Origin of the sequence: Nostoc sp. JL34 (genome assembly GCF_017114945.1) — a bacterium.
Taxonomy (GTDB): domain Bacteria; phylum Cyanobacteriota; class Cyanobacteriia; order Cyanobacteriales; family Nostocaceae; genus Nostoc.
Genome location: NZ_JABXKQ010000047.1, coordinates 1 through 115,343, shown reverse-complemented (window position 1 = coordinate 115,343; position 115,343 = coordinate 1). Strand labels below are relative to the sequence as shown.

The window sequence follows — 115,343 nt, the reverse complement described above, 5'->3', positions numbered from 1 at the left end:
CCACCAGATCAAGTAAATGCATCACCTACCAAAAACTTTTTCGTAGAGATGCTTACTCGTGATATTGATCTAGAAGATTCAATTCTTGATCTTCTAGATAATTGTGTTGATGGAATACAACGCATTATTCAAGATAGCCCAAGTTCAGATAAGCCATATCAAAATTTTTGGGCAAGAATAACATTTTCAAGTGAAGTATTTAAAATTGAGGATAACTGTGGAGGTATCCCCCTAGAAGCTCAACACTATGCTTTTAGAATGGGAAGACCGACAGATATCATCAATGCTAACACTTACACTATTGGTACTTATGGTATTGGTATGAAAAGAGCTATCTTCAAGATGGGACGCTCAAGTAGAATAATATCTAAAACCGAAAATGACTCCTTCAAAGTTACAATTAATCCCGAATGGCTAACCTCTGATAGTTGGGAATTACCCATTGAAAGAATACAACATTCTCTACCTGAAAATGGTACAGCAATTGAAGTAACACATCTACGTGATGGAATTGCCACACAATTTTCGTCGCCACAATCACCTCTTCTTAACTCCCTTGTAGGAAAAATCTCCCATCACTATAGCTATATTATTAACAAAGGCTTTACTGTCTTTGTTAATGGGGTGAAAGTCCCCCTAATATCTCTAAATCTTCTCTGGGATGGTGTTGAGAAAATAAACAGTAAAAATGCTGCCATTGCTCCATATCTTTATGAAGCTCAGAAAGATGATGTGGAAATCAGGCTGGCAGTCGGTTTTTACAGATCAATAGCTAGCGAAGATGAAGTAAATGATGAGACAGAGGGTATCAGACGAAGTAGTGATACAGCAGGTTGGACTATTATTTGTAACGATCGCGTAGTATTATACTGTGACAAAACACGTTTAACTGGCTGGGGTGAAGCAACAGTTCCTAGTTATCACCCTCAATTTATTGCTATTTCAGGTGTCATACACTTTCGTAGCAAAGATGCAAGAAGTCTTCCTATTACAACTACAAAGAGAGGTATAGATGCTGCTTCTGATATCTATTTATATGTGAAGGATTTCATGCGGGAAGGACTGAAAATTTTTACTTCCTATACCAACAAGTGGAAGAAAAATATTCCTGAAGAAAAAGAAATAGTAAGTAAAGCTAAGACTGACGATCCAAATGTTATATTTGATACGATACCTGAAGATGTTTGGAAACCAGTAAATAAAAAAACAGCCGAAACCAAATCCTTTTCTAATCAAAGAAAGTTTACTCCTAACCTACCCGTGCCAGAGACTCAAAATACTTCAACTAGAAGAAAGAATATAAGCTTTTCAAGACCTTCAAAAGAAATTGAGATAGTTGCTGAACATTTATTTGAAGACTTGGATCGTGACCCCTCAGAGGTTGGTAATGAGTGCTTTGAAAGAATTCTAAGAGAAGCTAAACAATGAGTGGTACATCTATTCCTTATCACCTACGACAAAATAAAGCAATTGATAGATATGCATTCATGGAACTTCTCTCAAAAGTTGACAAGTTCTGTGACATTTCTGAGTACAGTTATATAGGTTTCGGTGGTCATTCACTGGAAGATTTTAAGTATGTCCACTCTTATTTTAGAATTTCCAATATGATTTCAATAGAGGAGGATGAAGAGGTCTATAAGCGACAGAAATTTAACCAGCCGCATAATTGTATTGACTGTTTGTTGAAACCTAGCAGTGATTTTATAAATGATTTTCAAAGAACTAATGGAACTATTATTTGGTTAGATTATACGAAACCATCCGGTCTAAGGAATCAAATCGAAGAATTTCAAGCTATTATTAATAAACTTCTCCCATCTGATATTATAAAAATTACATTAAATGCTCATGCTGCTTCCTATCTACCAGCACAGTCAGGAGCTAGATCAGATGAAATACAAAAACTAAGACTAGAAGAGTTAAGGAGAAGATTAGGAGATATTTTCCCCTCTGCTGAAGTGACCACAGATATGATGACACAAAAGAGGTTTCCAGAAGTATTATGTCTAGTTCTCAAATTTGCTGCTAATCTAGCAACCCAGGGAAGATATGATGTTTATTTTCAACCAATAAGTTCCTTCTCATATTCTGATGGACAAGAAATATTAACTGTTACAGGTATCATTTTAGAGAAAGAACAAGAAATCAGTTTTTTTGATAAAACTAATATAAAACAATGGAAACTTAGCAACACCAATTGGGGAAACCCACAAAGGATAGATGTACCTAACCTAACGGTTAAGGAACGGTTGTACATTGATGCTCTTCTGCCTAATTCAGAAGCGGAAGCCATTCAAGAAAATTTAGGATTTTTATTTGATAAAAACGATAAATTATCACTTGAAATGTTGAAAACGTATGTGATGTTTTATCGACAATCTCCATTCTTCTCAAGAATACTTATTTGATAAACAATTTGGTTATTTAATACCTGTTACGCTGAACTTTTAGCTGAACTTTTAATTAAGTATAAGAACTTGGCTCTAAAATCAAAACTAGAAGCCCAAAAACAAGAAAGAGTTGCAGACTTCATAACTTTTCATAGTTCATTGGTTTTGCAAGTCCTTCTGCAATCTCTCTTTTAGCAGATTGGGCAGATGCAATCAGTTGTTGTTGAGTTTTGTTAAATGATTTATTCCATTTCAATTCATCTTGCAAATCTTCCAGGTACTCTCGGAGATGTTCTGCAACTCTTTCTTGCACATCTTCAGATAAAGATTCCATCATCTTAATTACAGTAGCGATCGCTAGAGATGACATAATCGAATTTCCCTTATCAACTTTCCCTGTCTATTTTACTAAAAAACTCAATCAAATCGCTTACTGTAGTCCCAAAGCTCTAAAGCTGGGAATGCGATTATCATTATGGTTAGTTCTCGTGTCATCCTTTTTTTGCACTAAATCGCTTTTTTCAACAACCACCAAATAGCATATTGTATTTTTAGCGATGGGTTGGACTATGCGATCGCACATTCCTTAAATTCTAGTTTAGCGGCTTTATTTAGGGTAAATTTTTGACTTCAATACCAGTATTTAGACTGATATTCTGCATTCCCTCAAGTAAAAATAGACTCCTCGTATACAAAATAGGGGATTGCCAATTTAATTAAATCAACCTAACAATGAAGGAAAAATTGCTAAAAAGCTGTTAGTTAATAACTAGTGACTTTTTGCCAAACATGATTTTGATAGCAGATTGATTGTGATGAATATAGCTAATTTCCCCTGGCTGACGACGATTATTCTGTTTCCGATAGCGGCGTCGCTACTTCTTCCCATCATCCCTGACAAAGAAGGCAAAACAGTGCGCTGGTACTCCCTCGTCGTAGGGCTGATAGATTTTGCACTAATTGTTTACGCTTTTTATACTGGGTATGATTTCTCCAATCCAGATTTGCAGTTGGTGGAAAGTTACCCCTGGGTACCACAACTGGGTTTGAATTGGTCAGTAGGGGCTGATGGCTTGTCCATGCCCCTAATTATTTTGACTGGATTCATTACCACGCTGGCGATTTTAGCAGCTTGGCCTGTCACCTTCAAGCCCAAGCTATTTTTCTTCTTGATTTTGGCGATGTATGGCGGTCAGATTGCCGTGTTCGCTGTCCAGGATATGTTGTTATTTTTCCTGGTGTGGGAACTGGAACTAGTACCGATATACTTTCTGCTGTCGATTTGGGGAGGCAAAAGGCGGCAGTATGCGGCGACTAAATTCATTTTATACACCGCCGGCGGTTCGCTGTTTATTTTGCTGTCTGCCCTGACAATGGGATTTTACGGCGATACGGTGACATTCGACATGCGAGCGATCGCCTTAAAAGATTTTGCCCTGAATTTCCAACTTGCCCTCTATGCTGGCTTCCTGATTGCCTACGCCGTCAAGTTGCCGATTATTCCCTTGCACACCTGGCTACCTGATGCCCACGGTGAAGCTACAGCCCCCGTACACATGTTATTAGCAGGCATTCTCCTGAAAATGGGCGGTTACGCCTTAGTTCGGATGAATGCTCAAATGCTGCCTGATGCCCACGCTTATTTTGCACCAGTGTTGGTAGTTTTGGGGGTAGTTAATATCATCTACGCTGCTTTGACATCCTTTGCCCAGCGAAACCTGAAGCGAAAAATTGCCTACTCCTCAATTTCTCACATGGGCTTTGTGATGATTGGTATCGCCTCCTTCACCGATTTGGGATTGAGTGGGGCAGTATTGCAAATGGTTTCCCACGGGTTAATTGGGGCGAGTTTGTTCTTCCTTGTTGGGGCAACTTACGATCGCACCCACACCCTAATGTTGGATGAAATGGGCGGTGTCGCTAAGAGAATGCCGAAGATTTTCGCCATGTTCACCACCTGTTCAATGGCTTCTTTGGCATTGCCAGGGATGAGCGGTTTCGTGGCAGAATTGATGGTATTTGTGGGCTTTGCTACTAGCGATGCTTATAGCTCTACCTTCAAAGTGCTCGTGGTGTTCTTGATGGCAGTGGGAGTGATTTTAACTCCGATTTATCTGCTGTCGATGTTGCGAGAAATTTTCTACGGTAAAGAGAACGAGGAATTAGTTTCTCACCAAGCTTTGATAGATGCGGAACCCCGTGAAGTATTTATCATTGCTTGTTTGTTAATTCCAATTATTGGTATTGGTTTCTATCCCAAATTGCTGACTCAAATGTACGACGCTACAACTGTACAATTGACGGCAAGATTGCGTGATTCCGTGCCGACATTAGCACAGCAACAAGACGACGCACTAAAGGTTTCTTTGAGTGCGCCGGAAATTGGTAATTAAGTTGCGATCACTAGTTTAGTTGAAATATTTATTGCTTTGAGGGCGGGTTTTCTACCTGCCCTTTTTTATGTACATTACTTAGATAGTTTAAATATTCAAAATTCTTCTATTTTTTTCTAATGCCAAGAAGGTTTCCTCACCTTTGTAGAGAATATTAATTTGTCCTCCAAACACATCATCAATAGCCAAAAACTTCTTACCCTCTATTTTTTCAAATTCGCAACCCACTATGATTCTAGAAATATTTCCAATATCAATATAATTAGCCGTACTTATCTGTTCAACACCCGTTAATCGGATGAAAAGATAGGGTTCACCGACGGTAATGCTTTTTTTGATTTCATCAGGTAACCAAACAGAATCCCAGTCAATAGCTAAAGTTATGGCTTGTTCATATCCAATGTTATAGAAAATACCTATCCAATAAGAATCATGTAATGTATATTGTTCATTAAAATCTCCAAAACTCATATTTTTGCCTGACTGCCAAGGTAAGCAATTATTAATTATGTCTTGAGAAAGCCAACTTGGGTAATAATTTTCTATCAAATTAAACAGCTCTATTTTTTAAGCTTTTTTGGAGGGATTTGCAAGATGAACTTGGCTAATCAAAATATATAGCAATCCTAAATGATTCATTAAACTTTTCTATTTGTTATCTTCGGGGTTAAGGTTAAAACTCTTTGTCCAAGTCAACCTCTGATTTAGTAAACTAGAAAAACTCATCGAACTAAGTCCAAAAAATCCTGTATGGGGTAAGTGAGTAGATGTATTTTTTACAGGTTTCATAAAAATAGATTTTAAGCTGATTGATTTGTTTGCAACCAGTTAAGTAAATCTTCCATAGCAGTAAAATCTAACAAAGCTTCGCCAAGGGTTTCTAATTGATTTAAAGAAAGAGATTGGATGCGTTTTTGTAATTCTGGTGATAATTCTCCCACTCGTCTTTGTAGTAATTTTAAAATAAGCCGTTGTTCACCTTCTTGTTTTCCGCGCTCGTAGCCGATGCGCTCACCTGTAGTTACATATCTCATAGTCCGCTCCTGCTCAAATTGTTTAAACTCTTCCCAAAACTGATTTTCTAATGCCTTTGGTAATATCATAACCCAATCGATAAATCGATATAGATTACGAATATCCTGCTCTTCTAAGCCCAAATCATATAGTCTGCGAATTAAGCTAAATTTCCATATTTTGCGTTGTTCGGGTGATGAGCGTGTCTGCTGCGTTTTCAAATGCGCCATGACGACAGTTGCAAATGGATTATCACTATTTTCTAACTCGTGAAAGCGATTTTCGTAATCTAAAAGTTTAACACTACCAAATTCAAAATTTAAGCGAGTATTGGGATAATTGTAACTGTAATTGCTTGGTCGCCATTCACGGTTTGGATCACAGAGAATTGCAAGGCTAATCGCTGGTCGATCGATCTGTAACAATTCCCGAACTTCAACTACTACTGTACTCAAAATCGTATTTAGATCCAGCGAGTTGCGAATTTGACTAGATAGACGAGTTTTAAGAATTTTTTCTCGCTCAACTAGCTTTCGCAATTCAAGTTCAGATTGCCTTAACTCTAGCTGGGCCATATTACGATTGACACTAGCTCTTGCTAGTAGCTAAGAACCAATGCCAGTTAATCCTACTAAGCCAGCATATAGCAGTAGCAATTGACTCAAAAATCGGTTTGATTTGGTTGTCAGCGTTTCTGGTGATACCCATGAAACAATCTTCCAGTGATAGGATTTAGGATCAATTTGATTTTGGCTTGGTGCAAAAGCCTGTTCTGCTCCGGTACTAGATTTTTGCCCTTCGACAAGTGGGTAGACTGTAGTAAAAGTGAATATTCCTTCAGCAGTTTGGAATTGTCCCGATTCTTTTTGAGAAATCTGCTGCCATGCCTGGGGAAAAGCTTAGCCAAAAGTGCGGTTTTTGCGATTGGGAAACATAAATCCCCATTCATCCTCAGGCTTCGCCCCTTTTAACCAGTAGCCATCGGCATTCAGTAACATTCCCTGGCTAGAGGCGTTAGCGAAAGCTTGATTAAAATTGTCCAGCAGTTTTGTGCCGAAATAATTTAACACTACAATGCCTCGTTTCTCTCCACGGCGATCAAAAACGGGAGTGCCAAAGCGGATCATTGGCTTCAAAGGTTGTTCAACCTGACCTCGTTCGATATTGAGGTCAAGGGGAGAGACAAATACTTGTCCTTGGTTTAACCGCAAGGTGTCATTAAACCAGTAGCGCTTGGCTTGAACTTGCAGTTTTTCTTCGGGGACAATCGCAGGTTCACCCTTGTTAAAGTTGACTCTGACAACTTCCTTACCCGATCGATCCAAAAAGCGAATTTGGTCGTAAAGTTTTTTATATCCAGAAAATAATAAAAGTTCTTGGGAAAGTGCCTGTTGTTGTCCATTTACTCCCTCTAAAACTCTTTGTAGCTCGTTTTGTTTAGAGATAACCATCAAATCTGAGACAACCGAGTGAAAGTCTCCGCTGATGACTTTAGTTTCTAAATCTACCTTACGGAGTTCATTTGTTTTGAGCAGAACTTGCTCGGTTTGTACCTGTTGGTAATAGATAGTCCCAATAACAACCCCAACTAACGCTGATAATGGCAAAAAAACCGTTAGAAAGTGTCTGATTAAAATTCGTGAATGGATCTGTGGTGACATATCTGATACTTAGGTACAACTCAAAGAGCGGGCTGAAAATTAGCTAATTTCCAGCTGCGCCACGTTTTCTGAGTCAAGGTTGAGAAAAGACTTTTTCTCCTGGTAGGTATAGGTAATCAGCCCAGCTACCAAATTCACCATGAAATTGAATACTCTGCGACTTCTGGAATGTTCTAGTTGAACAATGTTCCGCCCTTTTTTGCTATTGTCAGTTAGACACTCTGAGAATCAGTACCGAAAAAGCACGAATCTGATGTAAAGATTTTACACTTATGAGTATTTTGATACTGAGAAGAAAGATACAAGGCGATGTCTACGCCTACGCTAAAAATGCTTCTTTATTCTTGCGCTGCGATCGCACATCAATAGATTACGTACAATCTATCTAGAATCAGATTTGGCAAAACCGCTCATGTTAAACTACAATCCACTCCATTGTTTGCCATCTTCCGAAGAACTACCCGACTCAGATGATACTGCTGTGGATAATGAACTCCAAAATTTAATTCCCGGCTTGCTGAAAACGACATTGGCTTTGGTTTGGTGCGATCGCTGGGATTGGTTTTTTGGTGTTGATATGGGTATTTATTATCACCCTGACAAACCAGCTATTGTCCCTGATGGATTTCTCAGTTTAGGAGTTAAACGCTTCGTTGATGAGGATTTACGCCTAAGTTATGTGCTGTGGGAAGAAAAGCAACTGCCAATTTTAGCGCTAGAAGTTGTTTCTCAAATATATCGAGAAGAATATAGCATCAAGAAAGAATTTTATGCCAAAGATTTAGGAATTTTGTACTACGTTGTATATAGTCCTCTGCGGCGTAAAAAGTCGCCTTTGGAAGTGTATCGCTTAGTCGATGGGGAATATATCTTAATGTCAGGAAATCCCGTTTGGCTACCAGAAATTGGTTTAGGAATTGGGCGAGAACGAGGAATTTATCAAGGTATAGTACGGGAGTGGCTGTACTGGTATGACGAAGAAGGGCAAAGATTGCTAACACCAGAAGAACGCATTAGGGAAGCGGAAGAACGCACAGCTTTTGAAGAACAGCGACGGGTGGAAGCAGAGCAAAAAGTGAAAATGTTAATTGAAAGATTAAATGCGTTAGGTGTCGATCCAGAAACTTTGTTATAGATTCACCAGATTTTCTAATTTTTGCTGTCTTAATGTTAATTAGCTTCCTGGTTAGGGAATTATATCTATAAAGTAACTCATAGCTTGACGGTAAAAATCTTCATGACTGGTTGCTCAATAAATATATTTACCAAAACCTTCATCAAAAAATGGAAGTTAAATTAGGATTTGGAGCAGTCCCAAAACCTCAATATGTCTTTGTCAGTAAAGAATCCGATCACTGCTGGTATATGCTTGCTGAAGATGAAAAACGCATCCCAATATATGATAGAGCTTTGACTGGGGTAATTACAGAGATAGAAGTTAATAAAAAGGTTGAAACTAAATTCGGGCCAGTTGAAAAGAACGATTTATATATTTTGGCAGACAAACCTTATATTATCCGTTCAGGTAGCGACTCCTTATTTTCCAAAAGTTTATTGTTATCTTTAGATGCCCTTACTTATAAAGAATTGTGTAATCCACTAACGATAGCCGTTAGCCCTGGAGAGAGTAATGTAGTTTTTTGCAAAATTTATGATCCAATAACTTATCGTTCTGTAGGTGTTAGTTGGGATGGACATAAGGAATTAGATTGGCAAGCTTTAGGACAAAGACTAAGTTTAAAAATTAATAAGATTCATAATTTTAATCAAGATAAAAATAAATCTCAATCAGAAGCAAGTGACAATATAAAAACGGTTGAACCTCGTGATGTTTTTATAGCTCAAACTGACACATATTTAGCTCAATTAAATTGGACTCCAGAGCAGGGAAGGGAGTATTTGCAGCAAAAATATGGCAAGCGCTCGCGCTCATAACTCACTGATACAGAAATTCTGGACTTCATTGATTACCTGAAGCTACAACTAACCCAAAACTGCCCAACTTAGCTGCTGTTGGGTTAGTGTGCGATAACTGCGATTCCCCTATTGCTACACTGAGATGCTAGGCTGAAATAATTGCGATCGCAGAATTAGAGTTAAATAAAAGTACCCGATATTAAAATACTTGCATGAACTCAAGGGTTGATTTCTTGACTCGCATTACTCAAACTCCTGGTCAGTGTGGTGGTCGTCCTTGTATTCGAGGCATGAGGATTCGTGTTAGTGACATTTTAGAAATGTTGGCTGAGAATGTCAGTGTTTCTGAGATTTTAGAGGATTTTCCCGATCTCGAACTCGAAGATATCCAAGCCTGTCTATTGTTTGCAGCACGGCGAACAGACTTTCCTCGATTGACAGCATGAAAATTTTGATTGATGCTCAGTTGCCTCCTACATTAGCACTTTGGCTGACTGAGACTTTTGACGTAGAGGCTACTGCCCTACGAGAGCTTGGATTACGAGATGCTAAAGATGTGGAAATTTTTGAGTCAGCACGAGTCGCTAAGGCGGTAATCATGACCAAAGATAGCGATTTTGTTGACTTGGCCTGTCGTTTAGGAATACCACCTCAAATTCTTTGGCTGACTTGTGGTAATGTCACAAATCGCAATTTGCAGCGACTACTTGCCATCGCTTTACCTGATGCAATAGAACGACTGCGGCAAGGAGAAGCAATTGTAGAAATTAGCAGTAGTTCATAAGTAAATTGCTCAACTCATACCAGTGGTACTGGGAAAATCAACTGTGACTACATCACCAGGATTAAATGTTACTAAACTGTCTCTTCACTTTCAGGGAAAATTGAAGCTGCGTAATGTAACGAGAATGATGCTAAATCAAGCTGATCTTCGCGTTGGCTAGCAACTTCTAAGCAGACTTGAATCGCATCTTGCAGCATTTCTAATAGATGTTCGTAGCTGTCTCCCCAAGTGTGACATCCTGCTAGGGCAGGTACAGAACCACAACATACACCGTCTTCTTGCCAGATAACTGCTTTAATTTTCATTACCAATCATCTCCACAAGATTGCGACTAATATTCTAGCGTCAAGCCGAGTGCGTAGGCGTAGCCCGTCGTAGACATCGCTTGTCCATTGCATTGAGGTGTTAGCCTCCCTGTGATCGCACTCAACACGAAAAAGATTGACAACTGCATTCATCGCAGTATCAAATTTATACCTTCTGAATGTTTATTAGTTAGTATCTCAGGGAATTATAAGTATAAGGTGATGCCTTGTTTTAATGTTAAACCCGTAGACAAGTACTAACCAAATACTAATCACATCAGGAGTATTTCATGATTCCACTGATTTTGGGTGCTATTGCTTTAGGAACTGCTGCTTTCGGAGCAGTAAAAGGTGCTGAAGGTTTTGGGAATATGAATGAAGCGAAGGAAATTGGTGAACGTGCCCAAAACCGTCACTCCTATGCAGTCAGTGAGTTGAAAGCAGACTGGGAGGCGACTAACGAGCTTGCAGAAGAGTATGGTCAACTTCAGCTTGATGTGATGATGACTACAGTTGGGCGCTTTCTTGACTTTATTGAACGAAATATTGGTAAATCAAAACAAAGCGAGAAGGAGTTTTTAGAAGGGCTGGAAGGAATTTCAGTTCAGCAGATTAAGGAGTACAAAGCTGCCGCATTAGAAGCTGAACAGTTTTTCAACGGTGGCACTAAGGCGATTGGGGCAGCAGCAGCAGGATATGGTGGTGCAATGAGTCTTGCTACCTCTGTAGGAGTAGCCAGTACTGGGACACTTATAGGAGGACTTAGCGGTGCAGCAGCCTGGAATGCAACTCTCGCATGGTTGGGCGGTGGCTCATTAGCTGCTGGCGGTGGAGGTATGGCTCTTGGTTCTCTTGTGTTAGGTGGTATTACCGTTGGCCCCGCTGTTCTTATTGGAGGCTTTGTGCTTGCTGGTGAAGGCGAAAAAGCATTGACAAAGGCATGGGAGTACAACGCTGAAGTCAACACTGCAATCGTTAAAATTGAAGCAGCAAAAGACTTTATGCAACAAGTAAAACGGCGGATTACTGAGTTACAAGGTGTATTTGAATGTCTGAATAAATCTGCTATTTTAGGTCTTCAAGAACTTGAATCTTTACCATCATTCGACAAAAACAGGGACGCTAGTAAGTTTCAAAAAGTCGCACTTTTTGTTAAAGCACTTGCAGAAATCATGAAAACTCCTGTTTTAGATAGTGAAGGGCAGTTGAATCCTGTTACTGCGAATATACAAGCCAAATATCGTACTTTGTGAGGTAATTAGGAATGTCGACAAAAAAGTTACCACAGTAGTCAAGGAATTTATCAATCCTGCCGAATGCTTACAGCAAATGGTTTCAGCCTATACTGAATATAAAATAATTGCCGAACAAGAACAGACAAAGAGACGAGAGATTGAAGCTTGGGAAAACGAAACAATCACCAAGATTAATGCCCAGCGAGAGTTACTTATGGCGTATCTAGATCGCTCTTTTGATGAACGTGCAGAAAACTTTCGCGCTTTGTTTGCTGTTGTTGATAATGCGATCGCATCTGGCAATAATGATCAATTAGCCCTTACCTTAAATTCAATCACAGAAATTGCTAAATCAAGCCCTTTCAAAGACCTTGCAAATTTAGCTTCTGTTCGCGCCGCCCTAGATGATCCAGATCACGAATGGACATTTTGATTTTATAACAGCGCGATCGCTCTCCCAAAACTTTCTAAAAAGCCTGCCAGCGTAGGCTTTTTTCATGTACTGCAAAACTTCCAGGCTAGAGGCGCTCTGAGATCATAGCGATCGCCACTACCCACACAGTCACAAATAAAGTTATTAAATATCGCTTGCTTCCGTTAGCCAGTCTTCATCCAACACTAACTCTACAGAATATGGGCACTCTTCTGGAAACACGGATACAAGTATCCCAATTTGCTTGACTGCTTGACGACGCGCCCTTTGATAACTTTCCTGAAGTTGCTCTGTAGGATAGCTCTTAAGACTAGGACTATCTTCTATTGCTAACTCAATTTGAGTGCGAGAATCAGTGATGGAATCGAGCCAACTATCTGAGCGATGCTGGGGTTGATATTGCCACTTGAGCAGATGCAAGAGTAAGCGAGTTAGTTGACTGGCAATACCCCGCCGTTCACTTTTGCCCAAGCCTTCAACCTCTTCAATCAGATGTTCTACATCAACTTCATGCCAGCGATGCGATCGCAATAGTTGGGCTGTCTGCTCAATCCACAAGTTAAAATCTGCTTTATAAGTTGCGCTCATAGCCGTTCTCGATCGGCTGCATAGCTTAGACAAGCTAAAATATCCTCTTGTGTCAAATAAGGAAAGTCATCAAGCACTTCCTCGTAGCTCATGCCAGAGGCAAGATAAGATAAAACATCGTATACAGTAATTCGCATCCCTCGAATACAAGGCTTACCACCTCGTTTTCCTGGTTCGATTGTAATAATGTTTTGATACTGCACAGCTATTCAAACCTCAAAAGTCTTCATCATCAACAAAAAACTCCGCATCCTCTTCCAATCGAGAATTACGCAGCCCAATGCCAGCAAGTCCCCACAGAGGTTGCAGCAGTGCCATACCAATTAACCCTATACCGGCACTAAAAGCTAGCACTAAACCCATTGGTATCTGAATCGATTGGAATGTTAAGAATTTTAACGATACGGGTGTGGCATTTTGGACAGAAATAATTGCGATCGCGATTACCCAAACCGCTACAACTAGAGATGTCAAAAAAGGAGCGAAAGTTTTCATATCTTAATAAAATTTATGAGTTAATAATTCTTAACTCATAACTCCTAACTTTGAATTATTAAACTGCAAGTGTTTCTAGTTTAGCAATGGCACTCTCCAACTCTTGAGCGATTTGGGTGAGTTTTTCGGGAGTGTTGGTTTCTAGGTAGACGCGCACCAGTGGTTCTGTACCGGAAGGACGCAATAAAATCCAGCTACCTTCTTCTAAATAGAGCTTAATACCGTCTTTACGCCCCACTTCCTTGACTTTAATTCCTGCTACTTCTCTAGGTGGATTTTTGGTAAAGGAGTCGATGACGGCGGTTTTGTGCGCCTCTGTGAGGTGCAAGTCTAGGCGGTTGTTGTAAAGTGGGCCATCGGCTTCAGCGATCGCTTCCTTAACGAGTAGACTTAAAGGCTTACCTTCATAAGCGATCGCTTCTGCCACCAGCATATCGGCTAATATCCCATCTTTTTCGGGAATATGCCCAATAATACTCAAACCACCTGATTCCTCTCCACCGATTAATACAGCAGTTTCCCGCATTTTTTCGCCGATGTATTTAAAACCAACTGCTGTTTCGTAAATTTGCAGCCCATTTTTCGCAGCGAAATTATCCAGCAGGTGGGTTGTCGCCACAGTGCGGACTATCGCGCCGGTTTTACCTTTATTTTTGATTAAATGACGTGCTAGAAGTAGCAGCACAGTATTGGGAGTGAGGACGGTTCCTTGTTCATCAACGATACCAAAGCGATCGCTATCTCCATCTGTCGCCAAGCCCAAATCAGCGCGATCGCGAACTACTGCTTCCACTAACTCAACTAATTGTTCTCCTTTGGGTTCAGGCATTCCACCCCCAAATAAAACATCTCTCCAATCGTGGAAACTTTCTAGTTGAACGCCACTATGTTGCAAAACTTCATCTAAATAGCCGCGAGAGGTAGAATACAAAGCATCGTACTTTACCTTTAAATTAGCGCTTCTGATCTTTTCTACATCAAGTAGAGTGTAGATAAATTTCAGATAATCTGGTTTCGGATCGAAAATTGAAATTGAACCTGATGGGTTGTTCCCAGGCAATTCATCCGATGCACCTTCTATATTTGCCACAATAGTATCAGTAATCTCTGGAGTGGCAGGCCCAGCATAATCGGGTATATATTTAATTCCACAGTAAGGTGCTGGATTATGGCTAGCAGTAAACATTAACGCCCCAGCGGAATTTAGGTGACGGGCATTGTAGGCAATTACTGGTGTAGGGCAATCCCGATCGGTAATTTTTACAGTCCAACCCAAATCTGCTAATACTTGGGCCGCTGTTTGGGCAAACTGGTCAGCTAAAAAGCGAGTATCGTAGGCAATAAGTACTGGTCTATTTTTTGTGTAGGCTGTATCCAAGTAAGTGGCGATTGCCCTTGTTACTTTTCTCACATTGGGGAAAGTAAAGTCATCGGCAATAATCCCTCGCCAGCCATCGGTACCAAATTTTATCTTGCTAGACATTTTTGCCACTTGCTCCGGTACATTATCAGTACTATAAAAGCTTCCCGCAAAGCTTGTGTGGCAGCAAGTATCCTCCGAAGTTCTTTTCTAGGGAAGTCTTAGTTTAAACTTCTCCCCACCGTATTTTCTCTCACTGTTTCTGAGCAATGTCAACCCCCGATCGACCTTTTGCCAGTTATCACCTTTGGTCTCTAGTTGCCCCAGCGACTGGGCAAGAACGCTGGCATTGCCAGATGAGACGGGGGTTTATCAAAGCACGGCAACACGAACCACAAGTCAAAGCGCTTTTAACACAAGCCACTGCACCCCAGCGGATTGGCATACTAGCTCAAAAAGGCGTTTACGAGTTTCATCATCACAGGCATCTGTTGAAGCAAGCAGATGGTGTAGAAAGAGTTGCCCAGCTACTAAAATTAGGCAACTCAAGCGTTCAAGTCCAGCAACGCGTGCTGCAAATTTTGCAAAAATATCACGATTCGCCGTTGCTTTTGGATAAAGATATTATCCAATTAACACCGGGTGATGAAGGCTTTCCTAAACCGATAGTAGTTGAACAAGAAGATTATTGCTTTCGCTTATACGCGGCTATGGACTGCGTTTTTATTGAGTCTGATAGCACTTTACATATTTTGGATTTCAAAACTGGTAAATCAGCTTTTGACAAACGACAGGCATTAGTTTACTTGTTAGCTGCTCGTTATCTTTACCCTGGACGAGAAGCTGTTGCATCATTTTATAATTTAGAAATATGTAAAAAGTCAGATTTAATTAGTATTAATAATAGTGAATTAGAATCATTAAAATTCGAGTTGGCGAATATTGCCCACAAACACCAGCACGATTTGCAAAAATATCAAGAAGAAACTAGTAACTTCAGTAAAATATTTCCTCCTAATCCTGGCTCTCACTGTCGCTTTTGCCCATTCAACTCGATTTGTGAATTTGCTGATTTTAAGCAGCATCAATCATATCCATTACCTAGTTTAAGAGTTAATAGCTAATTGTTTTACCTGTTTATCTCGGTTCAATTTTCAAAACAATCTACTAGCTAAATTCAATTAGGGTAATTAGCATAAATAATCTTACTAGACTTCTCCAAAAGATTAAATAGAAGCCAGCTATGTATATAGACAAGTCATCAATTACTTGTCTTCATTCATTCCTAAACAGGTATCTAAGTGGTCTAATTCGACTAGGATTTCAGGTCAGTCATAGTCTAAAATAATTATTTTCTATTCTGTAGATGAGTATAATGAAGTAATAATCGAATAGAGTATTTCAGCATTTCTACTGACTTAAAATAACACAGTGTTTTTCGATCCAAGCGATTACATTCGATTTAACCTGTGCAGTCTCCGGTTTTGTACTCTCCTTGCAAGTAGCCAAAAATACAGCCTCTAGTAAAGTGGGGAGTACAGACGCGATTAATCGCGTCTGTATGGAGATGGGAAAGTAGGCAAAGCATAACTCATGCTTAATGCCCTTCAGTAGTGCTGAGTTGGGAATCTCACTTCTTTACTCAGGACGGGCTAAACGCCCCGAATAAAGCTAAGGAAACTGTTTTTTCAATGCCCAATGCCCTAATTCAAAAGTCTGGTAATTCTTTAAGAATTGTGAACCGGATATGATTAATCGCCAAATCACCGATGGGGATATCTTCTTTGGTTAGCCGCGCACCTTGACTTGTCACGGTTTCAAAGGTGATACCTTTACCAATTTCAATGTGATACCAGCACAAGCCCATAAAAAAGCGCGTCGGATAAGGCCCACCTTCACTCACATCGTCAGGATTTGATTCCATTGGCAACCAGCCAAAATTTGGGACGTAGAATTCCAGCCAAACATGATTAAAGTCGGGTTGTAACGGCACTCCTAGTAAGTCACTATGGGCAGGACATTTGTACCTGCCTACGGTGCGGCAGGGGATGCCATTTAAACGGCATAGGGCAAGTAAGACGCCGACATATTCGCCACAGGAACCAACGCCCCGTTCTAAAACTATATCTGGTGAGTCAATATAAGGTTTTATACCGTATGACAACTGATCGTAAACGTAGTTACGGATGCTATACATTTTCCGCAGCACATTAGTTTCAGAACCAATCGCTTCTCTGGCAGCACGGCGAACAATGGTAGTGTCCATTGCTAAATCGTCGTCATCCACTAGGTAGCGTGTTTGTAATTCTGGGGATAGTTCAGGTATATCTTCAACATCTCTGGGTGTGATGCGATACTTAATTCCTCGAACTTCCAAAAGTGCTTTCCAGCCAAATATATGCCGTTCTCCTGGAGCAAGAGAATCAAATTTGAAGACTGCTACACGTTGCCCCTCTATCACTTCTTCAGTGAAGGGTATACCGATGGGTTCAACGTGTTTCACCTTTTGACGCTCAGTTTCCGATGGTAGGGCGATGCGCCATTCTACGTCAGGTAAATAAACCTCGTCTAAGGGTGCAATTTCCTCAGCATAAGACATTTCAATGAGATAGCCATTAGAGAGGGCGTAGCGCTTATCTGGTTGGTAATGATAATACAGAGGGTGAATAAAAGTGCGATCGCGGAACGTTAACTCATGACTCGGATCGGCATTGGGGTTGTCCCGAATATAAGGCTCCTCTGAGGCGTAAGCGACGTAAATACTTTCTTTACCTGTTTCGCTATTTTTATGGATTGCTATGCCTGTAGGACATTCAAAGGGTGTCAGGACACTGAATTTCAGTTCACCTGTAGCCCTGTCCATCGCGTAAACTGATTGTTCGGTGCGATCGCAAATCCATAGCATTTCTTGGGTAACAGTCAAATTCTCTATCCCAACTCCAGGGGCATAAAATCTGGTAATCTCTTTTCGCGTTTCGCGGTCAAAAACCAGAATATAGCCCAGCCTTTGGCAACTGACATAAACTGTTGTTTCCCAAACAGCAACGCCGTCAGCCGGATAAGGCAATGTCACAAAATGTTCTAGACCCAAAGCATTGAGCTGACACAAGTAAACACTATTTTCTCGGCTCACCCACAGGGTATCTTCCCAGGCTGCTAGACCAGTGACATCGGTAAATTCTTTAACTTGATGAGCATTGAGAATTTTGCTGTTGTCAGAGGTGGGATCAATCTCCAGTAGATGCCCTTTAATACTGTCAATGGCAATCAGTCTATCTTTAATGAAAGTAATGCCACACAGGGTAGCAGCAGTAAGCGGTCGAATTGTTTTTTGCCCAAACATCTGGCTTGCGGTCGTGGGGAGTGCAAAACTCATATTAAGCATATTTATTCAATGGTTTAGCACGCCTAAGCAATTCAAAATTCAAAATTCGTCTTGAAAAGTTTGCTAAATCGGGAAACCCTACTGGCACGCTAGTTCGCTTGTGCGGGTAAATACACAAGCGACTGGCTCAACTTTCCACAAAATTAAAAATGGAGAAATGCAATCGTGCCATGCATCCTGGCTATTGACTACGGAATGTAAATGAAAGCAATGGCAGCCTCAAATTAACTGTGGCATCTGCTTTGTAACAAAGCTTTAAAGCTCTATTCCTCACAATTATCGATATAATGTGTTCCGAAAAACTCTTTCGTGAGAAATAATACTATGTCAAAAAAGAAGAAATTTACAAATGTTAAGAATTACATATACATTCATACAACTGGGCCACAGCCTTAATGTAACTTTAGGAGATGGTTTTCCAGCCATCACTAAATTATGATCGAATTTTGTAACCATTTGCTGTGACCTACACGATGTCTGCTAATTCTCTGCCTGAAGGTGCCGCCGTTTGGCATAGTTTAGAAGTTGATAAAGCGCTAGACCTGCTCGATAGTAATGCAGACAGCGGCTTAACACCCCAAGAAATTCAACAGAGGTTGCAAAAATACGGCCCCAACGAACTTGAAGAAACTGCTGGCCGTAGTGCTTGGGAAATTTTGCTGGATCAGTTCAAGAACATTATGTTGTTGATGCTGATTGGCGTAGCTCTGATTTCTGGGTTTTTAGACGTAATGCGTTTGCAGTCGGGCGGTTTAAAGCCCGGTGAAGTGCCATTTAAAGATACGATCGCTATTTTAGCAATTGTCATCCTCAATGGCATACTCGGCTACGTCCAAGAAAGCCGCGCCGAAAAAGCCCTGGCTGCTTTGAAAAAAATGACTTCTCCCTTAGTGCGGGTGATCCGCGACGCCAGACTGGTGGAGATAGCAGCCAAGGAACTAGTTCCAGGGGATGTAATGCTGCTGGAAGCGGGGATGCAGATAGCCGCAGATGGACGCTTGATCGAACAGTCTAATTTACAAGTGCGTGAGTCGGCGTTGACTGGTGAAGCCGAAGCGGTGAATAAACAGGCATCACTAAAATTGCCGGAGGACACATCATTAGGCGATCGCTTAAATGTCGTCTTTCAAGGAACTGAAGTAGTCCAAGGACGCGGTAAGGTTCTGGTGACGAACACCGGCATGACTACAGAACTGGGTAAAATTGCTGCGATGTTGCAGGCGGTGGAAAGTGAACCTACGCCTTTACAGCAGCGGATGACTCAACTGGGTAATGTCCTAGTTACAGGTTCTTTAATTCTCGTGGCGATTGTCGTCGTTGGCGGTGTTATCAAGGACGGAGGTTTTAAAAACATCCAAGAACTCTTGGAAGTTTCCTTGAGTATGGCGGTTGCTGTGGTTCCAGAAGGTTTACCAGCTGTAATTACCGTCACCTTGGCACTGGGAACCCAGCGAATGGTGCGCCAAAACGCCTTGATTCGCAAATTGCCAGCAGTGGAAACGTTGGGTTCTGTAACAACCATCTGTTCTGATAAAACCGGCACCCTGACTCAAAATAAAATGGTGGTGCAATCGATTTCCACCAATAACAAAACTTTTCGCGTCACTGGCGAAGGTTATGCTCCCACAGGGGACTTTCAGTTAAATGGTCAAAAAATTTCCCTAGAGGAGTCTCCAGAAATCTCCGCGTTATCAGTCGCCTGTGCTGTTTGTAATGACTCTGTGTTGCAAAAAGAACAAGGTGAATGGGCAATTTTGGGAGATCCTACAGAAGGGGCATTAATCACCCTGGCGGGAAAAGCGGGAATTGAAAAAGACCAGTGGAACAGTAAGTTACCTCGCGTTGCGGAGTTCCCCTTTTCCTCGGAACGGAAGCGGATGAGCGTGATTGCTCAGGTGCAGCAAGTAGCCACAGGTGAAGCATCTTCGAGGGGTATTGACCCAGCGATCGCCGGTTTTCTCCAATCGGAACCTTATTTAATGTTTACCAAAGGTTCTCCAGAGTTAACCTTGGCACGTTGCACTCAGATTCATTTGGGTAATGACACGGGTACTGTAACCGAAGCACAACGCCAGCAAATTTTGGCAGAAAATGACCTGATGGCGAGTAAAGGTCTACGGGTGCTAGGTTTTGCCTACAAACCCCTGGCGGAGATTCCACCGGAAGGTTCAGACGAGGCATCTGAGCAAGGCTTAGTATGGCTGGGATTGGTGGGAATGCTAGATGCGCCACGCCCAGAAGTCAGGGCAGCTGTGCAAGAGTGTCGAGAAGCAGGTATTCGCCCAGTGATGATTACTGGCGACCACCAATTAACAGCACGAGCGATCGCAACCGATTTAGGAATTGCCCAAGAAGTCGATGCCTCCGGCAACCCCTCCGGTGTACGCGTTCTCACAGGTCAAGAATTGCAACGGATGACTGACCAGGAATTAGAGCAAAACGTTGACCTGGTGAGCATCTATGCCAGAGTTTCCCCAGAACACAAACTGCGAATTGTCCAAGCACTGCAACGTCGGGGTCGATTTGTGGCGATGACAGGCGATGGTGTTAACGATGCTCCAGCCCTCAAACAAGCTGACATCGGTATTGCAATGGGCATTACTGGCACTGATGTCAGTAAAGAAGCCAGTGACATGGTGTTACTTGATGACAACTTCGCCACCATTGTCAGCGCTACCAAGGAGGGCAGAGTTGTTTATACCAACATCCGCCGCTTTATTAAATACATCCTCGGCAGTAACATTGGTGAAGTTCTTACAATTGCAGCCGCACCCTTAATTGGCTTGGGAGGCGTTCCTCTTACTCCCTTACAAATTTTGTGGATGAACTTGGTGACAGACGGTTTACCAGCCTTGGCATTAGCTGTGGAACCTCCAGAACCGGATGTCATGCAACGTCCGCCTTTTAGTCCCCGCGAAAGTATTTTTGCTAGGGGATTGGGTTCTTATATGATTCGCATTGGCATCATTTTTGCCATTATCAGTATTGCCTTGATGTGGTGGGCTTATCAACATACCCATGCTGCTGGGTATCAGGGCGATCCCGAAACTTGGAAAACAATGGTATTTACAACCTTGTGTATCGCCCAAATGGGTCATGCGATCGCCATTCGCTCCAACAACCGATTGACCATTGAGATGAATCCCTTCTCTAATATCTTTGTCCTAGCGGCTGTTGTCGTCACCACGATTTTGCAGTTGATGCTAGTTTATGTCCCACCTCTGCGAGATTTCTTTGGTACTCACTACCTGAATATGCAAGAATTGGGAGTTTGTATTGGCTTCAGTGCCTTAATGTTTGTCTGGATTGAAGCGGAGAAAATATTTTTGCGGATTATGGGCAAGAAGGCTGTGTAAATTGGTCATTGGGCATAAGAGGCAGAGGTGCCGAGGGGCAGAGGGGCAGAGGGGAAAAACTTACTGCAATTTCTCCCCTGCTCCCCTGCTCCTCTGCTCCCCTGCTCCCCTGCTCCCCCGCCTCCCTTGCTCCCCACTTTCCACCATGTACCTCAAAACTCTAAACCTCCGACAATTTCGCAATTATCAAGACCAAAAGGTTGAATTTACAGCTGCCAAAACAATTTTGGTAGGTAATAACGCTCAGGGAAAGTCGAATTTGTTGGAGGCGGTGGAGTTGCTGGCAACATTGCGATCACACCGCATAACCCGCGATCGCGATTTAGTTCAAGAAGGGGAAGCCATAGCCCAAATTGATGCCACCCTTGAGCGACAAACAGGTGTTAGTGATTTAACTTTAACCCTGCGCCGCAATGGTCGCCGTAGTGTTGCTCTCAATGGCGAATCTATCCGCCGTCAAATGGATTTTCTCGGCGTTCTCAATGCAGTCCAATTTTCCAGCTTAGATTTAGAACTAGTACGCGGCGGCCCAGAAGGTCGCCGCAACTGGTTAGATACACTCTTAATTCAACTTGAACCAGTTTATGCTCACATTTTGCAGCAGTATAACCATGTGTTACGCCAGCGCAATGCCTTTTTAAAACTCCATGTAGAAACGTTGGATGCAACATCTTTACACTCAGAACTGGCGGTGTGGGATGCACAGTTAGCTACCACAGGAACTAGAGTAATTAGACGACGCGATCGCGCCATCCAAAGATTAGCTCCTATTGCTAGTGCTTGGCACGCCAGTATTAGCGGCAGTACAGAAGTTTTGCAAATCAAGTATGTGCCGAATATTCCTGTAGAGGATAACCAGCCAGAAGAAGTACAGCAAGCTTTTTTAGCAAAAATTCAGCAGCGAGCGATCGCTGAAATGCACCAAGGCACTACCCTTGTTGGGCCCCATCGCGACGAAATAGAATTGACTATTAACCAGACACCCGCTCGTCAATACGGTTCTCAAGGTCAACAACGAACGCTGGTTCTAGCCTTAAAATTAGCCGAATTACAATTAATTGAAGAAGTCATCAAAGAGCCACCATTATTATTACTTGATGATGTTCTTGCCGAATTAGATTTATCCCGGCAAAATCAATTGCTTGATGCCATTCAAGACCGCTTTCAAACCCTGATTACTACCACTCACTTGGGTTCTTTTGATTCCCAGTGGTTGAACTCCTCCCAAATTCTTTTTGTGAAATCAGGAGAAATAATCCGACAGTAACTTGGTTTTTGTTTGATATAAATCTAAATTTACATTTAGTTGAGAATCGATGCCTCGGACATTTTTATTTCTCTATTGAAAAATTCAGTTTCTCTGTCCGTAATTATGAATTATTTTGATGTTTTTCTAACCTTTTAAAAACGTTGAGAACCAAAAAACTCAGCATAGCTCCGATTAATCCTAACTGCCATAAACCACAGCCAGCAGCAATTCCCAATGCAGCTGAAACCCATATAGCCGCTGCTGAGGTGAGTCCGTGAATTTCAAGTTGTTGTGATTTTTGAGAAGATTGGCGCACAATTTCTCCAGCACCGAGAAATCCTACACCAGCTGCAATCCCCTGAATCACGCGGCTAAGTGCATCAGGACTAGCTTGCAGTCCTCCTGTTTGCATGATTATCAAGGTAAATAAGGCTGAACCTAAACTCACCAGCATGTGAGTTCTTAAACCGGCTGGTTTGCGCCTAATTTGACGTTCTAAGCCGATCGTGGCTCCCATAAGCAATGCAATACATAGCCGAAAGCTGATATTCAACCAATCATTAGTTGCAAGATAGTAAGTGTTTGGCAATGCTTAGTCTGGTATAGATAACTCTATATATTAACTTAAGTGGTAATTTTTTTATAAAAATAGTACAAAAATATTTTAATCTTTTATTAATGGAGTTTAATCCAATGGGTGTAGTGCAATAGCCTATCTCATCTTTGGATTCTATCAATTCAGGAATGCTTTTTAAGCTACCAATTAATATCTTCCATTGTGAGGATTATTTTCCAAAAATATATTCTTTTGGTATATAAATTTAAGTTTGTATTGTGAAATTATGGCAACAATCATAATTTGGGCAAACTACATGACTTTTAAGTTTATCAAATAGTTTTTTGGCTACCTAAAATGAATAAGATATAAAATCATACCTTAAATTGCTAGATTTAACCCTTACACTCAATAATTAAATATGATCCCGCTATGTACAACTCGATCAAATAACTAAACCCCCGTTTTTAAGGAAGGAGGCGAAATGAAGGAGAAAATTTGATTTCTAAAGGAGTCGAATCACAGGAATACATCGTGTAATTAGCAATTAACCACTTACAAGGTTGGCAAACTCAAAATGAAGAGTGCTGAGTTCCGTTAGCGGTAGCAGGGCATTTAGCCCGGGTCTCGGCTTAGAGTTAAAAAACTGTCCACAAGGAAAGTTGCTCTTACTAAACACATAAGTTATGAGTACTTTTTAATTCACTCAGCACCCAGTACTGATTTAGGAGTCAGTGGATTAACGGCTGATAACATACCAGGAAGAAATGGCTGTGGCTACAAATAGACAACTGACAACTAAAAAATTGAGTGGATAAACTCTACTGGCTAGACCAAATTAAACTACAAGACCGCGCCAAAGTAGGTGACAAAGCATTTCACTTGAGCAAAATTATCCAGCGTGGCTATCCGGTGATGCCTGGTTTTGTGGTTTCAGCAGAAATTTTGCGACAATTTCTCGAAAATCTCAATAGTTCAGAATCATTAGTGGCTGACTTACCCCATTCTTCGTTACACCTAAATGTCACTAATTGGCGTCAACTTCAGCAGGTAGCTAGTCGCTTGCGCCAAGAAATTCTCACTGCGACTGTGCCAGAACAGTGGATAAGTACAATTTTCCAAGCAGCTAAAGAATGGCAAACTGGCTGTTTGATTCTTCGACCTACCTTGGCAGTATCAACTGCTACCCCAGGGATGAAGAATATATCGGGTTTGCTGGAGCCAGTATTTTGCCAGTGCGAACCCGAAGCGATCGCTTTGGCGTTAAAGCGTACCTGGAGCCAGATATTTCGGGCCCGAAGTCTATTATATTGGCAGCACTCAGGAATTAATCTGCAACAAATTAATCTGGCAGTTTTGGTACAACCTGTTGAGAATGCGATCGCCAGTGGCTTGCTCAGGGCTAACCCCTCTGGGTGGGAAATTGAAGCTACTTGGGGATTAGGAATTGCGATCGCTCTTGGCGAAGTCCAGCCAGATATCTACTACATTCAACCGGAAACTGGGGTTGTGCTTGAGCAACAACTAGGCAATAAAATGCTGGCTTATGGTGTTGATGATGTAGCACCTGGAGCTTTTTCGCAACCCCTGCCGAACTCAGTGCTAACAACAGATCACACTTGTCTGATTACCTATCTACTTCAGGAAGCCCAACAAAAACAGTACTCTTTACAAGAAGAATACTTACAGCAAATAATTGCTCTGGGAACTCAACTAGTAAGTGAACTAGGTAAAACCTTTACCATTAAATGGACTTTCGCCGAGCAAACTACATCTGGCAAGCTCTACATCACACAAGTTAGTCCTTCCCAATCTGTAATTCCCCACTTACACTTCATTCGGGGACTAGGGGCAGCCGGGGGAAGGGTTGCAGCAACCGCCCTGGTAATTAATAATCCACAACACAAACCCGAACAACTACCCAAGGGAGTGATTTTAGTAATACCAACAATTACACCTGATTGGTTACCATTATTGCAACAAGTTGCTGGTATTATCACAGAACAAGGGGGATTAACCAGCCACGCGGCAATTCTTGCTAGAGAGTTAGGTATTTCAGCAGTAGTAAACGCAACATCTGCCACAACTTTAATTCAAACTGGCGAACGACTGCTGCTTGATGGCGACAGAGGAGAAGTCTATCGCATCAAAGGAGACTCAAAAGAGGAGATGGAGAGAGGAAGAGAAGAAAATCTTCTTTCTTCTCATCACCCCAACCCGAAAGCACCCCATCCGGCTGTTACGTCTCATCTACCTATGATTGCTACCCAACTGCTGGTTAACTTAAGTCAGTCCACTTTAATAGAACAAGTGCAAAGCTTGCCTGTGGATGGGGTGGGATTGTTGCGCTCAGAATTGATGGTACTAAATATATTGAACGGGCAACATCCCAATACTTGGATTTTAAGCGGGCGTCAGGCAGAATTGTTAGAGCTATGGTCTGAGCAGATTATGCAGTTTGCCCGTGCCTTTGCACCAAGACCAGTTTTTTATCGTTCTTTAGATTGGCGATCGCAAGATTTACCATCGTTGCGTGATAGTTTAGAATCTTCGCCCCAGTCGATGTTAGGTGAACGTGGCACCTTTAGCTATTTACGAAATCCCGCAGTATTTGAACTGGAACTGCAAGCTTTAGCGAGTGTACAGCAAGCTGGTTACAGCAATATCAACCTACTGTTGCCTTTTGTGCGGACTGTGGAAGAATTTGTCTTTTGCCGTCGCAAAGTTGAGCAAGCTCTTTTAACCGAGGTGGCGCAGTTTCAATTGTGGATGATGGCAGAAGTGCCAAGCGTACTATTTTTACTGCCAGAATATGTCAAAGCAGGTGCAACCGGAATTTCCATTGGTACAAATGACCTGACGCAATTATTGCTGGGAGTGGATCGAGAACAAGGACAGCTAGCAAAAGTATTTAATGAACGTCATCCGGCAGTTATGAGGGCGATCGCTCAACTCATCCAGATGGCTGAAAGTGCTGGCATCCCTTGTTCAATCTGTGGTCAAGCACCAGCCCTATATCCAGAAATCATCGATAAGTTAGTGGAATGGGGTATTACTTCCATTTCCGTTGAACCGGAAGCAGTAGAGCGAACATATCAGGCGATCGCTCGTGCTGAACAACGTCTAATTTTAGCAGCGGCACGCCGAAAACTTAATTAGTTAGAGGATGTTTGAAAAGTTTTTTTGGTAACATCTAAGCCTCGAAAACCTAACCCCCCAGCCCCCCTTCCCTACAAGGGAATGGGGGTTTCAAAGCCTCTCGACCTTTCGGGGAGAGGAATGGAAGCGGGGTTTTGAGTATACTTTACAACTTTTCAAACAACCTCTTAGAAGTAATTCAATTTTAGATTTTTCCTTCAATTCAGAATTAAAACTACAAAATCTAAAATTGCCAAAGTTACGTAAAATTTTAAAATGTCTTTGATGCTAAGTATTCATATTAGTAAATATGAGAAATAGTCCTGAGTGTTATGAAAGTATTAGTTACTGGTAACGAAGGAATGATTGGTTCGGTTGTTGAAAAAGTTTTGCGGGCTGACGGATGTGAAGTGATTGGCTTTGATATTGCCAATGGTCATAATATTCTGAATCCAAATGAAATTCGTTCAGCACTTCAAGGCTGCGATGCAGTTGTTCATCTTGCGGCGCTACTTGGAAACTCTGAGGATGTGCCAGATGAAATAATGGCAGTCAATCTGCTCGGAACTTGGCATATTCTTTCAGCAGCAGCAGAGGCAAAACTCAAACGTGTTGTTTTCTTCAGCAGTGTTGATGTATTGGGAATCTTTAAAGGTGAGAGAAAACCTGACTATCTTCCTTTAGATGACAATCATCTTTGTTATCCAACTACACCTTATGCTGTTTCCAAGCGGCTTGGTGAAGAAATGTGCAGATATTTTACTGATAGCACAGGTATCCCAACTATTTGTCTGCGACCACCAGGTGTTTTTGATGAAGACACTTACGATTTTATTATTTCCAATCGGCAAGCTAATCCCGATTTTGAGTGGAATCCATTTTGGGAATACGGCGCTTTTCTGGATGTGAGAGACGCCGCAGAAGCAGCACAATACGCTTTATACTGCCCTAATCCTGGTCATGTTACCTTGCTACTATGCGCTGATGACATTTCTTCGGCGCATCGAACTAGTCAAGAAATGGCTCAATCTCTACTTCCTGAAGTGCATTGGCGCGGAGGTGATGAATATGAACATGAACCTTATAAAGCCTTGATTAACACCCAACTTGCTAAAGAAATCCTTCAGTGGGTTCCGCGTTACAGATGGCGACCATGAAACAAGGCTTCAGCAGTACAATTGGGATTTTCCCAACAATGCGATCGCATCTTTCTGTTCCAAACTCGTATATACATCAGACCAGACCATCGATATTCAATGATCTGATAGGACGTTATTCTCAGGTGATGACGGTTGAAGTCTAACCGTTTGCTTCTGAGTTTATTTCATCTCAAGGAGAGTTTAGTTGCATCTTTCTTTTGATAGGCAATATTCATCAAGGTAATTACTAATTAAAACCCCAAATTTCCAAGCTAAAATCGCCACATTCATCAGATGTTTGGCGTGTTAGAGTTTGCACGTTCTGAGTTGATCCCTATTTTGCTACTTGGTTGGCTAAAACTTAAAGTTACTCGTTTCATAATCCAGTACAAACCTGCTAGTACCACAAAGGTGATAGCAATAATTACCAAGGGCTGTTTTCCAAGAATTTCTTCTACGCCTTTGGTAAGTACGGCATCGGGTTGAGTTATAAAATCCCAACTGTTGAAACGCAAAAATCGTCCCCAATAAACACCAACAGCACAGAGAAAATGTGTAATCAACTCAACGCGCCAAATCCATTGGCTCTTGCCGATCCGATGTAAATAGTAACCCCAATTAATTAACGATATTACATAAGCTTCAAATCCACCTAAAATTACTAACAAATACACAGGAAAAAGTACCAAAGTAATCATCCAAACCGATTGAATCGTTCGGATATCATCTATCAAGTGAATTACATCAGTCAATAAATATGGTGCATTTGGTAAAAAAGCATAGAAAACTAAGAATCCTAGCCACCAAAGCCAAGTGCCTCCACGCTTAAAGCGAAATAGCCACACACTCAAAGCCAAAGGTATAAAAGCCAGAAATAAATTCCAAGTCATCCAACTCATATTAATTCGCAAGACATGCACAACTCTGGCTATCAATTCTTCTTTCATAGGTGCTTACTCGGAAGATATTTGATGGATGTAAATTCACTCTGTAGTGTTAGTGTTAACCTCAGTGATTGATCGAGTTTTTGTAATCCCCAAGAAAATTAATTTCCTCCAACATCAGACAATATTTTTGTGTCAGTTAAAAGTAAATACACACTGATATATATCCAAAATTTAGAGTTTTTGTATATTTCATGCTGGGGAATGAAATTTATCAATCAGCTTAAGTCACTAGTATAGCCAGAAAATCATCAGGGTAAAATCTACCACCAAAAGGTAGTCTAAGCAACAAAAAGACCGCCAATAACTTCTGGTGGACTGTTTTAATTGCAATGTTGCCCCTGTACTAACTATTATATTGATTTCATTTTGCCCTGCTAGAGTTCCAGAAGCACTCAAAGTTTTTGTCAAGTCAGTGTTTGCTTAGGGGCAGGCGAGACGCCATTAGTGTCAACTTAAGGTTAAAACCCATTTGTCAACGATAGGTTTTGTTAGGAACGAAGTATAAAGGTGAACTTTTTTCTGACTTTTATACGCAAGCTGGGAGTGATGCTAATAAACAAAGCATTAATAGTCCATGAAAAAGTTCGTTTTTTGTCCCTTTCAAACCGAATTTTTAAGCCTAAATGCTTATTGACATAGGAAGTTTGAGCTTAACTTGACACCAATGGCGAGACGCCCACCCTAGAAAAAGTAGTTGGATGGATCTTTTTTATGTGAAAGTCCCTAACTAATGCAGTAGCACTCGACTACGGGGGCCGATCGCTTGTTTGGGTGAGGTGGGTGTTGTACAAATCTTGGCAGAATCCTGTGAACAAGCAGCTTGAGCAAGGGTTGCAGGTTTAACAACTACTTGATTAATCTCCAGAGAATTACCGCTACTGAATTCCATATTAGGTGTAGTAGAGAGCGATGGAGAATTAGATCCAGATGTGTAGATTGTAGGTGTCGAGGAAGCGATCGCACTACCACCACTAACTACAGGTGCAGGAGCGGGTGTGCTACCACCATTAACTACAGGTGCAGGAGTGGGTGTGCTACCGCTACTAATTACGGGTGTAGGAGTAGGTGTGCTACCACCGTCAATTACTAGTGGGGGAATGGGTATACTACCACCGCTAATTACTGGCGGGGGAGTGGGTGTGCTACTACCAGTAGTTGGTGGCGGGGGAGTGGGTGTGCTACCACCAGTAGTTGGTGGTGTGGGAGTTATGAGAGTTGCAGTTGCAGGTACTTTGATTATTATTCTCGCTAGGGGAGAGTTAGTCATTTCCAAAGAAGTTACCTTTGGCGAACCTGGAATATCAGACTTGAAATCAAAGACTGTGGGGGTTGCACCACCATTGCGATCGCTATATCGCACTCCATATCCACTCACTTCAAAAGTGCCCTGATACTGGTTTCCAGTGTTTGGATCGGTGACAATACCAGTGTATAAGGCTTTTGTGAGATTAAATTCATCCTGAACTACTCCTTGAAATGTGGTTCCTGCCAATCTTCCCTGGTATTTATATGGTGTCAATTCACCTTCAGAGAGAATCGGCGAAGTCAGAACGCCATTAAAGGAGACAATCGGAATGCCTTTAAAGTCAACAAAATAATGCAGACTACCATCACCACGTGTTCTTACCTGCACATAATCTGACTTGTATACAGGAACGTAATTAGGATTATTATTAGTACCTAAGTTCCGAGAGTAAGTCCCCGTGTCATCTGTATCAACACGAGTAGTGCTTTGATTGAAATTGGGATTAATGCTGGGAAGTTGGATAGTGCCTGATAATGTGCCAGTGCTTTGAATTGTAATTTGAGCAAAAGCACTTGTTCCACCTAAACCGATGAAGGCTGCGGCTAAACTGCTGCTGCTAACAACTACACAGCCCAATTTAGTGAATGAATTTAATTTCATGAAAATTTTGCTCCTTTAATCACATATAAAAAAAATACGCATAGGTTTACGCACGGGGTTTTCTTGCTCTCACCGGATAGTGAAAGCATCTAATACTGAATAACCCAGTATGCAAATAGCGTATTTGATTACATTTACATCAGTACAAAATTAAAACCGGAAAGTTGCTCTTAATGCCCCAACGACTAAAGCATCGTTAGCAGCATTGTGATCGGGATTGAAAATGACGAATAAGCCAGGAGTCAGGGCAATATTGTCGCTCAGTTGGGCGCGGTAAAAAACTTCTACGTGAATTGATGTGTCACTCCGTCCGCTTGCTGTCCCGCCATCTGAAAAGTTAGGAAAATTTAAGCCTTCGGGTAAAGTACTCGAAGTAATTTTGGGCGGTTGTCCTACAAGAACGCCCCCTAAATTCCCAGGACGCAACAAATTGGGAAAAGCTGCGAATACCATCCAATTGGTTGTTTCCACACTTCCAGAAAGGTTAAATGGCTTGGAAGAAGTAAAGCCACCCCAACCGCCCAACTGCAAGTTAGGGTTAATTCGCCAAGCAACGGTAGCGCCAATTGCTTGGGTATTGAAAGCTGTCGCATCTGCAAAAGGTGAAATCAGTTGAGAATCGCCAATACCACTTCCCAGTAAGCCATCTGGGGAGTGGGAATAAAGATAATGGACGCCGATATCGATGTTGTTTGTGGGTGCTAAACTTAACTGAGCGCCAGCAGTATATCTACCACCAAATAGTCCGCCCTGCTTGGTGTCGCCAGGGAAACTGGGTATTTCCGCACTATAAACGCCTTGCAAACTGATGCGATCGCTAATCTGCCAATCAAAGCCTATACCACCAGTGCCGTTGCCAATACTTAAAATCGGGTTCCGCTGACCAAATAGAGAAATTGCACCGTCGCTAGAACCTTCTAAAGGGCTAATACCACGAAAGGTGTTAATGGGATTGACTCCCGCCGTACCGACGACAATTCCCAAGTTATCCGAGGCGAGAAATCGATAAGATAAGTCACTAATAACTAGATTGTTATCTGTATTGGACTCGAAACCCAATCGCCCCATATTGGTAGATAGCAATGATGCAGTAGAACCCAAATTACCCGCAGATAGCCCTGTTAACAGCAAATCCCGCCCTGTAAATGAAGTTGCTAAGGTTAGTTGGGCGCTACTTGTGAAGGTCAGATTGGTTTTTCCTTGGCGTTCAGGTATTCCATCTCTAGGAAACAAATCCAAATCGGTGCGATTGGTTCCCTGCACGCTAAAAATAGCTTGACCAAATAATCTGGTAGTTGTGGAAAACTGATTTCCTCGTAATTCACTAGTCCGCTTTTCCACAGCCTCGATACGCTGCTGTAATTGCTGCAACTCTGCTTTAAATTCGCCTTGCAACCTTTGCAGCAAGATTAAATCTTCATTATTAACAGTATTAATTTTATTGTTAGCGTAGGCGTAGCCCGCCGCAGGCATCGCTTCGTTAATCTTCTCTAAGCAAGCGTCTAAACCAGCAGCAAATTCATAGCGGCTGATGCTACGATTCCCCAGATAAGTCCCATCCGGGTATCTCGCAATGCAGCCATAACGTTCTACTAAAGATTGCAAAGCACCAAAAGCCCAGTCAGAAGGTTGCACGTCCTGGAGTTGCGATACTGAGGTGACTTGAGACATTTGGTTGTCTGAGTCTGGGGGATGGGGAGATTGGGAAAATTCTTCTATATTTTCCTGGTTCTGTGCAACTTCTGTTACAGATTGAGTCTCTTTTAATTCCGGTAAGTTAGGGGAACTGATGAATTGAATTTTTTCTCTACTTTTTTTCAGTATATTTTCGTACTTATTATTTATCGCTGATGAGGTGGTTACATTTGGCTGCACGAATTCAGGTGGTGTAATTTCAGCAGGTGAGACAACTTGAGATAAATTATCCTGTGTTGACTGCTGCACTGGTTTTTCTGACAGAATTACGGACTGTTCTGGTAAATTGAGCGCAGATATTGGCGCTGTTGCCAGCACACTCGCCATCAGTAGACTCATATCACTCCTGGTATTTCATTTGACTTGCACCAATACTTCTTTTGACAGATAAAGTTGGTGTATATCAGGAAAATTTTTTAAAAAGAAGTGATAAAAGTTACTGTCGTTCTGAGAGCGATCGCTGTATCAGTGGGAGAATGAAAGAGCAGAGGAGAAGTTGCAGTAAGTTTTTCCCCTCTGCCCAATGCCCCAGATAGATTATTCTGGCTGGCTACAATACTTATTCATCTGATTGACTAACGTATCTGACTGTTTGCCAACAGTTGTAGCTGCTGTTGTCAGTGTTGAATCAATTTCGGCTCTAGCCTTTTGGATTCTTTCTCTACCAGATACGGATGCTTCTGCTGTTTTGGTTGCACCAAGCGCCTTACCAGCTTTAGCGATCGCTTGACTGAGATTTTGAAAAATCTTGACAAAACCGCTTTGAAATTCTTTCAGCTTTGGATCTGTTAAATTCAGTTCTCTAATCGATTTAGTCACAAATTCTAAATCTTTAGATAGCTGTATGCTAGTTATCACTTGCGTTCCTTTATTTTTATCAATCAGAGAGGTTCCAGCATTCACAACTCGAATCAGTCGCTGGCACTGAGAGACTTTATTTTCGCTGCAACTGGTAATAAGCAAAGCGATGCTCAGGCTAACAGGAGCAAGAACAGTATATTTTTGTAAAACAGTCATTAACACCCCAACAGCAATAAAACCGAGAATATAGTATCTAATATTACGAGTAAAGGAGGTATTTGGGGATTGGGGATTGGAGATTCAGACCCCTCCTGAATAAGAGCCAGCAAATTAAAAATTTGGTGGGGGTATTAAACCCTTGCTTTTTTTCGGTTGCAGAAGAAAGGAGGAAGCAATATTTCTCCTCCTTTCTGCCTCCTGCTCTCTGCTTTTCTTGATAAATTATCCTAATTAAATAGGAATCCTATAGCTGCTTTTACCGTTGAGAAATAGCTACCACTACTTCACAAAAAAATATTTTGATTTTTCTCTATATTGTGGTATTTAATTAATTCAAGACTTATTACATCAACAAGCAGATTTTTACGGATATAACAAGCTTATGTAATTGGCATTTGCACTTTATATCTTCTTATAATAGTTATTAGCAATAATGCAAAAGTATATTACCAAATCTGAAAATACTTCATATTCACTTAATATTACCCCTACTAGTACTGGAAATCATAAAATACGCTTGAGTAACTGTATATTTGCTGACTTAGTGAGTTAGTGGTACAGTAGATTTGTGTAAAATAGGTATGTAATCGCACATAAATTATCTTAAAAATAAGTGGCGAAATGTAAAGTTTAGATGAAGTTTGGGAAAATACTGTGAATCTAAGTGCGGAAATTACTAAACTTCAGAACAGCTAACCGTAGCAAAAGTATTCCTCAAGTTTTAAGTAGCTAGGTTCATTTAATAAAGTCAGCAGATGTTTGACTCTATTTTCTACGGACTTTACACATTGTCGTTCTGCAATTTGGAATATGAAGACAAACTCATCCAACTCGCTGTTAACAGTACCAACTGGCCCACTAAAGATTTCAGAGTTGCCTCCTAACCGTGTGGGTACAAGTGGTGAATCTATCCATCTTTCTCTAGTAATTCCTACTTATAAAGAGCGTGACAACATCAAAAATGTAGTCAGCATATTGAGTCAGTTACTGGATGAATCGATTCCAGGAAACTATGAACTAATAGTGGTAGACGATGATAGCCCAGACCGAACTTGGGAGATAGCGCAATCGTTGACGACAGAATACCCCCAATTGCGGGTGATGCGACGCCAACAGGAACGGGGGCTGTCCTCAGCCGTAATTCGTGGGTGGCAAGCAGCTACGGGGAGTGTGTTGGGGGTAATTGATGGAGATTTGCAGCATCCACCAGAGGTGTTGATGCAATTGTTGCGTAGTCTTGAGCAGGGAGCAGATTTGGCAGTAGCCAGCCGTCATGTTGAAGGAGGCGGTGTCAGTAGCTGGAGTGTTGCTAGGCGTTTCTTGTCTCGTGGCGCTCAGTTGTTAGGTTTGGTGATCTTACCAGGAGTACTGGGCAGAGTTTCCGACCCCATGAGTGGTTATTTTATGGTGCGCCGGAGTGCGATCGCTAATGCAACACTTAATCCAGTTGGATACAAAATTCTTCTAGAAGTAATCGGCCGAGGAAATGTACACCAAGTTGCCGAAGTTGGGTATGTCTTCTGCGAACGCAAAGAGGGTGAGAGTAAGGTGACATGGAAGCAATATATAGATTACATCCACCACTTAGTCCGATTGCGGCTTTCCACAGGACGAGTCGGACGATTGAGTAGAAAAGTCAATTTCCCCGTTAGTCGATTCCTGCGCTTTGGGTTGGTTGGCTTTAGTGGCGTATTTGTGGATATGACAGTGCTTTACTTACTCAGCGATCCGACTACCTTGGCTTGGCCACTGACGCGCAGCAAAATTATTGCGGGTGAAATTGCGATTTTAAATAATTTCTTCTGGAATGACGCTTGGACATTTGCTGATGTCAGCGCCAGACAGCAAGAATGGCATCAACGCTTGAAGCGGTTTTTGAAATTCAACGCCATTTGCCTTGCTGGACTGGTATTGAATGTACTGATATTGAATCTGGTATTCAATTTTCTTATTCCTAACCGTTATATTGCCAACTTTATTGCGATCGCAGTTGCTACCATCTGGAATTTCTGGGTTAATTGGAAACTTAGCTGGCGTGTCACCGACGTGAAATAATCACAACGAGGGATTTGAGATTTTGATTTTTGTTTTTAGACTTTAGAACGAACTTAAATCTCAAACGTCAAATCTACAAATCCATTTGTGTGAGGCCCGGCAATGAGAGTTATTTTCCAAGGTGTATTTTATTTTTACAAGCAAATTATCTCGTTGCTGCCTGCATCTGCTACACATTTCCTGTCTCTGGCAGATACAACCTCTGGCTCACAACACAAGTATTGGCATAATTGGCATCGCCTTCCTCCTTTCTGGATTCACCCCTTGCTAAACTTAATATGGTTAATCATCGGTATCAGTTTGCGCCTAGCCAACTTGACTACAAAGCCTCCTTGGACTGATGAGTTTTCCACCTTGGTGTTTAGTTTGGGGAATACTTTTTTAGCAGTACCCCTAGATCAAGCGATCGCACCTGATATTTTATTACAACCACTGCAACCAAACCCAACGGCTAGTATTGGTGATGTAGTTCATAACTTAGTTACACAAGATACCCATCCACCACTGTATTTTGTGCTAGCTTATCTGTGGATGAAATTATTTAAGAGCGACGGAGGATTAGTATCGCTGTTTGGGGCGCGATCGCTAGCAGCTATAATTGGTGCTGCCTCCATACCGGGTGTTTACATATTAGGTAAGGTAGCATTTCGTTCGCGATTAGTGGGACACTTGGCTGCTGCCATGATGGCAGTATCACCCTACGGCGTATTTTTATCACAAGAAGCGCGTCATTATACTTTGGCAGCATTATGGGTAACTGCTTCCCTCACCTGCTTAGTAATTGCCACACGTCATATTCAAAACCGCACACCTTTACCCATCTGGATTGCACTTCTCTGGGTAGAAATTAATGCTTTAGGTGTTGCGACTCATTACTTCTTTATCCTCACCCTCTGCACAGAAGCCGTAGTTTTGATTTTTCTTGCTTGGCATCAGTTGCAGACTAAGAGCAAATTTTCTCTCCTCTTCTCTCCTCCCTGGCGGCGCATTTATGCCGTTGCGACAGGTACTCTTGTGGCGAGTTTAATTTGGCTACCAATCTTTTTAGAGAATAAAAATCGTGATAATTTGACCGAGTGGATTCGAGGTTCGCGCGTTGGACTAGATTGGTTAAGCCCAATTTTTCAGGCTTTAGGAACATTGATTGCAATGATTTGCCTGTTACCAGTTGAATCTTCTCAAGCTTTGGTGGTGATTCCTTCTGGAGTGGTGATGCTGATTTTCTTTATTTGGGCAGTACCAATTTTGCTGCGTGGGATCAAGATTCAACTACAGCACCCAGAAAGCCAAATTATGATTCAGGTGTTTGTCGGAGTTGCGATCAGCGCGATCGCTTTATTCTTTATCTTTACCTACTTTTTGGGAATCGATCTGACCAGAGGCGCTCGCTATAATTTTGTTTACTTTCCTGCGATCGTTGTTTTACTAGGGGCAAGTCTCGCAGTTTGTTGGCATCCTCCCAAAGAATTGATGGGAAGAGAACAAGATAAAAATGAGAGCAAAAGCATAGGCAGATGGGGAATAAACGGGAAAAAAGCCGTAATCTTAATTTGGTTAATGGGACTTGCCAGTGCAGTTACAGTATTCTGTAATCTCGGCTATCAAAAATATTATCGCCCTGACATTTTTGTGCAACTAATCCAACAAATGTCCCCAGTGCCAGTACTGATTGCCACTACCCACAAAACTTATGTACACACTGGGGAAATGATGGGGGTAGCGAGGGAGATTAAACTTGCCAATTCCCCCCCCAAAGCTCTGTTTCTCCTTGCCCATCAAGACCAAGACCCGAATACTTCCACCATAGCTCTGGAAAATACTTTAAAGAACTTACCACGACCTTTTGACTTGTGGCTGGTAAATTTTCACGCCCCCGTTGCCGAAGCCGTCAAAACATGCGTTATATCTGATACTAAATCTTTACCAAGCGTAGACGGCTACGAATATGGACTTTATCATTGTCAATAAGTTGGGGAGATGAAGAAGCAGAGAGCAGGGGACAGGGCAATACCGTTCGGTTAAGGAATTTCTTGGTTAAGGCAGGGGGGCAGAGGGAGAGAAGAATTACTAAGAACCCTCTTTCCTCAAAAGCCTCTCCTGCTTATCCGAACCGTATTGGGGGGCAAGAGGGAGAATAAAAAATTACCTCTTTCCCCTCTGCTCCCTGCTCCCTGCCCCTCTGCCTCTTTCCAATCCCCAATCTATATGCATCTTGTGGAAGTTCCTCAAATATCAATATCCATAGGAGACTAGAGAAAGAAGAAGAAAATATATCTGACACGTTTTCAAGCAGCGAAGGCTGTAAATATCTAAGGAGGATTTATGCGTGCAGTTCTGATGGCAGGCGGTTCGGGAACGCGGCTTCGCCCGTTAACTTGCGATCTGCCCAAACCGATGGTGCCGATTCTAAATCGACCAATTGCCGAACATATTATCAATCTCCTCAAACGACATCAAATTACAGAAGTTATTGCCACATTGCATTATTTACCTGATGTCTTGCGAGATTATTTTCAAGATGGCAGCGATTTTGGCGTCCAGATGACTTATGCTGTCGAAGAAGATCAGCCTTTGGGTACAGCTGGCTGTGTGAAAAACATTGCCGAACTTCTTGATGAAACTTTTTTAGTTATTAGCGGTGATAGCATAACAGATTTCGACCTGACGGCAGCGATCGCATTTCACAAACAAAATAAGTCAAAAGCTACTTTGATTTTAACCAGGGTTCCCAACCCAATTGAGTTTGGGGTGGTGATTACCGATGAGGAATCACGGATTCGGCGATTTTTAGAAAAACCCTCTAGTAGTGAAATTTTTTCTGATACCGTCAACACTGGTACTTACATTCTCGAACCAGAAGTTTTGGAATATCTGCCAGCAAACGTTGAATGTGACTTTTCCAAAGACTTATTCCCCTTACTACTAGCAAAAGATGAGCCAATGTATGGTTACATTGCTCAAGGTTACTGGTGTGATGTTGGTCACTTAGATGCTTATCGCGAGGCTCAATATGACGCTTTAGCTCGGAAAGTGCAACTAGATTTTGCCTACAAAGAAGTTTCCCATGAGTTATGGGTAGGTCAAAATACTTACATCGATCAGACGGCTGTGATTGAAACCCCAGTAGTGATTGGTGATAATTGTCGCATTGGGGCAAGAGTACAAATTGAGGCAGGAACCGTAATTGGAGATAATGTCACTATTGGTGCTGATGCTAATCTCAAACGTCCCATAGTGTGGAATGGGGCATTTATTGGCGAGGAAGTAGCTCTTTCTGCCTGCGTGATTTCCCGTGGCACTCGTGTAGATCGCCGCGCTCAAGTATTAGAAGCTGCTGTGGTCGGTTCGCTTTCTACGGTGGGAGAAGAAGCCCAAATTAGCCCCGGCGTGCGCGTTTGGCCCAGTAAAAAGATTGAGTCAGGGGCAATTTTAAACATTAACTTGATTTGGGGGAACACCGCCCAACGGAATTTATTTGGGCAACGTGGTGTACAAGGATTAGCTAATATCGACATCACCCCAGAATTCGCCGTGAAATTGGGAGCTGCTTATGGTTCTACCTTGAAACCTGGTTCTAAGGTAACGGTTTCCCGTGACCAGCGTAATGTCTCTCGAATGGTGACGCGATCGCTGATTGCTGGTTTAATGTCAGTAGGTATTGATATTCAAAACCTCGATGCCACAGCTATCCCCATCGCCCGCACGGTTATACCCACAATGTCGGTAGTTGGTGGTATCCACGTCCGGGTACATCCCGATCGCCCTGACTACATTTTGATTGAATTCATGGATGCCAAGGGCATTAATATCTCCAAAGCCCTGGAAAAGAAAATTGAAGGAGCTTACTTTAAGGAGGATATGCGGCGGGCGCTAATTCATGAAATTGGCGATGTATCTTATCCTAGCCAAGTCATGGAGCGTTACTGCACTGCTTTTGAGAAACTGTTGCATGTTCATACACTCCGCAACAGTCGGGCAAAAGTGGTGATTGACTATGTTTATGCGGTGTCGGGGGCAGTTTTACCCCAAATGTTAGATAAATTTGGCGCTGATGCAGTCGTACTGAATGCTAGTGTCAATAAAACGGCGATGTCCGTAGCCGATCGCGAAGGACTGCTGACTCAGTTAGGTCATGTAGTGGAGGCATTGAAAGCTAACTTTGGCGTGCAAGTATCGGCTAATGGAGAACAGCTAATTTTAGTTGATGAATCAGGCTACCCAATTCGTGGGGAAATGTTAACAGCACTGATGGTAGATATGATTCTGACGGCTAACCCCAGAGGAACTGTAGTTGTACCAGTTCATGCTTCCAGTGCGATTGAACAAGTCGCCCGTCGCCATGATGGCAGAGTGATTCGCACTAAAGCTAACCCGACAGCTTTAATGGAGGCTTGTCAAAAAAACCCTAATGTGGTATTAGGAGGTAGTGGAGAGACTGGTTTTATTTTCCCGCAACTGCATCCGGGATTTGATTCCATGTTCTGCATTGCGAAGATAATTGAGATGTTGACTATCCAGGAGCGATCGCTTGCTGCTGCGCGGTCAGAATTGCCCCGTGTAATTCACAAAACTTATACAGTCCGCTGCCCGTGGACAGCTAAGGGTGCTTTAATGCGTTACTTGGTGGAAACTCACCCAGCTCAAAATCTAGAACTCATCGATGGAGTGAAAATTTGTCAACCCTACGATGACAGTTGGCTGTTAGTTTTACCAGATGCCAGTGAACCACTGGTGCATTTGTATGCCAATAGCAACGATCGCGAATGGGTAGATGAGACTGTGAGAAACTACCGCACCCGTGTTCAAGCTTTTGTGGAAAGACAACAAGAATATCAACCAGCCGAAGTGTAATTCGTAATTCGTAATTCGTAATTGAATTCTTTAATTACGAATTACGTTAGCGAGTCCGCAAGTGTCATTAAAATAAATAGCGAATCATGCCGAGATGGGTTCAAAATTATCATTGGACATTCTGACATTCGGGTAAATTTCTCCGAGCGTATTTGCAATCAAAATAAATTAAAGCTTCCCTAGTAGAGGTGAATGCTCTAGTTGTGGTGTATGAGTTACTGTTTTGACTTGCTTCAGATGACCAGACTTTCAAATAGTAATGACTATTATCATCGCTAGACCATAATTCATAACGGTAATCACCTCCTGAACCCTGACTAGTTAAATAGTCAGCTAGTGCTTTATTTGATGCGGACAACAAGCTCAATACAGTTAAAACAGGAATTACAGCTACTTTTAGTCTTTGGATTAATTTCATAAATGCACACAAAATTTACTCTCTCTAGTTCTTTTACTGATGTAGCTTTTGTAACCAGTAATTGCCTGTAATATTGTGTGAGGATATCGGAAGCCACTTACAAGAAGTTGGGTTGGAATGAACCACGCCCGCTTTTTCGGTTTATTTCCTAAAATCCTTTACAAAACTTAACTCCCATTAAATAATAAAAATTCGCAATAAGTCTGATAGGATATCTTCAGGCTTATTGATATAGATATTCATTAAGCTAAGAATAAATTTCAGCTATTTCAAAACTTTCTCAGGAGGTAACGCCATGACAAGGATGGCTGCTCAAACACCGGAGTCGATTCCCTGGTGGGCTGGGAACGCTCGGTTAACCAACCTCTCAGGGCGACTTTTGGGCGCTCACGTTGCTCATGCAGGGTTAATTGTTCTCTGGGCTGGTGCAACGACCCTTTTTGAACTTGCCCACTTTAACCGAGTGCAACCAATGTACGAACAGGGGTTGATTCTATTGCCTCATTTAGCAACCCTCGGCTGGGGTGTAGGAAGTGGTGGACAGATAGTAGATACCTATCCCTACTTTGTCATTGGAGTATTGCACCTGATTAGCTCCGCCTTCTTAGGATTTGGTGGCATCTTTCATGCCCTACGTGGGCCCGCCATCTTAGAAGAGAGATTTTCCTTTTTTGGCTATCGCTGGTCAGATGCTAATAAAATGACCACTATTCTGGGTATTCACCTAGTATTGCTGGGTCTGGGAGCCGGCTTACTGGTTGCCAAAGCTATGTTCTTTGGCGGCTTGTACGATTCTACGGTGGGTGAAGTGCGCGTAGTTTCTAGCCCTACCTGGAATTCTGCTGTAATTTTTGGTTATTTATTTGGTGGCGGTGGCAAACACTGGATTGCTGGAGTCAACAACCTAGAAGACTTGGTTGGTGGTCACATTTGGGTCAGCATTCTCTGCATTGCCGGCGGTATCTGGCACATTACTACTCAACCTTTCGCCTGGGCAAAGCAGCTTTTTGTCTGGTCAGGAGAAGCATACCTTTCTTACAGCTTGGGTGCTTTAGCTCTCATGGGTTTGATTGCTGCCTATTTTGTCTCGGTTAACACACTAGCTTACCCACCGGAATTTTATGGGCCAGCCCTGAGTATTGGGTTTGACCGCTTTCCTTACTTCCAGAGTGGAAATTTACTATCCTCTCGCGTTTGGCTGGCGAATGCTCACTTCTGGCTAGGTTTCTTCTTTCTTCAAGGGCATCTCTGGCACGTTCTACGTGCTGCTGGATTTGACTTTGCAAAGGGTAGAGTCATCCATTCAACTCGTGGGGAGGCAATCTAACAATGGTAACTGCAACGATAACCACCCAGGAATCCGATTGGTGGGCTGGTAATGCCCGATTCATTAACCTATCTGGTCGGCTTTTGGGCGCTCATGTTGCTCACGCTGGGTTGATTGTGCTTTGGGCAGGAGCAATGACCCTGTTTGAAATCACCAAATACAACCCCTCCCAACCGATGTATGAACAGGGGTTAATCTTACTGCCCCATCTGGCAACATTAGGATTTGGTGTTGGCGATCGCGGCCAAATTATTGATACTTATCCCTATTTTGTCATTGGTGTCTTACATCTGATTAGTTCTGCTGTACTGGGTGCTGGTGGCATTTACCACGCCCTTTTAGGCCCGGAAGTATTAAGTGAAAACACCTCTTTTCCTGGCTTCTTTGGCTACGACTGGAAAGATGAAGACAAGATGACCACTATCATCGGCATTCATCTGCTGTTGTTGGGGTTCGGAGCGTGGTTATTGGTAGCAAAGGCGCTGTTTTGGGGTGGTATTTACGATCCGACAGTAGCATCTGTACGAGTAATTACTGAACCGACCATTAACCCTAATCGCATCTTTGGCTATCTCTTCGGTGCTTTTGGCAAAGAGGGGATGGCAGCAGTTAATAACTTAGAAGATGTCATTGGTGGACATATTTGGGTAGGAATACTCTGCATTGCTGGAGGATTTTGGCACATTCTCACCAAACCTTTTGCTTGGGCAAAAAAGGTATTATTTTGGTCTGGTGAGGCTTACCTATCCTATAGCCTGGGCGCTCTGGCTTACATGGGTTTGTTGGCAGCTTATTTTGTCACGGTAAATGATACCGTTTATCCCACAGTTTTTTATGGGCCGTTGGGATTGAGTACTACTGCATCGGGAGTGATTACGGTTCGCACTTGGTTAGCAACTAGTCACTTTGCTCTAGCAGTTGTATTTCTAGCTGGTCATATCTGGCACGCCTTGAGGGTACGTGTCATCGCGGCTGGACTTGATTTTCAGCAGGGAGTTGTCAATCCTGCCAGAATGCCGGAAATTGGGAATCTCTATACCCCAGTCAATGCTTCGGATATCACGCTGAAGTTTTTGGCGAATCTTCCTATTTACCGTCAAGGCTTGTCTCCTTTTTCACGGGGGCTGGAAATTGGGATGGCGCACGGCTACTTCTTGATTGGCCCATTTGTCAAGTTAGGCCCGTTGCGAGATACGGAGTTGGCAAATCAAGCTGGGTTACTAGCCACAATCGGTCTGCTGTTAATTTTATCGATTTGCCTGTGGCTGTACGGCAGCGCATCGTTCCAAGGGCGCAAACCGGCTCTTGGAGAGCTACCAGAAAATATGAAAACAGCTAAGTCTTGGAGTGAATTCAATGCTGGGTGGACGGTAGGTAGCTGTGGAGGAGCTTTGTTTGCCTTCTTGGTATTAACCAATAGCAGTTTGTTTTTCTGAGTTGCACGAACTAGGCAAATAAGTATCCTTGCGTAAATTACTGCGATCGCGCAGCGTCCTGCAAGGAAAGAGAATCGCAAATCCATATATCAGGTGAGAATATGTCGAAAAAAATTGGTCTGTTTTACGGTACTCAAACTGGCAACACTGAATCTGATGCTGAAAAAATTCGGGATGAGTTTGGTGGCGATACTGTAACATTACATCCCATTTACGAAGCGGATACTACGACTTTTGATGAGTATGAATTGCTGATTATTGGTTCTCCCACTTGGGATATTGGTCAACTTCAGAGCGATTGGGAAGGCTTTTTCTCCGACCTAGATGAAATAGATTTTAGTGGTAAGTTGGTTGCCTATTTTGGTGATGGAGACCAATATGGCTATAGCGATAACTTCCAGGATGCAATGGGAATTCTGGAAGAAAAAATTTCCCAACGAGGCGGTAAAACTGTTGGTTACTGGCCAACTGAGGGGTATGACTTTGATCAATCTAGAGCTTTGAAAAATGGCAAGTTTGTCGGATTGGCACTCGATCAAGGTAGTCAATCTGAGCTAACAGACGAGCGGATTAAAACTTGGGTCGCTCAGTTGAAGACAGAATTTGGTTTGTAGAGATTAGGGGCATACAGCTAGCTGTACGCCCCTACTAGAATTGATAATTTAGAAGTTATAGGTATTTATGTCTGATTCATTTGATGTTTTGTGGTTAAGTGCCAGTCCTGCTTTACAGCGTTTTGATAAACCATTGCTTGAATATTTATCTGGGCATATAAATGTCGCCCAGTGGGAATACCAGCAAACCAAAGATGAAGCCAGTTCTATAGATCAAGCTGTGGAGTTGCTATATGACTTTTTAGAATGGTGCGATCGCCCCGTGCATCTAGCAGGACATGGGATGGGTGGTGCGATTGCCTTAACCTTTGCCCAGCGATTTCCCCAAAAAGTGCGATCGCTAACTCTGCTGGCTGTAGCAGCTCAACCTGCAAACAATTGGCAAGCTCACTATTACTTTCAACGACAACTTTTTAGCATCAGCCGCGAACTAGTTTTGGCAAGCACCGTTCGCAGTCTATTTGGAAATCAACCACCTCATACCACTAAAAAGTTAGTAGCTGCCTTAGATAAAGATTTAGAACAATCTCCATCATCACACTCTTTGTTTAAGTTGATTTATTTAGCCAAGGGTGGAGTTTCTATGCCAATGATGGTATGTGGTAGCAAGAGCGATCCGATAGTCAACCCACCTGCATTACATGACTGGTCGAATTGGTTCAAGCCAGAAGATAAGCTCTGGGAATGCCCACAAGGGCATCATTTTTTTCACTACTTCTATCCTCAAGAGGTTGGCGAAGAGATTTTGAGTTTTTGGCAACGTCACCATCCACATTTACTAGAAGGATCTCCACTATCCTTGAGTACTTCTACAAGTTATTCATGAAGCCAGAAAGCAGAATAACCCACGCTTAAAAAGTAATAATTTGCTTGCAGCCAAGAGTTGTTTGAGCGGTGATAGTTACTATTGCCGCTCCGTTTGCGCTGCTTATTTTTTCTCCAGTTTTGATGATTACATTTTGTAAAGAGATTTAGTAAATAGGAATTACTTTCAATAAACTAAATTTGTAATCTCAATAATTGGTAATTAACTCTCAATAAGCAGAGTATGTGCCAAGAAGTCATATCTGACGACAATCGTTAACGCCTGCGGTGAATTGGAAGAACCCCTCTTCGTTCAGATAAAAGCTCCGAGTCTACAGTAGTAGCACTCATACGATATTTAACTGCTGAAAAAGAACCAATTAATTGAATATTACTAGCAACAATCTTACTCAGATTAACAATGCAGACATACGGCAATCCCAACCTCAAATTTGATTGGTGGACTGGTAACGCCCGCTTCGCCAATCTCTCTGGCTTATTTATCGGCGCTCATGTGGCACAAGCAGCGCTGACGACGCTCTGGGCTGGGGCGTTTACATGGTTTGAAATCTCTCGCTACAATCCCGAAATACCTATGGGTGAACAGGGGTTGATTTTGCTTCCCCACTTAGCCACCTTGGGTTTTGGTGTGGGCGCAGGTGGCCAGGTTGTCGATACTTACCCTTATTTCGTTATCGGCGCTTTGCACTTAATTTCTTCAGCCGTGCTTGGTGCAGGGGCACTTTTCCACACCTTCAAAGCTCCAAAAAACTTAAAAGACGCCACTGGTCGCGCTCGGAAATTTCACTTTACATGGGATGACCCGAAAAAACTTGGGTTTATCTTAGGACATCACCTGATTTTCTTGGGATTAGGTGCTTTACTCCTAGTAGGAAAAGCCATGTTCTGGGGAGGACTGTACGACTCGACAATTCACGATGTTCGAGTTGTCACCGATCCTACCCTCAACCCCTTGGTCATTTATGGTTATCAAACTCACTTTGCCACAGTTAACAACTTAGAAGATTTAGTCGGCGGTCATATCTATGTAGGCTTGTTACTAATTGGCGGGGGTATTTGGCACATCCTCATAGAGCCTTTACCTTGGGCGAAAAAGCTTTTAATTTTCTCTGGTGAAGCCATCCTTTCCTATTCTTTAGGCGGTATTGCTTTAGCGGGATTTGTTGCAGCTTACTTTTGTGCGGTGAATACCTTAGCTTATCCCGTGGAATTTTATGGCTCTACCTTGGAAGTAAAACTCGGAGTTAGCCCTTATTTTGCCGACAGCATTAAGTTAGCTAACGGTGGTTATACTTCCAGAGCATGGTTAGCAAATGCCCATTTCTTCTTAGCTTTCTTCTTCTTGCAAGGTCATCTGTGGCACGCTCTACGAGCAATTGGCGTTGACTTTAGCCGAATTGAAAGGGCATTAAATGCCATCGGTAGCGAATCGTAATAAGTGCTGAGTTGTGAGTGCTGAGTCAACTTAAGACCTGGCGAATAGAATTCGCGGCTACACAAACTCTCGTCCGCCTGCGCGGACTAACGAAAAATTAATAGTTTTCCAATACTACTCTTTCTAAGATACAAGGTTGGGTTGAGGCAATGCGTTACCCAACAACCCCGCAAAAGGTTGGGTTTCGTTCCTCAACCCAACCTACCCCGGAGTGCTTTTTTAGGCAAAACCTACGCAGTATTGAAGGGTTATTCAACCTGCGTTCGCCCTTGGCGTTGCCGCAGGCTAGGCAGGTTTTGACTGTGTAGAGGCGGTTTCTAACCGCCCTTTTAACATTAAGTTGACTACTCCCTACTCAGCACGGGCTAAACCTTAGCTATCCGCTAACAGCACCTAGCACTTTTAAGAGTATTTAACTATGACAATTACAACTGATAGAACCTTAGCAGCAGACACAAATTTATCGTGGTTAGTGGGTAATGCTCGTTTAATTGATTTATCTGGTCAATTATTAGGCGCTCACATTGCTCACGCAGGCTTAATTATGTTTTGGGTAGGAGCAATCACAATATCTGAAGTTACACGCTTTGTTCCTAGCGTACCAATGTATGAACAGGCATTGACTTTGTTACCCCACTTAGCAACTTTGGGCTGGGGTGTCGGTGCTGGAGGAGAAGTAGTCGATACCTATCCCTATTTTGTAATTGGCATTTTGCACTTAGTTGCATCTGCTGTATTAGGTGCGGGTGGACTTTTTCATGTATTTCGCGCTCCGGCAATTTTATATAATGCCGGTGGACAGACGGCAAAATTTCACTATGAATGGAATGACCCCGAGCAATTGGGTTTAATTTTAGGTCATCACCTAATTATTCTGGGTTTGGGAGCATTTTTGTTAGTGCTAAAGGCAATGATTTTTGGCGGAATTTATGACACTAATTTGGGAAATGTCCGCCTAATTAGCAATCCCAATTTAAATCCAGGAACGATTTTTGGCTACTTAGTTGGTCTGAAAGATGGTAGCTGGACTCCTTTGGGAATGGCAAGTGTTGATAACTTAGAAGATGTCATTGGTGGTCATATTTTGATTGGCTTCATCTTAATTGCTGGTGGCGTGTGGCATATTCTTGTACAACCTTTTACGTGGGTAAGACAAATTTTGCCAATTGATAATGGTGAAGAAATTCTTTCTTATAGCTTGCTGGGTTTAGCTTTGATGGCTTGGATTTCTGCTGCGTTTGTGGGATATAACACGACAGTTTTTCCAAGAGAATTTTACGGTGATGAACGTTTAGGATTGGCAGATATTCAGTTTTTCCTTGGTGTAGTGGCCTTCTTAGGTTACGTTTGGCACTCTTGGCGATCGCGTCAAACTAATAGTTAATTAAGTTTCGCTCAACACTAGCTAAATAAAGTCCGATGCCTGCGGTTAACAGCAGTGGACTGTGGGCATTTTTTTTGGAATTTTTATGAGGATAACTAATGTTAAGTATGATTTTGTGTGCTTTTGGCACTTGGACAGTAATGATTCTATTTATTTCGAGTTTCTGGTTAACCTTGAGAAAAGGGATAATTCATTTAAAAAGGCTGCATGAAATTCCCTGTTCTGGTTGCGAATATTTCACCAACGACTACCGCCTTAAATGTACTGTACACCCCAAAAAAGCTTGTTCTGAGCAAGCGATCGCCTGTATTGATTTTGAGCCGAAAACTTCTGCCTGTAATGCTTGTCAGAAGGGTCGGCGAAAGCAATGTTTAAATTTATTTGATTAATCGTTCAGGTGAGATACAAGAGTGCGATCGCTAATCAAAGATTTTTTACTGTCACGCACTACGACTTAACTTATAGTTAGGAATAGTTGATTGCTAATTACTGCATAGAGAACATCTGGATCAAGGTCGGCTCCTGATTGCCATTGGATTGTTCCTACTTCGTGATTTACTTCAATCGAGCAAAGTATTTTGGATTTTGCAAAGGTGCAAAAACACCTGTAAATTTGATTAGCTTACTAAGATCAACTATTCCTTCTACCTCGTCTTCAAAACTGATATATAGGTGATAATTTTCTCGCAGTTCTACTGCGACAATATCTTTTAACATATTGCACTACTCCAATGGCTATGCTCCTGTAGAAAAATTAAAATTGGAGATTAGTTTCTAGGGAAATATTGCTAATTCGGTTTCTGGATCAAAAAAGTGAATCTTCTCTGGAGTTAGAGATAACCATAGTTGCTCACCAGGTTGTACAAATCGGTCTGGTGGGATTCGCACTTGTAGGTAATTGGCTGTAGTGGCAGGTTTAGATCCCGGTTCGGCAATCTTAACAGCGAGAAAGGAATCGTTGCCGAGATTTTCTACCAAATCTACTTGCACTGGTAGATTTTTGGTAGCAGGCATACTCAAGTTCAAGTGTTCTGGGCGAATGCCTAAAATTAGAGTTTTTCCATCATATTTTTGTAAAGCTTTTCCCCAAACTTCTGGAAGAGTGAAACGCAACTGGGAATGAGTAATCAACTGCGGGGCATGAAATTCTACAGGAATAAAATTCATTGGTGGTGAACCAATGAATTCTGCCACAAAAAGATTGGCAGGACGGTTGTAAAGTTCTAAGGGAGAAGCAACTTGCTGAATTTTACCCTCAGACATAATCGCAATGCGATCGCCCATTGTCATCGCTTCTGTTTGGTCATGGGTGACGTAAATTGTCGTTGTCCCCAATTGGCGCTGCAATTTCACAATTTGGGCGCGGGTTTCCGCCCGCAGTTTAGCATCTAAGTTAGAAAGCGGTTCATCCATTAAGAATACTTGAGGGTCACGGGCGATCGCTCTTCCCAATGCAACCCGTTGTCTTTGTCCCCCAGATAGCTGTTTAGGTAAGCGATTCAGCAATGTTTCGATTTGCAACAGTTGGGCAACACTACGCACCTGTTCATCCACCGCCCGTTCTTTGTCAGAAATGTAGCGTAATCCTTTAGGTAACTTTCTGGTCGCCCCCACAAAAAGATTTTCCGCCCACGCCTGAAGATATTGAGACGAGGAAGTATTTTCTCCTCTGCTCCTCTGCTCCTCTGCTCCCCTGCTTCCCCTACGGCGTAATCCAAAGGCGATGTTGTCATATACCGTCATGTGAGGATAGAGGGCGTAATTTTGAAACACCATTGCGATGTCGCGTTCTTTGGGTGGTAGGTCATTGATCAAGCGATCGCCTACCCAAATATTGCCTCCAGTCATCACTTCTAAGCCGGCGATTAACCGCAGTAGGGTGCTTTTACCACAACCAGAAGGGCCCACCAGCACCATAAACTCGCCATCTGCGATCGTCAGGTTAATCCGTCGCAAAACATTGACACTTTCCGCACGCTCTGGCGCTACATCAGTTTTTTCCGCAAGTGTGAGAGGAGATTGGGTTTGTGAGTTAACACTTTCCCCTTTACGTGAGGAAAAACTTTTATAAACGTTTTCTAAAATAACTTGGGACACAACTGTTAATTATTGTCATTGGGCATGGGGCATTGGGCATTGGACAATATGACTAATGACCAATGACAGTTTAGCGCTCATAATAATACACGTTCAGGGTAAATACGAAAAGTTAAAAAAACAGCTTTTACCATAAAAAGCAAACTATTCTAAATTTTAGGGCTGTCAGGAGGTGTTGTTATGACTACCGATGTACCTAAAAATCTTTCCCAAGACCCAAGCGTTAACCCTGTCCATGACATTGTAGACGTACAAACTACAGATTGTTGCATTGTGGGTGGAGGCCCAGCAGGAGCAGTATTGGCGCTGTTGTTAGCGCGTCAAGGCATTTCTGTGATGCTGCTGGAAGCACACAAAGACTTGGATCGCGATTTTCGTGGCGATACGATTCATCCATCGGTGATGGAAATTATGGAGGAATTGGGACTTAGCGATCGCTTGCTAGGACTTCCCCATACCAAAATGCGCCAAATTAGTATTCAAACTCCTCAAGATACTGTCACATTCGCAGATTTTAGTCATCTGAAAACCCATTATCCCTACATTACAATGCTTCCCCAGGTAAAATTCCTGGAGTTTATCACCCAAGAAGCACAAAAATATCCTAGTTTCCATCTGGTAATGGGTGCGAATGTGCAGGAATTAATTACCGAAAATGGCTTGATTCAAGGTGTCCGCTATCGAGGAGGCGGTGGTTGGCATGAAATCCGGGCAATACTGACAGTGGGTGCAGACGGTCGCCACTCACGTTTACGCCACCTGGGTGAGTTTGAGTCCATCGAAACCTCGCCACCAATGGATGTCCTCTGGTTTCGCCTACCGCGTCAACCAGAAGACCCGGAAGGGGGAATGGGGCGGTTTGGTCAAGGTAAGCTAATCGCCATGCTTGACCGTGGTGATGAGTGGCAAGTTGCCTATGTTATTCCGAAAGGAGGCTATCAACAACTGCGGGCTGAGGGTTTGGAGGAATTAAAAAAATCTGTTGTCGAAGTAGTGCCAGAATTCCAGCAACGCATCCAAAATTTACATGACTGGTCACAAGTAGCTTTTCTCTCAGTTGAGTCCAGCCGCGTCAAACGCTGGTATCATCCAGGACTGCTACTTATCGGTGATGCGGCTCATATCATGTCCCCCGTTGGTGGAGTTGGCATTAACTACGCGATTCAAGATGCTGTCGTCGCGGCGAATGTACTCAGCAAACCGCTCAAAAACGGACAAGTACAACTTAGTGACTTAGCAAAAGTACAAGGTCAACGCGAGTTGCCCACACGCATCATTCAGGCATTTCAAACTTTTATCCAAAAGCGGGTATTGGCCCCGGTTCTCACCTCAAATCGCACCTTTGTACCACCTGCGTTTTTGCGCTTACCCATCTTGCGCGACCTTCCCGCCAGGTTGATTGCCTTGGGTGTTTTTCCGGTTCACGTCAAGACTTAATTTTTGCCAATAATTTTTTCTATTTAAGCAATGAGTGGTACAATTATACTACTTCATGCAGAATTCAATGCTCAATTTAGTCAAGCGAGGGTGGCGGGCGGCATACTCAATGCTGTTCAAAGCGATCGCTTGGCTTTTATGCTAGAAATAACTAAAAACTCAGAGTGGATGTAGAAAATTTGTTCAAATATTATTAAAAAATGCAAACAATTAAACCAATCTAGATATTAATTGGCACTACATAGAAAAACCCCCTCTTTTTCAATCAGCACTTTTTGCAGTCAGGAGTTATTTTAATGAACAGCTGCGTTTTGATGGCGGAAATTATTAACGAGCCGCAACTCCGCTATACAGCGGATAATTTGGGAGTGACGGAAATGCTGGTGCAGTTTCCCAATTCCCAGAAACCAGAAGATCCGCCAGCCACCCTGAAAGTTGTTGGCTGGGGGAATTTAGCAACAGAAATTCAGCAAAACTACCACCAAGGCGATCGCGTCATCTTGGTAGGACGTTTAACTATGAATACTGTTGATCGTCAAGAAGGTTTTAAAGAAAAACGTGCTGAATTGACAGTGCAACAAATTCAATCTGTTGGAGGTAGTTTTGATACCGATCCATTGCCCTCAGCAACCGTAACCCCATCATTCACTGAAACTGCTCCACGACAACCAGCAGCATCTCGTCCTCCACAGAAAGATGTTCCCACTTACGAGTTAGCACGTCCAGCGACAAATCCTGTTGGCGTTACTACTCAAGCGCCAAGTTACGAACCCGTACCCCAACCCACAAATTATGAACGAACCACTTATCCAGCAGTGAAAGCGGAAGAACCAGATCCAGATGATATTCCCTTTTAAATTTGGTAGTTGAGCGTGTATTCAATTTGCTAACTAACATTAGGATTAGACAATTTCTACAAATAGCCATCTTTTAGGATGTGCTATTTTTTTGTCTGCGATCGCTTAGTTTAGCTATCGAGTGAGTTAGAGATAGAAAAAGTTACACTATTTTTAATAAATGTTTATAACACTTGAACGCTGTCTTAAAGTGGAACCATCTTGTTTTAAGGGAGATAACTTACCTGTAGAAAGAGTTTCTTGGCATGATGCACAAGAGTTTTGTGAGCGACTTTCACGACAAACAAGAAGAAAATATCGTTTACCTAGCGAAGCTGAATGGGAATACGCTTGTCGCGCTCAAACATCAACTCCATTTCATTTTGGCAAAATAATTACGCCTAATTTAGCCAATTATTGTGGACATAACGAAAATATTCATACTTTTTATTACCAGCAGACAATAGAGGTTGGTAGTTTTCCAGCTAATGCTTTTGGATTATGCGATATGCACGGGCTAGTTTGGGAGTGGTGTGCTGATTACGAACACGAAGACTATCAAGGCGCACCTTTAGATGGGAGTGTATGGTTAAATGATGGCAATGAAGAATATCGAATTTTGCGTGGTGGTTCTTGGGATTCTTCTCCAAATTGCTGTCGTTCTGCATCTCGCTTTTCTGAAATGGCAAGCGTTACTGATAGTAGATTTGGCTTTCGGGTTGTTTGCACTTTGATGTAATTTTTTTTTATTATGATGTAATTAGTCGAGAAATACTTGCTTTTACATCCTCAATAGATGATAATTCAGAAAGTTTTATGCTTGTTTCTTGGCGAATTTGAGGCTTAATATTCAGTGATGCTCTACTACATTGCTTTCTGTAAGGATGAGACAGCCAATTCCAACTTCCTATGACAGCAAGTTTCGTGTCACAAATTAAAATTCTTGCATTTGTTCCCCTACTTTCTATATGTATTCCTTCACCTAAACGACTGAATCGTGAACCTGAATACCGTGAGAATAAATCTCTCAAATTCTTCTCAAGAACAGCATCATTATAATCATTTTCTTCGCTGCCTTTATTTCCGTAAATTACAGTTACTTTTACCCCTCTTTCTAATGCTGAAACAACATCATTAACAAAGCGTTTTGATTCATTTCCTCGAATCCAAGGCGTGACAATGATCAATTCTTCTTCAACTTGCTCAATAGCTTCTCGAAAAATTTGTAAATGCTCACAATTATAGATTAGAATATTTCCAGGTTCAGCTTTGGGAATTTCAGCCTCAGATTTGTATTCTAAAACAACCCCATGCTCCCGAATATGTTCAACTAGCTGACGCGTCAAATTTCCTTTTTCTAGTTTGTAAAGATTGCCAACCAAAATAAATAGTTCTTTTGCTCTCGATACAGCCACATTAAGAAGATTTGGTCGTTTGTTAATCCAGTAAACATTATCTTGAGGTCGGCATACTTTTGTAGACAGGATAATTACTCTCTTCTCAGAACCTTGAAAAGTGTGAATTGTTCCAACAGATTTTGAGTCTAGTTTAGGGAATTTATTTTTTAATCGTTCTTTTAATACAGCAGCATGAACGTTAAAGGGTGAAATAACGCCTATGTCTTCTAATGAGTAACCTTGCTTAACCAAATGTTGAATTATCTCACATACAGCAGTAACTTCTTCCTCATTTGCATTATTGTGGATATTACCTTCAACGTCGTAAGCAATTAAGTGTGAATCTAATAAAGAATTTACTGGTTCTGTTTTTATTTCTAAATCATAGTTAGTAATAGCGTTGCAATATTGAATAATACTAGGCTGACAACGATAATGCTCCTTCAAAAAAATTCCGTGGCCTTGATCATTATCTTCTCCACTTGCTCCGGCGGCACGATGATAGGTAGTAGCGCTATACTCCTCTTCTGGACTGTAACGATGGTAATCGATTTCAGTTAATCCTCTGCCAAGAAACGCTGTTTGGCGGTAATTATCGCGTCTCTGCTGACTTAGATTGATAATAGGTTCAATTTGTAGAGGATCACCAACAATAATAGCTTTGCGCGATCGCACCAATAACGGAAAAGTTTTATGCTGGTCAATCATTCCGGCTTCGTCTACAATTGTGCGGTCAACACATTCCTCAACCCACGGGAGCATATTTCGCACCGAGGGTAACGTGGTAGTGATGACAGGAAAAATTAAACTCAGATATTTAATATGTTCATCTAAGTTTTCTGCCATTCTATCTTTATCTTTCCTATATCCTGAGAGAACACTTGAATATAGTTCTAAAGTCTGTTTTCCTCTGTCTTTACTGTATAGTGCTTGCTGAATAAGAAACTGCCACGATAACTTAAATAGCTCTTGGTGCTTGTCATGAAAATTTTGATGAAACGAAGTATAAAAATCTTCTAGTGGAGTTGCCAAGCTAACTTCTAATATCTGGAATTCCTTAAAAGCATCATCATTTTGTTGCTTTGTCTTGTCTCTATCGTTATACTTTTTTTCTAATATTTGTTGTATATTTTTTAACTCATCTGCCTTATCTATTCTTTCTCTAACTAATCGCGCTTGTTGAATTAAATCAGCACGAGTGCTAGGTGGTTCTATAGGAAAACTAGTTCCAGATGTTTGTGCTATTGCTGATTGGCAAACTGAATTGACATCACGTAAAATACGTTCTTCTGTTTTACCAGTCAGCCAACGCCATAGACGAACCCACCAAGTTAATTTTCCTTCAGATAGCAGTGATTCAGCTTTATTAAAGTACTTCTCTATTGTCCGATAAGCTTGGATTGGTAGTTGATTATACTCTGATAAAGCTCTTGCTCCTCTTTGAAAAGGGGTTATGGCAGCTAAAATTTCATCTAAATGCTTTTGCAGTGTTTGAATTTTCTCGGAAAGATGTTGGTGTAGTTTTTCATCTAAATCTCGTTGATGACGTAGTTCTAAATATTTAGACTCTTCTGCTAATATTTCAACTTTAATTGCTTTAATACTCTGTTTTAATGAATTATATAGTTTTTCATCAAAGCTATTCTTTTGTAAAAATTCAATAGCTTGCCGCAGTTGTTGGATGGCTCCGCTAGATGATTGAATATTACCTTTATTCCCTCCTTTTAGATAAAATAATTCATTTTTTAAAAATTTATCTAGCTTTTCAATAACATTATCAACTGCTTTGTTATTCGTGCTACTAACTACTGTCAGGTTATTGATGTTCTTGCCAGTTTCAATTAAGCTGAGTGCGCGGTTGACTACCTGTTGAGCAATAACATGAAGAATAAGAGTAGTTTTCCCCGAACCAGGAGGCCCTTGTACAACTGTTATAGGTTCACTTTGAGCGTGTTTTAGTGCTGTTGATTGTGAATTAGTCGGTGCATGAGTTGGGAAAGCTCCCATGTAAATAACTTCGTCTTTTGCAGAGTTAGGCACACCGAACAAATATTCAGAAGCTGGATGTCTTTTTGACCAATTTTTCGAGCCTAATTTAATATCTTTCAAGTCTTGCCGGAGATTACCAGTAAATCTGCCGCCTGTAAACTCAAACAAATAGGGCTGACGTTGAATTGGGTCACGAGAGCGACGAGGTATAATAATTCGCTCCATCCAATCCTGATAGCTATTAAATGTTAGCCCAAAAGTTGTTTCAAGAAACCGTCGTAGCCCATCTTTAGTAATCAATTTTTCACACTGTTCATCATCTAATTTAAGGAATGTGGCTAAGTTGTCTCCAGCTTCTATGAGTGTCAAGCTATCTAAGTTCCATCCTTGCTCTTGATACTCTCCCTTGAGAATGGATGTAAGATCCAAGCTAAACAGAGGACAAAGATAAGATTTCCCTTCTTCTACATCTAAAACTTGTGGAAAAGATAAAACCCAGGCTGCTTCTTGTTGAAATTTTTGCCTTTGGTTAACTTTTTTTTGTAGTTCTGAAAAAGTGGCTGCCTCAATTAATACATGGTCGCGTACTAGCTTTACACCACGCTGTTTGACTTTATCGCTGTTGGCTTCAATCCTGGCATTACTATAATCATCCAATGCAATGTAATCGAACCACGCATTGAGAATTTTATCTACCTTGCTGCCTGCGTTCAAAAGTACCTCCAGGTTGTGATGCTAGTTTAAGTTTTCTATGTATTATTACTAGTCTAATCAGATAGCAGTAGCTCTGCAATCTTTTCAAAAATATCCTTAAATTCATTTGGGGTAGTCATCAGTTATCCCTCTATTGTTTTGCAGAAGTTATTTATTGTAAGTATCACCAATATGGATATCACTAGCTTCATTAATATTCGTGATAAACTTTCCATACTGGTTTATCGTCTCGGCAATTTTATTAATCTTTTGTGTAGCTTGAGGCTTGACTTCATCCCATCCCTTATCAGATAAACCTTTACCACCCCGAAGTTTGGCAATTACAAAATCTCCTGCATCCATATCAAAATGCGGAATTTGTTCTGCTTTGTACAACTGACGCGCACTATCAGGTACAGTTTTACCCAAATAATTCATTAAATTAGAAACCCGAACTTCTGTATCACCGGGCTGATTACCAGCACCATGCAAAGCTTCAAGAAAATGATAAGTATAGATGCTGCTTGATTCATCTTTTATCCAAGATTGTTGCTCACCTTCAGAGGAAGTAAAAACTACTCTGCCTTTGCCTTGTTTCAAATCATCAATTAAGCCTTTAGATGGAGCAACTCGAATAAAATCTTCAAATTCTTCTTGTAGCTCTAAATCAGCCTCTTTAGAAGTTGCCATTCCGGCTGCATGACAACTATCAATCACAACTAATAAACGTTCTGCTTTTATTTGTCTTAATGCATCTGCGAAAGTTTCGGCTGCAAGTGCGGAACTAGCAAGCTTAGTTGGCTTAATATCATGTTGTAGTAAATAATAATTTTGTGTATTTTTATCTATCCAGCCATGTCCTGAATAATAAACAAATACGGTTGCATAAGGGTCTGCGGCTGATTTTTCTTTTAACCAATTCAATCCATCTAGAATAGCGGCTTGATTTGCTTCTTGATTATTCAGCACCCGAATATGATCTTTATCATCGTTATAGGCACATAATTGCGGGTCAATTAAAGCAGCATAAATTGCTTGAGTATCTTTTACTGTTACTGGTAGCGAAAGCTTACTATATTTAGACTCCCCTACACCAATTAATAGTGCATAACCGTGAGTAAATTTATCGTTCACTTTCATTTAACTCCATGTACATAAGTGATATTTAAGTGATTTTACAGAGAATATAATTATTTATCTAAATGTAACAAAATATTAACTAAATCAGTGGCATTTACAATATAAACACCGCCAACTTCATTGCTAGGAATATCGACATTACCTTTTGTAAAACAAAGCAGTGCAGTCACCCACCGCGCACTTTTTAAGTATTTTACTTCTGTTGCTTGACCTTTAACTTTGCCTATCAAATCACCTTCGTTAAAATCAAAGGTATTTCTGCCGTAGCGTTTACGCAGACGACCACTTTCATAAACTTTAGTACCGCTATGGGATTTAACATCGACTACGTACCAGTTACCTTGAGGAGAATGCAGCACAACATCTGCATCACCCCATCTCCTAATTCGGAGGTTGTATTCTAATTGCCATCCTCGATGTTCCAAAGGGCGCAATAATATAGCTACTTCAGTTTCGGCTGTAGCACCACGTTGAGCATCACCCGCTCTTTTCATTAAGTATTGCCCATTACGAAACAGGTAGTATGAGCCTACCAATGCCCCCAGTGAGAGCAACATCCCCACAAAAGAAGTACTGAAGATACTGAATAACAGTATCGTCCCCATCAGAACAAGCACTGCAAAAGCATAACTCAGCATTGCAGACTGGCGACGCTCCTTAACCAATTTACGAATTTGCTCTCCTGGCTGTTTTGTTCGTGATGACAATTTTCTTTGGTTAATGCTGTTATATAAAGATTGATACTCTGAAAAGAGAGGATACCATGAACCGATCGCAATTTGCAGAGATCGCAAGCAGTTCTACATCGCAAATGCGTGTATATTGTGGAAGTATGCGAGAAACTGCCAAAAAGTGTAAAAACCAAATTTACTCACATATACATCGAAACTATTGTTAAAATCCAAATAATTTTAAGTTAATATTCATACCCAACTCCTATGAGAGAAACTGTCCTAGAGGTTCGCAATCTCCAAGTTGAATTTCCCGGTGATGGCAACATTAACAGAGCTTTGGATGGTATTTCCTTTGGACTGCATCGAGGTGAAACTCTAGGAATAGTAGGAGAATCGGGGAGTGGTAAATCGGTGACAGCACTAGCTGTGATGGGCTTGTTGCAAACTCCCGGTATAGTTACTGGCGGTGAAATCTGGTTTCGTCCGCAGGAGAATGCCAACCCCATCGATTTGGTAAAATTGCCTCCTGAGCAAATGCAGCTACACCGGGGTGGCGACATCGCCATGATTTTTCAAGAACCGATGAGTTCGCTCAATCCAGTTTATAACATTGGGTTTCAGCTAACAGAAGCGATTGTACGACATCAAAATGTGTCAGCAGCCCAAGCACGACAAATTGCGATCGCAGGTCTACAAGAGGTTAAACTTCTACCTAGCGATGAAGAGATCCAACAGCAGTATACCGAAACTTCATCGAAACTAGAACCATCAAAGTTGTCACAGTTGGTTAAAGAACATAAAGAAGCCATGTTGGAACGCTACCCTCATGAACTTTCTGGGGGTCAGTTGCAACGGGTGATGATTGCAATGGCAATTTCTTGTAACCCATTAATCTTAATTGCTGATGAACCAACCACAGCCTTGGATGTGACGGTGCAAGCCACAATTTTGGACTTGTTGCGAGAATTACAGCAAAGCCGTGATATGGCAATGATTTTCATCACCCACGACTTGGGGCTAATTTCGGAAATTGCTGACGAAGTAGCGGTGATGTATAAAGGCAAAGTTGTCGAATCTGGTACTTCTCGGCAAATTTTTAGCAGTCCCCAGCATCCATATACTAAAGGTTTGATAGCTTGTCGTCCTACACTAAACCGCCGTCCCCAAAAATTACTCACTGTTTCTGACTACATGAGTGCAGAAGAGACAGCAACGGGACAAGTAGTAATTCAGGCGAAAGAACCCGCACAACCCATAGAAGTTACCACTGAAGAGATTGCTGCAAGATTGGCAAACTTCAATGACTTGGAACCCCTGCTGCAAATCCGTAACCTGAAAGTTGGTTTTCCAGTGCGCGGGGTGTTTGGTGGTACAAAACGCTACAACATGGCAGTTAATGGCGTTTCTTTTGATGTTAAACCAGGGGAAACACTAGGTTTGGTGGGAGAATCTGGTTGCGGCAAAACCACCCTTGGCAGAACCTTGCTGCGATTAATTGAGCCGATCAGTGGTCAGATTATCTTTGAGAAACAAGATATTACCAGCCTCAAAGGAGAACCGTTGCAAAAACTGCGGCGGGAAATGCAAATAGTTTTCCAAAACCCTTTTAGTTCGCTCGATCCCCGGATGAAGGTTGGAGATGCAGTGATGGAACCATTGTTAATTCACGCCGTTGGGAAGACCAAACAACAACGACGCCAGCGAGTAGTCGAACTCTTAGAACGGGTGGGGTTGAGTGCAGATGCGATTAACCGCTATCCTCATCAGTTTTCAGGCGGTCAACGCCAACGGATTTGCATAGCCCGTTCTTTGGCGTTAAATCCTAAGTTTATCATCTGCGATGAATCAGTTTCAGCCTTAGATGTTTCCGTACAGGCGCAGGTATTAAATCTCCTCAAAGAATTACAGTCAGACTTTCAGCTTACTTATATTTTTATTTCTCACGATTTAAGTGTAGTGAAATTTATGAGCGATCGCATTTTAGTCATGAATCGCGGTCAAATTGTTGAAGAAGGCACAGCCGAAAGCATTTACCTGGAACCAAAAGAAGAATACACACAAAAATTAATTGCTGCAATTCCTACGGGGAGTGCTGAACGGGTGCGAAGTCGGCATCTGAGAGCTTTATAGTTAAAAGGGCGGTTAGAAACCGCGTCTACACGAGACTTTACCCACCTCCGTGGGTTTCAAACACTCAATTTGTCTTTAGTCCGCGCAGGCGAACTTGGTTTGTATAGCCGTGAATTATATTCGCCCCAGCTCTAAATTCTCATTTTTCAACAGATATTTATGCAAACAAAGTTAATTACATCTGCAAGTCCAGACTGAGTTTTCAAATTAGTAAAAATAAAAGGTTTATTGCCGCGCATTTTTTTAGCATCTCGTTCCATTACATTTAAATCTGCACCAACATAAGGCGCAAGGTCAGTTTTATTAATCACCAATAAATCAGACTTAGTAATGCCAGGGCCACCCTTGCGGGGAATTTTATCGCCAGCCGCAACATCGATGACGTAAATTGTTAAATCCACCAATTCGGGACTAAAGGTAGCAGCCAAATTATCGCCGCCACTTTCCAAAAAGACTAAATTCAAATCGAGAAAACGTTCCTCTAACTGTTCAATTGCTGCCAAATTCATCGAAGCATCTTCGCGGATAGCAGTGTGAGGACAACCACCAGTTTCTACACCCAAAATGCGATCGCTTGCCAACGCCTGAGAACGCACTAAAAACTGAGCATCTTCTTGAGTATAAATATCATTTGTCACCACCGCAATCTGATACTGCTCACGTAACCCCTTACACAAAGCATCAACTAAAGCCGTCTTCCCCGAACCCACTGGCCCAGCAACTCCCACTCGAAATGCATTCATTGTTATTTGTCCTATGTCATTTGTCAGTTGTCATTTATCCTTGGTACATGGTTATTAGTCCTTAGTTTTTAACCAATGACTAATGACTAATGACCAATGACTAACTCCTGAACAACCTTGTATACTGCGTTTCATGCTGCATACTCGCTAGCGACAAACCCCAACTACAACAGGCGAGTTGATCGTCCTCCAACGCGAGAATTTCCGATGCCGCAGTACTGAGTAATGGTTGCAAATCTAGCAATAACTGCTGTCCTGCTGTTTGTCCAAGGGGGATAAGTTTCACGCCAGCAGTAATCAAATTACTTGCCCAACTGTGCAGATATGCGAGTAATGCGGCTTTGATACTGATTTGCCAATGGGCAACGGCAATGCCAAAAGCGATCGCATAATTGCAAGGATTACCTACAACATTGGCAATAGGTAGAATCTGCGGTTCTAGTTTACCAAGTAATTGGATCAGCGATCGCCCCATCTGCCAACTAGAGGCGCGTAACTCTTCTGTTTCCCTAGCAGCGGATAACCATAGATTCCAACGGCATAGAGACTCAACATCACCTATTTTTACAGCTTGCTGCGATCGTACCATCACCGCCGCCTCTAAGCGAATTGCCCCACAGAGCAACTCCGCTTTTAACCAAAGTTTGAGATGTACGGCGTTGGTGATAATACCATTTTCTACGAGCGTTTCCAAGCCTTCAGAATAACTATATGCTCCCACAGGCAAAGTGGGGCTAGCCAGCTGCAAAATACTCAAAAGATGGCTATCAGTGAGCATGATGGTGTTGTCCATAAGCCCCCAATTCTGGCTGAAACGGTAAAATTTCCTCTTTAACTTCTAGCCCCAGTTGTTCCAACATCGGGCGTAAAACCGAGTCTGAGGACAAGCGTAAATAAGTCGGAGTAATTTCTACAGGTACATGGCGATTTCCCAAATGGTATGCCGCCCGTAATAATAAAAGTGATGTTTGGGCAAAGGCAGTCAGCACTAGTTCTGGTTTGGCAGTAATTCTGATTAAATTACTATGGGTTTCTTCTTGCAGAATATCGCCATCGTGTAAGACAGTTCCTCTGGGTAAATGTAAAAACACAACTTTACCATCTTCAGTTTCAAAGCGATGACGACTGCGGGTGCGTTCTTCTGCTGTCAGCGCCAGAGTAAAAGTAACTGCGGCATCGCAATTAGGTGGTTTAAGTTGGGTAAATGTCAGCATACAGAGTTTCGCTTGAACTTCTGCTTTTCATTATGATTCTAATTAGCACTTTCCTATTCCCTATTACCTGTAACCTTTTGAGTGATGCTCGTACCCCTGCTTTTAAAGCTTGCTATCCAGAGGAGAAGCAAGTGGTTAATTACGGTCTGTGGAATCAGGCATACTCCAGGTTTTGTGCCACAGTTGTTTAATTTTTTGAATGTTCTTTCCTGTTGTTATTGCCGCCCAACCATCTTGAATAGCTTGCTTCTCTCTATCAGTTAACTTCCAGGATAAAGGCAGACGATACCGACCATCTTTATAAAATTCAGATACTGCAAATTCTGGAGGTATTTCAGATTCCGAGGGGAAGAAAATGGGAAAGTATTGGATATCTACCTTGTTCTCCCATTTTTTGGCCAGCAAATCTGCTTCCTTGGCATTTCGAGATGCTAAAACCGGATCGCGTACCTTGAACATTGCCAGTAATGGCCCTATAGTCGCCATAAACCAGCCTCCATTACCTTGCACGTTTTCGGTTGAAGCAGATTTAGGAAAAGGATTAATTTGCAATATGAGAACTCGTTTTACATTTAAACTATTTTCTGTTTTTGACCATTCATTAAGCTGTTCATCCAGCCATTCGGCTGCCGTTACAAAGCCAGAGTTATCAAAGTAACCCCCATCAGCAACGTGATAATTCTGATTTGGGATATTTACACTGCTGCGACAGATAGGAGAGACATAGGGAAAAGTTGCAGATAGTCTTGCAGCCGTTACAACATTCATATCATAGGCTTCATAAAGAGTATTGAAGTCTGTAAACTTTTTCTCAGGAGCCTTGCTAAATGTTACTGGAGTAATCAGAAAGCGCCAGCCATTTTCGACTAAAGTGGCATTGAATACAGGGATAGGAATTTCGCCATCAAAAATCTGTTTCCGCCAGGTTCCAAAGGTTTTTATATTTTTCGGTTCCTTCATTTCACCTTGCCAGTCTGTCTCAACTGCCGTACCACGATCAAACTTTGGGTTAACAAGGAATGGAAATCCGATAAATCGCCATAAATCCAAATAAACTAGACCCCAACCAACAGCATCTAAACTATCTCTAGTAGCAGCATAAAAACTATTAGTTTTGTCATATTTTTCCTGTTCGCTCTCTTCTAAAAAACCATCTTTATTAAAGCGATCTAGATAGTACATCGTCCCGACTGAACCGCCTGATACAGCACTAATCAAGCCAATTGCTTTGGTAAATGACTCTCCTAATAATTCCTGGAGACCACTTAAGACTTGCACTGTCCATCCTGCTGCTTGAATTCCACCACCACTAGCACAAATAATCACTAAAGTTCGTTCTCCCTTTTGATGTTGGAGACGCTTTTCTAGTACTTCTGGAAAATTAGTTGAATCACTATCACCTCTCTTTTTGTCTTCACTATCCTTAAACTTATTGACTGGAAAAAAGTGATTAACATCAAATGCAACATAGCTGAGAGCGGAGAAAACAATAAATATAATTAGTACAGGAATACGAAAGTAGTCAAAATAGAATGTTGCACCTCCATAGACAAGTGTCACCATCGATGTGATTAGTAGCACATATAAAAGTGCAGGTGCTTCAGGTCGATTTGTTTCTGATTTTGGATTAAAAAGCAAACCAACCGTAACGTAGATAACTACTCCAATTATAAAATAAGCAATTGCCGTTAGATGTCCTGCACTCAATTCACCAGTCTGAGGATTAATATAGCCAGATGTATTATGTTTGCTTACGAAAGCAACAATATCAGTAAGTATCTTTTTTAAGAAAGCATTTGAGCTTAACCACTGTCTGATAAAACTAACAAAAAATAGTAGCCCAATACTCAATATCGCACCTACAAATGCTCCCCATTGTCTTTCGTTATTGTTCAGTTTCTCTTTGGACAGATCAAAGGCGATAATGCAAATATATAAACTTAAGGCAATAGCTATTCCATATTGCCAAAATTCAGAAATTTCTATTGTTGATGGTACACCAAAGCGAGCTGCTGCGTTATCCAGAATGATGGCTGCAACTGAAATTACTGATGTTCCTGCTCCAATTGCGCTCACAATTACAACTGCCAGTTGCCACCTAGTGCGGAGTACAAATAAATTTTTCAACATGGCTGGCAGCCAATCCTTGGCAAGTTTAGGGAGAAGCAGAAGGAATAAACCCATCAAAATAGGCAGGCGCAAGAAGAAAAGATATTTCCAGACAGCATCAGAACGTGGTAGCCATGTTGCTATAACTGCTAGCACTGGCAAAAGCCAAATAAATTTTTTCATGTTGAAACCTCAATTTATTGTTTTTTTGTCACTAGATTCTAAACTTGATGATGAAATAAGTTCACCATTTTTACCCGATTTTTATTGTTATAACTGGTGATTTTTTTGCTGCATGATTCATATTTCAACCTTTCCGCAATCCTAAAAGTACTAAAGCCAATATTGCCGGTACTGATTGAATTAAAAATGCTGTTGGACGTTTCAAGGTAATGCTGCCAAAAATGCCTGCGATCGCTACACAAACTAAAAAGAAAATCATAATCCATGAAGGACTAACTTGGGGAAACTGTGAGATAAATAATCCAAAAATTAAGCCGACAGCAATAAATCCGTTGTATAACCCTTGATTCTGAGCAAGTATTGCAGAAATTTGCTCTGGAGTGAAATCTCCGACTATTCTTTTTTGCACAAACTCTGTATTCCATAAAAACATCTGCACAACTAGAAAAAGGATATGTATGAATGCAATAATGCCTATGAGTATCTTGACAACTATTTCCACAATTACCACCCTCCCATCATTTAATTTTCTTTGGTATTGAAAGTCTTGCACTTCAGACTTCTCTTAGTTTTGATATTTGAAGTATTGCTTAACTAGATAATTTGAGAATCTATTTTCAAAAGAGTTTAATTAATGAAAAGACGCATTTTTCTCGTCTAATTTATAAATGTAAGCTGTCTTTGTGCCGGACTCTAAATCCACCCAAAAAATTAGTATCTCTTGCAATATATGAAATATATCATAAGCCTTTTGAGCCAATTTTCTGCTATAAGCTTCGTTTTCATCTCCATATTTGAAGCTGAACTCGACTGCTATTGGCTTCTCTGGATCATGATTGTTGTCATACCAAATAATCAAAGCACACTTAGAATCTAGCCGGGGTTGATTTCTGATCTGAAATTTCGCTCCTTTAATTACTATCTCACGGATAGTAACTCCTATAGTTTTTATCTCATCCTCTGCTTTTAAAAGACTCACTTTATCTACTAAATCTGGATATAATTGTGTAGCATCTTGTATTTTATTCAGTTTCTTTTCCGTAAAAATTGTTTGCGTATCCGAGAAGCTATATAATATCTCAAAGGGAGTTTTAATATCTTCCTCAAATTTTGCTTCTCCTCTATTCATATTGCGATCTTGAGAAATATACCGATCTCAATGGCGAAATTTTAGAGTAACTTCCCTCTGATGATTATTAACATCGACCCTCTCACGAAAAATGTAATTATTCTTGTATAAGATATATTCTCTAGTATCATAAAATCTGATAAATCGCTGGTCTGCAATTTCGTCTAAATTACCATTTACTTCACTCGTTATATTATTAATAGCTTGTGAAAAGGCATGCCAAAATTGGTTGGCATTTTTTAGCAATTCTTGCTCATTACCAATAAACAAGTTATTTTTTAGCAGAACTTTATATTCTCTATAAACAACTTTTTTGCTCATTATTCCTCCAATTTATAAATCAGTTGCGAAAATCTCTATTTCTTATCTCTCCGTGTTCTCTGCGTCTGAAATAATTTGATTAAAATTTAATTAAATTGGCTTGTAGTAAGTAACTAAAATTCTAATCTAACGACTTTATCTTCTATCCTGACCTTGAAAATAATGGGTGTTTTCCAAATAACTTCTGGGTTATTAGTGGGCATTATGATAGTTACAGACATGGCAAAACTCCTTTACTATTTACTCGGATACTGAGGTTTAAAGTTGAACATTAGTATAGATTGTTCCTCCACCACTAGAAGTGGCTCTAAGAACCTCCTTGCGATTTCTTGGATCAGCACTAAGATGAATCCACCTCGGATTGTCTAAACTGCCAAATTCCAAAATAATTTGGTCGAACTCACGATTGTCATTCACCCATTTAGCAAGTTGTTTTGTTCCTACATTTACTGGAACGACATCAGCTGCAAAGCCTTGACGATGGGCACTTTTTCTAGCGCCTCCTACTGCTCTGTTAAGTTCTGCTGAACGAAAACCAGAGTTAATTTTTAATGGCCCCAAGGCATCCCGTGCAGGTTGTAAGATTTGCTGACACAGTATTTTTAAGTTTTGGATTTCTCCTGGTGTTGGTGTATTATCAGCTCTCACTAAATCGGCAGTTGGAGATATGACAAATTCCCAAAGTTTAAAATTGGTACTCAAGTTCATGTCCAAATTAACTTTTGTTAGTCCATCTAAAAACAACCAACTATCGTCACTAGAAACTAACTTATTATTAGCATCAAATCCCTTGGCAACAACCCGCCGAGTGCCACCACTGTTAAAATCATAAGAGAGTGACCATTTGCCATTATTCGCTGAAGTTTTACCTAATAGCCAACGATCATCAGCCCATAATTCTACTTGAACAATATTCGTGCTTGCAGTACCTTCAAAAAGGATTGCATCTTCCAGTTCTAACTCTGCATCTTTTTGAGGTTTATCGATTGTAATTCCCATTTCATACCTCCTCTTAATTTCAATAAAGTATTAATCGTAATATCACTGTGGTTTAATTACAAACAGACGTTAGCAACTTTTGCTTTGCCTTAACTTAATCAAAACTGAAACCCGATCGCTCTGTCGGTGAGAAAAAGTATGTTTTTAATATAAAGAATTGTAAAGATTGCCATAATCTTTCCAGCAAGAACAGAAAGGTTAAATACTAAACGATACGTGGATCTTGTTGAGCCATGACCGGAGAAGAGGCACTCAAAATAGTCGATGCTGTTTTACGCTCTACTATGTTGGAACAAGGACTAAATGATGTTCAAACTGTAGTCTTTCTCGAAAGTTGGAGCGGACGTACCTATAGTGAAATTACGGAGAAAATAGGTTATGATTATGACTATATTAAACAGATAGGTTCGCAATTGTGGCGATCGCTTTCCCAAGTAATTGGCGAAGAAGTCTCTAAAAAAAATATCCAAACTATTCTGCATCGCTATCAGCAATCCCAAAGCAGTACCCAAGATTGGGGAGAAGCCATCGATGTTTCCCGATTTTACGGTCGCCAAGCAGAACTGCAAACTTTAGCAACATGGATTGGCAAGGATAATTGTCGTTTCGTCGGGATTTTTGGACTCGGTGGGATTGGCAAAACTACTCTCTCGGTGAAACTTGCAGGGCAAATTCAGTCCCAGTTTGAATATGTGATTTGGCGTAGTTTACAGCAAGCACTGCCACTAAATACTTTACTAAGCGAGATTTTGCCGATTTTAATGGGTTCAGAGGCAACAATCGAGAGTTCAATTAGTATTTTAATGAAACAATTGCAGCAAAAGCGTTGTTTGTTAGTTTTTGATAACGTCGAGTCAATTTTACAAAGTGGTAACCGGGGAGGACAGTACCAACAAGGATTTGAAGCATATCAACAGCTATTTGAGCGGATCTGCGATGAACTCCATCAAAGTTGTCTGATTGTCACCGGACGAGAAAAACCGGGCGGAATTGCGGTGCGATCGGGAGAAAATTTACCGGTGCGATCGCTCTGTTTATCTGGACTCTCAACAATAGAAGGTCAGCAAATACTGATTGCCAAAGGGTTAGATACAGCACCTCAACATCAAGCCCTGGTTAATTACTTTGGTGGTAATCCACTCGCCCTCAAAATTGCCGCAACCGCTATTCAAGATATATTTTGTGGTGATACACAAGCATTCTTGGCACAAGGTAATACCCTTTTTAGCGATTTATGGGACTTACTGAAGCAACAGTTCGAGCGTTTATCGCCTCTGCAACAGCAGATTATGTACTGGCTAGCGATTAACCGAGAAGGGGTAACGCCAGCAAAGTTACAAACCGCAATATTGCCCCAAGTATCTTGGCGAGAACTCTTGGAAGCCTTGGAGTCACTTCAGGGACGCTCTCTCATGGAAATAAGAGCAATAGGGTTAACGCAACAACCCGTAATCATGGAATATGTTACAGAACAATTTATCCAGACTATTGAGTGGGAACTTACTACAGGCGAACTCAACTTATTCAGAACTCATGCCTTAATTCAAGCCCAAACTCAAGACTACCTGCGCGAAGCACAAATTCAATTTATTCTGCACACCTTAGTGGAGCGACTTTTAACCCACTTCGACACCCAAGCCCAACTTGAGGAGCATCTTTGCCAAATTTTAGCCCAATTGCGATACCAAACAGCAGTGCAAACAGGCTATGCAGGGGGCAATCTGCTGAATCTATTCTCTCACTTGCAAACCGACCTTAGTGGCTTTGACTTTTCTCATCTGGTTATTCGCCAAGCTTACTTAGCCAATGCTACATTGCACAACACTAATTTTACTGGCGTCAATATTAGCGAAACCGTCTTCGCCGAAACTTTTGGCGGTGTACTCAGTGTTGCTTTTAGTCCAGATGGAGAGTATTTAGCTACTGGTGATACCAAAGGTGAAATTCAAATTTGGGATAGTGCTACTGGCAAACAACTAATTTGTTGTCGGGGACACCAACATTGGACATGGGCTGTAACATTTAGTCCAGATGGACGGTATCTGGCCAGCGCTGCTGATGATTATCTAGTGAAGTTATGGGATGTGAAAACTGGGCAATGTCTGCACACATACAAAGGACATACATACTCAGTTAATGCTGTTGCTTTTAGTCCTGAAGGTAAAATCCTTGCGAGTTGTGGTCAAGATTTAACTATTCGTTTGTGGGAGGTTGCATCAGAAAAGCTTAACCGAGAAGTTCAGACTTTAGTTGGTCATCAAGGTCGAGTTTGGGCGATCGCTTTTCACCCTGATGGTCAAATTCTTGCCAGTTGTGGAGAAGATTATACAATTCGCCTGTGGGATATAACTACTGGCAGGAATCTTTGTGTTTGGCAAGCCCACGATCGCTGGGTGCGATCAATCGCTTTTAGTCCAGATGGTCAGTTACTTGCTAGCAGTAGCTACGACAACACCATCAATCTTTGGGATGTTAAAACTCAGAAATGTCTTCAAACCTTACGCGGACATCGACAGACAGTAACAGCGATCGCATTTAGTCCCAAGGGTCAACAGTTGGCTAGCAGCAGTTTTGACCGCACAGTAAAATTATGGGATGTCGTCACCGGAAATTGCCTGAAAACCTTTCTTGGTCATACTAGCCGAGTTTGGACGGTTGCTTATCATCCCAACGAGCAACAATTGGTCAGTGGTGGTGATGACCACGCTACCAAACTATGGAATATTCAAATAGGACGCTGCACGAAAACATTCAAAGGACATACCAATAGTGTATTATCCGTGGCTTTGAGTCCAGATGGCGACTATCTGGCAAGTGGACACGAAGACCAAACAATTAAGCTATGGGACATCAAAAACGGTACTCTAATGCAAACATTACGAGATCATACCAACCGCGTATGGTCGGTGGCGTTTCAACCTCATAGCCAGTATCCTTTACTCGCCAGTGCTAGTGCAGACCATAGCATCAAATTATGGGACTGCAAGTTAGGAACCTGTTTACAAACTTTGCAGGGTCATACTAGTTGGGTTTGGACAGTCGTTTTTAGTCCAGATGGCAGACAATTAGCCAGTAGCAGCTATGACCAAACTGTGAAACTTTGGGATATTAAGACAGGTGAATGCTTGAAAACTCTCAAAGGACATACTAGTTCAGTTGTTTCAGTAGTCTTTAGTCCAGATGGTCAACTGCTGGCAAGTAGCGAGTTTGATGGGATGATTAAGCTGTGGGATGTTGACACTGGAGAATGCCGTCAAACTTTAACAGGACACACCAATAGCGTGTGGTCAGTTACCTTTAGCCCTAACGGACAGTGGTTACTAAGTACAAGTTTTGACCAAACCCTAAAATTGTGGTTAATATCCACAGGAGAATGTTTCCAAACTTTTACAGGACACGAAGGCCCTGTTATGGTGGCACAGTTTAGTCCAGACGCTGAGTTTATTGTTAGTGGTAGTTTAGATCGCAATCTGAAACTTTGGGATATCTCTACAGGAGAATGCTATGAAACTTTGGTGGGTCACTCAGAGCTTGTTTATAGTTTGCTGGTAGCTGCTGTCTCAATTGGAGATGCAACTTCTGCCAAACTGACTGCTTTCAGTGGTAGCTTAGACGAAACCCTCAAAGTCTGGGATTTGGAAACTGGTAAATGTGAGCAAACTTGGAGAGCGCCTCGCCCCTACGAAGGTATGAAGCTTGAAGAAATTCAAGGGTTAACAGAAGCTCAATTGGCAACTTTGCAGGCGTTAGGTGCTGCTTGTTAGTAGTCTGTCAAGCCAATTTTAATAAGTTATGGCAGGAGGCAGGAGTAAAAACATTACTATTCCTGATATTCCCGCTTTCAAAATGATAATTCCACTTGATCTGATATCAAGTCCGGTTAATAACTTATGATTACCGCATCCGTGCAAAAGTCAGGAAAACCTCTTTCTCCCTGCTCGCTGCCCCCTGCACCCCTGCGGTCTAAATGATAAGTCTTTACCCGAACATAATATGACAAGGCGATCGCGGTTAGCAATGACTAAAATCTGGTAACAAAATTGCGGCTCCCACTGGAAGTAATTTTGTACTTTTAAATTTCAGTACTCAAGATATCCTCAGTAATCATACTTAATAGTTAAAATAAGTAAACTTCCTGAATCCTGACATTATCAGTTATAAATACTGGGGACTAGTGTTAAATTTACTTAAGTGATAAGATGATTGAAATATTCCAAAAAGAAATTTTATATTAAGATGCCTATAAAGGTATTAAATAAACCGAATCAAGCGGCTAACCATCAAATTGATCCAAAGCATAGGTTTCCTGATAAGTTGACTGCCTCACTCAAATACCAGCAAAGCTAGCCGCAGGTATTCATAAGATCACCCAAGCTCTGAATGGTCAGTAAATTAAGAAGTAGTATACGCCATATGAGCCAGAACCCTCTAATCAGAAAAACACTCCGAAGTCGCTTTGAAACTGTCAAACTGATGGGAAGCGGAGGATCTGGTAATACTTATTTATTAGGAGGTGCTATAAGTAACAGATATCGATACTCTTTCGCCAGAAAAACACTTAGGAATCGCTTTGAGATTGTCAAACACTTAGGAAGTGGAGGATCTGGTGATACCTACTTAGCTGTAGACCTGGATTTACCAGGACAGCCCCATTGTGTCGTCAAACATTTCCACCCGAAAGATTCCAGTCCTGCTGTTCTACCCATTGCTAAAAAGCTATTCGATCGGGAAGCGGAAGTTTTATACCAGCTAGGTAATGACCACGATCAAATTCCGAGACTGTTTGCCCATTTTGATGAAGATGGAGATTTTTATTTAGTCCAGGAATTTATTGACGGTCATGCCTTGACTCAAGAAATTGTACCAGGTCAGTGTCTTAACGAGAACGCAGTCTTAAATTTATTAAAAGACATTCTGGAAGTACTAGCCTTCGTCCATCAACACAATATTATTCACCGAGATATTAAACCTCAAAATTTAATGCGGCGGTACTCCGATCAGAAGATTGTGCTAATTGACTTTGGGAGTATTAAGAAAATTGGTGCTTTGGGAGCAGGCTTAACAATAGCTGTTGGGACTCCTGGCTATATGCCAAGCGAACAGGCTAAGGGAAAGCCAAAACTTTGCAGCGATATCTATGCAGTAGGGATGATTGGCATTCAAGCTTTGACAGGTTTAATACCTGAGCAACTACCAGAAGATCCCAATACTGGAGAAGTTATCTGGCGCGATCAGGCACAGGTAAGTGACGCTCTGGCAAATATTTTAGATACAATGGTTCGCGATCGCTACAACCAGCGTTATCAGTCTGCCACAGAAGCTTTGCAAGCGCTTAATTCTGCTCTAGTATTGTCACAGTCCTCACAATCTTCTGGCATCAACCAAAACACTGATGATAGCTATTTGCTAACTTATAGAAACTTTATTTTACTGCTGGGTATAGGTCTTGGTGCTACCACTAGTTTGATAGTAATAGTTTTAATCTATACATTTATTAATACGGGGACATCAGTTCCTAACCAACCTACTCCACTAAAAAGTTTTCTCGAAAAATTTGTTGAATTACCGTTAACTAAAAGGAATAGCCTAGTAGCCAAATCAGCAGCTAACAGAGGAATTTGTCAAAGCAATTGTACCATTGAAAAAACTACCAAATAACAAATTTAATTTCACTACATTAGAAACAATTAATCATCTAGTAGCAATCATAAAACTGGCTATTAACTAGCTATTATAAATTCACTTTGAATATAAATATTTAAAGATTACTATCGGATAAATACTTAGAGATTCCTGTAAGATAAATACAATAAACAATATTTAAAGATATGGACAATACAAATCAAAGAAAAGCTTTAATTAACAGCGAAATAGCCCTCTTTCTCAGAGGTTTGATTATTGGGAAAGTGCTGACACTTATGGTTATAGGCGGATTACTTTGGTGGTTATTGAAGCCAAATATATCGTCCCGATACGGCGTTAACTCTTCCTCTAATCAAAATATCAACGCTCTCTCTAATAATGCTAATGCATCAAATTTTCAGACAGTTGCTGATGTCCCCCCTGCCTCATTCAACTACGGAGGTAGCACAGCTTGGGCATCTATTCGGCAATTGGTAGATTCTCAAATCCAGAGCGCTCGCCCAGAACTACAATTACGCTATGTAGACCCTGCTAATGGTAGCCCTGGTTCTAGCTCAGGCATTCGGATGTTGCTTGATGGGAAACTAGACTTTGCTCAGTCCTCCCGTCCCCTGACAGATGAAGAACAAGCTATGGCAAGAGAGCGAGGCTTCACCCTTAAGCAACGTCAGGTGGGTATGGATGGCATAGCAGTGGTAGTCAACCCATCACTCAAGGTGTCGGGTTTAACTGTTCAACAATTGCAGCAGATTTATTTGGGGCAAATCACTAACTGGAATCAAGTAGGTGGGCCAAACCTACCCATCACAGCTTTCTCTCAACGACCAGAGGACGCAGATACAGTAATATTCCCTAGCAACAGCGACTTGCAGGGGCAACCACTTGGCCCTAATGTGCAGTATGTTTACTCTACTACAGACGCAGTGCGCCAACTCAGTAAAACCCCTGGTGGTGTGTATTACGCTTCTGCCCGTTCAGTAGTCTTTCAATGTAGTGTGAAGGCTTTGCTATTGGGTCGCACTTCTGGTGAGCTAATTCCCCCCTATCGCGAACCGATGGTTTCGCCTGAGCAGTGTCCACGTCAGCGCAACCAACTAAATACTCAGGCAATCAAAAATGGCAGTTATCCCATGATTGCTAATTTGTTTGTGATTATTAAGCAGAATAAAGGTCAGGAACAGCAAATTGGGGATGCTTATGCCAAACTTTTATTAACTGACCAAGGGCAAAAGGCAATTGAGCAAGCTGGTTTCGTCGGGGTTCGCTAGTACAGCCCGGACTAAATTAACAAGACTTGGGGTTTAAACTTCTTCTTAAAGGTAGGCAAACTGACGCCACAGTAAACTACGCGCTTTTTGCCACACGTCATTCAGATCCCCGACTTCTTCAAGAAGTCGGGAATTTAGGGGAAGCGATCGCTTATGGTGGTCTATTTATATCAAACTAGTTCATAATCTCTAATCCCGTAACGGCGAGTTGACCTGGAAAATGTCAAAATTAAATGAGTTTTGCGTAGGCGCAAGCGACTTGTCGCCAGACATCGCCACTTTACATAACGCGGATTTGAGATAACTAAGTTGGAATTTATGGGCAAGCAACGTGTTCTTTCTGGAGTTCAACCAACCGGCAATTACCATCTAGGTAACTACTTGGGAGCCATTCGCAACTGGGTAGAAGGTCAGAGCGAATACGAAAATTACCTTTTTGTGGCTGATTTGCACGCGATTACAGTGCCACACGACCCAAAACAGTTGGCAGCTGATACCTACACTCTTGCTGCTCTCTATTTAGCTTGTGGTCTTGATTTAAATCACTCCACTATCTTTGTACAATCCCACGTTTCGGCCCACAGTGAACTCACCTGGTTGCTCAACTGCATTACACCTCTAAACTGGCTGCAAGATATGATCCAGTTTAAGGAAAAGGCTGTCAGGCAAGGAGAAAATGTGAGTGCAGGTTTATTAGATTATCCTGTGTTGATGGCAGCTGATATTTTGCTTTACCAAGCCGATAAAGTGCCAGTGGGTGAAGACCAAAAGCAACACTTGGAATTGACACGGGATATTGCGGCTCGGTTAAATCACCAATTTGGGAAACCGGATCAACCTGTTCTGAAGTTACCAGACCCTTTAATTCTTAAGGAAGGGGCAAGGGTGATGAGTTTGGCTGACGGTACACGCAAAATGTCAAAGTCCGATCCTTCCGAATTAAGCCGAATCAGTTTGCTAGATTCACCAGAACAGATTCAATACAAGATTAAGCGTTGTAAAACTGATCCGATTCGTGGGCTGACTTTCGACGATCCAGCGCGTCCAGAGTGTAATAATTTGTTAATGCTGTATACATTGCTTTCTGGAAAGAGAAAGGAAGATGTAGCAGTTGAGTGTCAGGATATGGGCTGGGGACAATTCAAGCCATTATTGACAGACACAATTATTGAGTCTCTAAAACCAATTCAAGAAAAATATCACTCGATAACGGCCGATAAAAGCTATTTGGAGTCTGTGTTGCGGGATGGAGGGGAAAAAGCTAGAGCGATCGCAAATCAAACTTTATCACAAGTCAAAGCTGCTTTAGGCTACTCTCTTCCTCTATAAGTTTTCACCTTTAGGTGTGATTTGTTATACCATTTAAGAAATTGAAACCTTAATGTTATGCGTCACACCCACAGCCCCACAGGCTTAAATGACTTTCGTAGAGCTGTACAAGCAGGTGAATTTCTAGTTACCGCCGAGGTAGCACCGCCGAAAGGGGGAGATCCAGCGCACATGATTCAAATGGCGGCGACTCTTAAGGGGAGGGTTCATGCTGTCAATGTTACTGATGGTAGCCGTGCTGTGTTAAGGATGTCTTCGTTAATGGCGTCGGTGATTTTGTCACAAAACGGCATAGAACCGATTTGTCAAATTGCTTGCCGCGATCGCAACCGCATCGGTTTACAAGCTGATTTGATGGGCGCTCATGCTTTAGGCATTCGTAATATTTTAGCTTTGACTGGCGACCCAGTAAAAGCAGGCGATCATCCAGATGCCAAAGCAGTTTTTGACTTGGAAGCTGTGCGACTACTGCAACTGATTCGGAAGATGAATCAAGGCGTTGATAGCAACGAGAAACCCTTGACTGATGGAGCATTAGATTTATTTGTTGGTGCAGCAGTAGATCCGCAATGTAAAAGTTGGTCGGGTTTGCAAAGTCGATTTGAACGCAAAATTGAAGCCGGAGCGCAGTTTTTTCAAAGTCAGTTGATTACTGATTTTGAGCGGCTAGAAAAGTTTATGGATTCCATCGCCGCTGGCTATAAAAAACCGATTTTGGCAGGAATATTTCTGTTGAAATCGGCAAAAAATGCTCAGTTTATTAATAGATGTGTTCCGGGTGTAGATATTCCCCAACATATTATTGATAGATTGGCAAAAGCCAAAGACCCTTTTGAGGAAGGGATAAAAATTGCTGCCGAGCAAGTGCAGATAGCGCGGCAATTATGTCAGGGTGTACACATGATGGCGGTGAAGCGCGAAGATGCGATCGCGCCAATTTTAGATTTGGCTGGGATTGCTCCAGTTAATCAGTTGGTATCTATGTAAATTAAAGAATGAATCTTTTATTAAAGCAGATGGTTATTCCCATCTGCTTTTTTTATAGTGATACAGATGCGGTTACACTATTTTTGATAGACTTTCAATATCTAGTTTTTGCTTTTATAAAATCCAGGTGCAAACTGACAAAATATTTTATAGCTTATTTCAAGCTTTCCCTAGCATATTTTTTGCAATAATTGGCGATCAGACTGTCAATGTCAACGCATATCAATTTGTTTCAGTGGAACTAAAAGAAACTGCTTTTAGGATTGATGGGGTATTCATCCCCACAAGTGAAACTACAAATCAACCACTCTACTTTGTTGAAGTCCAGTTTCAATTAGACTCGACTTTTTATAGACGCTTCTTTGCCGAAATTTTTCTTTACTTACGTCAAAATGAATCCGTCAATTTTTGGCGTGCTGTCGTTATCTATCCCCAACGAAGTTTAGATCCGGACGATCAACAGCCGTATCAGTTACTACTTAACAGCCAACAAGTGCAACGCATTTATCTAGATGAATTAGATACGGGGGAGAACTCACTTCAAGTTGCGATCGTTAAATTAATTATCGAAAGGGAAGAGACAGCCATTGACAAAGGTAGAGAATTGATTTTACAGGCAAGGCAACAACTGGCAAATGAAGCTACCACCAAGCAAATTGTAGAATTGATAGAGACTATTCTGTTGTACAAATTTACCAGGTTAAGCCGAGAGGAGTTAGCAGAAATGTTGGGTATAGACGACGAATTCAAAAAAACAAGGATGTATCAATCAATCAAGGAAGACGGTTTAGAGGAAGGTCGGCAAGAAGGTCGGCAAGAAGGTCGGCAAGAAGCTAAGTTAGAAGCTATTCCCCGGCTGTTAGCATTGGGATTGAGTGTGGAACAAGTAGCTGTGGCTCTTGATTTAACGGTGGCACAAGTACAGCAAGCAGCCCAGAATTAGTCTGGCTGATATTTAGACTCTACTTGCATCTAATTTAATCAGCAAGTGCGTAGGCTACGCCTATGCACTTAAAACCTGCGTTACATCTTACCCTGTTGCATTACTTCTTGTAGATGCCGCCGAACCTCTTGTACTTGCTCAAGGTCAGATTGGCGCAGTTTCTGGAATAACTCTACACAAGGCTGAGAACCTACTTGTTGTGCATCTTTGATGTAAATATCGTAAGCTTTAACGGCTTCAGCCTTATTGTGCAACACGGTGACAAAATCGTACTCTAAGTTGCTAATCGGTTCTTGAGACTGTCCGTTACCTGTATTTATAGCCATTGCTTGAACCTCTTTTCAGGATTTCTAATTAACTTTATACTCACCCTTAAAGAGCGATTCATCTCCCAAAAAGAGTATATTTCAATACGTCGGAAGTACCTTGCAAGAGTAGGTTATACGTTATACCATTTTAGATTTTAAATGCATCTAAGTTTCTGATCTGGCCCCAAACAAAAGAGTGGAGAGTAGGAAAATACTTTTTCCCACTCTCCACTCTCCACTCCCCATTTTCATAACAATTTATCCAAGCGGTTGATTCTCATCACATTGACGTGAATACTGTAATTCCAACTCGTTTTGCCGTTCTCTACCTCCCCTATACACAACCGGACAAAACTTAGTGTTAGCGCTCATACAATCCATGTGTGGTGTCTTAGCACATACCACGAGTAGTCCACCCAAAACAAACAACAAACCACAAATTGCGAGCGTATTAACCCAAGAAATTTCCAGCGCTCCGTGAACTACTACCTCTCGCAGTAGAGATACAATTGTGACCTCAACGGCTACTCCCACAGAGATACTATGTTCTTGCAAATAGACCATTAATAGTCGAAATAACTCGACTAGAATCAACACAAATAGTATTTTTGCAGTCACATGTTTATAGTCTAGTGGCTGCGTGAGGGCGATAGCTATCCCCCACAATTGGATTAGCATAACGGCGAACAAACCCAAACACAAAACAATCACAATTAAGTCTTGAAAGGCTTCCATGTTGCGAACAATTGATTGCCGATCGAGCCAGCGATCGCTAAATAAAAATCGACTCTTCAGGCGCTTTTGCATGTACGTTTTATTCCAATCTGGACTAGTTCAGACAACACCAGCGAGTCAACCCAATAGTTTTATGTTATGCAATATTAAGTTTTTTCGCCTCAGCGAGGTTGGTAATTTAAATTTTGTGCTTGTTGTAACAATTGCTCGGCGTTTTTCGCCCACTGGGGATTTTTTTGAGCATTGTATAAATCTTTAGCAAATTGCAATACTTGTACTGCATCTCCATATTGCTGTAACTGCATAAAAACTAAACCAGCACCATAATAAGCATTGGGATAGTTAGAGTTAGCTTCGGCCGATTTTCTAAAAGCCTCTAATGCCTCTTGTAATTTGCTTTGGCTAAACCAAATTGAACCGAGATTGTAGTAAGCTTCTGGATACTTGGGATTAATTTTTACTGCCTGATTAAAAGCACCTCTTGCTTGATCGAGTTTACCTTGGTGGAGATAACACATCCCCATGTGGTAAGAAGGTTCTGGTGCATTTTTGCTATATTCTATGGCTTTTTTAAAAGATGCGATCGCTCGCTCACAATCTCGTTGCTGTTCTCGTAGCAACCCCAAGTTATAGTGGGCAAATCCTAGTTTAGGATCAAGTTCTAAGGATCGTTGCAAATAATCGTTAGCTAACTTTAAATTATTGCCTTCTAATAATGCACCGCCTAAATTAGCAAAAGCTGGAGCAAATTTAGGATCGGCTTGCGTCGCTCGATAAAATGCATCCGCAGAGGGTTGTAATTGTCCCGTTTGTCGGAATGCTAGCCCAAGATTATAGTACGCTGGTGCTAATGCCGGATCTAGTTTGGTTGCTTGTTTAAAGGCTGCGATCGCATCTTGTACTCTTCCTACCTGAATTGCCTGTAAGCCTTGGTTTAACCAGTCTATGGCAGTTTTAGAATTAGATTGTGCCAGCTTTGAGGCGACAGGAGGAGATAGAGAAAGAGAAGGGGAGGAAATATTCACAACCAGCATCAAACTTACTAGCCCTGCTATGCGATATTTAAAGAATGATTTTCCCATTGATTTTCTGACTCGCAACACTTTCAGTTAAATTTACTTCATAAAAAGTTTTTTACAAAAATTTTTAATTCGGCATAAAAGTTTGTGATAGTTAACTTTTCTTAAGCTAAATCTTACGACAGACTACAATTTTTTTAACTTCCGATTAAAAGGAGCATAATAACAAATTAAAGAAGGGGTAATTTTGACTCCAGAGAACCATTTTTTTATCCCTTGATACATACAGAATCATGCGGTTAATAATAAATTACCGCAAGGGAGGTTTTATGAACGAAAAAGTAAAATCGGGTTCGCGCAATGTTGCAATTGTCGGGCCTTATTTAAGTGGAAAAACCACTTTACTAGAAAGCTTGTTATTTGTCACAGGGGCAATTTCTCGCAAAGGCAATGTTAAGGACAGCAATACAGTGGGAGATAGTGCTGCCGAGTCGCGCGATCGCCACATGAGTGTAGAAGTTAGCGCTGCTAGCACTGAGTATAACGGCATTCGCTTCACTTTTATTGATTGTCCGGGAAGTGTAGAATTTGCCCAAGAAACGTACAATGCTTTAATCGGAGTGGATGCGGCAATTGTAGTTTGCGAACCCATCCGCGAGCGAGTCCTTACCCTAGCGCCTCTATTTAAATTCCTCGACGATTGGGAAATTCCCCACCTCGTCTTCGTCAACAAAATGGATCGGGCAAATATTCACGTTTTGGAAACGTTACACGCCCTGAAAGCAGTATCTAGCCGTCCCCTAGTAGCGCATCAATATCCCATCATGAATGGGGAACAACTCACCGGCTTTATTGATATGGTGAGCGAACAGGCATATAAATATCATCCAGGCGCACCTGCCGACCCCATTCCCTTCCCCGAAAGTTTAAAAGCAGAAGAACATACAGCGCGGGCAGAAATGCTCGAAGCCTTAGCAAATTTTGACGACCATTTACTCGAAGAACTTTTAGAAGACATTGAGCCACCCCAAGAGGAAATCCTCAAAGATTTAAAAATGGAATTAGGGGCAGATTTGGTAGTGCCCGTTTTCTTTGGTGTGGCAGAACAAGATTATGGTGTTAGACCTCTATTAGAAGCCTTGTTACGAGAAGCCCCCGAACCAGAAACCACAGCAGAACGTCGTTTAAAAAACATCAAAGGTGATACACCTCTAGCGCAGGTATTAAAAACTTATTACACTCCCCAAGGTGGCAAACTCTCTCTCGTGCGTGTTTGGCGAGGCAAATTAACTGATGGCATTGTCCTCAATAGCATTCGCACTGGTGGAATTTACCGCCTCATGGGACAACAGCAGCAGTTCGTTAATGAAGTTGGTGCGGGTGAAATTGTCGCATTGAGCCGTTTAGAAGGAATCAAAACAGGGGATACAATCTCTATAGAACAGCAGTCGGCAATAGAATTACCCAGAGTTGCACAGTTGGAACCTGTATATGCCCTCGCCATTACACCAGAAAAGCGCAACGATGAAGTTAAACTCAGCGGTGCTATTACCAAGTTGTTAGAAGAAGACTGCTCACTTGCTTGGGAACAACACGGCGATACTCACGAAGTAATCCTTTGGGGTCAAGGCGAGATTCATTTGCAAGTCACCCTAGACAGACTGCGCCGCAAATATAACTTGCCAATGACAACCCACTTGCCGCAAGTGCCTTACAAAGAAACCATCCGCAAAACAGTGGCTTCAGTTCATGGGCGCTACAAACACCAAAGCGGTGGTCACGGACAGTTTGGTGATGTTTTTCTCGAAATCAAGCCTTTACCACGCGGTACAGGTTTCAACTTTAATGAAACCATTGTCGGTGGCGTGGTTCCGAAACAGTACATTCCTGGCGTAGAAATGGGCGTGCGGGAATTTCTCACACACGGGCCTTTGGGCTTCCCAATAGTGGATTTGGCGGTAACTCTGACTAATGGTTCCTATCACAACGTTGACAGTTCCGAACAAGCTTTTAAACAAGCTGCCCGATTGGCAATGCAAACGGGGATACCCCAAGCGGAACCTACCCTGTTAGAACCAATTCTGCGGGTGGATGTTACCACACCGAGTGAATTTACCTCCAAAGTGCTGCAACTATTGAGTGGTAGACGGGGGCAAATTTTAGGCTATGAGGGGAGAAACGACTGGCAAGGCTGGGATAATGTCTCTGCATACTTGCCACAAGCAGAGATGCAAAATTTTATTGTAGAGCTGCGATCGCTCACTCTCGGCGTTGGTTCCTTCCACTGGGAATACGACCATCTCCAAGAAGTGCCGGAAAAACTCGCTGAACGTGTCATTCACAGCAATGGTAATGGTGCTAACGGCAATAGCAAGTAATTTTGGATTGATCTAGAATTCATGTTGATTTTCTAGATAGGGACACTCATAAAGGGTGTCCCCAATGCTTATTAAAAAAATACGATACCTATATCGATTTAAAATATTTGAGAGAATGTAGAATAGAAAATATCACGACGTAACCTCAAAAAGCAAGCCCTGCTAACATTTGAACCATGTTTTCAAGTCCTCAAACACAACTGTGTGTTGAGTAGCTTGTCCATACCCTAGTTCGTTCACGGTATGGCTACTGCTGGGTAAATTGCAACAAAAAGTCAGATGAAATTACTAGAATAACTTAGGTTCTTACGCCTCGATCGCAGGGTTATAGTCATCTGGATTATTAAAGCCTGCAATCCAGGCGGCTGCTTGATGGCAACTTTGCATGTGCGGGGGAACGCGCAGGATATGAATATGTCCTGTAGATGGACAAATGACTTTCAAGACCATAAGTGGCTCATCATCCTCAAAAGGAATGTAGACTAGTTGACGTTCTCCACCAGCATCGCGATCGCGATCGCGGATCAATCCTCCCACTTGTTGCAAAAATGTCTCGTATCCCAAACGTTCAATCAGCACGCGGCGCAACTCAACATTCTCTATATTGAGGATATCCTGCCCATTCATAGATTGGGATTCAAAGGCAATCTTATCGTTCACCTGCACGCCTCGCCAGCGCAAGACAAAACCATGCCCCGCAGATAGACTAGTAATCCCACTTCCGGCCAATTCGATCCAATAAGTGACGTGCAGTCCTTTGGGAAGGGTAGTAAGGTTTACACAATCGCTGATATCAATACTTTCACAAGTTAGATTTTCAGGTAAATTGTAAATATTCAACGCACCGCTTAAATCCAGATGACCTAAAACGCGCATACCATCCCAAGCGCGATGCTCAAGGATGAGTTTTCTAGCACTTTCAGCCGATACAGGCTCGTGGCTTTCCTTTGGGCGCTGCAAAACTTGTTTATTTGGTACACGTCCCTGCGACATGATCTTGAGCATTAGTCCATCACCTCCACGTAAGAATCAGGGCGATATTCACGTTGTTTCCAGACGCGGTAAAGCCCTTGGGGTAATTCAATCGCCCGATGTTCTTCATGAACTAAAGTGGCACTTGGTTCTTTAACCTCAAGAAAAAGTTCATTACCATGCACCCACAACTGAACAGCATTGGGTTGCTGAATGCGATGGCTGTGTCCTGTGATTTCACCATGAGCCAGAGTAGCACCTATGCGCCTTTGAGCAGCTACAGGTAAGGTAGCAATACGTCTGATCAGAACGTCGCCATGTCTGTAGAGAACACTACCTTGGTTAGCTTGGGAGTTATTGCTGTCGTTAAACATCTTTCCATGATAACAATCCCATGCACTGCTTACAGGCTTAACGAGTGCTTTTTCCTCTAGTTTAGAAATTTCTTTCCGTAAAACGAAGTGGTTGCCAAGGGGCATCGCACTTTGATCTAAAATCATCTATCACTTGCCGTAGACGTGATAGTGGTACAACTAGTACTGATATTAATATATACATACATACATACTTATTTATTTTCAACCTGTGGCACTATTGAAACTGACAGTTAGAGTAGAAAGGATGATCTTGATGAGCACGAGACAGATTGCGCTTGTCGCAGGTTCGACAGGCATTGTGGGCAAGAACCTTTCCGACCACCTTGTAAAGACGAGCGATTGGACGGTGTACGGGCTAGCCCGCAACCCATCGACAGAGCAAGGAATCCTTCCCGTTTCGGCAAATCTGCTCGACCGTGACGAACTGAAGTCGGCGCTGGCAGGAATCGATGTGACGCACGTTTTTTTCTGTACCTGGTCCCGCCAGACTACCGAGCAAGAGAACTGCGATGTCAACGGTGCGATGCTTCGCAACCTGCTTGAGGCGCTGGATGCGGCACCCAGGCTTACTCACGTTGCCCTTGTGACCGGCGGGAAGAACTATCTAGGCTCGTTCGAGGCCTATGGACAAAGCACGTTGGACACGCCGTTCCGGGAGGAGCAGCCTCGCGTCCCCGGTCTGAACTTCTACTATGTGCAGGAAGACATTCTGTTTGAAAAGGCCGCGCAGCGAGGCTTCGAGTGGAGTGTTCACAGGCCATCAACGATCATTGGCTACGCACTCGGCAACGCGATGAATATGGGCGTCACACTCTCAGTGTACGCGACTATCTGCCGCGAAACCGGACGCCCCTTTCTCTTCCCCGGCTCGCCCCAGCAGTACAACGGCTTGGTTGATGTCACTGACGCACATCTGCTCGCACGGCATCTTGAGTGGGCTTCGATTACGCCTGAAGCCGCCAACCAGGCTTTCAACATCGTCAATGGTGATATCTTCCGCTGGCGCTGGCTGTGGCCAGAGCTCGCGGCATTCTTTGGCATCGAGGCCGCACCTTACCCAGGGTATGCGACTCCTTTGGCTAAGCAGATGAGAGAGGCTGAACCAGTGTGGGATGGTATTGTTGCTCAACACGGTCTCAAGCCGCATTTGTTGACCCAACTTTCCTCTTGGTGGCATACCGATGCAGATTTGGGTCGAGAAATCGAATGCCTTCACGATATGTCGAAGAGCAGGGCCCTTGGATTTCTCGATTATCAAAAAACGCTGTTGTCCTTCCTTGATCTCTTCGAGAGATTACGCCACGAGAATATCATTCCTTGAAAGCAGCAATTCATCACTTACAGCAACGTTCAGGTAATTGAACTACAAAAAATATTCAATTCGATTATTACTTCATTACTCCCGGTTCGCCCATTTTTTTGGGAGATAGAAAAAAGCCTACTCAGGAGTAAAAGATTGACCACCAAGTTGAGTGTAAATAGTAGTCGGGAACCCAAGCGAAACAACAATACGCTGCTGTAATAGTGAAAGAGCAGTCAAATAGGCATAACATTGAACATATACCTACTGTGCGTTTTTGGGAATATCTCGCTCCCTATACTTCTGACTCCCTATTTTTCCTAACTCCTCAAAAAATGGGCGAACCGGGAGTTTTTAATTTGAGTTCCATAAATATTTCGGCTATTTCATTGTCATTATATTTATTAATTTCTTTAAATCCATATTTTTCAAAAATATTTCTGGCTACAATAGATTTTCTCATCGTATCCAATCTTAATATATGTAATTCGTTTTTGTTGGCATTCAATAATAAATGTTCCATTAATAATGTACCTATTCCTTTACCCTGATATGAAGGTAAAACAAAGTACCTTTTAATCTCTCCTATTTTATCTATTTTGTTTAATATCTTTAATCCAATACTTCCAATTACTATGGCATTTTTCCTCATAATCCAGAAATTTCCCCCTTGAATTTGGTAGATATTTTCAATATTCCTTATATCCGATTGTAAGCCAGTTGGCTCAAATTTATATCCTCTGTACGAATACATTATTTCCAAAAATTCTTCCAAACTAGCCTGGAATTCGGAACTGTATGAGATTAATTCCATTTGTTCAAAAGGAGTTGTCATGGGTTACGTTGTAGAAGAATTTAACCTAAGTCAGTCACATCACGGCTTCTAGTTTTACTAGGGGATAAATCAACTTTACTAGGGCTGTTTTCTAAATTACTAGGGCTGATCTTGTTATCCCCTAGTACCTGACTATTACTAGGGCTGACCGCAACACCTAATAACACTAATCGCCTATTTACTCCCGGTTAGCCCATTTTTTGAGGAGTTAGGAAAAATAGGGAGTCAGAAGTATAGGGAGCGAGATATTCCCAAAAACGCACAGTAGGTATATGTTCAATGTTATGCCTACTGAACCCATAATTACAAATGAACGAGTCGATGATATACCTGTACTGCTAACACAAATAGAGCATATGGGAGTACAAAAGCTACTAGACAAGCACTTTCCCACACACGGAAATTGGCAAGGTGAAAGCCTTGGTCAGATAGCAGTAATTTGGTTAACACATATCTTATCGCAAGCAGACCACCGTTTAAATCACGTCCAAACTTGGGCTTCTAAGCGATTAGAAACATTGAAAACATTTGTTGGAGAAGGGTTAGGTGAACTCGACCTTACGGATGACCGCCTAGAAGCAGTACTACGTTACTTTGACAGTGATAGCAATTGGTACTCATTCGAGGAGGAACTGGGAAGTAGTCTACTGCAAGGGTACGTTTGGATAGTACAACTGCTTCAAGCCACTGTGGGGTAAATCCCGAAGGGTTATTTCAATGGGGTTACAGCAAAGACCACCGCCCGGACTTGGCAGAAGTCAAAATAATGTTATCGACATTAGACCCATTAGGAATGCCAATAGCAACGGAAATATTGTCAGGAGAAAAAGCCGATGACCCGTTATATATTACAGCAATCGAAAGAGTACGTTCAATACTAAAACAGTCAGGATTACTATATATTGGTGACTGTAAAATGGCATCAATGGGGACGATAACTCATATTGTATTGGGTGGGGATTTTTATCTTTGTCCTTTAAATGCAAAGCTTGCGCCAAGAGAACAATTAGCAGAATATCTTCAACCTGTTTGGGATGAAAAACAAGAATTAACTACTATTGATTATGACTATGCAGATGGAAAAACTAGAGATATTGCCGTTCGCGGAGCGTCCCGTAGGGAAGGATTTGAACTAAAATTTCTCCAAAAAGTAGAGATTAACGAGCAAGAAATATTTTGGGAGGAGCGACAATTAGTAGTACATTCATTTGCTATTGCACAGACAGAAGAAAAGTATTTACGTGAACGTATACAGAAAACCTCCGATGCTCTCGCACAACTAAAAATACCTCGCTGTGGCAAGAAAAGACTCACCTCGTCTGATCAATGATAATCGGCTATAGCAGATATTCTCAAGCGTTATCAGACTAGTGGTTTATTTCAAATTGATATTCAAACCAAACGAGTCCAAAAATTGAAACGACTATATCTCGAACGAGCATCTCAAACAGTAGAAGAAATTTCGTTCTACCCAGATTTTAAAATCGATGAAGATGCAGTTTCACGAGAAATTCAACTATTAGGCTGGCGAGTATATGTTACCAATAAAAATCAGGCTCAACTTTCTTTAAAGCAAGCTGTTCGTACCTATAGAGATGAATATTTAACCGAGCGAGGATTTGCCCGACTTAAAGGCTTTCCTCTATCGTTGACACCGATTTATTTACAACGTGAAGACCATGTTACTGGTTTGATTCGATTACTTTCAAATGGGAAAGCGAGTGTTGACCCTTTTAGAATTTCAGGTTCGTCGCCATCTGGAGAAAAATCAAGAAAAGCTTGCTGGACTTTATGTTGGCAATCCTAAACGAGAAACTGCACGTCCCACTGCTGAACTTGTTCTTGCGGCATTTAAAGAAATTACGCTGCTGTTGATTGAGGTGAAAAATGAAGTTTATGCCCATTTGACTGCTCTTTCACCATTACAGCAGCGTATTCTTGTTTCGCTTGGGTTCCCGACTACTATTTACACTCAACTTGGTGGTCAATCTTTTACTCCTGAGTAGGCTTTTTTCTATCTCCCAAAAAAATGGGCGAACCGGGAGTCATTACTTGAGGTATTGGGAAATACCTGTATTAAACTGAATCATCCCGCATTTATGCAACGCCGTCGATTCTTGTTAGAAAGGATTTGCCTTTGGGGAAAAACTTTTCGATTTACTGAAATTATGCAGAAATTGGAATTCAGATGCAGTGAGATCACGCCATTGACCCAATTGTAGGTCATCTAATTGTAGGTGAGCTATGCTGACCCTGACCAGTCGCAAAGTCGGAAACCCTACAGCCGCAGTCATGCGCCGTACTTGGCGGTTTTTTCCCTCTGTCAAAGTCATTTCTAGCCAAGCTGTCGGTACATTTTTGCGAAATCGAATCGGTGGGGTGCGTTCAGGTAGCTGTGGTTCTTCTGGTAAAAGCCTAACTTCTGCTGGTTGAGTGCGGTAATCTTGAATTTCCACACCTGTTTGCAACCTTTTGATGGCATCTGCATCTGGAATTCGCTCTACCTGTACCCAGTAAGTACGTTTATGTCCAAAACGCGGATGGGCGAGGCGATGTTGCAATTGTCCATCGTTCGTTAACAGCAGCAATCCTTCACTATCCCAGTCTAAGCGTCCCACAGGATACACATCAGGCACATCAATATAATCTTTTAGGGTGCTATGTGTGGGGGCGTCTTTTGTAAACTGGCTAAGAACGCCGTATGGTTTGTAAAAAATAATATATCGGTAATGATTAGTCATTAGTCATTGGTCATTGGTCATTGTCATTTCCCTTATCCCCAGTCCCTACTCCCTACTCCCCATTGCACAAGTGTTTGCTGGGCAAAATTATCCAAAAATTTGGGCATTCTAATAAAAACAATATAGTGAAGAGTTGATTATGCCAAGTTCCAAAATGTGCCGACGGTCTTTCTTGTTTTTAGGAGGTGCTGTCTTAGCACAAGGATTAACATTGGCACTCCCCGCAGCCGCTCAAACTGTACAAGTGAAGAGGGGTAAGGTAAATGGGTTCTCTTTTTATCAAACTATCATTGACCTCACTGACCCCAAAACCTTCATTACTATTGGTTTAGCGAATAATGCAACTTTGGCTAATACTAATCAAAAAACTAGTGGTGATGAAGAATTTAACAATCTAGTGACTCGTCATCGCGCCGCTGTTGTTGCTAACGGTACTTTTTTTGCCAAGAATGCCCAAAAAACAGTGATGGGTAATATGGTAGCGGCAGGGAGATTCCTCAAATACAGCCAGTGGGAAAATTTTGGCACTACTTTGGGGTTGCGAGTTGGCAATAAACCGGAAATGGTGACAGCACGGGTTGATGGTAAACCGGAATGGAATCAACATTGGTTGTCTATCACCTGCGGGCCTCGACTGTTGAGACAGGGACAAATTTGGCTGAAGCCAGATGTTGAGGGATTTAAAGATCCTCATGTTTTAGGTACTGGCGAACGAACTGCCATCGGGTTTCCTGCTGATGGTAAAAAGCTATTTTTGATAAATTTCGATAGTGGTTTAACCTTACAGCAAGAAGCGCAAGTGATGAAAACGATCGGCTGTCACGAAGCGATGAATTTAGATGGTGGTGCATCAAAAGCTTTTGCTGCTAACGGTCAAATTTTAGTCACCGCTGGCCGCCCACTAACTAATGTGATTGTTGTTTATGATGCCAAGAATCCTGCTCCTGCTGCTTTACAACAGTCATGGGTCAGATTTCAGAAAGGCGATCGCCCCAAAATACTTGGTGGTTAAAAGCTTTAAATTGAGTAGCGCTGGAGTGCGATCGCCTTTAGTGTAGCGATCGCATATTTAACTGGCGTTGCCGAGGTACATCTTGCTTTTACAAATATTTCTCAGATTAGTAATAATACGGCAATGGTCATATTAAAAAAGACAAAAGTAGATAAGTAAACTGAAGTATTGAAAAATGCTATTCCAAGTAGTGACACTTAAATAAACAGACACTATAGTAATGAAATTAACTAATGCTCGTATGTAGAAGGTTAGCTGAATAATGCTTACAAGCCATCCAAAAAGCTGAATGACACTAAAAAATTAGTGCTTTCAGTTCGGCACAAACTATACCGAAAGTGTCAAATTTCGGCTAATTTGTTCTGCCTTAAAACAGCAATACCCGCAGGCTAATATCTCAAGTTTCTGAAAAATTGATTTAGGTAGAAGTTATGGCAATTATCAATGGTACTAACGCTAATGACAGCCTTTATAGCTTCGGGGGTGGTGACAGCCTCTATGGCTTCGGAGGAGATGATTATTTAGATGTTTCTGTTTCTTCTGGGAATAACATCCTCTATGGGGATACGGGAAATGACGAATTTTCGATTCAGGATAGTTTTGGCAAAAATACTGTTTCAGGTGGAACTGGCTCTGATAAATTTTACGCATATAGAGTCAATGGTGCTAATACCCTGAATGGCGAGGATGGCAATGACTCCTTCTATTTGAGCGCTCCATATACCGCCCCAGATATTTTAGTAACCCAGACAGTAAATGGAGGTAGAGGTTCGGATTATTTGGAAGTCAATTACAGTAGCTATACTACTCAAGGAATCACCTCCACTTTCAATGCAACTACTAACCAAGGCTCGATTACGGCTGGTACGAGTCGAATTAGCTACAAGAATATTGAACGATTCAATATCACTGGTACAGCCTACGCTGACAATATTTTAGGGGGCAATAGCGAAGATGTGCTCAATGGGGGCACTTCTGGCAATGATACGATTAGTGGGGGTGCAGGTAACGATTCCCTCGATGTTTCCTACTCGTCTGGCAATAACATTGTGAATGGAGGCAATGGTAACGATACCTTTTACGCCTATGGAGCCAAGGGTGCTAACACTCTAAATGGGGGAAATGGCGATGACTCTTTCTATTTGACTGCTCCATCTACCGCCCCCTCTGTTTTAGTGACCCAAACGATAAATGGGGGTACAGGTTCGGATTATTTAGAAGTCAATTACGGTAGCTATACTACCAAAGGAATTACTTCGACTTTCAATGCAACCACTAACCAAGGCTCGATTACTACTGGCACAAATCAAGTTAGCTACAAGAATATTCAAGAACTAAATATCGGTGGTACAGTCTACGCCGACAATATTGTGGGGGGTAATAGTGGCGATGTGCTCTTTGGGTATAATGGCAACGATCTCCTGACTGGAGGGAAAGGCAATGATGCTCTATACGGGGGAAATGGCACTGATACTTTTGCCTTCAGTAATTATAACGAAGGCATTGATACTCTTGCTGACTTCGATACGACTGATGAAGTTATTCAAGTATCGGCTGCTGGTTTCGGTGGCTCTTTAGCAGTAGGTACACTCTCGGCTGATAAACTTACCATCGGTTCAGCAGCGAGTGCGATCGCTCAACGATTTATTTACGACGATATTACAGGCGCACTGTTCTTTGACCAAGATGGCAGCGCTGGCGCTTTTACTCAGGTACAATTCGCGCAACTCAGCAGTGGACTCTCACTAAGGGCAAGCAATTTCGTTGTTATTTAGTGCTACGCATAAGTACCAGAAAAACGAACCACAGAGGCACATATAACACGGAAAAATTAGAGTTTGAGAGAGTCTTTGGGTAAGTCCTCTGCACTACATAAGCTCTCTCTCTTCATCATTTTTTTGACCACACTCAGTCCTGAGTCCTAAGTAAGTAAAAAACTACTCAGCACTTATGTACTTGGTACAAGCCCCGCCCGCAAGTGGCGCGGTCTTTCAACTCAGCACTCTTCATAGATGCCGCAGCTACGCTCGTTGTAGACATCGCTCCTCTAAACGTCAAGGTATTATGTACTCGAACACCGTGCAGCATACTAAAGTCTGAGGTTTTGCATGAAAGTAGCAGTTTTCAGTACAAAAGCCTACGATCGGCAGTTTTTGTCAGCAGCCAATTCTCCCACCCAACACGAGTTAGTGTTTTTTGAACCCCGTTTAAATCGGGATACAGCTATCCTGGCTGCCGAATTTCCGGCGGTTTGCGTATTTGTGCATGACCAGGTTGATGCCCCAACTTTAGAGCTTCTCGCCTCACGGGGAACTCGTCTAGTTGTTCTCCGCTGTGCAGGGTTTAACAATGTAGACTTACAAGCCGCAGCAGATTTAGGCATTACCGTTGTGCGTGTTCCCGCCTATTCACCTTATGGGGTGGCAGAACACGCTGTAGGATTGATTTTAAGCCTAAATCGCAAAATTCATCGTGCCTATAACCGTGTCCGAGAAGGCAATTTTTCTTTAGATGGACTGTTGGGATTTAATTTGCATGAGCGCACAGTGGGGATTGTTGGTACCGGCAAAATCGGTCTGATTTTAGGACAGATTATGAAGGGGTTTGGCTGTCACCTACTCGCCTATGACGTTTATCGCAATCCAGAATTGGAAGCGCTAGGTGGAAAGTATGTAGAACTACCTGAGCTATTTGCTAACTCCGATATTATCTCCCTGCATTGCCCTCTAACTCCCGAAACACATCACTTAATTAACACTGAGGCTATAGAAAAGATTAAGCCAGGTGTGATGCTAATTAATACTAGCCGAGGAGCGCTGATTGATACCCAAGCAGTGATTGAGGGATTGAAGTCTGGGAAAATTGGCTATCTTGCTGTAGATGTCTACGAACAAGAATCGGAATTGTTCTTTGAGGATTTGTCAGGAGAAATTATTCAAGATGATATTTTCCAGCGTTTGACAACGTTCCCCAATGTACTCATTACCGGACATCAAGCGTTTTTTACAGCAGAAGCTCTCTACAATATTGCAGAAACAACTTTTGCTAACATTACCGATGTTGAACAGGGTCGTCCTTGTGCAAATGAAATTCACGCCTAAACCTTTAGCACTAAACCACAAGATGTTTGTACGCCAATAGCCATAAATTTTAGCGATCGCCAGACTCCGAAAAACGGCTTAACACCACCCTCACCTCATAAATTGTTAACACCCTTGCCCCCAGATATAAGCAAAGTGATACACTACATCCATGCTAGGGGTGCCTACATAACCAGGCTGAGATCACACCCTTAACACCTGAGTCTGGGTAATACCAGCGGAGGGAAGCTGTTTATTGAGGAATTACAATATGCGGACTGAATGGGTTGCTAAACGACGTGGGCAGGGTAATGTATCTCAAATGCACTACGCCCGCCAAGGTGTTATCACCGAAGAAATGCACTACGTCGCCCAGCGGGAAAATCTCCCGGCCGATCTCATTCGTGAGGAAGTAGCGCGGGGACGAATGATTATCCCTGCTAATATTAATCACACTAACCTAGAGCCGATGGCTATTGGCATCGCCTCCAAATGTAAGGTAAATGCTAATATCGGCGCTTCTCCCAACTCTTCTAATCTTCAGGAAGAAGTTGATAAGCTAAACCTGGCGGTGAAGTATGGTGCTGATACCGTGATGGATTTGTCCACAGGTGGCGGTAATTTGGATGAAATCCGCACCGCTATTATTAAAGCTTCACCTGTTCCCATTGGTACGGTGCCAGTATATCAAGCTTTAGAAAGCGTCCACGGCACAATCGAGAATCTGACTGCTGATGATTTCCTCCATATCATCGAAAAGCACGCCCAGCAAGGAGTAGACTATCAAACTATCCACGCTGGGATTTTGATTGAGCATTTGCCCTTGGTGAGAAACCGGATCACTGGTATTGTCTCTCGCGGCGGCGGGATTTTGGCGCGGTGGATGCTACATCACCACAAACAAAACCCGCTTTATACCCACTTCCAAGACATTATTGAGATTTTCAAAAGGTACGATGTCTCCTTCAGTTTAGGAGATTCCCTGCGTCCCGGCTGCACCCATGATGCCTCAGATGAAGCACAATTAGCTGAATTGAAAACCTTGGGACAGCTAACTCGCAAAGCCTGGGAAGATGATGTCCAGGTGATGGTGGAAGGGCCTGGACATGTACCAATGGATCAAATTGAGTTCAACGTCCGTAAGCAGATGGAAGAGTGTTCTGAAGCACCTTTCTATGTTTTGGGGCCATTGGTGACAGACATTGCTCCCGGTTATGACCACATCACTTCAGCGATTGGGGCCGCGATGGCTGGATGGTACGGAACTGCAATGCTGTGCTATGTCACACCTAAAGAACATTTGGGTCTACCAAATGCCGAAGATGTACGGAATGGTTTGATTGCCTATAAAATAGCGGCTCATGCGGCTGATATTGCTAGACATCGCCCTGGTGCAAGGGATAGAGATGATGAACTTTCCAAGGCGCGTTACAACTTCGATTGGAACCGTCAGTTTGAATTATCACTCGACCCAGAAAGAGCTAAGGAATATCACGATGAAACTTTGCCAGCAGATATCTATAAAACTGCTGAGTTTTGTTCGATGTGTGGGCCTAAGTTCTGCCCAATGCAAACTAAGGTTGATGCTGATGCGCTGACAGAATTAGAGAAGTTCTTGGCCAAAGAGGCTGTGACTCAAAGTTAACAGATGAACCTCTTGTTGTAGAGACGCTAAATTTTCCCTTGTTCCCAGTTTCTAACTGGGAATGGGAATCTGTGGCCTTACCTGCGGCGGTAGCGCAATGGTATCATGTCCGTTTAATCAAGCTGAATAAAAATGTTCGTAGTAAGGACTTTAGTCCTGGCTTTGGGAACTGAAGTCCCCACTACAAACTGTTTATTATAGGTGATTTGGCGGACATAATAATAAGAAGCATTTCGAGACAATACGCTTGGGTTAAGGGTTATTGGTGTAGATGATTGCTCTTTCAAGACGCGATAAATCGCGTCTCTACATGAGGGTTTTGTTACTCATTCTGAACTGTATGGATTTTAAAAGGGGATTGGCTTAAAATCCAATTTCAATGGTCAAGGTGCGAATCTTTCCTGTATCTCCTTCTGCTTTATCTGCAACTTCCAGAGTCCAAGTTCCTTGGGGACTTTTACCTTTAAAGGCAGCAAGTTTAGGGGTGTTTACCTCGTCATAAGTTGTTTTAATATTATCTGTAGCTCCGCCCTGGCGATCGTGCAGATTTATGGGAAGTATGCCTGTTTGCACTGGGGGAAGGAGAGTAACTATCAAATCCCCAATATAAGTATGCTCGATATCTACATTAACTTTGATGGATTTTAGGAGAGTGGTATTAGCGATCGCTAACGACAATGTTGATGTTTGCAAGTCGTTAATTGGGATATCTTGGACTGCTTTAAATATGCTAATTGGCGATGTTTGAGCAGGCTTGGCCAATTCTACAGCTTTGAGAGCATTGATTCGACCGTAACCGTAGAAGGGGCTGCGACCATTGGCATCATATTTACCTCCAGCTGAATCAATGCGATCGCTGGAACGTTTAATAATATCTCGCACTTCGTCCCAACGCAGATTTGGGTTTCTGGCAAGAATCAGGGCTGCTACACCTGCTGCACCTGGACAGGAACTAGAAGTTCCGCCGAATTCGTTCGTGTAGTTACCTCCAGCGTCACCCAGATTCCGATTAACCGAATTATAGCCAAGTACACCAGAGCGATCGGTTGTCCAAATTCCAGTGGTTTGAGAACTATCGCCATTGTTGCTAGGAAAGGCACACCAAACCGCCTGACCAAAGTCACTGTAAGCGCTTCTCGTGCCGTAGTCATTACAAGCTGCTACTGCAATTACCTTTTGGTAGCTGGCGTAGCCGTCATTATCCACGCTTTCGTTACCATTGCCAGCCGCGAATAAAATTACACACCCCTTGCCGTTGCGTCCTTTATTGATTGCAAAGTCCATAGCAAGTCGTGTGGAATCAGGCAGAGGTACTTTTTGCTTGTGTGCAGGGTCGTCTGGCTCAAACCAAGTACCGTCTGCTGGGCCCCAGCTACAAGAAATGACATCAGCACCATTTTGAGCCGCCCAAATAAAAGCATCTGCTTCATCTTGTGACCCCAGCGCCGAAGCTAAACGAATCGGCATGAGTTTTGCACCCGGTGCTACACCAGATGCACCAAAGTTGCCGTTGGCACAAGCTACTCCTGCACAGGCTGTGCCGTGGTTATCGTCGTTTCCCGGTCTGGGATTGTTAGTTTTACGTGTGACATCTCGCGGGGCAACAATCTTGCCAGAGGAACGGAACTCTTCATGATCTAGATCCACACCGTCGTCGATAATTGCAATAATTGTCCCAGTGCCATTGCTCAACTTCCAAGCTGCTTCAACGTTGGCATGGGCGTTAATTACCTTACCATTAATTGTTGTTTGCTTTAAGTGCCACTGCTGCGAGAAAACCTGACGTTGGCGTAATTCACGCGCTAGTTCAGGATGGCACAGTTCTACTGATTCCTCATTCAGAAGTCTCTCGGCAATGTCAAAGACGGCTATACCAGTATTTGCAGTAGCACTCACAAAGTAAGCATTTCGTGCATATTCAAGTTGACGTTTAATTGTTAAGTTGTAACGTCTTAAAACCTCTTGGCAGACTCTCGACTCTTCTTCATTATCGAATTTAACAAAGAGGTTTTCGGTGTAGATAACAGGTTGTTGGGATACTGGATCGATGAGAACACGTCCGGCAAATTGGACTTCAGACTCATTGTTGAGAATTGCACGGGCGCGATCGCGCAAAGCGACACCCTGATTCGGAACTTTCGCTTGCAGAATTTCTACACCCGCTTGTCGAAACCGCGTTGTTAACTCAAATTGATTGAGGATAGTACGCGCTGCGGGTGACACAGATGCGACTTCAAAGGATCTTGCACCAACCAGAGTGCTACGGCTTTCGGTACGAACTACAACGTGTTCGTTACTGATAGCCAATTCATACTGTTTACCGTTCTGTCCACCATAGCGAACCTGAACCATAGTTTAATCTCCTATTAAATGTCTTGAAAATTGGGCATGGGTAAAACCGCATCATGCGTTGTGTTCCCGCAGTATCCGTTTTGCACTTACGTTTAGTTTATAGATACTTCGGATTTCATGTGCTATATGTGTATTACGGCATTAAAAATATACAGCTTAAGTAGGTAGGCGTAAATAATTATTGTTGGGATAAGGCAGGGAGCAGAGGGCAGGGAGCAGGGAGCAGGGGGAAAAAGAGTTTGAGCCTTATTTACTTTTTTTTACACAGTTTGGTTTTATTGTGCCGACTTGCTTAAACAGAATTTTATCTTTCTTAGTTCATATAAGCCTTCCATTCGTCTTTCCAGAAAAGAGGGGATTTCAAGTCAGGTTGCTTTACTAATCTTCACTATCAGTAGGGATGTATAACTGGGCATCCCGATGAAAAAAATGTATTCCATACCACTGAAAAACGCTATAACATCATTAGAACTTGAGAAAGATGTTTTATTTTCCGGCTGAGTATTTTCTACAGGTGTATTCTTTACCCCTGATTGCTGAAGTGAGATTTGAAAAAGACTATTTTTCTGAGTATCCCCAACAAATTCGCGTTGGTGGTGATGCCGACGGCAGTCCACGCCAACGCACTGCGGTATCTTACACACGGAAGTCTGGGTACTATGCAATACATTACAATCAACCCAGCACTGTGCCCCCAGGAGCAATTTTACAACTTAACGACGGTGCAATCGCAGTTTTTCCCGGCGAACCCAATCAATCAGAGCAGGTTACACTAAGTCCAATTTACACAGTGCAACCCAATGGTTCCCTAGCAATACCGACTGGACTGGTTTTCATCCGCTTTGCTGAAGGCGTTGATGTGGAGTCGCAGCGTCAGGTAATTAATCGAGCAGGTTACGAAGTAGCACAAAACCTTGACTATGCGCCTCATGCCGCTTGGTTACGTGCTACATCAGGTAATATTGCTGATGCGATCGCTGGGATTTCTCAGTTAGAAGCGATCGCTAATGTTGAGAATGTCGAACTTCAGATGCTTATGGAAAGAGGTTTTAGACTCTAATCAACCACGGTTCAATTATCCGTTTACGAATCCGAAAAACAACAACTTTGCTTTGTAGCTTATGATGTACCTACAAAAGTGAGATTTCTAATATAGAGTTCTTCTGATTGCACGTAATCAACGATCGCCATCAAGTTTTTTTTAACAGGAGTTAAGCTATGACGCAGCGACTGACTCAAGAGCAATTATCACAAATAGTCACAGAAGTAGAAGGTTTGCAAGTGCGTCGGGAAGCGGAACTAGACCAACAGCAAGTTAGAGAAATTTTACAAGAGTTGAATTTACCGCCAGAGTTACTAGATGAAGCGCTGATTCAGTTAAATCGCCGCCAAGCATTGGAAGTACAACAACGGAGGAATCGATGGATTACCTCTGGAGTGGTGGCAGTTGTGGTGGTGGCGATCGCATCTACAATATTTTTGATGCAGCAGCAAAATTCTGTACTTTCCCGTGTTTCTGCTCAACAAGATGGCATCACCTTGGTACAAAATAGTAGCGGCAACTTGAAGACAATTTCCCGCCAAACCAATCCAGAAGTGTTATACCGTGTCACCCTGAAGGATGCACCCTTGGGTAAAAAGCTGGCTCTCTTCTGTAATTGGATTGACCCAAGTGGTGAAATTGTCAAGCAAAACAAATATCAAACTCGCGAAATTAATACGTCTGTCTGGGATACCCAGTGTCGCTACATTATTAATCCGACTGCAACTGTTGGCAATTGGAAAGTGCAGATGTTCCTGGAAGGTCGGCAGATTAGTGATGAAACCTTTGAAGTTAAATAGTCCAGATGGGCAACATCCCGCATCACTTTCTTGGCTATTGGGGTTACGGCGCTCAACACGAGTTGGAAGCGCTGTTAACTAATGTCGTGGAAAACCTCTCTCCAAACCTCTCCCCTTGTAGGGGAGAGGCTTTGAATTTTCCCCCTTCCCTTGCAGGGAAGGGGGTTAGGGGGTTAGGTCTGAAAATCTGGAATGTTGTTTATATAGGACTTGATGGAAATTCCCCACTGCAACAAAATCAAATTGCTGCTATCTCCGCATCAGGATTATTCGCTTCACCCGATGCTTGGGTAAAGATCGAGGAAAACAACTGCCTAATTTTGGGAAGAGAACCTTTCGGAAAGCTGCCTTTGTATTGGACTCAGCAAGGACAAGTGATCTGGTTTGCATCCCAACTGCAACTACTCTTACCGATTTTGCAACAGTCAGAAGTTAGCATTTCTGGCTTATACGGCTATAGCTGTTTTTCCTACGTTCCAACACCCTTAACCCCTATTAATCAAGTGTTTGCAGTTCCAGCGGGGACTGAATTAGTTTGGCAGAGTGATTGTCAATCAGGGATTCTGCAAACACCTGAATCTAAAAATATTCACTCGTGGCGGGAAGCGCCAGAACAGTTAACAGATGAAGCTACAGCAATTACCGAATTGCGAACTCTCCTGAAAGACTCCATTGAGCGACAGATTACCGATTTAAAGGATGAGCCTGTTGGGGTGTTTCTCTCTGGCGGACTCGATTCTTCAGTAGTAGCGGCGTTGCTGGTGCAAGCAGGGGTGAAAGTCCGCGCCTACACTCTAGATTTTGGTGACGTAGGGATTCCAGAATATCCTTATGCTGAACAAGTTGCCCAGTTTCTTAAAATTCCGCTTGTTAAAGTTGCAGTAACCCCAAGTTCAATCAAGAATGCCCTAATTCCTACTGTGCAAGCATTGGATTTGCCCTTTGGAGATGGGGTGTGTGTGCCGTTGTATCTCCTATCTCAAAGGGCGAGTCAGGAAACCCAGGTAATTTTTAACGGCGAAGGTGGAGATCAATTGTTTGCCGGTTGGACAAACAAACCTTTAATTGCCGCAGGTGTTTATCAGGGAGAAAATCCCACCGGACAGGAAACTTTTATTCAGCAATATCTCCGCACTTTTCACCGTCTTGGGGGATACGAATCTCAAGTTTATCAGCCAGATATCTATGCACAGATCCAAAATTTGCATCCTGAAGATTGGCTGTTGGCGGCTCTCGATCGCAATGAGTGTCCATCTTTGTTGCATCGCCTCCGCCGTGCCAGTTTGATGCTCAAAGGAGCGCAGAATATCCATCCCCGTGCAACTGCATTGGGGTTTGCTCATGGTTTGTGGGTGCGATCGCCTTTTTGCGACTTACCTTTAGCAGAATGGACATTCCGTCTATCTGGAGAACTCTGCTTACAGGGAGCTTGTGAAAAATATATCCTCAAACGGGCTGTAGAAAATTGGCTCCCGTCCGAAATTGTTTGGCGACAAAAGCGGGGGATGGGGGTTCCTTTAACTTCTTGGTGTTTAAATGATTTTTGGCATCAGATAGGCATCTGGCTTAATCCAGAAATACTTCGCACCAACAATCACTTTTATCCTCACATTGCGGCCCAAATCGTTGAAGGCAAACTGGGAGCAGCTATTCAAGGGCGTCGGATTGGTGAAACACTCTGGTTACTGATTATGTGGCAACTTTGGCGATCGCATGTTTTAAATGAAGAACTAAGTAAACAGTCCTGGGATCATCCGTTTTGGTTACATCGTTGGCTATGGAGAAATTACAAAATAATTCGTAATTCATAATGACGCTCTCTACGAGACGCTAAAAGCGTAGCTTGCTTCTCTGAAAGAGTACGCGGACTCGCTACCACTACGCTAACGTAATTTACTGTATCAGTATTTTTGGTAAATGGTATCAAATAATTTAACTCAAAATCGTCTTAATCCCCCATTCTCCAGGGAACTTGCTCAGGAGTTACTGAATAACTACGGTTCTCCGCTTTATGTATATAATGGCGATCGCTTGGGCGAAACTATTAAGCGGATTACTAAAGCAGTCAGCTATCCCCGCACACAATTTCGCTTTGCTAGCGTTACTAATGGCAACATTGCGCTGTTAAAAATTTTTCGCTCATTTGGGTGGGGACTTCACGCCAATACCCCAGGAGATATTTATCTGGGATTGCAAGCTGGTTTTGATCCTAGTGAGGTTGTTTATAGCGGCAGTAATTTGAATCGGACTGAGATGCTACAAGTCCTGAATTGGGGAGTCACAACTCTCAATTTTGATAGCCTTGCTCAGTTGCAGTTGTGCTGCGAAGTTTTGCCCAGACGCAGAGAGAAATCTATTCGGTTGGGTTTACGCCTCAATTTGCCGGAAATTACCGGAGATAGTCGCATTGGTGTGCGTCCAGAGGAATTTGCTGATGCGATCGCTTTAACTAATGAGGTGGGACTAAAGCTGAGTGGTTTACACTTCTATCGAGGGACGGGAACTAATGCCACAGCCGCTTTCACCCAAGTGATTGATACAGTCATCGCCATAGCACAACAGTTACCTGATTGGGAATATTTAGATTTTGGTGGTGGCTTTGGCTACCCATATCATCACAACAAAACAGCCTTTGACTGGGAAATATTTGGGGCTGAGTTAACTGAGAGAATTACTAGTTTAGGACAGAAAATTGATTTGGTGATTGAACCGGGACGAAGTGCGATCGCTGGATGTGCCACCTTGCTTGCTCAAGTTGTTTCTGTGAAATGGCAAGGAGAAAAACAGCTTGTTGGAGTTGATACCAGCGTTGCTAATCTTTCAGTACCATCAGTACACGGTGGCTACCGAGAAATTGTCACTTGGAAGCAAGCAGACAAATCCTCAATTCCCTACTCCCTATTCACAACTGATATTTGTGGTAACACCACCTATTCACGAGATTATCTGGGGAAAAATTGCCAACTACCAGTTTTAGAAATTGGTGATATCGTTGCCATTCTAGATGTCGGTGCTTATGGTTATGCCATGTCGTCTCACTTTTTACACCGCCCCAAACCGGCGGAAGTCTTGCTAGAAAATGGCACACATCGCTTGATTCGTCGGCGGGAAGACTACAGTGTTTTATTAACAAATCAGGTGCTAGATAATTAACATCAAACAACCATTATGAAGTGTATTAACTGCGGAACTGACAATAAACTAAAAGACCGGACAGCTAATCAAGGTCGGTGTATAAAATGCAATCATCCCTTTGCCTTTGAACCGACTAGTATGAGTAATATTCAGATTACTGATCCTTTTTTTGCAAAGGCGATCGCTGACATTTCTGCAAATAACACCTTATTTTTTACACCCAAACAACTGCTTTATTTTCTAGATAATCGTTTCAGAAAAAGCTCAAAGTCTATTTCACGATTTGGCTGGTTATTTTTCTATGTGTTTTTTAATTTATTTACACTCGCTTTTATTATTGGGCCACTAATAGTAAATCTTGCGTATATTAATTTCTTTTATCAAAGTAGCAAATCAACTAACCTCAATCTTGTAAGTCGCAAACAGAATGCGAGGAATTTACAAATCATAGGAGGAATAATCCTTTCCATAGGAATTCCACTAAGTCTTATCTCAAAGTCATTCAACCTCTTTGCCATTATTGTTATTATGGGAATGCTGCCCATATATTTAGGAACTCGACAGCTAGGGCGAATTCAATTATTAACACAAGACTTTTTAGTTTCACAATCTCAGGTTAAAGATTGGCTAGAACGTTGGCAGCAAATCAATGGTTCAATTCTCAAAATTCTTCCTGCTCCAAACCAGGAAAATACACCAGCCACAGTTAATCCTGATGTGACTGCTTATAGTTTTGATAGATTAGTCGTTTGTGATAGTGCTAGTATTGCTCAACTATTAATAGCTAATAATTTTCACTTTGAAAATAACTGTGCAATTCTCAGCATTACTGGATATCCTCAAAGCATTTTTGACACCACAATGCAAATGCTGCGCCGCAATCCCGATTTGAAAGTCTATGCAGTGCATGATTGCAATCCACGAGGAATTGGTTTAGTTCATCGTCTTAAAACCAATGCTAGTTGGTTTCTCGATAGCGAGATTGTGATTATTGATATCGGACTAACGCCACGTCAAATTATCGCTACTAAGCGCGGAATGTTTATTCAATCCTCTCCAGAGTCAGCGCAAGCAGCTAAACAATTGCCTGAAGAAGTTCGTCAAACTTTATCTGCTGAAGAATTAACATGGTTAGAATCTGGAAACTTTGTAGAAATAGAATCTTTTACTCCCCAAAGAATAATTAAAGTTCTGCAAAAGGGTATTGCTGGCAGTCGAAATTTAGATAGTGACGACAGTAGCTTGCTTTTTGTAGGCGATACGGGAAATGATATATATACTGTTCAAAGTTTTGGTTAGCTTCTGTATTTTTGATTTATTTTGACCCAATCTAAAATCCAAAATTTGTATGACTCTCGAACAACAAACGGCAATTGAAGGAATCTATGAAGTGTGTATCGGTATCCCAGAGCCAATTTCTGCAATTCAGTATTGGGAACAATTTGGCTATCACATTGGTGAAGTGGGTGAATTAACCGCAGATTCAGCTAATCAACTATATGGGGTGAATTCGTCTTTACGCTCAATCCGCCTCTATCACCAAAATGCAGATCATGGTTTGATTCGGCTGATGGTTTGGCAAAACCCCACCCATGAAGGTTTGGGAACAGCATCGATGAAAATTAAGGGAAATCGCTGGGCGACAAGCTTAACTGCGGATATCTTAGGTATCTTAAATCATATAGAGAATGCAAAGGCCGCAGGTTTGCCTATTAGGTACTCTAACCCTTATTGGGAAGTCATCTACAACAAAGATAGGAAAAGCCGTCCTTTTATTGAGCCAGCAGTTGGTGTGCGAGAAATGCTGTTACTGCAACCCTTAGCTCGCCAGGTTCTATTTCAACGGTTTGGCTATACGCTACCGCATTACGGACAAGTTAACCATAATGCCGCTCTCAAGGCTAGTCAGTTTACGCACATGGGGATTATCGTTCAGGATGACAGCAAAGAAACCCTGAAGTTTTATGAAGAAGTTTTGGGTTTGCTGCGTGTGCGGGATGATGTCGAAACTAGCTATGAATCTTCGCCAGCAGGTAAAGATATTTTTGACCTTAACCCTGGTGAAAAGTTTATTGTCACTACCTTTGACGATCCCCGTTCTTCTAAGTCTGACCTGATGGCTACGCGCAGTGGTAGACTTTACATTATTCGATTCCCAGAATCTATTAATTTAGAATCGCGCTTTGATGCAGCCCAACCAGGTAGCTTAGGTATGTCTTTATATACCTATAGAGTTAAGGGAATACAGGAGTATTGCGATCGCATCAAAGCAAGTACTGCCCAAAAAGTTACAGATATTATTAGTAATGAATTTGGCGAGACAAGTTTCTCCTTTATTGCACCAGATGGCTACTTCTGGACTTTACTAGAAGGTAATTAACTGGTGTAAAAAGGGAAGTAAGGGAGCGGGAGAAGAACAACAATGCCCTTTAAGAGTGCTGAGTATTGAGTATTGAGTATTGAGTATTGAGTAGGGAATCTCACTTATTTACTCAGGACGGGCTAAACCCTAGCTATCTGCTAACGGAACTCGGAAAAGAGGAACTGTTTTGCCCAATGCCCAATGCCCAATGCCCAATGCCCCATTAATTTAAATTTCTTTATTTCCACCAATAGTTAGTTGCTTTTTGCTATGTTTTAACTGTTTCCAAAGTGCTTTAATTTGTTCGTAAGCTTCTTCTTGAGACAGTTTTCCCCCTGTTTCTAGGCAAGTGATGTAACTAATTCTTTGGGAAAATTCTTGGAGGTTGGCATTAAACACTAAGTTCTCTGGTTGGAATTTACCATAATACCGACTACGTGGGTAAAGAAAGCTGTTTTTGTCTTGGGAGTTAGGTTCTGTCATAAGTTTGCTCTCTGTGATTCTTTGTTAAATTTATAAACTTAAATTTTATCTGTGTGTAAATACACACCAGAAAAGTCAAATTCCAGAAGAAGTGAATATTTTACTAAAAGATTAGGTTAACGCAGGGGGAAAGGTAATTAACTGTGGAAAACACTGAAATAAGAAAGCAAAATGGTATTTTGAGTAAGTCAAATGCCATTTTGTTTGCGGAAAACACCAAAATGAGTAAGTCAAATGCCATTTTGCTGATTAAACTCAACCTGATCCAATGCGCCTCAAATTAGGGGTCATATTCTAAACTAACGTGAATTTGACGAACTAATATACCCAATCAAAAGACCTCTCCCTGGTTTTACTACGCAAAACCCGTCCCTCTCCGACTCGGAGAGGATCTTTTATCTCAGTACGGACTAAACCCTAGCTATCCACCAACAGCACTCAGTAGTCTTGACCTTTTTTAATTAATTTGGGGTACAAGCCCCCACTGATTGCAATTTTTAATTAATAATTTTTAATTGGAGCGTTCGCGCAGCGTCTCGTAGAGAAGCGACTTGACTAGGGTTGATAGCGAAGGCTAAAGTAAAAGCCATCATCCTGGGCGTTATTACCGCGATCGCTCAGATCGATAAATGGAAATCCATAATCGAGCCGCAAAAAAAGATTATCAATTCCCATTGCCTGATTCCACAAGAGTCCTAAGCCTGCACCCACCAAAAAAGTTTGATCGGGTAGCTGATTGGGATTATTAGACTGATTCCAGACGGCTCCCATGTCCAGAAATGGCGCAAGTTGAATTGTAGATATTCCAGATTCATTACGCTGCACTGTGAACCGATCTTCGATCGCTACCCGAAATCCATTATCCCCAGAGCGGATATTTTGGCGATATCCCCTTACAGACTGTCCACCGCCAATCACGAATTGCTGGGAAGGTAAAAGGCTATCTGGTGTAAGCTGTAAGTCTGCTTGGATGAGCAATAAATGATCGTTACTGAGTTGCTGTACACGCTGGACTTGACCTAGCCAACTGAAAAAGCGACCATCGGGTATGGGGTCATTGTTGATAGTTGCATCTAATATATCAATGCCAAAATTAAATTGCGATCGCAAAAACCAGGCTCCTTGAGGTTCGCGCCTGATATAATCTTGACCAAATTTAATTACACTGGTGCGGCTAACGCCATTAGCATCAGGCCCAATGCCAAAGGGAGTTGCAAGGTTATCAAAGAGGAAGGTTTGACCATCTTGATAGGTAAATCCCAAGGATAGAGCAAATTCTTCTTTGGGCGATCGCATCAATGGTTGACGATAATTGATTTCATAAAGATCCTGGTTAGCCCGAATGCCAAACGCATCAAAGGGTGGCTCGGTAATTTCGTTGCGATTAAATGCCGCTCTAATCTGCACTTTGCCATTCATGGCGTTCACGGGAACCTGATAGCTAAAATCAAAGGCATCGGAACCACCAGAGAGTGTATGGTAATAGGAGCCTGCTAACTCATCTCCCATGCCGGTTAAATTGCGCGATCGCAATTCAACACCCAATCTTTCCGCACCAATACTGGGAGGGGAATAATTATCTACACCCAAGCTACCAGTTAAAGGGTTTGCCTCTTCAACTCTGACAATGAGAACACTTTGACCAACTTTACCCGTTGGACGCAGACGTGCTTCCACATTAGTAAATAAGGGATCGAGTCGCAACAATTTCAGTTGTTCTTCGAGCTTACCAGTATTCAGAGGAATACCAGCACCTAGTTGGATGCGACTACGAATATAAGATGGGTTTAATCGCCGCGTTCCTTCGATGTTAATCTCTGTCAAACGCCCTTCCAACACCCGAATTACCACAACACCATCAGCGATACTAGATTGTTGAGTGTCTGGAATCGCTCTGGAATTTATATAGCCTTTATTTAGGTAAAGTTGGGTAATAGCGTCTGCGGCTTGTCTGATTTCTTCTAAAGTTAAGTCCCGTTCTTCAAACGGTTTCACTACTGGATTAAAGTCATTTTCATTAAAAACTGTGCTATCTACAACCTGGATTCTGCGAACCCGAATGCGTTGTGGTGTTTTTGGTTGTGGGTTCGGGTTAGTTGCCGGAGGAGGTTGTGTTTCCTGTACTATTTGTAACTCTGATTGACTGCTATTTTGAATCGAGTCAGGTATAAAAATATTAGCTGTGGCTCTCAGTCCATTTGCAGTTAAAATCCAGACCACAGGCAGAATTAACAAGCCATACCGAAAGCTGAAACTGTTCTTACTGCATTTAGTAATTGCCAAACTCCGCCAAGTGTCTAACTGATGAGAGAAATAGACAATTTTTTGCTGAGTCGTTGCTCTAGGCTGAACACCAGTTTCTGTTTCTTTTCTCATTTATCCTCAATGGAGTGCCTTATTTAACGACTGGGCTGATTTTGATTTTTGAGTATGCAATGGCTGTATGAGTATTTCAATATCATATTTTTGATATTCAAATTTCAAAAGATTTGTAACTAAAACTCTAATTAACAGCGATTTCTTCTAAGTGCTAGTCCCTAGCATTATATTGTGGTTACAGGTAGAAAACTTGGGAAAACTTCGATGTCACCACTGATTTCCATTGTCATCGTCAATTACAATCGGGAGTCTTACCTTCAAGAAGCGATCGCTAGCGTCTTAGCGCAGACATGGCAAGACTTTGAGCTACTAATTTGGGATGATGGCTCTACAGACACATCGGTGGCGATCGCCAACAATTATGCTCAACAAGATGGGCGAGTGCGGATAGTTCAAGCACACCATCAAGGAGTTGCTGCGGCTTGTAAGGCAGCGATCAGCCAAACTAGTGGCACATACATTGGGATCGTAGACAGTGATGATATCCTAGCCCCAACCGCCCTCGCCCAAACCGCTACAGTCCTCAACCGCTACCCAGAAACAGGATTTGTTTACACCGACTACTTAAATATTGATCAAGAAGGTAAAGTTCTCGGCTACGGTCATCGTTGTGACATTCCTTACTCCCCAGAAGGTCTGTTGGTAAACTTCATGACTTTCCACTTCCGCCTGATGCGCCGTTCGATTTACGACCGGATAGGAGGTGTCAACACGTTCTTTGCTGGTAGTGCTTATGATTACGACCTGTGTCTCCGACTTTCAGAAATAACCCAGGTGCGTCAAGTTAAACAGCCCCTTTACTTATATCGAAATCATTCCCAAAGCATCTCTGTTACTAGAAAAAAAGAACAAATTCTCTGGTCTAGGCAAGCGATCGCTCAAGCACTTTGGCGGCGCGGACTAGCAGACAAGTTACAAATCGATGTAGAATTGCCCACAGGTCGCTTCATATTGCGGCGCAAAAAATCTCTACTGTCCAGCATCGCCGCTTCAGTGTTAGCTATTGTGCCTCTGGTGACAGGCATGAGTGCGGGATTAGTGCAAGCACAACAAATTGTCCCTGCTGCCGATGGGACAAACACAATTGTTACACCCAACGGCAATCGACTTGATATCACTGGCGGTACAACTTCTAGGGATGGTGTTAACCTTTTCCATAGCTTTCAACAATTTGGCATTCAACCAGAACAAATTGCCAACTTTCAAGCCAGTCCGGCGCTACAAAATATCCTTGGTCGAATTACAAGCGGTAATCCTTCCATCATCAATGGCTTAATTCAGGTAACAGGTGGCAATGCTAACCTTTTCTTGATGAATCCAGGCGGATTTATTTTTGGAGCAAATGCCAGCTTAAATGTGCCTGGTGCTTTCACGGCGACAACAGCCAACGGCATTGGTTTTGGTAGCAGTTGGTTCAACGCTATCGGTGTTAATGACTACGCCAGTTTAGTTGGAAACCCCAACGGATTTGCCTTTAGTACAAATCAGCCAGGAGCGATCGCAAATGCTGGAAATTTGGCAGTAGGTGCTGGACAGAATTTGAATTTATTGGGTGGTACTGTGGTCAACACGGGGCAACTTTCGGCACCGGGAGGGCAAATTTCTGTCACATCCGTACCAGGGGAAAATTGGGTGCGTCTTAGTCAGCCAGGAAATCTGTTGAGTCTGGAAATTCAGCCCCTCGCCTCTAGTAGCAACCAACCCAATAACTGGACAATCCCCATTGCATCCTTACCAGAATTGCTCACAGTTGGGAACACGGGGTTAACTGCTAATCCTGATGGAACTGTGCAACTAACAGGCTCTAAAGTCACAATTCCCACAACTCCAGGGACAACGATTGTTTCTGGCAAAGTTGATGTATCAAGTCAAGCAGGCGGTACGGTAACTGCTTTGGGTAAAAAAGTTGCGGTGGTTGATGCCAATATTAACGCCTCTGGAACCAATGGCGGCGGTACTGTGCTAATTGGCGGTGATTACCAAGGTAAGGGGACTTTACCCAACGCAGATCAGACTTATGTGGACTCAAACTCCGTCATTAATGCCGATAGCAATTTGAATGGAAACGGCGGACGTGTGATTGTTTGGGGTAACGGTGCAACTCAGTTTTTTGGTAACATTTCGGCTCGTGGGGGAGCAAATGTCGGGAATGGTGGTTTTGTAGAAGTATCAGGCAAAAATTTCTTAACCTTCAACGGTTTGGTAGATACTTCAGCCGCCAATGGTAGCTTTGGCACTTTATTGCTAGACCCCAGCACATTGACCATTATCGATGGTGGGACAGGGACATTTGATGGCACACCTGGTAATATTCTGTTTGCTGATCCAGATAACGGGGCAAACACCGTTTCATGGGGTGCGATCGCAGCTTCGGGTGCAAATATCAACTTACAAGCCACAGGGAATATTACCATCAATGACATCACTGGAGCTACGGCTGGAGTAACTACCCCTGGTGTCGCTACATTAAACTTGGGTAATGGCGGTAGCTTCAGCCTGACTTCACAAACTGGTTCTGTAATCTTTGCTAATCCCACCAACACAATCGCCACAACCGGAGGAGCAATCACTATTTCTGGAGCTAGTTTATCACTAGGAAATCTAAACACAACTCCTAATTTCACTAGAAGTGGGGATGTAACTTTATCTGCAAGTGGCAACATTATTGCAGGCAACATTATTGCCACTGGACAAGGCTACTCAGCGGGTAATGTTCAAGTCATCAGTAGCAATGGTGGAATTACCCTGAATCAGATCAACACTAGTGATAGTGGAGGGATTGGCAATGCCACAGGTGGAACAGTGACTTTAACTGCCGCAGGCAATATCCTCACGGATACCATAAATTCTTCTTCTAATGATGCTGGTGGCTTAGGTACAGGTGGCAATGTAGTTGCAACAACCACCGCAGGCAGTATTACCACAGGGGCAATAAACTCATCTGTAGTCAAGAACGGAGGTGGCGATTTTACTGGAGCGGCTGGTGGAGTCAACTTAACTGCTAGAGATAATATCGCCGTTAATGACGCTATTAACGCCTCTGCGATCGCCATTGGAGTCGATGGTACTGCAAATGTTACAGGTGGCAACGTTACTTTACAGACTACCAATACTGCTGGCAGCAATATTCGTTTTACCAACATCAACACACAATCTATAGCAGACGATTTTGTTGATGGAAACACTGTTCAAGGTGGCAATGTGCAAGTGCTAACCAACGGACTGATTCAAGGAATCGGAATCGGTGAAGCGATCGCAACTGGTGGATTTTTTACTGGTGAAGGAGGTACTAATGTTCAACCTCTTGCGGGAGGTACTGTCAGAATTCAACACGATGGTGGGCCAAACAATGTGCCATTTATCGTCGGTGATGCGAGTGTGAATGGCACAGCAGGGTCAATTACTACAGGGAATAATTCAATCATTGCTTCAAATAGCTTTCCAGTCTTGCCTAATGGCGGAAATGCTAGCGGCACTCCAATCGGTATCACTATTACTTCTGTCAACACCCCGCCGACATTAACAGCAAACTCATCGCTACCCAATACCCAGACAAATCAACCTGTAACCTTAACGTTCTCTAGTTTGGCTGCACTGGTTCTCGATGCTAATAATGACATTACCTCCATCCAGGTTGATACGGTGAATACCGGAAATCTGACTATCAATGGCCTTCCCGTCATCCCTGGTGTTACTACTTTATCTAGCGGCGATACTTTGGTGTACACACCGCCAGCAGATACTAATGGGTCACTAAATGCCTTTGTAATTAGTGCAAATGATGGCGTTTCCTCTTCTGCACCTGTACAGATAGGAATCAACGTCAGTCAGACTCCTACCACGATTCCTACCCCAATTCCTACCCCGACTTTTACTCCTACCCCTGACCCCTGCACATTCCAGTGCAGTCCAGGTAAACCGATTTACCCTGGCCCCAATAATCCTCAGATTGATAACCCCGTTCTGAATACCGATCCCACTCCTGAAGGCAATTTCACAGATGATTTTGCCGACCATTTAGGTATACCAACTCCTAGAATCAAAACACTGGATAATGCCAAAGAAATTGCTCGCCAAATTGAAGAAGCTACTGGTGTAAAACCTGCATTTATCTACACCAGTTTTGTCCCTGTGGAGATTCTACCAGAGGGAAATTTTGGCAAAGCTAAAAAACTTACTAAACAGCTAAATACCATAGCAGAGCAGGATAGCGACCAACTAGAACTAGTGGTAGTAACTGGAAAAGGCGATCCTATCCGCAAGCGTATCCCAGAAACGACTAGAGCCAAAGTTCTCCAAGTAGCTCAGGAATTTCGTGACCAAATCGTTAGTCCACAAAACCGTCGCCGCACTGGTTATTTGCGTTCATCTCAACAACTTTATCGCTGGATTATTGCACCACTTGAGGCAGATTTACAGGCGAGAGGAATCAACAATCTGGTCTTTTTACCAGACATTGGGTTACGTTCAACCCCAATGGCAGCACTTCACGATGGTAAGGGGTTTCTAATAGAAAAATACAGTATTGGTTTGATGCCTAGTCTTAGTTTGACTAATACCCTTTATAAAGACATTAAAAAATCTCAAATTTTAGCATTGGGGGTTTCTCAGAGTACTCAGGGACAAGAGCCTTTACCAGCAGTTCCCCTTGAGTTATCAACACTGGTGTCTAAACTCTGGCAAGGCAAATTATTGTTAGACAAGCAAGCCACCTTAGAAAATCTCAAAACTATCCGCCGCCAACAACCTTTTGGGATTATTCACATGGCAACTCACGCCGATTTTGCTACCGGTGCTTTGAGTAATTCCTATATTCAACTATGGGAAGACAAGTTACGCTTGAACCAATTACGACAGTTGCGCTTGAATGAACCCGAAGTTGAAATGCTAGTGCTGAGTGCTTGTAGAACAGCCTTGGGCGATAAAGAATCCGAACTGGGATTTGCGGGTTTGGCGGTGCTAGCAGGTGTGAAAACTAGTGTTGCCAGTCTTTGGTCGGTTAATGATGCTGGTACAGCAGCGTTGATGACGAAATTTTATGAGAATTTGAAGACAGCTTCGATTAAGGCAGAAGCTCTCAGACAGGCTCAGGTAGCTATGGCCAAAGGGCAGATTTACATCAAGAATGGTCAAGTGCAAGGTTTGGGAGTAGTCGGGAACTTGCCTTTACCTGCTGACAGTGCTGATGAATCACTTACGCATCCTTATTATTGGGCTGGATTTACAATGGTTGGCAATCCTTGGTGAAGTGGAAATTAAATATCAATTGATCATTGGCAATTTGATCGTTCTTTCTTACCAAAAATAATTAGTAATAAACTAACAAAAATTTCAGGAAAAATATAATTCGGAGTGATATCAGGTTCGGTTAAATACTTATAACATCTGTAGGTTGGGTTGAGGAACAAAACCCAACGCTTGATCCTTGTTCATGTTGGGTTTCACTGCCGTTCAACCCAACCTACATTGATAAATTTTATTATAAGTAATCACCTTAACTTGATATGATTCTATCTGCGATCGCCCCCTGATGAATGGTAAGGGATATAATCACTACGGCAGTGAAGATCCAAACCAGCAAGATAGAAGTAAATATTGGAATCCAGCGTCAACGCATAGCTGTACAGAGGTTGTTAGTACAGATAATATAGATAAAGAGAGTGTCACATCAATTGTACATAACAATTTTTATCAGTATTGTAGCTTTAAATGATTGACTTTTAGTTCTAAGTAATAAATATCTTTATGAGTAGTTTAGTCTTATTATTATTGGGTTTAGGAATTTTTTTATTTGCTTGGACAAGTAAAGACGAAATTCATCGGATTGCAGCGATGGTAACTGGGATAATTGCTCTAATTTGGGGATTTTCTCTAGCTCCCTTATCATTTCAATTGGTATTTGAGATTATCTCAGTTGTAGCGACTTTCTTCGTTTGTATGCGTTGTTTAGGCTGTGGTTTCAACCGAGATTAATTTTTCATGCGAGCAACTTTGGATTTTGCCGCAATTTAGTTAAAAAACTTGCAATAAATTGCGATCGCCTACGCACCTCTCACCAAAGCATCTCAAATACTAGTACAACACGGCGGAAATAAACCAACCATTCCAAATCAACGAAACCCTTATACTGTATTCATTTTTAATTTTTAATTCCGCTTTGCGGTACTAGTTCCTCTGGCTGAACCAACCGCAATTCTCAAAAGCAACACCGCCCTTCACGCAACGTTTGTTTGTAACAGAAGCTTTTTTTGTCCCCCCAATGCCGTAATTACCACACATCTTCTTTGTGGGGTTTACAAAACTTCCCGCAATTGTGACGATTACGCTAGAATTGTTAAAGGTTCTTTACAGAGTTTCGCTAATCATACCCAATTCTGTTAAAACAGCCTAGCATTCAAATGTAAATCTTAAAACCCCCTCTAGAGTTCACCAAAAGTTTCTATGACGCTCCCAATTCGCAACGTCGCCATTATCGCCCACGTTGACCACGGCAAAACCACGCTGGTTGACGCACTCCTCAAACAATCCGGCATTTTCCGCGAAGGCGAAGACGTTCCGGATTGCGTTATGGACTCCAACGCCCTAGAACGGGAACGGGGTATCACTATCCTGTCCAAAAATACAGCCGTTCGCTACAAAGAAACACTAATTAATATTGTTGACACTCCTGGACACGCTGACTTTGGTGGCGAAGTTGAGCGCGTACTCGGCATGGTTGACGGATGTCTTCTGATTGTCGATGCCAACGAAGGCCCCATGCCCCAAACGCGCTTTGTCCTGAAAAAAGCTTTGGAAAAAGGGCTGCGCCCCATTGTTATTATCAACAAAATTGATCGTGGACAAACTGACCCCCACGTTGCTGTTGATAAAGTTTTGGATCTGTTCTTGGAATTAGGGGCAGATGAAGACCAGTGTGATTTTACCTATCTGTTTGCTTCCGGTATGGCAGGTTTCGCCAAGGAAAGCTTGGAAGCAGAATCGGTAGATATGCAACCCCTGTTTAACGCGATTCTGCAACACGTTCCACCACCAGTAGGCGACAGCAATAAGCCTCTGCAATTGCAAGTCACAACCCTAGATTATTCAGAATATCTGGGACGGATTGTCATTGGCAGAATTCACAACGGTACGATCCGCTCAGGACAACAAGCAGCTTTAATCACAGAAGATGGCACCATTGTCAAGGGTAAAATTACCAAGTTGATGGGCTTTGAAGGACTAAAGCGGATAGACATGGAAGAAGCAACCGCAGGTTATATTGTTGCGGTGGCTGGTTTCGCTGATGCTTATATTGGGGAAACCATTACTGATCCCAATGAACCGCAAGCTTTACCACTAATTAAAGTGGATGAACCAACGTTGCAAATGGCCTTCTGGGTGAATGATTCGCCCTTTGCTGGTCAAGAAGGCAAGTTGGTGACTTCCCGTCAAATACGCGATCGCCTATTCCGCGAACTTGAAACCAACGTGGCTTTGCGTGTCGAAGAAACTGATTCTCCCGATAAATTCCTTGTTTCCGGTCGTGGAGAACTCCACCTGGGTATCTTAATTGAAACCATGCGCCGGGAAGGGTTCGAGTTTCAAGTATCTCAGCCACAGGTAATTTACCGCGAAGTCAACGGCCAACCTTGCGAACCTTATGAACTCTTGGTGTTAGACATTCCTGCTGATGGTGTAGGTAGCTGTATTGAACGCCTGGGACAACGTAAAGGCGAAATGCAAGATATGCAACCAGGTAGTGGCGATCGCACCCAGTTAGAGTTTGTCATTCCCGCCCGTGGTTTGATTGGTTTCCGGGGTGAATTCATGCGGATGACTCGTGGCGAAGGCATCATGAATCACAGCTTCTTAGATTACCGTCAACTTAGTGGCGATATTGAAGCCCGTAACAAAGGCGTTTTAATCTCCTTTGAAGAAGGCGTTTCTACCTTCTACGCCATGAGAAATGCCGAAGATAGAGGAGCATTCTTTATTGTTCCCGGTACAAAGGTTTACAGAGGCATGATTGTGGGAGAACACAATCGTTCCCAAGATTTGGAATTGAATATCTGTAAAACCAAGCAGTTGACCAACCACCGCGCGGCTGGTGGCGATGAACTAGTGCAACTGCAAGCACCGATAGACATGAGTTTAGAACGGGCTTTGGAATACATTGGCCCCGATGAATTGGTGGAAGTTACACCCCAATCGATTCGTCTGCGGAAGATGTCGAAGAAGTTGGCGAAACGGTAAGTAAAGCAATAACTTAATTGATTTAGAAAGCCCACTGATGTGGGCTTTTTATTTTGTTGCTTACATCTGTTTTAGGTTGCTCAACTCCTCGAAACTCTCTAGTATTGTTTGTCATACTTATATCCAAAAAGACAAATTTGTTTTCTATGAAGATTTATACAAATGTTCGTTATGTTCATTAGAGAATAAGGTTTTTACTGGTATAAATACATATAATTGTCAGTCTTTATAAAAAAAACTAACTAAACTTTTATTAGTACAGCATGACAGCAAATAGCATTAAATTTACGATCGCCTTCAATGACCCTGACTTGGACGCGGAAGAAAAAGACGAGCAGGTTCAACGACTAATTACTGAACTTAAGCAAATTGACGAATTAGATGCAGTTGGTCGTGTTCTTGATCCCAACCCACCAGAAGGCAACAAAGCATTAGGCGGGTTTCTGGTGGGTTTGTTAATGGCTGAGGTAAATACAGCCAATGCAAAAAAGTTAGTGGGATTTCTGGGCGATCGCCTCGGTGGTAAACCGATTGAATTATCAGTGGAAGCCAACGGCAAGAAGCTGACAGTGAAAGCCCACAGTCGGGAAGAACTAGAAGCCGCCATCAAAGCAGCACAAGATTTTATATCGGCATAGATAGGAAAACATGGTAAAGGTAGCATTGCTGATTGGGATCAGTGAGTATGAGCCAGGGCTAAATACATTACCTGGCTCAGTGAAAGATGTGGATGCTATGCAACGCGTTTTGGCACACTCGGAAATTGGAGACTTTGCCGAGGCAGACATCACAGTGCTGAAAAATCCGAAGCGGCAAGAAATGGAAGATGCAATCTATACGCTTTTTAGCGATCGCAAAAAGGATGATCTGCTGTTGCTTTACTTCTCTGGTCATGGCATCAAAGATGAGAGTGGCAAGCTTTATTTAGCTACCCGTACTACTCGTAAAGAGAACGGCAAGTTGGTTAAGCCTTCAGCAGTAGGCGCTACGTTTCTACATGAGAGCATCAATGAAAGCAGATCCCAAAGACAGGTTATTATTTTAGACTGCTGCTTTAGTGGTGCCATTGCCCAAGGTATGACTGTTAAAGATGATGGCGCTTTGAACCTGAAGGAACAGTTAGGTGGTAAGGGACGAGCTATCCTTACTTCTTCATCTGTCATAGAGTATTCTTTTGGCTCGGATGGCTCGGAAAATCCAGGGCATGAAAACGCTGGACTATCCACATATACGCGTTACTTGGTAGAGGGGCTAGAAAAAGGTACAGCAGATTTAAATGGAGATGGTTGGATTTCTGTTGATGAACTACATGAATATACCAGTGCAAAGGTAAAAGAAGCCGCACCAGCAATGACCCCGAAGTTCTTTCCAGTTGAGGAAGGTCATAAGATTTTGTTAGCAAAATCCTCTAAAGATGATCCAAAGCTCAAGTACCGGAAGGAAGCCGAAAGTCGTGCAGGGCAAGGGAAATTTTCTCCCTTCGCCCGTAGAATATTAGACATACTCCGAGATGAACTTGGTTTTACTATAGAACCCATTTGACATCTAAGAAGGTGCAGCAAGCCTCTTAACCATCAACCG

96 protein-coding genes, 2 pseudogenes and 1 riboswitch (1 of these 99 running past the window's edge) are annotated in these 115,343 nt (G+C 42.2%); of the genes and pseudogenes, 57 read left to right on the top strand and 41 right to left on the bottom strand.

What is annotated here, in order from left to right:
- Window positions 1-1,428, top strand: partial view of an ATP-binding protein gene (locus HWQ44_RS10085; protein ID WP_292718108.1) — the 3' portion only. It extends 24 nt beyond the left edge of the window; only the last 1,428 of its 1,452 coding nucleotides appear in the window; its start codon lies off the left edge, out of view; its stop codon occupies window positions 1,426-1,428.
- A complete protein-coding gene (locus HWQ44_RS10080; RefSeq protein ID WP_292718106.1) occupies window positions 1,425-2,411 on the top strand; it encodes an O-methyltransferase in 987 nt (328 codons plus the stop codon). The genes HWQ44_RS10085 and HWQ44_RS10080 overlap by 4 nt, the downstream gene beginning before the upstream one ends.
- A 121-nt stretch (window positions 2,412-2,532) precedes the next feature.
- On the opposite strand, the gene HWQ44_RS10075 is transcribed toward HWQ44_RS10080, so the two are convergent.
- A complete protein-coding gene (locus HWQ44_RS10075) occupies window positions 2,533-2,763 on the bottom strand; it encodes a hypothetical protein (RefSeq protein ID WP_292718104.1) in 231 nt (76 codons plus the stop codon).
- A gap of 445 nt (window positions 2,764-3,208) precedes the next feature.
- Here HWQ44_RS10075 and HWQ44_RS10070 point away from each other — a divergent pair, with 445 nt between their 5' ends.
- A complete protein-coding gene (locus HWQ44_RS10070; RefSeq protein WP_292718102.1) occupies window positions 3,209-4,786 on the top strand; it encodes an NAD(P)H-quinone oxidoreductase subunit 4 in 1,578 nt (525 codons plus the stop codon).
- Between the two features lie 87 nt (window positions 4,787-4,873).
- Here the strand turns inward: HWQ44_RS10070 and HWQ44_RS10065 are convergent, their stop codons facing one another.
- The 3 genes from HWQ44_RS10065 to HWQ44_RS10055 form a co-directional block, all read right to left on the bottom strand.
- Window positions 4,874-5,335 carry a hypothetical protein gene (locus HWQ44_RS10065; RefSeq protein WP_292718100.1) on the bottom strand — a complete coding sequence of 154 codons (462 nt, stop codon included), beginning with the start codon at window positions 5,333-5,335 and terminating at the stop codon, window positions 4,874-4,876.
- Between the two features lie 251 nt (window positions 5,336-5,586).
- Entirely contained in the window at window positions 5,587-6,375 is a 789-nt protein-coding gene (locus tag HWQ44_RS10060) for a DUF4351 domain-containing protein (RefSeq protein ID WP_292718098.1), read from the bottom strand.
- Between the two features lie 324 nt (window positions 6,376-6,699).
- Entirely contained in the window at window positions 6,700-7,407 is a 708-nt protein-coding gene (locus HWQ44_RS10055; RefSeq protein WP_292718096.1) for a cache domain-containing protein, read from the bottom strand.
- Between the two features lie 466 nt (window positions 7,408-7,873).
- On the opposite strand from HWQ44_RS10055, the gene HWQ44_RS10050 reads away from it, so the two are divergent.
- The 4 genes and pseudogenes from HWQ44_RS10050 to HWQ44_RS10035 all read left to right on the top strand — a co-directional run bounded on the left by HWQ44_RS10050 (window position 7,874) and on the right by HWQ44_RS10035 (window position 10,162).
- On the top strand, window positions 7,874-8,596 hold the full coding sequence (locus tag HWQ44_RS10050; protein ID WP_292718094.1) for a Uma2 family endonuclease: 723 nt from the start codon (window positions 7,874-7,876) through the stop codon (window positions 8,594-8,596).
- 149 nt (window positions 8,597-8,745) lie between these two features.
- Window positions 8,746-9,468: pseudogene (locus HWQ44_RS10045) on the top strand (hypothetical protein).
- Window positions 9,469-9,590: 122 nt separating this feature from the next.
- On the top strand, window positions 9,591-9,824 hold the full coding sequence (locus HWQ44_RS10040) for a DUF433 domain-containing protein (protein WP_292718092.1): 234 nt from the start codon (window positions 9,591-9,593) through the stop codon (window positions 9,822-9,824).
- Window positions 9,821-10,162: a DUF5615 family PIN-like protein gene (locus HWQ44_RS10035; RefSeq protein WP_292718090.1), complete on the top strand. Its 342-nt coding sequence runs from the start codon at window positions 9,821-9,823 to the stop codon at window positions 10,160-10,162. Before HWQ44_RS10040 ends, HWQ44_RS10035 begins: the two co-directional genes overlap by 4 nt.
- A gap of 71 nt (window positions 10,163-10,233) precedes the next feature.
- Here the strand turns inward: HWQ44_RS10035 and HWQ44_RS10030 are convergent, their stop codons facing one another.
- A complete protein-coding gene (locus HWQ44_RS10030; protein ID WP_292718088.1) occupies window positions 10,234-10,467 on the bottom strand; it encodes a type II toxin-antitoxin system HicB family antitoxin in 234 nt (77 codons plus the stop codon).
- Between the two features lie 6 nt (window positions 10,468-10,473).
- Window positions 10,474-10,620: a hypothetical protein gene (locus tag HWQ44_RS10025; RefSeq protein WP_292718086.1), complete on the bottom strand. Its 147-nt coding sequence runs from the start codon at window positions 10,618-10,620 to the stop codon at window positions 10,474-10,476.
- Window positions 10,621-10,757: 137 nt separating this feature from the next.
- Between HWQ44_RS10025 and HWQ44_RS10020 the strand changes: the two genes are divergently transcribed.
- Both HWQ44_RS10020 and HWQ44_RS10015 read left to right on the top strand, forming a co-directional pair.
- Window positions 10,758-11,720: a hypothetical protein gene (locus HWQ44_RS10020; protein WP_292718084.1), complete on the top strand. Its 963-nt coding sequence runs from the start codon at window positions 10,758-10,760 to the stop codon at window positions 11,718-11,720.
- 76 nt (window positions 11,721-11,796) lie between these two features.
- On the top strand, window positions 11,797-12,135 hold the full coding sequence (locus tag HWQ44_RS10015; RefSeq protein WP_292718082.1) for a hypothetical protein: 339 nt from the start codon (window positions 11,797-11,799) through the stop codon (window positions 12,133-12,135).
- Window positions 12,136-12,279: 144 nt separating this feature from the next.
- On the opposite strand, the gene HWQ44_RS10010 is transcribed toward HWQ44_RS10015, so the two are convergent.
- Genes HWQ44_RS10010 through HWQ44_RS09995 form a run of 4 tightly spaced genes read right to left on the bottom strand, consistent with a single transcriptional unit; the run spans window position 12,280 to window position 14,701 of the window.
- Window positions 12,280-12,723: a DUF29 domain-containing protein gene (locus HWQ44_RS10010; RefSeq protein ID WP_292718080.1), complete on the bottom strand. Its 444-nt coding sequence runs from the start codon at window positions 12,721-12,723 to the stop codon at window positions 12,280-12,282.
- Complete coding sequence (locus HWQ44_RS10005; protein WP_292718078.1) at window positions 12,720-12,926, bottom strand: DUF433 domain-containing protein; 207 nt, start codon at window positions 12,924-12,926, stop codon at window positions 12,720-12,722. Before HWQ44_RS10005 ends, HWQ44_RS10010 begins: the two co-directional genes overlap by 4 nt.
- A gap of 13 nt (window positions 12,927-12,939) precedes the next feature.
- Window positions 12,940-13,218: a LapA family protein gene (locus HWQ44_RS10000; RefSeq protein ID WP_292718076.1), complete on the bottom strand. Its 279-nt coding sequence runs from the start codon at window positions 13,216-13,218 to the stop codon at window positions 12,940-12,942.
- A 58-nt stretch (window positions 13,219-13,276) separates the two neighbouring features.
- Window positions 13,277-14,701, bottom strand: coding sequence for a phosphoglucomutase/phosphomannomutase family protein (locus HWQ44_RS09995; RefSeq protein ID WP_292718074.1), 1,425 nt, complete (start codon window positions 14,699-14,701; stop codon window positions 13,277-13,279).
- 146 nt (window positions 14,702-14,847) lie between these two features.
- Between HWQ44_RS09995 and HWQ44_RS09990 the strand changes: the two genes are divergently transcribed.
- On the top strand, window positions 14,848-15,702 hold the full coding sequence (locus tag HWQ44_RS09990) for a PD-(D/E)XK nuclease family protein (RefSeq protein ID WP_292718072.1): 855 nt from the start codon (window positions 14,848-14,850) through the stop codon (window positions 15,700-15,702).
- A gap of 224 nt (window positions 15,703-15,926) precedes the next feature.
- On the opposite strand, the pseudogene HWQ44_RS09985 reads toward HWQ44_RS09990, so the two are convergent.
- Together HWQ44_RS09985 and HWQ44_RS09980 are read right to left on the bottom strand one after the other, a co-directional pair.
- Window positions 15,927-16,028 (bottom strand): annotated as a pseudogene (locus tag HWQ44_RS09985) (IS1 family transposase); the annotation flags it as partial.
- A 258-nt stretch (window positions 16,029-16,286) separates the two neighbouring features.
- Window positions 16,287-17,954, bottom strand: coding sequence for a transglutaminase family protein (locus tag HWQ44_RS09980; protein ID WP_292718070.1), 1,668 nt, complete (start codon window positions 17,952-17,954; stop codon window positions 16,287-16,289).
- Window positions 17,955-18,436: 482 nt separating this feature from the next.
- Here HWQ44_RS09980 and HWQ44_RS09975 point away from each other — a divergent pair, with 482 nt between their 5' ends.
- On the top strand, window positions 18,437-21,319 hold the full coding sequence (locus HWQ44_RS09975; RefSeq protein ID WP_292718125.1) for a cation-translocating P-type ATPase: 2,883 nt from the start codon (window positions 18,437-18,439) through the stop codon (window positions 21,317-21,319).
- Between the two features lie 145 nt (window positions 21,320-21,464).
- Complete coding sequence (gene recF, locus HWQ44_RS09970; protein WP_292718069.1) at window positions 21,465-22,586, top strand: DNA replication/repair protein RecF; 1,122 nt, start codon at window positions 21,465-21,467, stop codon at window positions 22,584-22,586.
- 103 nt (window positions 22,587-22,689) lie between these two features.
- Here recF and HWQ44_RS09965 read toward each other — a convergent pair whose 3' ends face one another.
- The gene (locus HWQ44_RS09965; RefSeq protein ID WP_292718067.1) at window positions 22,690-23,157 is read right to left on the bottom strand and encodes an MgtC/SapB family protein; all 468 of its coding nucleotides are present in this window, start codon (window positions 23,155-23,157) and stop codon (window positions 22,690-22,692) included.
- A 777-nt stretch (window positions 23,158-23,934) separates the two neighbouring features.
- On the opposite strand from HWQ44_RS09965, the gene HWQ44_RS09960 reads away from it, so the two are divergent.
- A complete protein-coding gene (locus tag HWQ44_RS09960; protein WP_292718065.1) occupies window positions 23,935-26,283 on the top strand; it encodes a putative PEP-binding protein in 2,349 nt (782 codons plus the stop codon).
- 311 nt (window positions 26,284-26,594) lie between these two features.
- Entirely contained in the window at window positions 26,595-27,419 is an 825-nt protein-coding gene (locus HWQ44_RS09955; RefSeq protein WP_292718063.1) for an NAD(P)-dependent oxidoreductase, read from the top strand.
- 272 nt (window positions 27,420-27,691) lie between these two features.
- Here HWQ44_RS09955 and HWQ44_RS09950 read toward each other — a convergent pair whose 3' ends face one another.
- From HWQ44_RS09950 to HWQ44_RS09935, 4 genes are all read right to left on the bottom strand, one after another.
- Window positions 27,692-28,348: a DUF1361 domain-containing protein gene (locus HWQ44_RS09950; RefSeq protein ID WP_292718061.1), complete on the bottom strand. Its 657-nt coding sequence runs from the start codon at window positions 28,346-28,348 to the stop codon at window positions 27,692-27,694.
- 727 nt (window positions 28,349-29,075) lie between these two features.
- A complete protein-coding gene (locus HWQ44_RS09945; RefSeq protein WP_292718059.1) occupies window positions 29,076-30,254 on the bottom strand; it encodes a hypothetical protein in 1,179 nt (392 codons plus the stop codon).
- Window positions 30,255-30,404: 150 nt separating this feature from the next.
- Entirely contained in the window at window positions 30,405-32,288 is a 1,884-nt protein-coding gene (locus HWQ44_RS09940) for an iron uptake porin (RefSeq protein WP_292718057.1), read from the bottom strand.
- 198 nt (window positions 32,289-32,486) lie between these two features.
- Window positions 32,487-32,966 (bottom strand): hypothetical protein, encoded by a 480-nt coding sequence (locus HWQ44_RS09935; RefSeq protein ID WP_292718055.1) that lies wholly within the window; start codon window positions 32,964-32,966, stop codon window positions 32,487-32,489.
- Window positions 32,967-33,779: 813 nt separating this feature from the next.
- Between HWQ44_RS09935 and HWQ44_RS09930 the strand changes: the two genes are divergently transcribed.
- The 3 genes from HWQ44_RS09930 (at window position 33,780) to HWQ44_RS09920 (ending at window position 39,875) form a co-directional block, all read left to right on the top strand.
- The gene (locus tag HWQ44_RS09930; RefSeq protein WP_292718053.1) at window positions 33,780-35,024 is read left to right on the top strand and encodes a glycosyltransferase; all 1,245 of its coding nucleotides are present in this window, start codon (window positions 33,780-33,782) and stop codon (window positions 35,022-35,024) included.
- A gap of 102 nt (window positions 35,025-35,126) precedes the next feature.
- Window positions 35,127-36,992: a glycosyltransferase gene (locus HWQ44_RS09925; protein WP_292718051.1), complete on the top strand. Its 1,866-nt coding sequence runs from the start codon at window positions 35,127-35,129 to the stop codon at window positions 36,990-36,992.
- Window positions 36,993-37,346: 354 nt separating this feature from the next.
- On the top strand, window positions 37,347-39,875 hold the full coding sequence (locus HWQ44_RS09920) for a mannose-1-phosphate guanyltransferase (protein WP_292718048.1): 2,529 nt from the start codon (window positions 37,347-37,349) through the stop codon (window positions 39,873-39,875).
- Window positions 39,876-39,984: 109 nt separating this feature from the next.
- Here the strand turns inward: HWQ44_RS09920 and HWQ44_RS09915 are convergent, their stop codons facing one another.
- Window positions 39,985-40,293, bottom strand: a complete 309-nt coding sequence (locus HWQ44_RS09915) for a hypothetical protein (RefSeq protein ID WP_292718046.1) — start codon at window positions 40,291-40,293, stop codon at window positions 39,985-39,987.
- Between the two features lie 304 nt (window positions 40,294-40,597).
- On the opposite strand from HWQ44_RS09915, the gene HWQ44_RS09910 reads away from it, so the two are divergent.
- The 8 genes from HWQ44_RS09910 to HWQ44_RS09875 all read left to right on the top strand — a co-directional run bounded on the left by HWQ44_RS09910 (window position 40,598) and on the right by HWQ44_RS09875 (window position 47,703).
- On the top strand, window positions 40,598-41,620 hold the full coding sequence (locus HWQ44_RS09910) for a chlorophyll a/b binding light-harvesting protein (RefSeq protein ID WP_292718123.1): 1,023 nt from the start codon (window positions 40,598-40,600) through the stop codon (window positions 41,618-41,620).
- A 2-nt stretch (window positions 41,621-41,622) separates the two neighbouring features.
- Window positions 41,623-43,056, top strand: a complete 1,434-nt coding sequence (locus tag HWQ44_RS09905) for a chlorophyll a/b binding light-harvesting protein (protein WP_292718044.1) — start codon at window positions 41,623-41,625, stop codon at window positions 43,054-43,056.
- 101 nt (window positions 43,057-43,157) lie between these two features.
- A complete protein-coding gene (fldA, locus tag HWQ44_RS09900; RefSeq protein WP_292718042.1) occupies window positions 43,158-43,670 on the top strand; it encodes a flavodoxin FldA in 513 nt (170 codons plus the stop codon).
- Between the two features lie 67 nt (window positions 43,671-43,737).
- Window positions 43,738-44,496 (top strand): alpha/beta fold hydrolase, encoded by a 759-nt coding sequence (locus HWQ44_RS09895; protein WP_292718040.1) that lies wholly within the window; start codon window positions 43,738-43,740, stop codon window positions 44,494-44,496.
- Window positions 44,497-44,895: 399 nt separating this feature from the next.
- Complete coding sequence (locus HWQ44_RS09890) at window positions 44,896-45,930, top strand: chlorophyll a/b binding light-harvesting protein (protein ID WP_292718038.1); 1,035 nt, start codon at window positions 44,896-44,898, stop codon at window positions 45,928-45,930.
- A gap of 149 nt (window positions 45,931-46,079) precedes the next feature.
- Window positions 46,080-46,238, top strand: a complete 159-nt coding sequence (locus tag HWQ44_RS09885) for a hypothetical protein (RefSeq protein WP_292718037.1) — start codon at window positions 46,080-46,082, stop codon at window positions 46,236-46,238.
- A gap of 110 nt (window positions 46,239-46,348) precedes the next feature.
- Window positions 46,349-47,314: a chlorophyll a/b binding light-harvesting protein gene (locus tag HWQ44_RS09880; protein WP_292718035.1), complete on the top strand. Its 966-nt coding sequence runs from the start codon at window positions 46,349-46,351 to the stop codon at window positions 47,312-47,314.
- Window positions 47,315-47,412: 98 nt separating this feature from the next.
- Window positions 47,413-47,703: a hypothetical protein gene (locus tag HWQ44_RS09875; protein WP_292718033.1), complete on the top strand. Its 291-nt coding sequence runs from the start codon at window positions 47,413-47,415 to the stop codon at window positions 47,701-47,703.
- Between the two features lie 166 nt (window positions 47,704-47,869).
- On the opposite strand, the gene HWQ44_RS09870 is transcribed toward HWQ44_RS09875, so the two are convergent.
- Together HWQ44_RS09870 and HWQ44_RS09865 are read right to left on the bottom strand one after the other, a co-directional pair.
- Window positions 47,870-48,031: a DUF2442 domain-containing protein gene (locus HWQ44_RS09870; RefSeq protein WP_292718031.1), complete on the bottom strand. Its 162-nt coding sequence runs from the start codon at window positions 48,029-48,031 to the stop codon at window positions 47,870-47,872.
- A 57-nt stretch (window positions 48,032-48,088) separates the two neighbouring features.
- Window positions 48,089-49,411 (bottom strand): ABC transporter ATP-binding protein, encoded by a 1,323-nt coding sequence (locus HWQ44_RS09865; RefSeq protein ID WP_292718030.1) that lies wholly within the window; start codon window positions 49,409-49,411, stop codon window positions 48,089-48,091.
- Window positions 49,412-49,591: 180 nt separating this feature from the next.
- Between HWQ44_RS09865 and HWQ44_RS09860 the strand changes: the two genes are divergently transcribed.
- The 4 genes from HWQ44_RS09860 to HWQ44_RS09845 all read left to right on the top strand — a co-directional run bounded on the left by HWQ44_RS09860 (window position 49,592) and on the right by HWQ44_RS09845 (window position 52,423).
- Entirely contained in the window at window positions 49,592-50,848 is a 1,257-nt protein-coding gene (locus HWQ44_RS09860) for an FAD-dependent oxidoreductase (RefSeq protein WP_292718028.1), read from the top strand.
- Between the two features lie 30 nt (window positions 50,849-50,878).
- Window positions 50,879-51,022, top strand: a complete 144-nt coding sequence (locus HWQ44_RS09855) for a hypothetical protein (protein WP_292718026.1) — start codon at window positions 50,879-50,881, stop codon at window positions 51,020-51,022.
- A 122-nt stretch (window positions 51,023-51,144) separates the two neighbouring features.
- Entirely contained in the window at window positions 51,145-51,705 is a 561-nt protein-coding gene (locus tag HWQ44_RS09850; protein ID WP_292718024.1) for a single-stranded DNA-binding protein, read from the top strand.
- A 160-nt stretch (window positions 51,706-51,865) separates the two neighbouring features.
- A complete protein-coding gene (locus HWQ44_RS09845; protein ID WP_292718023.1) occupies window positions 51,866-52,423 on the top strand; it encodes a formylglycine-generating enzyme family protein in 558 nt (185 codons plus the stop codon).
- A gap of 10 nt (window positions 52,424-52,433) precedes the next feature.
- Here HWQ44_RS09845 and HWQ44_RS09840 read toward each other — a convergent pair whose 3' ends face one another.
- The 3 genes from HWQ44_RS09840 to HWQ44_RS09830 all read right to left on the bottom strand — a co-directional run bounded on the left by HWQ44_RS09840 (window position 52,434) and on the right by HWQ44_RS09830 (window position 57,610).
- Window positions 52,434-55,784: an AAA domain-containing protein gene (locus HWQ44_RS09840; protein WP_292718021.1), complete on the bottom strand. Its 3,351-nt coding sequence runs from the start codon at window positions 55,782-55,784 to the stop codon at window positions 52,434-52,436.
- 147 nt (window positions 55,785-55,931) lie between these two features.
- Window positions 55,932-56,903 (bottom strand): caspase family protein, encoded by a 972-nt coding sequence (locus tag HWQ44_RS09835; RefSeq protein WP_292718019.1) that lies wholly within the window; start codon window positions 56,901-56,903, stop codon window positions 55,932-55,934.
- A gap of 50 nt (window positions 56,904-56,953) precedes the next feature.
- The gene (locus HWQ44_RS09830) at window positions 56,954-57,610 is read right to left on the bottom strand and encodes a nuclease-related domain-containing protein (protein WP_292718017.1); all 657 of its coding nucleotides are present in this window, start codon (window positions 57,608-57,610) and stop codon (window positions 56,954-56,956) included.
- A gap of 231 nt (window positions 57,611-57,841) precedes the next feature.
- Between HWQ44_RS09830 and HWQ44_RS09825 the strand changes: the two genes are divergently transcribed.
- Window positions 57,842-59,707 (top strand): ABC transporter ATP-binding protein, encoded by a 1,866-nt coding sequence (locus HWQ44_RS09825; RefSeq protein ID WP_292718016.1) that lies wholly within the window; start codon window positions 57,842-57,844, stop codon window positions 59,705-59,707.
- A gap of 146 nt (window positions 59,708-59,853) precedes the next feature.
- On the opposite strand, the gene ureG is transcribed toward HWQ44_RS09825, so the two are convergent.
- The 8 genes from ureG to HWQ44_RS09785 form a co-directional block, all read right to left on the bottom strand.
- Window positions 59,854-60,450, bottom strand: coding sequence for an urease accessory protein UreG (ureG, locus tag HWQ44_RS09820; protein WP_292718014.1), 597 nt, complete (start codon window positions 60,448-60,450; stop codon window positions 59,854-59,856).
- A 100-nt stretch (window positions 60,451-60,550) separates the two neighbouring features.
- Entirely contained in the window at window positions 60,551-61,243 is a 693-nt protein-coding gene (locus HWQ44_RS09815; protein ID WP_292718013.1) for an urease accessory protein UreF, read from the bottom strand.
- Entirely contained in the window at window positions 61,218-61,664 is a 447-nt protein-coding gene (ureE, locus tag HWQ44_RS09810) for an urease accessory protein UreE (RefSeq protein WP_292718011.1), read from the bottom strand. The genes HWQ44_RS09815 and ureE overlap by 26 nt, the downstream gene beginning before the upstream one ends.
- 135 nt (window positions 61,665-61,799) lie before the next feature.
- Window positions 61,800-63,956, bottom strand: a complete 2,157-nt coding sequence (locus HWQ44_RS09805; RefSeq protein ID WP_292718009.1) for a patatin-like phospholipase family protein — start codon at window positions 63,954-63,956, stop codon at window positions 61,800-61,802.
- Window positions 63,957-64,080: 124 nt separating this feature from the next.
- Window positions 64,081-64,458 (bottom strand): DUF1304 domain-containing protein, encoded by a 378-nt coding sequence (locus tag HWQ44_RS09800; protein WP_292718007.1) that lies wholly within the window; start codon window positions 64,456-64,458, stop codon window positions 64,081-64,083.
- A gap of 129 nt (window positions 64,459-64,587) precedes the next feature.
- Window positions 64,588-65,085 carry a hypothetical protein gene (locus tag HWQ44_RS09795; RefSeq protein ID WP_292718005.1) on the bottom strand — a complete coding sequence of 166 codons (498 nt, stop codon included), beginning with the start codon at window positions 65,083-65,085 and terminating at the stop codon, window positions 64,588-64,590.
- Window positions 65,086-65,112: 27 nt separating this feature from the next.
- On the bottom strand, window positions 65,113-65,406 hold the full coding sequence (locus HWQ44_RS09790) for a hypothetical protein (RefSeq protein WP_292718003.1): 294 nt from the start codon (window positions 65,404-65,406) through the stop codon (window positions 65,113-65,115).
- A 258-nt stretch (window positions 65,407-65,664) separates the two neighbouring features.
- Complete coding sequence (locus HWQ44_RS09785) at window positions 65,665-66,405, bottom strand: D-Ala-D-Ala carboxypeptidase family metallohydrolase (protein ID WP_292718001.1); 741 nt, start codon at window positions 66,403-66,405, stop codon at window positions 65,665-65,667.
- 233 nt (window positions 66,406-66,638) lie between these two features.
- On the opposite strand from HWQ44_RS09785, the gene HWQ44_RS09780 reads away from it, so the two are divergent.
- The 6 genes from HWQ44_RS09780 (at window position 66,639) to HWQ44_RS09755 (ending at window position 76,575) form a co-directional block, all read left to right on the top strand.
- Window positions 66,639-70,169, top strand: a complete 3,531-nt coding sequence (locus HWQ44_RS09780; protein WP_292717999.1) for an NB-ARC domain-containing protein — start codon at window positions 66,639-66,641, stop codon at window positions 70,167-70,169.
- A gap of 649 nt (window positions 70,170-70,818) precedes the next feature.
- On the top strand, window positions 70,819-72,063 hold the full coding sequence (locus HWQ44_RS09775; protein WP_292717997.1) for a serine/threonine-protein kinase: 1,245 nt from the start codon (window positions 70,819-70,821) through the stop codon (window positions 72,061-72,063).
- Between the two features lie 170 nt (window positions 72,064-72,233).
- Complete coding sequence (locus HWQ44_RS09770) at window positions 72,234-73,316, top strand: substrate-binding domain-containing protein (RefSeq protein ID WP_292717995.1); 1,083 nt, start codon at window positions 72,234-72,236, stop codon at window positions 73,314-73,316.
- 318 nt (window positions 73,317-73,634) lie between these two features.
- Window positions 73,635-74,645, top strand: coding sequence for a tryptophan--tRNA ligase (gene trpS / locus HWQ44_RS09765; RefSeq protein ID WP_292717993.1), 1,011 nt, complete (start codon window positions 73,635-73,637; stop codon window positions 74,643-74,645).
- A gap of 57 nt (window positions 74,646-74,702) precedes the next feature.
- On the top strand, window positions 74,703-75,632 hold the full coding sequence (locus HWQ44_RS09760) for a methylenetetrahydrofolate reductase (RefSeq protein ID WP_292717991.1): 930 nt from the start codon (window positions 74,703-74,705) through the stop codon (window positions 75,630-75,632).
- Window positions 75,633-75,759: 127 nt separating this feature from the next.
- Window positions 75,760-76,575 carry an Rpn family recombination-promoting nuclease/putative transposase gene (locus HWQ44_RS09755; RefSeq protein WP_292717989.1) on the top strand — a complete coding sequence of 272 codons (816 nt, stop codon included), beginning with the start codon at window positions 75,760-75,762 and terminating at the stop codon, window positions 76,573-76,575.
- Between the two features lie 80 nt (window positions 76,576-76,655).
- On the opposite strand, the gene HWQ44_RS09750 is transcribed toward HWQ44_RS09755, so the two are convergent.
- The 3 genes from HWQ44_RS09750 to HWQ44_RS09740 form a co-directional block, all read right to left on the bottom strand.
- Complete coding sequence (locus HWQ44_RS09750; protein ID WP_292717987.1) at window positions 76,656-76,901, bottom strand: hypothetical protein; 246 nt, start codon at window positions 76,899-76,901, stop codon at window positions 76,656-76,658.
- A gap of 240 nt (window positions 76,902-77,141) precedes the next feature.
- Window positions 77,142-77,690, bottom strand: a complete 549-nt coding sequence (locus tag HWQ44_RS09745; protein WP_292717985.1) for a phosphate-starvation-inducible PsiE family protein — start codon at window positions 77,688-77,690, stop codon at window positions 77,142-77,144.
- Between the two features lie 89 nt (window positions 77,691-77,779).
- Window positions 77,780-78,700, bottom strand: a complete 921-nt coding sequence (locus HWQ44_RS09740) for a tetratricopeptide repeat protein (protein WP_292717983.1) — start codon at window positions 78,698-78,700, stop codon at window positions 77,780-77,782.
- Between the two features lie 266 nt (window positions 78,701-78,966).
- On the opposite strand from HWQ44_RS09740, the gene HWQ44_RS09735 reads away from it, so the two are divergent.
- Entirely contained in the window at window positions 78,967-81,015 is a 2,049-nt protein-coding gene (locus tag HWQ44_RS09735; protein ID WP_292717981.1) for an elongation factor G, read from the top strand.
- 306 nt (window positions 81,016-81,321) lie between these two features.
- Here the strand turns inward: HWQ44_RS09735 and HWQ44_RS09730 are convergent, their stop codons facing one another.
- Entirely contained in the window at window positions 81,322-82,020 is a 699-nt protein-coding gene (locus HWQ44_RS09730; protein WP_292717979.1) for a DUF6745 domain-containing protein, read from the bottom strand.
- Complete coding sequence (locus tag HWQ44_RS09725) at window positions 82,020-82,487, bottom strand: hypothetical protein (protein ID WP_292717977.1); 468 nt, start codon at window positions 82,485-82,487, stop codon at window positions 82,020-82,022. The genes HWQ44_RS09730 and HWQ44_RS09725 overlap by 1 nt, the downstream gene beginning before the upstream one ends.
- 130 nt (window positions 82,488-82,617) lie before the next feature.
- Between HWQ44_RS09725 and HWQ44_RS09720 the strand changes: the two genes are divergently transcribed.
- Window positions 82,618-83,685 carry an SDR family oxidoreductase gene (locus HWQ44_RS09720; protein ID WP_292717975.1) on the top strand — a complete coding sequence of 356 codons (1,068 nt, stop codon included), beginning with the start codon at window positions 82,618-82,620 and terminating at the stop codon, window positions 83,683-83,685.
- Between the two features lie 307 nt (window positions 83,686-83,992).
- On the opposite strand, the gene HWQ44_RS09715 is transcribed toward HWQ44_RS09720, so the two are convergent.
- Entirely contained in the window at window positions 83,993-84,499 is a 507-nt protein-coding gene (locus HWQ44_RS09715; protein ID WP_292717973.1) for a GNAT family N-acetyltransferase, read from the bottom strand.
- Window positions 84,500-84,783: 284 nt separating this feature from the next.
- Between HWQ44_RS09715 and HWQ44_RS09710 the strand changes: the two genes are divergently transcribed.
- From HWQ44_RS09710 to HWQ44_RS09700, 3 genes are all read left to right on the top strand, one after another.
- The gene (locus HWQ44_RS09710) at window positions 84,784-85,197 is read left to right on the top strand and encodes a hypothetical protein (protein WP_292717971.1); all 414 of its coding nucleotides are present in this window, start codon (window positions 84,784-84,786) and stop codon (window positions 85,195-85,197) included.
- A gap of 68 nt (window positions 85,198-85,265) precedes the next feature.
- Window positions 85,266-85,829 carry a hypothetical protein gene (locus HWQ44_RS09705; RefSeq protein WP_292717969.1) on the top strand — a complete coding sequence of 188 codons (564 nt, stop codon included), beginning with the start codon at window positions 85,266-85,268 and terminating at the stop codon, window positions 85,827-85,829.
- An 84-nt stretch (window positions 85,830-85,913) separates the two neighbouring features.
- Complete coding sequence (locus tag HWQ44_RS09700; protein ID WP_292717967.1) at window positions 85,914-86,306, top strand: hypothetical protein; 393 nt, start codon at window positions 85,914-85,916, stop codon at window positions 86,304-86,306.
- Window positions 86,307-86,619: 313 nt separating this feature from the next.
- Here HWQ44_RS09700 and HWQ44_RS09695 read toward each other — a convergent pair whose 3' ends face one another.
- On the bottom strand, window positions 86,620-87,240 hold the full coding sequence (locus HWQ44_RS09695) for an rRNA large subunit pseudouridine synthase E (RefSeq protein WP_292717965.1): 621 nt from the start codon (window positions 87,238-87,240) through the stop codon (window positions 86,620-86,622).
- Window positions 87,241-87,379: 139 nt separating this feature from the next.
- Between HWQ44_RS09695 and HWQ44_RS09690 the strand changes: the two genes are divergently transcribed.
- The 4 genes from HWQ44_RS09690 (at window position 87,380) to thiC (ending at window position 92,977) form a co-directional block, all read left to right on the top strand.
- Entirely contained in the window at window positions 87,380-88,252 is an 873-nt protein-coding gene (locus tag HWQ44_RS09690) for a phosphodiester glycosidase family protein (RefSeq protein ID WP_292717963.1), read from the top strand.
- Window positions 88,253-88,683: 431 nt separating this feature from the next.
- On the top strand, window positions 88,684-90,027 hold the full coding sequence (locus HWQ44_RS09685; RefSeq protein WP_292717961.1) for a calcium-binding protein: 1,344 nt from the start codon (window positions 88,684-88,686) through the stop codon (window positions 90,025-90,027).
- A 333-nt stretch (window positions 90,028-90,360) separates the two neighbouring features.
- Window positions 90,361-91,353 carry a 2-hydroxyacid dehydrogenase gene (locus HWQ44_RS09680; RefSeq protein ID WP_292717959.1) on the top strand — a complete coding sequence of 331 codons (993 nt, stop codon included), beginning with the start codon at window positions 90,361-90,363 and terminating at the stop codon, window positions 91,351-91,353.
- A 146-nt stretch (window positions 91,354-91,499) separates the two neighbouring features.
- Window positions 91,500-91,596, top strand: a riboswitch (TPP riboswitch).
- Between the two features lie 7 nt (window positions 91,597-91,603).
- Window positions 91,604-92,977 (top strand): phosphomethylpyrimidine synthase, encoded by a 1,374-nt coding sequence (gene thiC, locus HWQ44_RS09675; protein WP_292717957.1) that lies wholly within the window; start codon window positions 91,604-91,606, stop codon window positions 92,975-92,977.
- Window positions 92,978-93,340: 363 nt separating this feature from the next.
- Here thiC and HWQ44_RS09670 read toward each other — a convergent pair whose 3' ends face one another.
- Window positions 93,341-95,329: a S8 family serine peptidase gene (locus HWQ44_RS09670; RefSeq protein WP_292717955.1), complete on the bottom strand. Its 1,989-nt coding sequence runs from the start codon at window positions 95,327-95,329 to the stop codon at window positions 93,341-93,343.
- Window positions 95,330-95,810: 481 nt separating this feature from the next.
- On the opposite strand from HWQ44_RS09670, the gene HWQ44_RS09665 reads away from it, so the two are divergent.
- The 6 genes from HWQ44_RS09665 (at window position 95,811) to HWQ44_RS09640 (ending at window position 102,686) form a co-directional block, all read left to right on the top strand.
- Window positions 95,811-96,389: a hypothetical protein gene (locus HWQ44_RS09665; RefSeq protein ID WP_292717953.1), complete on the top strand. Its 579-nt coding sequence runs from the start codon at window positions 95,811-95,813 to the stop codon at window positions 96,387-96,389.
- Between the two features lie 158 nt (window positions 96,390-96,547).
- Entirely contained in the window at window positions 96,548-97,171 is a 624-nt protein-coding gene (locus HWQ44_RS09660) for a DUF3859 domain-containing protein (RefSeq protein WP_292717951.1), read from the top strand.
- A gap of 5 nt (window positions 97,172-97,176) precedes the next feature.
- The gene (locus HWQ44_RS09655; protein ID WP_292717949.1) at window positions 97,177-98,982 is read left to right on the top strand and encodes an asparagine synthetase B; all 1,806 of its coding nucleotides are present in this window, start codon (window positions 97,177-97,179) and stop codon (window positions 98,980-98,982) included.
- Between the two features lie 106 nt (window positions 98,983-99,088).
- Complete coding sequence (locus HWQ44_RS09650; RefSeq protein ID WP_292717947.1) at window positions 99,089-100,324, top strand: decarboxylase; 1,236 nt, start codon at window positions 99,089-99,091, stop codon at window positions 100,322-100,324.
- A gap of 15 nt (window positions 100,325-100,339) precedes the next feature.
- Window positions 100,340-101,605 (top strand): hypothetical protein, encoded by a 1,266-nt coding sequence (locus tag HWQ44_RS09645; RefSeq protein WP_292717945.1) that lies wholly within the window; start codon window positions 100,340-100,342, stop codon window positions 101,603-101,605.
- A 49-nt stretch (window positions 101,606-101,654) separates the two neighbouring features.
- Window positions 101,655-102,686: a VOC family protein gene (locus tag HWQ44_RS09640; protein ID WP_292717944.1), complete on the top strand. Its 1,032-nt coding sequence runs from the start codon at window positions 101,655-101,657 to the stop codon at window positions 102,684-102,686.
- Between the two features lie 210 nt (window positions 102,687-102,896).
- On the opposite strand, the gene HWQ44_RS09635 is transcribed toward HWQ44_RS09640, so the two are convergent.
- Window positions 102,897-103,151: a hypothetical protein gene (locus HWQ44_RS09635; RefSeq protein WP_292717942.1), complete on the bottom strand. Its 255-nt coding sequence runs from the start codon at window positions 103,149-103,151 to the stop codon at window positions 102,897-102,899.
- Window positions 103,152-103,294: 143 nt separating this feature from the next.
- Here HWQ44_RS09635 and HWQ44_RS09630 point away from each other — a divergent pair, with 143 nt between their 5' ends.
- Window positions 103,295-103,435: a hypothetical protein gene (locus tag HWQ44_RS09630; RefSeq protein ID WP_292717940.1), complete on the top strand. Its 141-nt coding sequence runs from the start codon at window positions 103,295-103,297 to the stop codon at window positions 103,433-103,435.
- Window positions 103,436-103,706: 271 nt separating this feature from the next.
- Here the strand turns inward: HWQ44_RS09630 and HWQ44_RS09625 are convergent, their stop codons facing one another.
- A complete protein-coding gene (locus HWQ44_RS09625) occupies window positions 103,707-105,527 on the bottom strand; it encodes a ShlB/FhaC/HecB family hemolysin secretion/activation protein (protein ID WP_292717938.1) in 1,821 nt (606 codons plus the stop codon).
- 207 nt (window positions 105,528-105,734) lie between these two features.
- Between HWQ44_RS09625 and HWQ44_RS09620 the strand changes: the two genes are divergently transcribed.
- The 5 genes from HWQ44_RS09620 (at window position 105,735) to HWQ44_RS09600 (ending at window position 115,304) form a co-directional block, all read left to right on the top strand.
- The gene (locus tag HWQ44_RS09620; RefSeq protein ID WP_292717936.1) at window positions 105,735-110,777 is read left to right on the top strand and encodes a CHAT domain-containing protein; all 5,043 of its coding nucleotides are present in this window, start codon (window positions 105,735-105,737) and stop codon (window positions 110,775-110,777) included.
- 498 nt (window positions 110,778-111,275) lie between these two features.
- On the top strand, window positions 111,276-111,503 hold the full coding sequence (locus HWQ44_RS09615; RefSeq protein WP_292717934.1) for a hypothetical protein: 228 nt from the start codon (window positions 111,276-111,278) through the stop codon (window positions 111,501-111,503).
- Window positions 111,504-111,971: 468 nt separating this feature from the next.
- A complete protein-coding gene (gene typA, locus HWQ44_RS09610; RefSeq protein ID WP_292717932.1) occupies window positions 111,972-113,762 on the top strand; it encodes a translational GTPase TypA in 1,791 nt (596 codons plus the stop codon).
- A gap of 263 nt (window positions 113,763-114,025) precedes the next feature.
- Entirely contained in the window at window positions 114,026-114,400 is a 375-nt protein-coding gene (locus tag HWQ44_RS09605; protein ID WP_292717930.1) for a hypothetical protein, read from the top strand.
- A gap of 10 nt (window positions 114,401-114,410) precedes the next feature.
- Entirely contained in the window at window positions 114,411-115,304 is an 894-nt protein-coding gene (locus tag HWQ44_RS09600; protein ID WP_292717928.1) for a caspase family protein, read from the top strand.
- Window positions 115,305-115,343: the final 39 nt, after the last annotated feature.

Coding starts and splice junctions, on each gene's coding strand:
- HWQ44_RS10080 (WP_292718106.1), top strand. CDS start 1,425: ATGAGTGGTACATCTATTCCTTATCACCTACGACAAAATAAAGCAATT.
- HWQ44_RS10075 (WP_292718104.1), bottom strand. CDS start 2,763: ATGTCATCTCTAGCGATCGCTACTGTAATTAAGATGATGGAATCTTTA.
- HWQ44_RS10070 (WP_292718102.1), top strand. CDS start 3,209: ATGAATATAGCTAATTTCCCCTGGCTGACGACGATTATTCTGTTTCCG.
- HWQ44_RS10060 (WP_292718098.1), bottom strand. CDS start 6,375: ATGGCCCAGCTAGAGTTAAGGCAATCTGAACTTGAATTGCGAAAGCTA.
- HWQ44_RS10050 (WP_292718094.1), top strand. CDS start 7,874: ATGTTAAACTACAATCCACTCCATTGTTTGCCATCTTCCGAAGAACTA.
- HWQ44_RS10040 (WP_292718092.1), top strand. CDS start 9,591: ATGAACTCAAGGGTTGATTTCTTGACTCGCATTACTCAAACTCCTGGT.
- HWQ44_RS10035 (WP_292718090.1), top strand. CDS start 9,821: ATGAAAATTTTGATTGATGCTCAGTTGCCTCCTACATTAGCACTTTGG.
- HWQ44_RS10030 (WP_292718088.1), bottom strand. CDS start 10,467: ATGAAAATTAAAGCAGTTATCTGGCAAGAAGACGGTGTATGTTGTGGT.
- HWQ44_RS10025 (WP_292718086.1), bottom strand. CDS start 10,620: ATGAATGCAGTTGTCAATCTTTTTCGTGTTGAGTGCGATCACAGGGAG.
- HWQ44_RS10020 (WP_292718084.1), top strand. CDS start 10,758: ATGATTCCACTGATTTTGGGTGCTATTGCTTTAGGAACTGCTGCTTTC.
- HWQ44_RS10015 (WP_292718082.1), top strand. CDS start 11,797: ATGGTTTCAGCCTATACTGAATATAAAATAATTGCCGAACAAGAACAG.
- HWQ44_RS10010 (WP_292718080.1), bottom strand. CDS start 12,723: ATGAGCGCAACTTATAAAGCAGATTTTAACTTGTGGATTGAGCAGACA.
- HWQ44_RS10000 (WP_292718076.1), bottom strand. CDS start 13,218: ATGAAAACTTTCGCTCCTTTTTTGACATCTCTAGTTGTAGCGGTTTGG.
- HWQ44_RS09995 (WP_292718074.1), bottom strand. CDS start 14,701: ATGTCTAGCAAGATAAAATTTGGTACCGATGGCTGGCGAGGGATTATT.
- HWQ44_RS09990 (WP_292718072.1), top strand. CDS start 14,848: ATGTCAACCCCCGATCGACCTTTTGCCAGTTATCACCTTTGGTCTCTA.
- HWQ44_RS09980 (WP_292718070.1), bottom strand. CDS start 17,954: ATGAGTTTTGCACTCCCCACGACCGCAAGCCAGATGTTTGGGCAAAAA.
- HWQ44_RS09975 (WP_292718125.1), top strand. CDS start 18,437: ATGTCTGCTAATTCTCTGCCTGAAGGTGCCGCCGTTTGGCATAGTTTA.
- recF (WP_292718069.1), top strand. CDS start 21,465: ATGTACCTCAAAACTCTAAACCTCCGACAATTTCGCAATTATCAAGAC.
- HWQ44_RS09955 (WP_292718063.1), top strand. CDS start 26,595: ATGAAAGTATTAGTTACTGGTAACGAAGGAATGATTGGTTCGGTTGTT.
- HWQ44_RS09950 (WP_292718061.1), bottom strand. CDS start 28,348: ATGAAAGAAGAATTGATAGCCAGAGTTGTGCATGTCTTGCGAATTAAT.
- HWQ44_RS09945 (WP_292718059.1), bottom strand. CDS start 30,254: ATGAAATTAAATTCATTCACTAAATTGGGCTGTGTAGTTGTTAGCAGC.
- HWQ44_RS09940 (WP_292718057.1), bottom strand. CDS start 32,288: ATGAGTCTACTGATGGCGAGTGTGCTGGCAACAGCGCCAATATCTGCG.
- HWQ44_RS09935 (WP_292718055.1), bottom strand. CDS start 32,966: ATGACTGTTTTACAAAAATATACTGTTCTTGCTCCTGTTAGCCTGAGC.
- HWQ44_RS09930 (WP_292718053.1), top strand. CDS start 33,780: ATGAAGACAAACTCATCCAACTCGCTGTTAACAGTACCAACTGGCCCA.
- HWQ44_RS09925 (WP_292718051.1), top strand. CDS start 35,127: ATGAGAGTTATTTTCCAAGGTGTATTTTATTTTTACAAGCAAATTATC.
- HWQ44_RS09920 (WP_292718048.1), top strand. CDS start 37,347: ATGCGTGCAGTTCTGATGGCAGGCGGTTCGGGAACGCGGCTTCGCCCG.
- HWQ44_RS09915 (WP_292718046.1), bottom strand. CDS start 40,293: ATGAAATTAATCCAAAGACTAAAAGTAGCTGTAATTCCTGTTTTAACT.
- HWQ44_RS09910 (WP_292718123.1), top strand. CDS start 40,598: ATGGCTGCTCAAACACCGGAGTCGATTCCCTGGTGGGCTGGGAACGCT.
- HWQ44_RS09905 (WP_292718044.1), top strand. CDS start 41,623: ATGGTAACTGCAACGATAACCACCCAGGAATCCGATTGGTGGGCTGGT.
- fldA (WP_292718042.1), top strand. CDS start 43,158: ATGTCGAAAAAAATTGGTCTGTTTTACGGTACTCAAACTGGCAACACT.
- HWQ44_RS09895 (WP_292718040.1), top strand. CDS start 43,738: ATGTCTGATTCATTTGATGTTTTGTGGTTAAGTGCCAGTCCTGCTTTA.
- HWQ44_RS09890 (WP_292718038.1), top strand. CDS start 44,896: ATGCAGACATACGGCAATCCCAACCTCAAATTTGATTGGTGGACTGGT.
- HWQ44_RS09885 (WP_292718037.1), top strand. CDS start 46,080: ATGCGTTACCCAACAACCCCGCAAAAGGTTGGGTTTCGTTCCTCAACC.
- HWQ44_RS09880 (WP_292718035.1), top strand. CDS start 46,349: ATGACAATTACAACTGATAGAACCTTAGCAGCAGACACAAATTTATCG.
- HWQ44_RS09875 (WP_292718033.1), top strand. CDS start 47,413: ATGTTAAGTATGATTTTGTGTGCTTTTGGCACTTGGACAGTAATGATT.
- HWQ44_RS09870 (WP_292718031.1), bottom strand. CDS start 48,031: ATGTTAAAAGATATTGTCGCAGTAGAACTGCGAGAAAATTATCACCTA.
- HWQ44_RS09860 (WP_292718028.1), top strand. CDS start 49,592: ATGACTACCGATGTACCTAAAAATCTTTCCCAAGACCCAAGCGTTAAC.
- HWQ44_RS09855 (WP_292718026.1), top strand. CDS start 50,879: ATGAGTGGTACAATTATACTACTTCATGCAGAATTCAATGCTCAATTT.
- HWQ44_RS09850 (WP_292718024.1), top strand. CDS start 51,145: ATGAACAGCTGCGTTTTGATGGCGGAAATTATTAACGAGCCGCAACTC.
- HWQ44_RS09845 (WP_292718023.1), top strand. CDS start 51,866: ATGTTTATAACACTTGAACGCTGTCTTAAAGTGGAACCATCTTGTTTT.
- HWQ44_RS09835 (WP_292718019.1), bottom strand. CDS start 56,903: ATGAAAGTGAACGATAAATTTACTCACGGTTATGCACTATTAATTGGT.
- HWQ44_RS09825 (WP_292718016.1), top strand. CDS start 57,842: ATGAGAGAAACTGTCCTAGAGGTTCGCAATCTCCAAGTTGAATTTCCC.
- ureG (WP_292718014.1), bottom strand. CDS start 60,450: ATGAATGCATTTCGAGTGGGAGTTGCTGGGCCAGTGGGTTCGGGGAAG.
- HWQ44_RS09815 (WP_292718013.1), bottom strand. CDS start 61,243: ATGGACAACACCATCATGCTCACTGATAGCCATCTTTTGAGTATTTTG.
- ureE (WP_292718011.1), bottom strand. CDS start 61,664: ATGCTGACATTTACCCAACTTAAACCACCTAATTGCGATGCCGCAGTT.
- HWQ44_RS09805 (WP_292718009.1), bottom strand. CDS start 63,956: ATGAAAAAATTTATTTGGCTTTTGCCAGTGCTAGCAGTTATAGCAACA.
- HWQ44_RS09795 (WP_292718005.1), bottom strand. CDS start 65,085: ATGAATAGAGGAGAAGCAAAATTTGAGGAAGATATTAAAACTCCCTTT.
- HWQ44_RS09790 (WP_292718003.1), bottom strand. CDS start 65,406: ATGAGCAAAAAAGTTGTTTATAGAGAATATAAAGTTCTGCTAAAAAAT.
- HWQ44_RS09785 (WP_292718001.1), bottom strand. CDS start 66,405: ATGGGAATTACAATCGATAAACCTCAAAAAGATGCAGAGTTAGAACTG.
- HWQ44_RS09780 (WP_292717999.1), top strand. CDS start 66,639: ATGACCGGAGAAGAGGCACTCAAAATAGTCGATGCTGTTTTACGCTCT.
- HWQ44_RS09775 (WP_292717997.1), top strand. CDS start 70,819: ATGAGCCAGAACCCTCTAATCAGAAAAACACTCCGAAGTCGCTTTGAA.
- HWQ44_RS09770 (WP_292717995.1), top strand. CDS start 72,234: ATGGACAATACAAATCAAAGAAAAGCTTTAATTAACAGCGAAATAGCC.
- trpS (WP_292717993.1), top strand. CDS start 73,635: ATGGGCAAGCAACGTGTTCTTTCTGGAGTTCAACCAACCGGCAATTAC.
- HWQ44_RS09760 (WP_292717991.1), top strand. CDS start 74,703: ATGCGTCACACCCACAGCCCCACAGGCTTAAATGACTTTCGTAGAGCT.
- HWQ44_RS09750 (WP_292717987.1), bottom strand. CDS start 76,901: ATGGCTATAAATACAGGTAACGGACAGTCTCAAGAACCGATTAGCAAC.
- HWQ44_RS09745 (WP_292717985.1), bottom strand. CDS start 77,690: ATGCAAAAGCGCCTGAAGAGTCGATTTTTATTTAGCGATCGCTGGCTC.
- HWQ44_RS09740 (WP_292717983.1), bottom strand. CDS start 78,700: ATGGGAAAATCATTCTTTAAATATCGCATAGCAGGGCTAGTAAGTTTG.
- HWQ44_RS09735 (WP_292717981.1), top strand. CDS start 78,967: ATGAACGAAAAAGTAAAATCGGGTTCGCGCAATGTTGCAATTGTCGGG.
- HWQ44_RS09730 (WP_292717979.1), bottom strand. CDS start 82,020: ATGCTCAAGATCATGTCGCAGGGACGTGTACCAAATAAACAAGTTTTG.
- HWQ44_RS09725 (WP_292717977.1), bottom strand. CDS start 82,487: ATGATTTTAGATCAAAGTGCGATGCCCCTTGGCAACCACTTCGTTTTA.
- HWQ44_RS09720 (WP_292717975.1), top strand. CDS start 82,618: ATGAGCACGAGACAGATTGCGCTTGTCGCAGGTTCGACAGGCATTGTG.
- HWQ44_RS09715 (WP_292717973.1), bottom strand. CDS start 84,499: ATGACAACTCCTTTTGAACAAATGGAATTAATCTCATACAGTTCCGAA.
- HWQ44_RS09710 (WP_292717971.1), top strand. CDS start 84,784: ATGCCTACTGAACCCATAATTACAAATGAACGAGTCGATGATATACCT.
- HWQ44_RS09705 (WP_292717969.1), top strand. CDS start 85,266: ATGTTATCGACATTAGACCCATTAGGAATGCCAATAGCAACGGAAATA.
- HWQ44_RS09695 (WP_292717965.1), bottom strand. CDS start 87,240: ATGACTAATCATTACCGATATATTATTTTTTACAAACCATACGGCGTT.
- HWQ44_RS09690 (WP_292717963.1), top strand. CDS start 87,380: ATGCCAAGTTCCAAAATGTGCCGACGGTCTTTCTTGTTTTTAGGAGGT.
- HWQ44_RS09685 (WP_292717961.1), top strand. CDS start 88,684: ATGGCAATTATCAATGGTACTAACGCTAATGACAGCCTTTATAGCTTC.
- HWQ44_RS09680 (WP_292717959.1), top strand. CDS start 90,361: ATGAAAGTAGCAGTTTTCAGTACAAAAGCCTACGATCGGCAGTTTTTG.
- thiC (WP_292717957.1), top strand. CDS start 91,604: ATGCGGACTGAATGGGTTGCTAAACGACGTGGGCAGGGTAATGTATCT.
- HWQ44_RS09670 (WP_292717955.1), bottom strand. CDS start 95,329: ATGGTTCAGGTTCGCTATGGTGGACAGAACGGTAAACAGTATGAATTG.
- HWQ44_RS09665 (WP_292717953.1), top strand. CDS start 95,811: ATGTTTTATTTTCCGGCTGAGTATTTTCTACAGGTGTATTCTTTACCC.
- HWQ44_RS09660 (WP_292717951.1), top strand. CDS start 96,548: ATGACGCAGCGACTGACTCAAGAGCAATTATCACAAATAGTCACAGAA.
- HWQ44_RS09655 (WP_292717949.1), top strand. CDS start 97,177: ATGGGCAACATCCCGCATCACTTTCTTGGCTATTGGGGTTACGGCGCT.
- HWQ44_RS09650 (WP_292717947.1), top strand. CDS start 99,089: ATGGTATCAAATAATTTAACTCAAAATCGTCTTAATCCCCCATTCTCC.
- HWQ44_RS09645 (WP_292717945.1), top strand. CDS start 100,340: ATGAAGTGTATTAACTGCGGAACTGACAATAAACTAAAAGACCGGACA.
- HWQ44_RS09640 (WP_292717944.1), top strand. CDS start 101,655: ATGACTCTCGAACAACAAACGGCAATTGAAGGAATCTATGAAGTGTGT.
- HWQ44_RS09635 (WP_292717942.1), bottom strand. CDS start 103,151: ATGACAGAACCTAACTCCCAAGACAAAAACAGCTTTCTTTACCCACGT.
- HWQ44_RS09625 (WP_292717938.1), bottom strand. CDS start 105,527: ATGAGAAAAGAAACAGAAACTGGTGTTCAGCCTAGAGCAACGACTCAG.
- HWQ44_RS09620 (WP_292717936.1), top strand. CDS start 105,735: ATGTCACCACTGATTTCCATTGTCATCGTCAATTACAATCGGGAGTCT.
- HWQ44_RS09615 (WP_292717934.1), top strand. CDS start 111,276: ATGAGTAGTTTAGTCTTATTATTATTGGGTTTAGGAATTTTTTTATTT.
- typA (WP_292717932.1), top strand. CDS start 111,972: ATGACGCTCCCAATTCGCAACGTCGCCATTATCGCCCACGTTGACCAC.
- HWQ44_RS09605 (WP_292717930.1), top strand. CDS start 114,026: ATGACAGCAAATAGCATTAAATTTACGATCGCCTTCAATGACCCTGAC.
- HWQ44_RS09600 (WP_292717928.1), top strand. CDS start 114,411: ATGGTAAAGGTAGCATTGCTGATTGGGATCAGTGAGTATGAGCCAGGG.